At 60.2% G+C, this 112,544-nt stretch carries 109 protein-coding genes, 6 tRNA genes, 3 pseudogenes and 1 riboswitch (2 of these 119 only partly in view); of the genes and pseudogenes, 48 read left to right on the top strand and 70 right to left on the bottom strand.

Going from position 1 to position 112,544, the window contains the following annotated elements; all coding sequences use genetic code 11:
* Window positions 1-325 carry the final stretch of a phosphatase PAP2 family protein gene (locus LDB26_RS09680; protein ID WP_257541908.1) on the top strand. 329 nt of this gene lie to the left of the window's left edge, so only the last 325 of its 654 coding nucleotides appear in the window; its start codon lies beyond the left edge, outside the window; it ends in the stop codon at window positions 323-325.
* A 4-nt stretch (window positions 326-329) separates the two neighbouring features.
* Here LDB26_RS09680 and LDB26_RS09675 read toward each other — a convergent pair whose 3' ends face one another.
* From LDB26_RS09675 to LDB26_RS09630, 10 genes are all read right to left on the bottom strand, one after another.
* Entirely contained in the window at window positions 330-1,280 is a 951-nt protein-coding gene (locus LDB26_RS09675; protein WP_257541906.1) for a hemolysin family protein, read from the bottom strand.
* A gap of 7 nt (window positions 1,281-1,287) precedes the next feature.
* Window positions 1,288-1,800 carry an rRNA maturation RNase YbeY gene (ybeY, locus tag LDB26_RS09670; RefSeq protein ID WP_062065889.1) on the bottom strand — a complete coding sequence of 171 codons (513 nt, stop codon included), beginning with the start codon at window positions 1,798-1,800 and terminating at the stop codon, window positions 1,288-1,290.
* A complete protein-coding gene (locus LDB26_RS09665) occupies window positions 1,793-2,791 on the bottom strand; it encodes a PhoH family protein (RefSeq protein ID WP_062065887.1) in 999 nt (332 codons plus the stop codon). Before LDB26_RS09665 ends, ybeY begins: the two co-directional genes overlap by 8 nt.
* Window positions 2,792-2,893: 102 nt before the next feature.
* Window positions 2,894-4,255, bottom strand: coding sequence for a tRNA (N6-isopentenyl adenosine(37)-C2)-methylthiotransferase MiaB (gene miaB / locus LDB26_RS09660; protein ID WP_257541904.1), 1,362 nt, complete (start codon window positions 4,253-4,255; stop codon window positions 2,894-2,896).
* 9 nt (window positions 4,256-4,264) lie between these two features.
* Entirely contained in the window at window positions 4,265-5,023 is a 759-nt protein-coding gene (locus tag LDB26_RS09655; protein ID WP_257541902.1) for a 1-acyl-sn-glycerol-3-phosphate acyltransferase, read from the bottom strand.
* Between the two features lie 4 nt (window positions 5,024-5,027).
* On the bottom strand, window positions 5,028-5,450 hold the full coding sequence (locus LDB26_RS09650) for a Fur family transcriptional regulator (RefSeq protein ID WP_062065879.1): 423 nt from the start codon (window positions 5,448-5,450) through the stop codon (window positions 5,028-5,030).
* A 164-nt stretch (window positions 5,451-5,614) separates the two neighbouring features.
* Complete coding sequence (locus LDB26_RS09645; RefSeq protein WP_062065878.1) at window positions 5,615-6,037, bottom strand: MucR family transcriptional regulator; 423 nt, start codon at window positions 6,035-6,037, stop codon at window positions 5,615-5,617.
* A gap of 111 nt (window positions 6,038-6,148) precedes the next feature.
* On the bottom strand, window positions 6,149-6,628 hold the full coding sequence (locus LDB26_RS09640; protein ID WP_062065875.1) for a GNAT family N-acetyltransferase: 480 nt from the start codon (window positions 6,626-6,628) through the stop codon (window positions 6,149-6,151).
* On the bottom strand, window positions 6,625-7,251 hold the full coding sequence (gene tsaB, locus LDB26_RS09635) for a tRNA (adenosine(37)-N6)-threonylcarbamoyltransferase complex dimerization subunit type 1 TsaB (RefSeq protein ID WP_062068837.1): 627 nt from the start codon (window positions 7,249-7,251) through the stop codon (window positions 6,625-6,627). Before tsaB ends, LDB26_RS09640 begins: the two co-directional genes overlap by 4 nt.
* A 101-nt stretch (window positions 7,252-7,352) precedes the next feature.
* Complete coding sequence (locus tag LDB26_RS09630) at window positions 7,353-7,928, bottom strand: NifU family protein (RefSeq protein WP_062065872.1); 576 nt, start codon at window positions 7,926-7,928, stop codon at window positions 7,353-7,355.
* A gap of 100 nt (window positions 7,929-8,028) precedes the next feature.
* Between LDB26_RS09630 and LDB26_RS09625 the strand changes: the two genes are divergently transcribed.
* From LDB26_RS09625 to LDB26_RS09615, 3 genes are all read left to right on the top strand, one after another.
* Entirely contained in the window at window positions 8,029-8,499 is a 471-nt protein-coding gene (locus LDB26_RS09625; protein ID WP_257541899.1) for a pyridoxamine 5'-phosphate oxidase family protein, read from the top strand.
* A gap of 273 nt (window positions 8,500-8,772) precedes the next feature.
* A complete protein-coding gene (locus LDB26_RS09620) occupies window positions 8,773-10,152 on the top strand; it encodes a DEAD/DEAH box helicase (RefSeq protein WP_257542048.1) in 1,380 nt (459 codons plus the stop codon).
* Between the two features lie 217 nt (window positions 10,153-10,369).
* A complete protein-coding gene (locus tag LDB26_RS09615) occupies window positions 10,370-13,261 on the top strand; it encodes a pitrilysin family protein (protein ID WP_257541897.1) in 2,892 nt (963 codons plus the stop codon).
* Window positions 13,262-13,387: 126 nt separating this feature from the next.
* On the opposite strand, the gene LDB26_RS09610 is transcribed toward LDB26_RS09615, so the two are convergent.
* Window positions 13,388-13,975: a TetR/AcrR family transcriptional regulator gene (locus LDB26_RS09610; RefSeq protein ID WP_062065864.1), complete on the bottom strand. Its 588-nt coding sequence runs from the start codon at window positions 13,973-13,975 to the stop codon at window positions 13,388-13,390.
* A gap of 119 nt (window positions 13,976-14,094) precedes the next feature.
* On the opposite strand from LDB26_RS09610, the gene LDB26_RS09605 reads away from it, so the two are divergent.
* The 6 genes from LDB26_RS09605 (at window position 14,095) to LDB26_RS09580 (ending at window position 21,976) form a co-directional block, all read left to right on the top strand.
* On the top strand, window positions 14,095-15,243 hold the full coding sequence (locus tag LDB26_RS09605; RefSeq protein ID WP_257541895.1) for an efflux RND transporter periplasmic adaptor subunit: 1,149 nt from the start codon (window positions 14,095-14,097) through the stop codon (window positions 15,241-15,243).
* Between the two features lie 3 nt (window positions 15,244-15,246).
* Window positions 15,247-18,399, top strand: a complete 3,153-nt coding sequence (locus tag LDB26_RS09600; RefSeq protein ID WP_257541893.1) for an efflux RND transporter permease subunit — start codon at window positions 15,247-15,249, stop codon at window positions 18,397-18,399.
* 6 nt (window positions 18,400-18,405) lie between these two features.
* Window positions 18,406-19,830, top strand: coding sequence for an efflux transporter outer membrane subunit (locus LDB26_RS09595; RefSeq protein ID WP_257541891.1), 1,425 nt, complete (start codon window positions 18,406-18,408; stop codon window positions 19,828-19,830).
* Between the two features lie 35 nt (window positions 19,831-19,865).
* Window positions 19,866-20,357, top strand: coding sequence for a methylated-DNA--[protein]-cysteine S-methyltransferase (locus LDB26_RS09590; RefSeq protein ID WP_257541889.1), 492 nt, complete (start codon window positions 19,866-19,868; stop codon window positions 20,355-20,357).
* A 378-nt stretch (window positions 20,358-20,735) separates the two neighbouring features.
* Window positions 20,736-21,068, top strand: a complete 333-nt coding sequence (locus LDB26_RS09585) for a hypothetical protein (protein ID WP_156415287.1) — start codon at window positions 20,736-20,738, stop codon at window positions 21,066-21,068.
* A 92-nt stretch (window positions 21,069-21,160) separates the two neighbouring features.
* Window positions 21,161-21,976: a universal stress protein gene (locus LDB26_RS09580; RefSeq protein ID WP_257541887.1), complete on the top strand. Its 816-nt coding sequence runs from the start codon at window positions 21,161-21,163 to the stop codon at window positions 21,974-21,976.
* 5 nt (window positions 21,977-21,981) lie between these two features.
* Here the strand turns inward: LDB26_RS09580 and LDB26_RS09575 are convergent.
* The 5 genes from LDB26_RS09575 to aroA form a co-directional block, all read right to left on the bottom strand.
* A tRNA-Leu gene (locus LDB26_RS09575) sits at window positions 21,982-22,067 on the bottom strand.
* A 46-nt stretch (window positions 22,068-22,113) separates the two neighbouring features.
* On the bottom strand, window positions 22,114-22,401 hold the full coding sequence (locus tag LDB26_RS09570; protein ID WP_257541885.1) for an integration host factor subunit beta: 288 nt from the start codon (window positions 22,399-22,401) through the stop codon (window positions 22,114-22,116).
* A gap of 166 nt (window positions 22,402-22,567) precedes the next feature.
* Window positions 22,568-24,280: a 30S ribosomal protein S1 gene (gene rpsA / locus LDB26_RS09565; RefSeq protein WP_062065839.1), complete on the bottom strand. Its 1,713-nt coding sequence runs from the start codon at window positions 24,278-24,280 to the stop codon at window positions 22,568-22,570.
* Window positions 24,281-24,448: 168 nt separating this feature from the next.
* Window positions 24,449-25,087, bottom strand: a complete 639-nt coding sequence (locus tag LDB26_RS09560; protein WP_062065836.1) for a d(CMP) kinase — start codon at window positions 25,085-25,087, stop codon at window positions 24,449-24,451.
* Window positions 25,084-26,424, bottom strand: coding sequence for a 3-phosphoshikimate 1-carboxyvinyltransferase (gene aroA, locus LDB26_RS09555; RefSeq protein WP_257541883.1), 1,341 nt, complete (start codon window positions 26,422-26,424; stop codon window positions 25,084-25,086). Before aroA ends, LDB26_RS09560 begins: the two co-directional genes overlap by 4 nt.
* A gap of 148 nt (window positions 26,425-26,572) precedes the next feature.
* Between aroA and LDB26_RS09550 the strand changes: the two genes are divergently transcribed.
* The 4 genes from LDB26_RS09550 to LDB26_RS09535 all read left to right on the top strand — a co-directional run bounded on the left by LDB26_RS09550 (window position 26,573) and on the right by LDB26_RS09535 (window position 28,101).
* Window positions 26,573-26,908, top strand: a complete 336-nt coding sequence (locus tag LDB26_RS09550; protein WP_062065831.1) for a TIGR02300 family protein — start codon at window positions 26,573-26,575, stop codon at window positions 26,906-26,908.
* A 183-nt stretch (window positions 26,909-27,091) separates the two neighbouring features.
* Window positions 27,092-27,167, top strand: a tRNA-Ala gene (locus tag LDB26_RS09545).
* Between the two features lie 57 nt (window positions 27,168-27,224).
* Window positions 27,225-27,300, top strand: a tRNA-Ala gene (locus tag LDB26_RS09540).
* A 99-nt stretch (window positions 27,301-27,399) separates the two neighbouring features.
* Complete coding sequence (locus LDB26_RS09535) at window positions 27,400-28,101, top strand: alpha/beta fold hydrolase (protein WP_257541881.1); 702 nt, start codon at window positions 27,400-27,402, stop codon at window positions 28,099-28,101.
* Window positions 28,102-28,225: 124 nt separating this feature from the next.
* On the opposite strand, the gene LDB26_RS09530 is transcribed toward LDB26_RS09535, so the two are convergent.
* The gene (locus LDB26_RS09530; RefSeq protein WP_257541879.1) at window positions 28,226-30,502 is read right to left on the bottom strand and encodes an ATP-dependent helicase; all 2,277 of its coding nucleotides are present in this window, start codon (window positions 30,500-30,502) and stop codon (window positions 28,226-28,228) included.
* Between the two features lie 104 nt (window positions 30,503-30,606).
* Between LDB26_RS09530 and LDB26_RS09525 the strand changes: the two genes are divergently transcribed.
* Together LDB26_RS09525 and LDB26_RS09520 are read left to right on the top strand one after the other, a co-directional pair.
* The gene (locus LDB26_RS09525) at window positions 30,607-31,002 is read left to right on the top strand and encodes a GFA family protein (protein ID WP_257541877.1); all 396 of its coding nucleotides are present in this window, start codon (window positions 30,607-30,609) and stop codon (window positions 31,000-31,002) included.
* 128 nt (window positions 31,003-31,130) lie between these two features.
* Window positions 31,131-31,541 (top strand): hypothetical protein, encoded by a 411-nt coding sequence (locus tag LDB26_RS09520; protein WP_062065822.1) that lies wholly within the window; start codon window positions 31,131-31,133, stop codon window positions 31,539-31,541.
* A gap of 117 nt (window positions 31,542-31,658) precedes the next feature.
* Here LDB26_RS09520 and rsmD read toward each other — a convergent pair whose 3' ends face one another.
* Both rsmD and LDB26_RS21535 read right to left on the bottom strand, forming a co-directional pair.
* A complete protein-coding gene (gene rsmD / locus LDB26_RS09515) occupies window positions 31,659-32,198 on the bottom strand; it encodes a 16S rRNA (guanine(966)-N(2))-methyltransferase RsmD (RefSeq protein WP_062065819.1) in 540 nt (179 codons plus the stop codon).
* A 165-nt stretch (window positions 32,199-32,363) separates the two neighbouring features.
* Complete coding sequence (locus tag LDB26_RS21535; protein WP_062065817.1) at window positions 32,364-33,296, bottom strand: pseudouridine synthase; 933 nt, start codon at window positions 33,294-33,296, stop codon at window positions 32,364-32,366.
* Between the two features lie 171 nt (window positions 33,297-33,467).
* On the opposite strand from LDB26_RS21535, the gene LDB26_RS09500 reads away from it, so the two are divergent.
* Both LDB26_RS09500 and LDB26_RS09495 read left to right on the top strand, forming a co-directional pair.
* Window positions 33,468-33,926 (top strand): response regulator, encoded by a 459-nt coding sequence (locus LDB26_RS09500; protein WP_257542044.1) that lies wholly within the window; start codon window positions 33,468-33,470, stop codon window positions 33,924-33,926.
* A 69-nt stretch (window positions 33,927-33,995) separates the two neighbouring features.
* The gene (locus LDB26_RS09495; protein ID WP_062065814.1) at window positions 33,996-35,321 is read left to right on the top strand and encodes an MFS transporter; all 1,326 of its coding nucleotides are present in this window, start codon (window positions 33,996-33,998) and stop codon (window positions 35,319-35,321) included.
* On the opposite strand, the gene LDB26_RS09490 is transcribed toward LDB26_RS09495, so the two are convergent.
* The 7 genes from LDB26_RS09490 to LDB26_RS09460 all read right to left on the bottom strand — a co-directional run bounded on the left by LDB26_RS09490 (window position 35,306) and on the right by LDB26_RS09460 (window position 41,597).
* Window positions 35,306-35,746, bottom strand: coding sequence for a DUF6628 family protein (locus tag LDB26_RS09490; RefSeq protein ID WP_062065811.1), 441 nt, complete (start codon window positions 35,744-35,746; stop codon window positions 35,306-35,308). The two genes, LDB26_RS09495 and LDB26_RS09490, sit on opposite strands and share 16 nt — an antisense overlap.
* Window positions 35,747-35,811: 65 nt before the next feature.
* On the bottom strand, window positions 35,812-37,134 hold the full coding sequence (locus LDB26_RS09485) for a folylpolyglutamate synthase/dihydrofolate synthase family protein (protein ID WP_257541875.1): 1,323 nt from the start codon (window positions 37,132-37,134) through the stop codon (window positions 35,812-35,814).
* 30 nt (window positions 37,135-37,164) lie between these two features.
* On the bottom strand, window positions 37,165-38,016 hold the full coding sequence (accD, locus tag LDB26_RS09480) for an acetyl-CoA carboxylase, carboxyltransferase subunit beta (RefSeq protein WP_257541872.1): 852 nt from the start codon (window positions 38,014-38,016) through the stop codon (window positions 37,165-37,167).
* Entirely contained in the window at window positions 38,013-38,834 is an 822-nt protein-coding gene (trpA, locus tag LDB26_RS09475; protein WP_062065801.1) for a tryptophan synthase subunit alpha, read from the bottom strand. Before trpA ends, accD begins: the two co-directional genes overlap by 4 nt.
* Complete coding sequence (gene trpB / locus LDB26_RS09470; RefSeq protein ID WP_257541870.1) at window positions 38,831-40,060, bottom strand: tryptophan synthase subunit beta; 1,230 nt, start codon at window positions 40,058-40,060, stop codon at window positions 38,831-38,833. Before trpB ends, trpA begins: the two co-directional genes overlap by 4 nt.
* Window positions 40,057-40,701 carry a phosphoribosylanthranilate isomerase gene (locus LDB26_RS09465; protein ID WP_062065795.1) on the bottom strand — a complete coding sequence of 215 codons (645 nt, stop codon included), beginning with the start codon at window positions 40,699-40,701 and terminating at the stop codon, window positions 40,057-40,059. The genes trpB and LDB26_RS09465 overlap by 4 nt, the downstream gene beginning before the upstream one ends.
* 32 nt (window positions 40,702-40,733) lie before the next feature.
* Entirely contained in the window at window positions 40,734-41,597 is an 864-nt protein-coding gene (locus LDB26_RS09460) for a lysophospholipid acyltransferase family protein (RefSeq protein WP_062065792.1), read from the bottom strand.
* A 51-nt stretch (window positions 41,598-41,648) separates the two neighbouring features.
* On the opposite strand from LDB26_RS09460, the gene LDB26_RS09455 reads away from it, so the two are divergent.
* Window positions 41,649-42,776 carry a glycosyltransferase gene (locus LDB26_RS09455; protein ID WP_257541868.1) on the top strand — a complete coding sequence of 376 codons (1,128 nt, stop codon included), beginning with the start codon at window positions 41,649-41,651 and terminating at the stop codon, window positions 42,774-42,776.
* On the opposite strand, the gene LDB26_RS09450 is transcribed toward LDB26_RS09455, so the two are convergent.
* Together LDB26_RS09450 and gyrA are read right to left on the bottom strand one after the other, a co-directional pair.
* Complete coding sequence (locus LDB26_RS09450) at window positions 42,773-43,120, bottom strand: DUF952 domain-containing protein (RefSeq protein WP_062065786.1); 348 nt, start codon at window positions 43,118-43,120, stop codon at window positions 42,773-42,775. The two genes, LDB26_RS09455 and LDB26_RS09450, sit on opposite strands and share 4 nt — an antisense overlap.
* Entirely contained in the window at window positions 43,117-45,819 is a 2,703-nt protein-coding gene (gene gyrA, locus LDB26_RS09445) for a DNA gyrase subunit A (RefSeq protein WP_257541866.1), read from the bottom strand. Before gyrA ends, LDB26_RS09450 begins: the two co-directional genes overlap by 4 nt.
* A 267-nt stretch (window positions 45,820-46,086) precedes the next feature.
* Between gyrA and LDB26_RS09440 the strand changes: the two genes are divergently transcribed.
* Window positions 46,087-47,355, top strand: coding sequence for a hypothetical protein (locus tag LDB26_RS09440; protein WP_062065779.1), 1,269 nt, complete (start codon window positions 46,087-46,089; stop codon window positions 47,353-47,355).
* A 131-nt stretch (window positions 47,356-47,486) separates the two neighbouring features.
* Window positions 47,487-48,701, top strand: a complete 1,215-nt coding sequence (locus LDB26_RS09435) for a hypothetical protein (RefSeq protein WP_257541864.1) — start codon at window positions 47,487-47,489, stop codon at window positions 48,699-48,701.
* Between the two features lie 9 nt (window positions 48,702-48,710).
* Here the strand turns inward: LDB26_RS09435 and LDB26_RS09430 are convergent, their stop codons facing one another.
* Entirely contained in the window at window positions 48,711-49,184 is a 474-nt protein-coding gene (locus LDB26_RS09430; RefSeq protein ID WP_062065773.1) for an Lrp/AsnC family transcriptional regulator, read from the bottom strand.
* 211 nt (window positions 49,185-49,395) lie between these two features.
* Here LDB26_RS09430 and LDB26_RS09425 point away from each other — a divergent pair, with 211 nt between their 5' ends.
* The 6 genes from LDB26_RS09425 to LDB26_RS21645 all read left to right on the top strand — a co-directional run bounded on the left by LDB26_RS09425 (window position 49,396) and on the right by LDB26_RS21645 (window position 54,539).
* Window positions 49,396-51,078 (top strand): HAMP domain-containing sensor histidine kinase, encoded by a 1,683-nt coding sequence (locus tag LDB26_RS09425; protein WP_156415360.1) that lies wholly within the window; start codon window positions 49,396-49,398, stop codon window positions 51,076-51,078.
* Between the two features lie 45 nt (window positions 51,079-51,123).
* Window positions 51,124-52,161, top strand: coding sequence for a polysaccharide deacetylase family protein (locus LDB26_RS09420; RefSeq protein ID WP_257541862.1), 1,038 nt, complete (start codon window positions 51,124-51,126; stop codon window positions 52,159-52,161).
* A gap of 25 nt (window positions 52,162-52,186) precedes the next feature.
* Window positions 52,187-52,262: transfer RNA gene (locus tag LDB26_RS09415), tRNA-Ile, on the top strand.
* A 162-nt stretch (window positions 52,263-52,424) separates the two neighbouring features.
* Window positions 52,425-52,634 carry an Arm DNA-binding domain-containing protein gene (locus tag LDB26_RS09410; RefSeq protein WP_257541860.1) on the top strand — a complete coding sequence of 70 codons (210 nt, stop codon included), beginning with the start codon at window positions 52,425-52,427 and terminating at the stop codon, window positions 52,632-52,634.
* A 78-nt stretch (window positions 52,635-52,712) separates the two neighbouring features.
* A complete protein-coding gene (locus tag LDB26_RS09405) occupies window positions 52,713-54,062 on the top strand; it encodes an IS1380-like element ISSp1 family transposase (RefSeq protein WP_013039775.1) in 1,350 nt (449 codons plus the stop codon).
* 192 nt (window positions 54,063-54,254) lie between these two features.
* Window positions 54,255-54,539, top strand: a complete 285-nt coding sequence (locus LDB26_RS21645) for a hypothetical protein (protein ID WP_373886185.1) — start codon at window positions 54,255-54,257, stop codon at window positions 54,537-54,539.
* A gap of 356 nt (window positions 54,540-54,895) precedes the next feature.
* Here the strand turns inward: LDB26_RS21645 and LDB26_RS09400 are convergent, their stop codons facing one another.
* Both LDB26_RS09400 and LDB26_RS09395 read right to left on the bottom strand, forming a co-directional pair.
* Window positions 54,896-55,384, bottom strand: coding sequence for an NUDIX domain-containing protein (locus LDB26_RS09400; protein WP_257541858.1), 489 nt, complete (start codon window positions 55,382-55,384; stop codon window positions 54,896-54,898).
* Window positions 55,377-56,051: a 2OG-Fe(II) oxygenase family protein gene (locus tag LDB26_RS09395; protein WP_257541856.1), complete on the bottom strand. Its 675-nt coding sequence runs from the start codon at window positions 56,049-56,051 to the stop codon at window positions 55,377-55,379. The genes LDB26_RS09400 and LDB26_RS09395 overlap by 8 nt, the downstream gene beginning before the upstream one ends.
* 48 nt (window positions 56,052-56,099) lie before the next feature.
* Here LDB26_RS09395 and LDB26_RS09390 point away from each other — a divergent pair, with 48 nt between their 5' ends.
* Together LDB26_RS09390 and LDB26_RS09385 are read left to right on the top strand one after the other, a co-directional pair.
* The gene (locus tag LDB26_RS09390; RefSeq protein WP_257541855.1) at window positions 56,100-56,609 is read left to right on the top strand and encodes a hypothetical protein; all 510 of its coding nucleotides are present in this window, start codon (window positions 56,100-56,102) and stop codon (window positions 56,607-56,609) included.
* Window positions 56,606-57,322 carry a thymidylate kinase gene (locus tag LDB26_RS09385; RefSeq protein WP_257541854.1) on the top strand — a complete coding sequence of 239 codons (717 nt, stop codon included), beginning with the start codon at window positions 56,606-56,608 and terminating at the stop codon, window positions 57,320-57,322. The genes LDB26_RS09390 and LDB26_RS09385 overlap by 4 nt, the downstream gene beginning before the upstream one ends.
* Here the strand turns inward: LDB26_RS09385 and LDB26_RS09380 are convergent.
* The 3 genes from LDB26_RS09380 to LDB26_RS09370 all read right to left on the bottom strand — a co-directional run bounded on the left by LDB26_RS09380 (window position 57,262) and on the right by LDB26_RS09370 (window position 59,233).
* Complete coding sequence (locus LDB26_RS09380; protein ID WP_257541853.1) at window positions 57,262-57,837, bottom strand: ATP-binding protein; 576 nt, start codon at window positions 57,835-57,837, stop codon at window positions 57,262-57,264. The two genes, LDB26_RS09385 and LDB26_RS09380, sit on opposite strands and share 61 nt — an antisense overlap.
* A 2-nt stretch (window positions 57,838-57,839) precedes the next feature.
* Entirely contained in the window at window positions 57,840-58,700 is an 861-nt protein-coding gene (locus LDB26_RS09375) for a phosphoribosyltransferase (protein ID WP_257541852.1), read from the bottom strand.
* A 236-nt stretch (window positions 58,701-58,936) separates the two neighbouring features.
* Entirely contained in the window at window positions 58,937-59,233 is a 297-nt protein-coding gene (locus tag LDB26_RS09370) for a hypothetical protein (protein ID WP_257541851.1), read from the bottom strand.
* A gap of 451 nt (window positions 59,234-59,684) precedes the next feature.
* Between LDB26_RS09370 and LDB26_RS09365 the strand changes: the two genes are divergently transcribed.
* The 3 genes and pseudogenes from LDB26_RS09365 to LDB26_RS09355 all read left to right on the top strand — a co-directional run.
* The gene (locus tag LDB26_RS09365; RefSeq protein WP_257541850.1) at window positions 59,685-59,987 is read left to right on the top strand and encodes a hypothetical protein; all 303 of its coding nucleotides are present in this window, start codon (window positions 59,685-59,687) and stop codon (window positions 59,985-59,987) included.
* Window positions 59,984-60,937 (top strand): annotated as a pseudogene (locus tag LDB26_RS09360) (type IV secretion system DNA-binding domain-containing protein); the annotation flags it as partial. The gene LDB26_RS09365 and the pseudogene LDB26_RS09360, both read left to right, overlap by 4 nt.
* Window positions 60,938-60,981: 44 nt before the next feature.
* Window positions 60,982-61,071 (top strand): annotated as a pseudogene (locus LDB26_RS09355) (hypothetical protein); the annotation flags it as partial.
* 390 nt (window positions 61,072-61,461) lie between these two features.
* Here LDB26_RS09355 and LDB26_RS09350 read toward each other — a convergent pair.
* The 3 genes and pseudogenes from LDB26_RS09350 to LDB26_RS09340 all read right to left on the bottom strand — a co-directional run.
* A pseudogene (locus tag LDB26_RS09350) lies at window positions 61,462-62,061 on the bottom strand (CbbBc protein); the annotation flags it as partial.
* Window positions 62,062-62,168: 107 nt separating this feature from the next.
* Complete coding sequence (locus tag LDB26_RS09345; RefSeq protein ID WP_257541849.1) at window positions 62,169-63,071, bottom strand: LysR family transcriptional regulator; 903 nt, start codon at window positions 63,069-63,071, stop codon at window positions 62,169-62,171.
* Window positions 63,072-63,373: 302 nt separating this feature from the next.
* Window positions 63,374-64,405: an aromatic ring-hydroxylating dioxygenase subunit alpha gene (locus LDB26_RS09340; RefSeq protein ID WP_257541848.1), complete on the bottom strand. Its 1,032-nt coding sequence runs from the start codon at window positions 64,403-64,405 to the stop codon at window positions 63,374-63,376.
* 570 nt (window positions 64,406-64,975) lie between these two features.
* On the opposite strand from LDB26_RS09340, the gene LDB26_RS09335 reads away from it, so the two are divergent.
* The 3 genes from LDB26_RS09335 to LDB26_RS09325 all read left to right on the top strand — a co-directional run bounded on the left by LDB26_RS09335 (window position 64,976) and on the right by LDB26_RS09325 (window position 66,475).
* Window positions 64,976-65,260, top strand: coding sequence for an HU family DNA-binding protein (locus LDB26_RS09335; RefSeq protein ID WP_257541847.1), 285 nt, complete (start codon window positions 64,976-64,978; stop codon window positions 65,258-65,260).
* Window positions 65,261-65,366: 106 nt separating this feature from the next.
* On the top strand, window positions 65,367-65,744 hold the full coding sequence (locus LDB26_RS09330; RefSeq protein ID WP_257541846.1) for a hypothetical protein: 378 nt from the start codon (window positions 65,367-65,369) through the stop codon (window positions 65,742-65,744).
* Complete coding sequence (locus LDB26_RS09325; protein WP_257541845.1) at window positions 65,741-66,475, top strand: zeta toxin family protein; 735 nt, start codon at window positions 65,741-65,743, stop codon at window positions 66,473-66,475. Before LDB26_RS09330 ends, LDB26_RS09325 begins: the two co-directional genes overlap by 4 nt.
* Before the next feature lie 401 nt (window positions 66,476-66,876).
* On the opposite strand, the gene LDB26_RS09320 is transcribed toward LDB26_RS09325, so the two are convergent.
* A tRNA-Pro gene (locus tag LDB26_RS09320) sits at window positions 66,877-66,953 on the bottom strand.
* 175 nt (window positions 66,954-67,128) lie between these two features.
* Entirely contained in the window at window positions 67,129-67,332 is a 204-nt protein-coding gene (locus LDB26_RS09315; protein WP_062065766.1) for a hypothetical protein, read from the bottom strand.
* Window positions 67,333-67,707: 375 nt separating this feature from the next.
* On the opposite strand from LDB26_RS09315, the gene ettA reads away from it, so the two are divergent.
* Window positions 67,708-69,387, top strand: a complete 1,680-nt coding sequence (gene ettA / locus LDB26_RS09310) for an energy-dependent translational throttle protein EttA (RefSeq protein ID WP_062065764.1) — start codon at window positions 67,708-67,710, stop codon at window positions 69,385-69,387.
* Between the two features lie 284 nt (window positions 69,388-69,671).
* Here the strand turns inward: ettA and LDB26_RS09305 are convergent, their stop codons facing one another.
* From LDB26_RS09305 to LDB26_RS09295, 3 genes are read right to left on the bottom strand one after another with little or no spacing between them, the layout of a single operon-like run.
* On the bottom strand, window positions 69,672-69,953 hold the full coding sequence (locus LDB26_RS09305) for an acylphosphatase (RefSeq protein WP_257541844.1): 282 nt from the start codon (window positions 69,951-69,953) through the stop codon (window positions 69,672-69,674).
* Window positions 69,950-70,702, bottom strand: coding sequence for an NYN domain-containing protein (locus tag LDB26_RS09300; protein ID WP_257541843.1), 753 nt, complete (start codon window positions 70,700-70,702; stop codon window positions 69,950-69,952). The genes LDB26_RS09305 and LDB26_RS09300 overlap by 4 nt, the downstream gene beginning before the upstream one ends.
* A complete protein-coding gene (locus tag LDB26_RS09295) occupies window positions 70,702-71,355 on the bottom strand; it encodes a carbonic anhydrase (RefSeq protein WP_062068823.1) in 654 nt (217 codons plus the stop codon). Before LDB26_RS09295 ends, LDB26_RS09300 begins: the two co-directional genes overlap by 1 nt.
* A 59-nt stretch (window positions 71,356-71,414) precedes the next feature.
* Here LDB26_RS09295 and lipA point away from each other — a divergent pair, with 59 nt between their 5' ends.
* Both lipA and LDB26_RS09285 read left to right on the top strand, forming a co-directional pair.
* On the top strand, window positions 71,415-72,356 hold the full coding sequence (gene lipA, locus LDB26_RS09290) for a lipoyl synthase (protein ID WP_257542042.1): 942 nt from the start codon (window positions 71,415-71,417) through the stop codon (window positions 72,354-72,356).
* A gap of 3 nt (window positions 72,357-72,359) precedes the next feature.
* Complete coding sequence (locus LDB26_RS09285) at window positions 72,360-72,836, top strand: type II toxin-antitoxin system RatA family toxin (RefSeq protein WP_257541842.1); 477 nt, start codon at window positions 72,360-72,362, stop codon at window positions 72,834-72,836.
* Here the strand turns inward: LDB26_RS09285 and LDB26_RS09280 are convergent.
* Window positions 72,782-73,300 (bottom strand): CinA family protein, encoded by a 519-nt coding sequence (locus tag LDB26_RS09280; protein WP_062065760.1) that lies wholly within the window; start codon window positions 73,298-73,300, stop codon window positions 72,782-72,784. The genes LDB26_RS09285 and LDB26_RS09280 overlap by 55 nt on opposite strands.
* A gap of 5 nt (window positions 73,301-73,305) precedes the next feature.
* The gene (locus tag LDB26_RS09275; protein WP_257541841.1) at window positions 73,306-74,493 is read right to left on the bottom strand and encodes a bifunctional 2-C-methyl-D-erythritol 4-phosphate cytidylyltransferase/2-C-methyl-D-erythritol 2,4-cyclodiphosphate synthase; all 1,188 of its coding nucleotides are present in this window, start codon (window positions 74,491-74,493) and stop codon (window positions 73,306-73,308) included.
* 91 nt (window positions 74,494-74,584) lie between these two features.
* Here LDB26_RS09275 and dusB point away from each other — a divergent pair, with 91 nt between their 5' ends.
* The 7 genes from dusB to hflX all read left to right on the top strand — a co-directional run bounded on the left by dusB (window position 74,585) and on the right by hflX (window position 83,860).
* A complete protein-coding gene (gene dusB / locus LDB26_RS09270; protein WP_257541840.1) occupies window positions 74,585-75,604 on the top strand; it encodes a tRNA dihydrouridine synthase DusB in 1,020 nt (339 codons plus the stop codon).
* Window positions 75,601-76,710 (top strand): nitrogen regulation protein NR(II), encoded by a 1,110-nt coding sequence (locus LDB26_RS09265; protein WP_062065751.1) that lies wholly within the window; start codon window positions 75,601-75,603, stop codon window positions 76,708-76,710. The genes dusB and LDB26_RS09265 overlap by 4 nt, the downstream gene beginning before the upstream one ends.
* Window positions 76,710-78,155 (top strand): nitrogen regulation protein NR(I), encoded by a 1,446-nt coding sequence (gene ntrC / locus LDB26_RS09260; protein ID WP_257542040.1) that lies wholly within the window; start codon window positions 76,710-76,712, stop codon window positions 78,153-78,155. Before LDB26_RS09265 ends, ntrC begins: the two co-directional genes overlap by 1 nt.
* 97 nt (window positions 78,156-78,252) lie before the next feature.
* Window positions 78,253-80,508 (top strand): ATP-binding protein, encoded by a 2,256-nt coding sequence (locus LDB26_RS09255; protein ID WP_062065748.1) that lies wholly within the window; start codon window positions 78,253-78,255, stop codon window positions 80,506-80,508.
* Window positions 80,498-81,871, top strand: coding sequence for a sigma-54 dependent transcriptional regulator (locus LDB26_RS09250; RefSeq protein ID WP_062065746.1), 1,374 nt, complete (start codon window positions 80,498-80,500; stop codon window positions 81,869-81,871). The genes LDB26_RS09255 and LDB26_RS09250 overlap by 11 nt, the downstream gene beginning before the upstream one ends.
* A gap of 125 nt (window positions 81,872-81,996) precedes the next feature.
* Window positions 81,997-82,482, top strand: a complete 486-nt coding sequence (gene hfq, locus LDB26_RS09245; RefSeq protein ID WP_257541839.1) for an RNA chaperone Hfq — start codon at window positions 81,997-81,999, stop codon at window positions 82,480-82,482.
* A 52-nt stretch (window positions 82,483-82,534) separates the two neighbouring features.
* Window positions 82,535-83,860 (top strand): GTPase HflX, encoded by a 1,326-nt coding sequence (gene hflX / locus LDB26_RS09240; protein WP_257541838.1) that lies wholly within the window; start codon window positions 82,535-82,537, stop codon window positions 83,858-83,860.
* 24 nt (window positions 83,861-83,884) lie between these two features.
* Here the strand turns inward: hflX and mazG are convergent, their stop codons facing one another.
* From mazG to LDB26_RS09225, 3 genes are all read right to left on the bottom strand, one after another.
* The gene (mazG, locus tag LDB26_RS09235; protein WP_257541837.1) at window positions 83,885-84,664 is read right to left on the bottom strand and encodes a nucleoside triphosphate pyrophosphohydrolase; all 780 of its coding nucleotides are present in this window, start codon (window positions 84,662-84,664) and stop codon (window positions 83,885-83,887) included.
* A gap of 208 nt (window positions 84,665-84,872) precedes the next feature.
* Window positions 84,873-85,661 (bottom strand): enoyl-CoA hydratase/isomerase family protein, encoded by a 789-nt coding sequence (locus tag LDB26_RS09230; RefSeq protein ID WP_257541836.1) that lies wholly within the window; start codon window positions 85,659-85,661, stop codon window positions 84,873-84,875.
* The gene (locus LDB26_RS09225) at window positions 85,658-86,419 is read right to left on the bottom strand and encodes a 3-hydroxyacyl-CoA dehydrogenase (RefSeq protein WP_257541835.1); all 762 of its coding nucleotides are present in this window, start codon (window positions 86,417-86,419) and stop codon (window positions 85,658-85,660) included. Before LDB26_RS09225 ends, LDB26_RS09230 begins: the two co-directional genes overlap by 4 nt.
* 146 nt (window positions 86,420-86,565) lie before the next feature.
* Between LDB26_RS09225 and LDB26_RS09220 the strand changes: the two genes are divergently transcribed.
* Window positions 86,566-87,183 (top strand): TetR/AcrR family transcriptional regulator, encoded by a 618-nt coding sequence (locus LDB26_RS09220; RefSeq protein ID WP_257541834.1) that lies wholly within the window; start codon window positions 86,566-86,568, stop codon window positions 87,181-87,183.
* 47 nt (window positions 87,184-87,230) lie between these two features.
* Here the strand turns inward: LDB26_RS09220 and LDB26_RS09215 are convergent, their stop codons facing one another.
* From LDB26_RS09215 to LDB26_RS09175, 9 genes are all read right to left on the bottom strand, one after another.
* The gene (locus LDB26_RS09215) at window positions 87,231-88,517 is read right to left on the bottom strand and encodes an MFS transporter (protein WP_257541833.1); all 1,287 of its coding nucleotides are present in this window, start codon (window positions 88,515-88,517) and stop codon (window positions 87,231-87,233) included.
* Window positions 88,514-89,143 (bottom strand): TIGR02281 family clan AA aspartic protease, encoded by a 630-nt coding sequence (locus LDB26_RS09210; protein WP_062065721.1) that lies wholly within the window; start codon window positions 89,141-89,143, stop codon window positions 88,514-88,516. The genes LDB26_RS09215 and LDB26_RS09210 overlap by 4 nt, the downstream gene beginning before the upstream one ends.
* On the bottom strand, window positions 89,143-89,928 hold the full coding sequence (locus LDB26_RS09205; RefSeq protein ID WP_257541832.1) for an MBL fold metallo-hydrolase: 786 nt from the start codon (window positions 89,926-89,928) through the stop codon (window positions 89,143-89,145). Before LDB26_RS09205 ends, LDB26_RS09210 begins: the two co-directional genes overlap by 1 nt.
* The gene (locus LDB26_RS09200; RefSeq protein WP_062065716.1) at window positions 89,925-90,713 is read right to left on the bottom strand and encodes a TatD family hydrolase; all 789 of its coding nucleotides are present in this window, start codon (window positions 90,711-90,713) and stop codon (window positions 89,925-89,927) included. Before LDB26_RS09200 ends, LDB26_RS09205 begins: the two co-directional genes overlap by 4 nt.
* Before the next feature lie 4 nt (window positions 90,714-90,717).
* Entirely contained in the window at window positions 90,718-92,283 is a 1,566-nt protein-coding gene (gene metG, locus LDB26_RS09195) for a methionine--tRNA ligase (protein WP_062065715.1), read from the bottom strand.
* 73 nt (window positions 92,284-92,356) lie between these two features.
* Window positions 92,357-93,325, bottom strand: a complete 969-nt coding sequence (locus tag LDB26_RS09190; protein WP_062065714.1) for an AAA family ATPase — start codon at window positions 93,323-93,325, stop codon at window positions 92,357-92,359.
* Window positions 93,322-93,948 carry a dTMP kinase gene (gene tmk, locus LDB26_RS09185; RefSeq protein WP_062065713.1) on the bottom strand — a complete coding sequence of 209 codons (627 nt, stop codon included), beginning with the start codon at window positions 93,946-93,948 and terminating at the stop codon, window positions 93,322-93,324. Before tmk ends, LDB26_RS09190 begins: the two co-directional genes overlap by 4 nt.
* Complete coding sequence (locus tag LDB26_RS09180; protein ID WP_062065712.1) at window positions 93,945-95,108, bottom strand: D-alanyl-D-alanine carboxypeptidase family protein; 1,164 nt, start codon at window positions 95,106-95,108, stop codon at window positions 93,945-93,947. Before LDB26_RS09180 ends, tmk begins: the two co-directional genes overlap by 4 nt.
* Window positions 95,109-95,208: 100 nt before the next feature.
* A complete protein-coding gene (locus tag LDB26_RS09175) occupies window positions 95,209-96,249 on the bottom strand; it encodes a lytic transglycosylase domain-containing protein (RefSeq protein ID WP_062065710.1) in 1,041 nt (346 codons plus the stop codon).
* 132 nt (window positions 96,250-96,381) lie between these two features.
* On the opposite strand from LDB26_RS09175, the gene LDB26_RS09170 reads away from it, so the two are divergent.
* Window positions 96,382-96,471, top strand: a tRNA-Ser gene (locus tag LDB26_RS09170).
* Here the strand turns inward: LDB26_RS09170 and LDB26_RS09165 are convergent.
* The 5 genes from LDB26_RS09165 to LDB26_RS09145 form a co-directional block, all read right to left on the bottom strand.
* The gene (locus LDB26_RS09165) at window positions 96,439-98,091 is read right to left on the bottom strand and encodes a recombinase family protein (RefSeq protein WP_257541831.1); all 1,653 of its coding nucleotides are present in this window, start codon (window positions 98,089-98,091) and stop codon (window positions 96,439-96,441) included. The genes LDB26_RS09170 and LDB26_RS09165 overlap by 33 nt on opposite strands.
* Window positions 98,088-98,474, bottom strand: a complete 387-nt coding sequence (locus LDB26_RS09160) for a MarR family transcriptional regulator (protein WP_257541830.1) — start codon at window positions 98,472-98,474, stop codon at window positions 98,088-98,090. The genes LDB26_RS09165 and LDB26_RS09160 overlap by 4 nt, the downstream gene beginning before the upstream one ends.
* A 21-nt stretch (window positions 98,475-98,495) precedes the next feature.
* On the bottom strand, window positions 98,496-98,807 hold the full coding sequence (locus tag LDB26_RS09155; RefSeq protein ID WP_257541829.1) for a hypothetical protein: 312 nt from the start codon (window positions 98,805-98,807) through the stop codon (window positions 98,496-98,498).
* Window positions 98,808-99,091: 284 nt separating this feature from the next.
* Window positions 99,092-100,255 (bottom strand): aspartyl protease family protein, encoded by a 1,164-nt coding sequence (locus LDB26_RS09150; protein WP_257541826.1) that lies wholly within the window; start codon window positions 100,253-100,255, stop codon window positions 99,092-99,094.
* A 354-nt stretch (window positions 100,256-100,609) separates the two neighbouring features.
* Entirely contained in the window at window positions 100,610-101,092 is a 483-nt protein-coding gene (locus LDB26_RS09145; protein WP_257541824.1) for a hypothetical protein, read from the bottom strand.
* 249 nt (window positions 101,093-101,341) lie between these two features.
* Here LDB26_RS09145 and LDB26_RS09140 point away from each other — a divergent pair, with 249 nt between their 5' ends.
* Window positions 101,342-101,929 (top strand): recombinase family protein, encoded by a 588-nt coding sequence (locus LDB26_RS09140; protein ID WP_257541822.1) that lies wholly within the window; start codon window positions 101,342-101,344, stop codon window positions 101,927-101,929.
* Between the two features lie 85 nt (window positions 101,930-102,014).
* On the opposite strand, the gene LDB26_RS09135 is transcribed toward LDB26_RS09140, so the two are convergent.
* The 9 genes from LDB26_RS09135 to trbJ form a co-directional block, all read right to left on the bottom strand.
* Window positions 102,015-103,292, bottom strand: coding sequence for a hypothetical protein (locus LDB26_RS09135; protein ID WP_257541820.1), 1,278 nt, complete (start codon window positions 103,290-103,292; stop codon window positions 102,015-102,017).
* A gap of 96 nt (window positions 103,293-103,388) precedes the next feature.
* Entirely contained in the window at window positions 103,389-106,757 is a 3,369-nt protein-coding gene (locus tag LDB26_RS09130; protein WP_257541818.1) for a TonB-dependent receptor domain-containing protein, read from the bottom strand.
* A gap of 173 nt (window positions 106,758-106,930) precedes the next feature.
* A riboswitch (cobalamin riboswitch) is annotated at window positions 106,931-107,148 on the bottom strand.
* 117 nt (window positions 107,149-107,265) lie between these two features.
* A complete protein-coding gene (locus LDB26_RS09125; protein ID WP_257541816.1) occupies window positions 107,266-107,487 on the bottom strand; it encodes a DUF2274 domain-containing protein in 222 nt (73 codons plus the stop codon).
* A gap of 2 nt (window positions 107,488-107,489) precedes the next feature.
* On the bottom strand, window positions 107,490-108,587 hold the full coding sequence (locus tag LDB26_RS09120) for a TrbI/VirB10 family protein (protein ID WP_373886197.1): 1,098 nt from the start codon (window positions 108,585-108,587) through the stop codon (window positions 107,490-107,492).
* A 47-nt stretch (window positions 108,588-108,634) separates the two neighbouring features.
* Window positions 108,635-109,648 (bottom strand): P-type conjugative transfer protein TrbG, encoded by a 1,014-nt coding sequence (gene trbG, locus LDB26_RS09115; protein WP_257541812.1) that lies wholly within the window; start codon window positions 109,646-109,648, stop codon window positions 108,635-108,637.
* Window positions 109,645-110,334 carry a conjugal transfer protein TrbF gene (trbF, locus tag LDB26_RS09110; RefSeq protein ID WP_257541810.1) on the bottom strand — a complete coding sequence of 230 codons (690 nt, stop codon included), beginning with the start codon at window positions 110,332-110,334 and terminating at the stop codon, window positions 109,645-109,647. Before trbF ends, trbG begins: the two co-directional genes overlap by 4 nt.
* Window positions 110,331-111,689: a P-type conjugative transfer protein TrbL gene (gene trbL, locus LDB26_RS09105; protein ID WP_257541808.1), complete on the bottom strand. Its 1,359-nt coding sequence runs from the start codon at window positions 111,687-111,689 to the stop codon at window positions 110,331-110,333. Before trbL ends, trbF begins: the two co-directional genes overlap by 4 nt.
* A gap of 3 nt (window positions 111,690-111,692) precedes the next feature.
* Entirely contained in the window at window positions 111,693-111,980 is a 288-nt protein-coding gene (gene trbK-alt / locus LDB26_RS09100) for a putative entry exclusion protein TrbK-alt (protein WP_257541806.1), read from the bottom strand.
* Between the two features lie 20 nt (window positions 111,981-112,000).
* Window positions 112,001-112,544, bottom strand: partial view of a P-type conjugative transfer protein TrbJ gene (trbJ, locus tag LDB26_RS09095; protein WP_257541804.1) — the 3' portion only. It continues 239 nt past the right edge of the window; only the last 544 of its 783 coding nucleotides appear in the window; its start codon lies beyond the right edge, outside the window; the stop codon is at window positions 112,001-112,003.

Below are 112,544 nucleotides of genomic sequence, written 5' to 3'. Positions count from 1 at the left end.
TAACCTGCTGCTCAAACAGATATTTTCCGCGCCACGCCCCGATCTGCTGCCACATCTGGATATTGTGCACAGCTATAGCTTTCCCAGCGGCCATGCGGCGGGGAATATGATGTTCTTCGGCGCGCTTGCGATGCTGGCAGGGCGCTGGCCCGCTTATGCCGCCGCCGGAGCGGTCATTGCGCTGATCGGCGTCAGCCGGGTGTGGCTGGGCGTGCATTGGCCGAGCGATGTGCTGGCCGGATGGATCGAGGGTATCGGCTGGCTAGCCCTGTGCGCCCGCTGGATGCCGCGCGCCTCGCAGCAGCGCGCGGGTCGAGGCCGATAGTGCCCTAAGCTTCTTCCTCTTCCACTTTCTCGACCGGCGGGTGCAGCCGCAGACGCGTCACCCGGCGTCCGTCGCTGGCCAGCACCTCCAGCTTCCAGCCGCTTTGCTGATGCTCCACGATTTCGCCGGGTTCTGGCACATGGCCCGCCAGCACGAAGGCAAGGCCGCCCAGCGTGTCGACATCTTCCTCGACGTCGCCCAGTTTCTCGTCGATTTCCTCGGCCACATCCTCCAACTCGGCGCGAGCGTCCGCTTCCCACAGGCCACCTTCCAGCGGCACCAGCATCGCTTCGGGCTCCTCGTCATGCTCATCCTCGACCTCGCCGACGATTTCTTCGACCAAATCTTCGAAGGTCAGTAGCCCCTCGGTCCCCGAATATTCGTCCAGCACGATGGCAAGATGGGTCCGCTTCGCCCGCATTTCGGCGAGCAGATCCAGCGCCCCCATGCTTTCAGGCACATAGAGTGGCTGCCGGATCAGAGGTTCCAGCGTATCGGGCATCGGTGACTTGCCCGCCATTATGGCGAAGGCGTCGCGGATGTGGATCATGCCGACGATGGTGTCGAGCGTTTCCCGATAGACCGGGATGCGGCTGTGCCCGGCTTCCGCAAACAGCGCCGACAGTTCCGCAAAGCTCGCCTTTTCCTCAATGGCGATGATGTCTGCGCGCGGGACGGCGACGTCATCGACCGTATGTTCGGAGAAATGGAGAAGGTTGCGGACCATCTGGCGTTCGATTGCCGACAGGTCGCCTTTGGAGGGGGAGGGCGCGCCGTGCTCCTCATCCTCGTCATATTCGTCGAGTGCCTCCTCCAACTCGCGCCGGAGGCTGTGCCCCTCATCCTCCCCGAAGAGCAGCGCCTTCAGGCCGCTCCATAAACCGCCCTCATGGCTACTACTGTCCGGTTCCTTGGAGCCGTTGCCATTGCCGTCCTTCGGGCTGCCCTCAGCCATAATCTTCCTAAACCCCTGTTTCGCGATCCCCATAGGGATCAGGCAGGCCAAGGCTGGCGAGCGCACGGATTTCCAGCGCTTCCATCGCCTCGGCTTCGGCATCGACCATATGGTCATATCCCAGCAAATGAAAAGTCCCATGCACGATCAAATGCGCGGCATGATCGGCGATGGAGATGCCCTTGCCCTGCGCTTCATGGGCGCAGACGCCTTCGGCCAGCACGATATCGCCCAGCAGCACCTCGCCATCGTCGGTATTCGCGGTGCCCTCCAACAGGTCGCGTTGCACCATGGGGAAAGACAGCACGTTGGTCGGCTTGTCCTTGTCCCGATAGTTGCGGTTCAGTTGATGCACCTCCTCATCAGAGGTCAGCTTGACCGCGATCTCATATGTAACGGGACTTTGCACAAATTCGGCATAAGGGCTGTGCACGATGGCCGAGGTCACGGCGCGTTCGGCCAGTTCCTCCCAATCGATGCCCGGCCAGCCATCTTCCAGCACTATGGCAATATCAAGCATCGGGCCCCTCATAAGCCTGGACAATGCGCCCGACGACCGGGTGACGTACGACATCGCCGACATTGAAGGGCACGACCGCGATTCCCTCCACGCCCTGCAATCGTGACACGGCGTCGGCCAAGCCGGAAATGCCTGGCTGAGGTAGGTCGACCTGACGCGGGTCGCCGCAGATCACCATGCGGCTGTTCTCGCCGAAGCGGGTGAGGAACATCTTCATCTGCGCGACGGTGGTATTCTGCGCTTCGTCGAGCACGATGAAGGCGTTGGAGAGCGTCCGCCCGCGCATGAAGGCGAGCGGCGCGATCTCGATCTCACCCGATGCGATGCGCCGTTCCACCTGTTCGGCGGGCAGCGTGTCGTAAAGCGCGTCGTAGATCGGGCGCAGATAGGGATCGACCTTCTCCTTCATGTCGCCGGGCAGGAAGCCCAGCCGTTCGCCCGCTTCCACGGCGGGGCGGGAGAGGATGAGGCGGTCGACCGAGCCGGAGATAAGCTGGCTCACCGCCTGCGCGACGGCTAGGTAGGTCTTGCCCGTGCCTGCCGGTCCCAGCGCGAAGATGATGTCGTTTCGCGTCAGCGCCTCCATATAAGTGACCTGCGTGGCGGAGCGCGGCACGATGGTCTTCTTACGCGTGCGGATCATCACCTTGGGCGGTTCGGCGACGTCATGGCGGATGATGCCGTCCAGCGTCGGTTCGGCGGACATGGCGATGACGGCCTCCACCGCGCCGCCGTCGATCTCCTGCCCCGCGGCGATGCGGTTGTAGAGGCCGGTCAGCACGTCGCGGGCGCGGGCGGCGGCTTCGGCGTCGCCCTCGATCTGGAGCTTGTTGCCGCGCGCGGCGATATAGACGCCCAGCCGGTTTTCAATGGCCACGAGGTTCTGGTCATATTGCCCGAACAGTGCGCCCAGAAGGTGCGGGCGCTCAAAGGTGACTTCGAGCCGCGCGCGTTCGCCCGCTTCGGCCCGTTGATGCGGTTTCTTACTCATGTCAGCAGCCTCCCTCGCTCGTCTTCCATCTCTGTGTCAGGGCGCATCGCCATGGTCGGGGGAGATGGTTTCCCGCCGGTGCGGGATTGACGAGGCTTTGGTTCAAGCGGCTTTCCTCCTGCTGGGTTCACCGGCCAGACTGTTGGGACCGGCGCTGACGATATCGACTTCCACCATGTCGCCGATGGCAAGGTCCGGCGCGGTGACATGGACCGACTGAAGCCACGGCGTCTTACCGATGAGCTGGCCGGGATAACGGCCTTTGCGCTCCAGTAATATGTCCGTGCCGCGGCCTATGGTGGCGGTGTTGAACGCCACTTGATGCTGGTTGATGAGCGCCTGAAGCCGCGCCAGCCGCTCGTCCATCACCTCGGCCGGAATCTGGCCGTCCATGTCGGCGGCGGGCGTGCCGGGGCGGGAGCTGTATTTGAAGGAATAGCATTGTGCATAGCGCACTTGCTCGACGATCTTCAGAGTATCTTCGAACTCCGCGTCCGTCTCGCCGGGGAAGCCGACGATGAAGTCGCCCGACAGCGCGATGTCGGGCCGCGCTTCCCGCACCCGCTCGATGATCCGCAAATAACTGTCCGCGCTGTGGCTGCGGTTCATGGCTTTCAGGATGCGGTCATTGCCCGACTGCACCGGCAGATGGAGAAAGGGCATCAGCTTTTCCACCTCGCCATGGGCGGCGATCAGGCCGTCGCTCATGTCGTTGGGATGGCTGGTGGTGTAGCGGATGCGTTTAAGGTCGTTGATCTTCGCCAGTTCGCGGACAAGGCCGTCCATCCCCTGCATCCGGCCTTTGCTGTCCTCGCCCGTCCAGGCATTGACGTTCTGGCCCAGCAGCGTGATTTCGCGCGCGCCGCCGTCGACCAGCGCCTGTGCCTCTTCGAGGATTGCGTCCCATGACCGGCTGATCTCCGCGCCGCGCGTATAGGGCACCACGCAGTATGTGCAGAATTTGTCGCACCCTTCCATAATGGTAAGGAAAGCGGTGGGCCGCGCCTGCTTGGTCCGAGCGGGCAGGGCGCCGAATTTGGATGCGAGCGGCATGTCGGTGTCCACCGCTTCCTCGCCGCGACCCGCCTTGTCGATCAGGTCCGGCAGGCGGTGATAGGCTTGCGGGCCGACGACGATGTCGACGCTCTTCGCGCGGCGGCTGATCTCGCTGCCCTCGGCCTGCGCGACGCAGCCCGCGACCGCGATCATCGGCCGCGTGCCGTCCTCCCGGCGCAGGCGGCCGATATCGGAATAGACCTTGTCCACCGCCTTTTCGCGAATGTGGCAGGTGTTGAGGATAACGAGGTCCGCCTCCGTGCCCTCGGCTGAGGGGGTCATGCCGCGCTCGCCCAGCATCTCGGCCATGCGCTCGCCATCATAGACGTTCATCTGGCAGCCGAAGGATTTGACGTGGAAGGTGGCCGGGGCTTTGTCTGGCTTTGGGGGCGTGTCGTTACGATTCATGCGATCCAGCTATACAGTGCCATGGCCATCAGCGGAAGGCGGCAGGTGCATCGCGATGCTCGCGACAATATGTTCGCGCGCCATGGCGGCGATGACCTTGCGGTCGCCGCATCCGGTGGGATCGAAAGGTTCAAGGAAACGCAGCGTTACGTCCAGGCTTCCCGGGCGTTCCAGCAACCGTTTCACGTTGCTTCCCGCCGATTCATTGCCATGCCACGCAATGTCGGGGGCGGCGCGGCCATAGTCGATATGCACAGGCTGGATCATCACATCGCGGGGTGGCGGCAGCAGGACTGCCAGCAGAGTGGGCTTGAAGGGCAGAAGGGAGCGGCCGTCACCTGTCGTCCCCTCGGGGAAAATCGCCACGGGTTGATGCCCGATCATCGCCGCCCGCAACGCTTCGATCTGTCCCGCCAGCCCACCACGCTTTTCGCGCGAGACGAACAGCGTATTATTCTGGGCGGCCAGCCAGCCGATCACAGGCCAACGGGCAACGCCGTCATGCGAGACGAAGGCGGCGCCGGTCGCGCCGCCTAGCGCCAATATGTCGACCCAGCTTACATGATTGGCGATCAGGAACAGGTCGCTGGAAACCGGCTTTCCCGCCACCTGCACCCGCGCGCCCACGGATCGGGCGGCTAGGGCAAGGAAGCGGCGAGGCCAGGGCGACGGCCGCCGGAAAAGCCGCCACAACAAATGGGGCGCAAGGCAAAGAAAGAGGCTGGCCGTCAACGCGCCCAGGCGCAAGAAACGGCGTATCCGGCCCAAGCGATCAGCTCTTGCGGTCGATCACCACGCCGTAGAGTTCCATGCGGTGATCGACCAGGCGGAAACCCAGCTTTTCGGCAATCTGCTTTTGAAGCTGTTCCAGTTCAGGATCGACGAATTCGATCACATTGCCGGTTTCCACGTCGATCAGATGGTCGTGGTGGGATTCGGGCGCCGCTTCATAGCGGGCGCGACCGTCGCCGAAATCATGCCGGTCGAGGATGCCGGCCTCCTCGAACAGACGAACGGTGCGGTAAACCGTGGCGATGGAGATGCCGGGGTCGACTGCGGCGGAACGCCGATGCAATTCCTCGACATCGGGATGGTCCTCCGCTTCGCTCAGGACCTGAGCGATTACCCGGCGTTGTTCAGTGATGCGAAGGCCCTTTTCATGGCAAAGGGCTTCTACGTCGATCTTGCGGTTCATCTTTGTTCGCCGGCTGAATGGGATAGGATAGATTCAAGCCTAACGCCTTTTGCCGTTAGGTAAAAGGGGGAGCGGCCATGCCTCTCCCCCGAAGCGGTTCCATATGGGATGGAAACGCTCATTTCTTTCGACATCGCTTTTCAATTGCGGCGTCAGGTCGTCCGTTATTTACCGCGGGGGCGGCGGCGTTTCGTGCCAAGACCAATCTTTTTCGCCAATGTGCGGCGCTGTTCGGCATAGTTGGGCGCGACCATCGGATAATCGGCAGGCAGGCCCCATTTGGCGCGATAATCGTCCGGCGTCATCTGATAATGAGTCATCAGGTGGCGCTTGAGCATCTTGAGCTTTTTCCCGTCCTCCAGGCAGATGATATAATCCGGCTTGATGGAAGAGCGCACCGAAACCGCAGGCTCGGGCTTTACTTCCGGAGCGGGGACGGGGGTCGACAAATTGGTCAGGGCCGCGTGGACATTCTGAATAAGCACCGCGACGTCCGAAACGGCAACGCTGTTATTGGAAACATGCGCGGCGACAATATCCGACGTCAAAGTAATCAGCAGTTCTTTCTGGGCGGATTCGTTTTCCATTTTCTTTTTCCTGAAAAGGCTTGAACTAGATGCGACCCGCCCTGCCGGAAGCTGATGGATGAGCGGCGACCGTCCGCTATACTTTCCTGCCTAATCTGGCAAGGGGGCAGGTCAAATCATCATGTCCAGCCGTAGACTCAACGCGTCATGAAGTTGGCCATCATTGCCGCGATAATAACCAGGGCGGCGATGTACATATTCGAATCCGAACTTTTCGTAAAGTTTGATTGCGCTGTTGCTGGCGCGCACTTCCAGATTCATGGAAGCGATCCCCCTACGGCGCGCCGTGGACAGGCTGCTGGCGAGCAGGGCATCGCCAATGCCCCGGCCTCTCCACACGGGATCGACGGCCAACAGCAACAACTCGCATTCGTCGAGCACGGACCGGACCAGCGCGAACCCCAGCGGTATGGCGTCCAGCCGGGCGATGGTAAGCCAGGTTCCCGGCATGAGCATGACGCCGGAGATCTGCGGCAGCGTCCAGGCTTCGCCATAGACCGGGTCGAAAGCGCGGACCATGATCTCCATGGCGTCAGCCAGCGCGTTGCGCTCGCCTTCATCATAGGTGTCGAAGACGATGTCGGGCATCATGACGCCGTCCCCTGCGCCATCGGGCGCGCGTCCGCCTCGCGACCATATACCGGCGTGGGCGGCAAAGGTGGAAGCTGCGCGATCAGAGGATAATCGGCAGCATCGGGATATAGGGTGACGGCGGTTCCGATGCCCTTCGCCGTGACCAGCGCATCCGCGCCTGGCCCGTAAAAGATGGAATCGCCGGTCTGTTCCGCCAGCGCGGTAATCGGAGTGGAAGCAGGCTGCGTAAGGGGTGTCAGTCCATCCGCGGCGAAGCATTGCCAGAATAGTTCGCCGTGACCGCCGGTGAGGGTGACCGTCAGCAGTCCTCCCTCATGCGTTTGCGCGGCCTTTGCCGCGGTCAGCGCCAGCGCGCTATAGCCATGAATCGGAATCCGCCAGGCAAGCGACAGCGCCTTGGCCGCCGCAATCCCGATGCGGACGCCGGTGAAGCTGCCCGGTCCCACATCCACCGCGATCGCATCGGCGCGCCCGCCATCGGGCAGGGCGGCGATAACGGGGAGCAACGCTTCGGCATGGCCGCGCCCGACAATCTCATGGAAGCGTCCCACGGCAACCCCGTCATCCAGCAGCGCGACGGACAGCGCCTGTGTCGCGGTGTCAATGACAAGCAGTCGCAAACAAAACTCCCTGGAGCCGCCGCCGGCCGTCGGCATCACCTGCGGTTAATCGATCCGTATCGATTTGCCAAATGCCGTGATAATAGCGTCGGCGCAATGCCTCAGATGGCGCGGACTTCAGTCACTTCGGGCACATAATGCTTCAAAAGCTGCTCGATGCCGTTCTTCAGCGTCGCGGTGGAGGAGGGGCAGCCCGAACAGGCGCCATGCATCCGCAGATAGACCGTGCCCTTGTCAAAGCCGCGATAGACGATGTCACCGCCGTCATTGGCAACCGCCGGGCGGACGCGCGTGTCGATCAACTCGCGGATCTGCGCGACGATCTCGGCATCTTCGGGATCGTCGGAAAAATCATCCTCTTCGGCAGGAACGGCGATGCCTGCCGCGCTGCCGGGTGCGAACAGCGGCATGTTCGCTGAAAAATGATCGAGCAGGATGGACAGTATTTCAGGCTTAACGTCGTTCCATTCCGCGCCCGGCGCGATGGTGACGGAAATGAAGTCGCTTCCGAAAAAGACGCCGGTCACGTCGCCCAGCCCGAACAGGGCGTCGGCTAGCGGAGATGCCTCGGCTTCCTCCGGGCTGGCGAAGTCGCGCGTGCCGGTGCCCATGACGGCGCGGCCAGGCAGAAATTTCACGGTTGCCGGATTGGGCGTGTTTTCAGTCTCGATCAACATGCGTGCTATGTGGCGTCGGAAGGGCCGAAGATCAAGCGCCGGTGGAACTTCCCCCCATCGCGGACATTGACGACAAGACCCCATGGAGAGGAGAAGGCGCATGAGCACCGAGGCCGAAATTCGGGAACGTTTCTGGAAAGAGTTGTCCCGCAGTCCTTTTCTGATGGTGACTCTGCAAGGAACGCAGGATCACGCCATGCCGATGACGGCGCAACTGGACGCCAACGCCCATCGCTGTTTCTGGTTCTATTCCAGCAAGGGAAACCGGCTGGCGTCGGGCGGACGGGCCATGGCCCAGTTCGCGGCGAAGGACCATGATCTTTTCGCCTGCATTGATGGAATCCTGACGCCGGAAAGCGATCCTGCCATCATCGACCGTTATTGGTCGAACGATGTCGCCGCATGGTATTCGGGCGGACGGGACGATCCCGATCTGCTGATGTTGCGTTTCGATCTGGGCACGGCGGAAATCTGGCGGGCGGACAGCGGCGCCGGCGGTCTTTTCCGCAAGTTGTTCGGCGGCGATGCGCGCAGAGGGATGCAAGAAAAACACGCAGAGGTTTCGCTCTGAATCGTCCAATCCATTGAGTGACCACCGCCCCGATTGCGGTGGCTGCTTGCTTTTTCCTTATATTTACATCATATGCGCTCGACCGAGGAGCCGATGGCTCCCGCCTCTGGCGGCGTGAACGTCCCCGCGCATGAATGAATGCGGCGCAGGGACAGCGCCAGAGCAGTCCTTATATTTTCGTTTTGAGGCTTCCCTTTTCACGCGGGTCGTTTCGCCACCCGCCCCGTGCCCGCATATTGCGAAGGCGCGGGCTTTGTAATGGAAGTCATCTTGATGCAATTCACCGAACTTGGCCTTGCCGAACCGATTCTAAAGGCGCTGGCCGCCAAAAATTACGCGACCCCCACGCCGATCCAGCAAAAGGCGATCCCGGTCCTGCTGGAAGGCCGCGACCTGTGCGGCATTGCCCAAACCGGCACCGGCAAGACGGCGGCCTTTGCGCTGCCCAGCCTGGACCATTTCGCCCGCAATCCGAAGCAGACGCCGCTCAATGGCTGCAGGATGCTGGTGCTTTCGCCCACCCGCGAACTTGCCGCGCAGATCGCGCAGAGTTTCCGCGACTATGGCCGTTTTCTGAAACTTTCGGTCGAAGTCGTCTTCGGCGGCGTGCCCATCAATCGCCAGATCAAGGCGCTGAGCCGTGGCGTGGACATCGTCGTTGCGACGCCGGGCCGCCTGCTCGACCTGCTCGACCAGCGGGCCTTCACCATCAAGGATACGGAAATCTTCGTCCTCGACGAAGCCGACCAGATGATGGACATGGGTTTCATCCACCCGCTGCGGCGTATCGCCAAGCTGCTGCCGAAGGAACGGCAGAACCTGTTCTTCTCCGCGACCATGCCCAAGGAGATCGAGGCGCTCGCCGCGCAGTTCCTGAACGATCCGGTGAAGGTCAGCGTCGCGCCACAATCCACGACGGCCGAACGCGTCCTCCAGCGGGCAAGCTTCGTCAATCAGGCGGAAAAACAGGCATTATTGACCCTGACGGTCAAGAACGAGCCGATCGACCGCGCCCTCATCTTCACCCGCACCAAGCATGGCGCGGATCGCGTCGTGCGTTTCCTGGAAGGGGCGGGCATCCAGGCGGTCGCCATCCACGGCAATAAGAGCCAGGCCCAGCGCACGACCGCGCTTCAGGCTTTCCGCCACGGTCATGTGAAACTGCTTGTCGCGACCGACATCGCCGCGCGTGGCATCGATGTGTCGGGCGTGAGCCATGTCATCAATTTCGAGCTGCCCAACGTGCCGGAGCAATATGTCCACCGCATCGGCCGGACGGCCCGCGCGGGCGCGGAAGGCATCGCGATCAGCTTCGTGGCGGATGATGAGCGGCCATATCTCAAGGCCATCGAGCGAACCGCCAAAGTCAAGCTGGAGATCGTGCCGTTGCCTGAAAATTTCATGGAAGCGGTTCGCAACCTCCCCAAGCCCGCGCCCCCGCGCAAGGGCAAGCCGCAGACTTCCGAACAGCAGGCGAAGCGCGCCGATGGCCAGCGCCGCTATCAGGATCAGCAGAAGCAACAGCGCGGCACGCCCGACCGCGCCCATCGTCCCGATGGCGATGCGGCGCCCGCGAAGAAAAAGCCTTTCCGTCGCCGCCGCAGCGGCGTGGGCGCGCATAAGGGCGCGGTGCAGCGGACGGTGCAGCGTTAAGGGCTGCCCCCTGTCCGGGTGCTCCTGCGGAAGTGGGAGCACAATTAATAGCCGCTCTGCGGTCTGTTCGTTCCTGTTCGCCGTTATACAGGATCAGCACCCCGCAAGGAAAAGGCGCATCCTGAAAGGGATACGCGAGGCCAGGCGCCGCGCTTCCCGTTCGTCGCGGCGCTTTGTCAGTGGTCATTCAGGAAAATGTCGTTAGGCTCCCGGGCCTATGACTTTTTCCTTTCGGCGTTCAGCCGCTTCGCTATCCGTCCTCGCCCTTCTGCTCGCCGGCGCGCCCGCGCCATTGGCGGCTCGAACGGAAACGCCCTCCGCGCCCGCCACGGCAGGTTCCACAACGACCGAAACCCGCCCCTGGCTCTATGAAAACAGCGATGTGCCGATCGACACGGCATGGCGCTTCGGCACGCTTTCCAACGGTCTGCGCTACGCCATCCGCCGCAATGGCGTCCCGCCGGGGCAGGTCTCCGTTCGCCTGCGGATGGACGCCGGGTCGCTGATGGAACATGCCGACGAGCTTGGTTACGCGCATTTCATGGAGCATCTGACCTTCCGGGGATCGCGCCATGTGCCGGACGGCGAATCCAAGCGCATCTGGCAGCGTCTTGGCGTCACCTTCGGCAGCGACAGCAATGCTCAGACGACGCCTACCGGCACCACCTATGCGCTCGACCTGCCACAGGCCACGCAGGCGAGTCTTAGCGAAAGCCTCAAGATCCTCGCAGGCATGATGATCGATCCCAATATAGTGGACAGCGCCGTCAATGCGGAACGCGCAGTCGTCCTTGCCGAACGCCGCGAAAGCGACGGCCCGCAGATGCGGATTTCCGATGCCAGCCGAAAGCATTTCTTTGCCGGCCAGCCGCTTGCCGAACATAGCCCCATCGGAACAGTGGCGACGCTCAATGCCGTGACCGCCGCGAAGATGGAAGCTTTCCACCAGCGTTGGTATCGCCCGGAAAACGCCGTGATAGCCATTGCAGGAGACATTGATCCCGCGCTTGCCGAACAGCTTATCAAGGATAATTTTGGCACCTGGGCCATGGCGGGGAAGGGCGCTCCGATCCCTGATTTCGGCGCGCCTGATCCCAAGGCGCCAGCCACCGCCATCGCCGTGGAGCCGGGCATTCCGATGGGCGTCACCATGGCATGGTTGCGGCCATGGAAGCCGCGCGCTGACACGATCCTCTACAACCAGGACAAGCTGACCGACATGCTGGCGCTTCAGATCGTCAGCCGCCGCCTTGAAGCAGCAGCGCGGAGCGGTGGCAGCTTTCTTCAGGCTGGCGCGGATCAACAGGATGTCAGCCGTTCCGCCGATGGCACCTTCGTCACCATCCTGCCTTCCGGCGAAAATTGGCAGAAGGCATTGCAGGATGTCCGTGCCATCATAGAAGATGCGAAGGCAACGCCGCCCAGCCAGCAGGAAATCGACCGCGAATATGCCCAGATGGACACAGCGTTAGCGATTCAGGTCGAGAACGCCGATACCGAAGCGGGTGCGAAACAGGCGAGCGATCTGGTGAGTGCAGTCGACATCCGCGAAACAACGGTCAGTCCGCAGGCTGCGCTGGACATATTCCGTTCCGGCAAGCCTGCCATGACGCCGGAGAAGATTCTCGATTCCACCCGCAGGCTGTTTTCAGCAGGCGTGTTTCGTGCTCTGCTGGTGACGGGGAAGGCGCAGCCGGGGTTGGATGCGGAACTGGCCTCCGCAGTGGCGGCGCCGGTTCAGGCGGCGGCCAATGCGCGGTTGGCCGACAAGCTCGTGACGATGGACGACCTGCCGCCACTGGGGCCTCCGGGCACAGTCGTGTCACGCACACCCATCGGCCTTAAGGGAATGGAGAGCATCACTTACTCCAATGGGGTCAAGCTGACGCTGTTCGCCAATGACGCGGAAACCGAAAAAGTGCGGATCAACGTCCGCTTCGGTCATGGCCAGCAGGCCTTCTCTCCGACGAAGCCGGTGCCGAGCTGGGCCGCCGACTATGCTCTGGTGGCGAGCGGGATCGGCAAGCTGGGTCAGCGTGAACTGGACGACCTGACCAATGGTCGCCGGATGGGGATGCAGTTCTCCATCGACGATGATGCTTTTGAATTTCAGGCGGTGACCCGACCCGCCGACTATAAAGACCAACTGCGCCTGTTCGCGACGAAATTGGGGGCGCCCGGTTGGGATCCAGCCCCCATAGCGCGCGTCAAGACCGGCGCGATGGTCGCCTATGATGCGATGTCGCGATCCCCTGACTCAGTGCTGGGCCGCGATCTCAACTGGCTGCTGCATGACAAGGATGTGCGTTTCCGCACGCCATCACGCGAGGAGATCGAAAAGCTCTCTCCCCAAAACTTCCGTGCGACGTGGGAGCCGATCCTGGCCTCCGGTCCGATTGAAGTGCAATTGTTCGGGCAGGTGAATGCCGAGGACGCGATCAAGGCGATTGGCGCGACATTCGGCGCTCTGCCCGCCCGCCCCGATAAGCCCGTTCCCGCCGCGAACCGTGTCATGCGCTTTCCCGCCCATGTAGAAAAGCCGATCATTCTGCGTCACGAAGGGGATAAGGAACAAGCCGCCGCTGTCATGGCGTGGCCGACCTCTGGCGGCTTTGCCCTTACCAAAGAGGCGCGACAGCTTGAGATATTGACCCAGATCTTCAATGACCGGCTGTTCGACAAACTGCGTTCCACGGAGGGTTCGGCCTATTCGCCCACCGTTCAGAACAACTGGCCATTTTCCTATGAAAGCGGCGGTTACATCCTGGTGTCGAGCCAGGTGCGGCCCGATCGGGTCAATTATTTCTACGATGTCGTGAAGGAAACAGCCACCGATCTTGCCAAGACGGCGGTGACGCAGGACGAATTGCAGCGTGCGGTGGCCCCTATGCAGCAGTTATTGATGCGGGCGGGGACGGGGAATGCCTTTTGGATGAACCAGATGGAAGGCGCGACCCATGATCCCCGCTATGTCGAGGCGATGCGGACCATGGCGCAGGATATGCTGACCGTCACGCCGGGCGACATTCAAAAGCTGGCCGCAAAATATCTTGTGCCCGCGAAGAGCTGGTCCGCGGTGGTATTGCCGGAAGGTGTCGCTGCCCAATAGTTAGCCAAAGTGAGTCGCGAGGCGAAAAAGACATCCCTATCGGCAAGGGCCGGCCGATAGGGAGGGAACAACAGGGGCGCATTGTTGCGACGCAGCAAAAAGGGGTGTCGACAATGGCGAAAAAAGCTAGCGAGTAGCCTTCAGCGCCGCGACGATCATCTGTGCCGCGCGACGGGCCGTGCATTCGTTGGATAAATTCGGCAAAGACAGGCTTCGATGCCCCATGCCGAAGATGGAGGCGAGGATGACCTCTTCCGCTCCGTCAAGCGCTTCTCCTGACAGGTGCGGGTTGGCTATACATGCAAAATCGCGTAGAAAACGACGAAACTGTTGGCACATGGCGCTCACGGTTTCCCCTACAGGCCGGTTTCGTAGCGCTTCGGCCAGAATATCGAATGACAGGGCCTCATCCTTGTCGCGAAGACTCAGCAGAAAGAGGTGCTCAAATGTCTGTTCGATATCGATCTCACCTGCTTTGAGGCGGAGGCGGAGAATATCAATTTTCTCGATACGGTCATTCATATCCATGCCGATCAGGGCTTCTATGATATCTTCCTTGCCCTTGAACAGCCGATAGATTTGTCCGACCGAAACTTTTGCGGCGGTAGCAAGTTCGGCCATGGAGGTTTGATGAAAGCCATGCGTGGAAAACAGATCACGCGCGGTATTCAGAATATGCTCCCGGCCGCTCCGTTCCTGCTGCACTGCAACCATTTTTCTTCTTGACCCCGCTTTTACCCTTGAATTGATAATGCCAGTTTCTTACCTGTCGGGCAAGCGGAATGAATGTTCATTCCAGATATGACAAACTCCATCGAAACGGATAGGCAACGATGCAAAAGGGGACACTCATCGGACTGGTGGCTTGTGCGTCGGCTCTGGCCCTTACCGGTTGTGGTAAGGAAGCGCCGCCGGCTCCGCCGCCGCCAGCCGTCGGCGTGGTGACGTTGAAAGCCGAAACCGCTCCGTTGACGACTGAGCTGCCGGGACGAATTGCGGCCATGGAAACGGCCGAGGTGCGACCACAGATCAGCGGCGTGATCCGCCGTCGCCTTTTTACCGAAGGTGGCTATGTAAAGGCGGGGCAAGTCCTCTATGAGATCGACGACGCGCCATATCGCGCCGCGCTCGCGCAGGCGCAGGGCAATCTCGCCCGGGCGCAAGCCTCGATCACCGCTACGGGCCTGCAGGCCCAGCGCTACCGGGAACTTGTCGGGATCAACGCCGTCAGCCGTCAGGAGGCCGATAACGCCATGGCGGCGGCGCAACAGGCGCGCGCTGACGTCGCCGCACAGCGTGCAGCCGTTCAGGCGGCACAAGTGAGCCAGAATTTCACTCGTATCACGGCGCCGATCTCCGGCCGGATCGGTCGCTCCCTGTTCACGCCGGGTGCGCTTGTGCAGACAGGTCAGGCGGACCCGCTCGCCACCATCCAGCGGACCGACATGGTGTATGTCGACGTGACGCAGTCCGCCGCCGACATCATCAACCTCAAGCAGGCGATGCAGCGCGGCGGAGTCAATGAAGCCGATGGCGCGCGCGTGCAACTTCTGCTCCCCAATGGCAGCGTTTATCCGATTGAGGGGAGGCTGCAGTTTTCAGAGGTGACCGTCGACCCAAGTTCCGGCGCCGTCACATTGCGGGCGACCTTCGCCAATCCCGACGGCCTGTTGCTGCCGGGCATGTATGTTCGCGCCAAACTTGTCGAAGGGCAACGGCGTGACGCGATCCTGGCGCCGCAACAGGGTATAACGCGCGATGCGCGCGGTCGTGCCACCGCATTGATCGTGAACGCCAAGAACAAGGTGGAAGCGCGTGACGTGCAGGTCGATCGTGCCGTGGGGGACAAGTGGATCGTGACCAGTGGTCTGAAGGCCGGCGACCGCCTGATCGTGGAAGGGTTGCTCAATCTTCGCCCCGGCGCGGACGTTCGCCCGGGCGCGCCCCAACAGATCACGCGGCCTGCGAACGGAGCGCGATAAATAATGGCACGCTATTTTATCGACAGGCCCATTTTTGCATGGGTCATTGCCATCGTCATCATGCTGGCCGGACTGCTTTCCATCCAGCGGCTGGCCGTGGCGCAGTTTCCTGAAATTGCGCCGCCGACAGTTGCGATCAACACCACTTATCCCGGCGCCAACGCGGAAACGCTGGAAAGCACGACAACGCAACTTATCGAGCAGCAGCTCAAGGGCATCGACAATCTGCGCTATTTCTCGTCGACGAGCGATTCGGCGGGTAATCTTGCCATTACATTGACCTTTGAACAGGGGACCAACGCCGATATCGCGCAGGTTCAAGTTCAGAATAAACTCGCGCAGGCCACGCCCTTGCTGCCCCAGGAAGTGCAGCAGCAGGGATTGCGGGTTACGAAGTCCAGTTCGACCTTCCTGATGATCATGGCCCTCTATGCCGATGATGGCATCCATGATCAGATGGATGCGGCGGATTTGGTCGCGTCGACCCTTCAGGACCCATTGAGCCGCGTGGAGGGGGTAGGCGACACGCAGTTGCTGGGCGCCCAATATGCCATGCGGATCTGGCTCGATCCCTATAAGATGGCGAATCTGGGGATTACCACAGGCGATGTGAAAAATGCCATCAGGGCCCAGAACGCGCAGATTTCCGCAGGACAGATCGGGGGCACCCCTTCGCCGGACGGTCAGGCCCTCAATGCCACGGTGACGGCGCAGTCGCGGCTTCGCACACCCGAAGAGTTCCGGCAAATCAGGCTGCGCAGCAACGGTGACGGGTCGGTGGTCAATCTCTCCGACGTTGCACGAATAGAACTGGGCGCGGAGAATTACAGTTTCAGAGCCAAGTTCAACGGTTATCCATCTGCGGGATTTGGTATCAAGCTTGCGCCCGGCGCGAATGCGCTCGACACGGTGGAAGCCGTTAAGGCGAAGGTCGCGGAGCTTTCGAAGAACTTCCCCGCCTGGGTGAAATATGACTTCCCGGTGGACAATTCGACATTCGTCAGGCTGTCGGTCGAACAGGTCATCCACACCCTTGTCGAAGCGGTTCTGCTGGTCTTCGTCGTCATGTTTGTATTTCTGCAGAACTGGCGTGCGACCCTTATTCCAACCATTGCCGTGCCGATCGTTTTGCTGGGATCGCTGGCCATATTATATGCCGCCGGCTTCACCATCAATACGCTGACGCTGTTCGGCATGGTCCTCGCAATCGGCCTGTTGGTCGATGATGCCATCGTCGTGGTCGAGAATGTCGAGCGCATCATCCAGGAAGAGGGGTTGAGCCCCAAGGAAGCCGCCAAGAAATCGATGGACGAAATCAGCGGCGCGCTGATCGGCATCGGCCTGGTATTGTCGGCCGTGTTCCTTCCGATGGCGTTTTTCGGCGGATCGACCGGGGTTATCTTCCGGCAATTCTCCATCACCATCGTGTCATCGATGGTCCTCTCCGTTCTTGTCGCGTTGATTTTGACGCCGGCCTTGTGCGCCACGATCCTGCGCCCCCAACGCGAAGGCCATGGCGCGCAAAAGGGATTTTTCGGCTGGTTCAACAGAACCTTCGACCGCAGTGTCGTCCACTATGGAGCGGGCGTCGAGAAATGCGAGCGGAACTGGGGCAAGACCATGCTGATCTACGCTGTGATCATCATCGGCATGGGTTTCCTGTTCCTGCGTCTGCCTTCGGGCTTCCTTCCGGGGGAGGACCAGGGGCGCATCATCAACCAGGTTTCGCTGCCGGCCGGTGCCACGCTTGAGGAAACGGAACGCACCATGGGGAAGTTGCGCGATTTTTATCTGAAGGATGAAAAGCAGAATGCGTGGGCGGTCTTCAGCATTTCGGGCTTCGGTTTTGGAGGACAGGGCCAAAATGTGGGCATTGCATTCGTAAAGCTGCGCGACTGGTCTGAACGCAAGGGTAAGGAGCATAGCGCGGATGCCATCGCGCAGCGCGCAAATGCCGCCTTTAGGAAGATTTCAGCGGGCAAGGTCATTGCCCTGGTGCCGCCTGCCGTGCAGGAACTTGGCAACGCGTCGGGCTTTGATTTCCAGTTGAAGGATGTGGGTGGCATAGGTCATGAAAAGCTGCTGGAAGCGCGCAACCAATTGCTCAGCATGGCCGCGGCCGACAAGCGGCTGGTTCAGGTAAGGCCCAATGGGCTGGAAGATACGGCGCAGTTGAAGCTGAATGTCGATCAGGCGGCGGCCGGCGCGCTCGGCATGGCGCAGGCCGATGTCAATGACACGATCAGCACGGCGCTGGGCAGTTCCTATGTCAATGACTTCATCGACCGCAATCGCGTGAAGCGGGTCTATCTTCAGGCCGATGCGCCGTTTCGCACGACGCCCGATTCCATCGGCGCCCTGCATGTTCGTGGGGCGAGTGGAACCATGGCTCCGCTGTCAGCCTTCAGTACAACGGAGTGGATTTATGGTCCGGCCCGTCTGGAACGTTTCAACGGCGTTCCTTCCATGGAGATCATGGGCGCGCCGGCACCCGGCGTCAGCAGCGGCGAGGCGATGAAGGCCATGGAGGAATACGCCGCGAAGTTGCCGGCAGGGGTCGGCTACGAATGGGGCGGCATTTCCTATGAGGAGAAAACCTCGGGTGGTCAGGCGCCTGCGCTTTACGCCCTGTCGATGTTGATCGTGTTCCTCTGCCTTGCCGCACTGTATGAAAGCTGGTCGGTGCCGTTGGCGGTGATGATGGTCGTTCCGCTCGGCGTGATCGGGGCGGTTCTCATGGCGGGGCTGTCAGGACTGGATAATGGCATTTACCTTCAGGTCGGCCTCATCACGACAATCGGCGTATCGGCGAAGAACGCCATCCTGATTGTGGAGTTTGCAGAAGAGAAGATGCAGCAGGGGCTTCCTCCCGCTCGCGCGGCACTGGAGGCGGGCAAGCTGCGCCTGCGGCCCATTTTGATGACCAGCTTCGCCTTCATTTTCGGTGTTATGCCGCTGGCCTTGTCCACAGGCGCGGGCGCGGGTGGTCAGAACGCAATCGGCCTGTCTGTTGTTGGAGGTATGCTGTCCGCTACGGTACTGGCGATCTTCTTTGTGCCAGTGTTCTTCACCGTCGTGAAGCGGCTGTTCCGCCAGCATAATGCTCTGTCGGAAAATTCTCAGAACGAAGCCGCGACGCGGCCTCAGGAAAGCTGATAGAAGATGAACGGTCTCAAGCGAAAAGCGTTCTTGGCGATGGGCTTGGCGGTGACACTGTCGGCTTGCGACATGGCGCCTAAATATGTGCGTCCCGAACTGCCGGTCCCCGTCGCCAGCCCAGAGGGCGCGGCCTATGCTGATGCGGGCGCGCAAGAAGCAATTGTTCCGGCCGACACGGCCTGGAAGGATTTCTTCGTCGATGAGCGCCTGACCCGTGTCATCGGCACAACACTGGCGAACAACCGCGATCTTCGCGTCGCGCTCGCCAATGTGGAGCAGGCCCGCGCGCAGTTCAAAGTGCGGCGCGCCGATATCCTGCCGACCGTGGGTCTTAATGGCAGCGCGACCTATCAGGAACAGCCCATAGTGCAGTTTCCCGGTATGGAAGGAAACCGGAACAACACGGATGTTTATTCTGCTTCCGTTGGTATTTCCGCCTGGGAGATCGATCTGTTCGGACGAGTGAGGAACCTCACTAAAGCCGCGCAGGAGCAATATTTCGCATCCATCGAAAACCGTAACGCCGCGCAGACGGCGCTGATCGCGGAAGTGGCGTCGACATGGATGACCATGGCGACCGATCAGGAACGATTGCGGATCGCCCGCGATCTGGAATCGGCATTCGGCAAGACGCTTGAGCTGACGAAATCTCGTTTTGCAAAGGGTATCGCGTCGGAACTGGAAGTGCGACAGGCGCAGACCAGTTATGATCAGGCGCGATCCGACATAGCGCAGGCGACAACGCTGGTGGCGCAGGATCAAAACGCCCTTAATCTTCTGGCTGGCACGACGATCGGTGCGGAGGATTTGCCGGAGGCGATGCCACAAGGCGACGTGGTGCTGGGCAACCTGCCCGACAATTTGCCATCTTCACTTTTGCTGAAACGGCCCGATATCGCGGCGGCGGAACATCAGTTGCGCGGCGCCAATGCGAATATCGGCGCGGCGAGAGCGGCCTTTTTCCCCAATATCTCTCTTACCGCGGCGTTCGGGACGATGAGCCTGGGGCTATCCAACCTGTTCAAGTCCGGCAGCGACTATTGGTCGGTGGCGCCGTCGGCAAGCGTGCCCATTTTCGATTTTGGCCGGAATCAGGGTAATTTGCGATATGCGCGGGCCACCTATGATGCGATGCTCGCCACATATGAAAAGAGCGTGCAGACAGGCTTCCGTGAAGTAGCCGATGCTTTAGCCCGGCGTGGCACCATGACGGATCAACTGGCTGCCCAGACATCGCTCAGAGATTCTGCTCGTGTTGCCTACACATTGTCGGAGGCGCGATTCCGGGCAGGAATCGACAGCTTTTTGACAACGCTGGATTCCCAGCGCGCGCTCTATGCCGCGGAACAAAGCCTGTTGGCCACCCGATTGGCGCGGACGGCCAATATGATTGAGCTTTACCGGGCCATGGGCGGAGGTTTGAAGTAGAAGCTCCCATGAACATGCATTTTTGATCGCAAACCATGTTGGTACATAAGGTCATTGCGTCTCCGGTTGGACAGCTCAAGCTGGTGGCGAGCGACCGGGGCCTGAAAGCGGTTCTGTGGGAAGAGGGCAATCCGGCGCGCGTACCTCTGGATGCATCGCGCGAATCCGGCAGCCATCCCTTTCTGGCGCAGGCGGAAATTCAGCTTGGCCAGTATTTCGCGGGCGAGCGACACGATTTTCAACTGCCGCTCGATTTTGCGGGGACGGTCTTTCAACAGATTGTGTGGCGCGCTTTGCTCGATATTCGCTACGGCGAGACATGCAGCTATGAGAATCTCGCCCACAGGATTGGCAAGCCGACCGCTCATCGGGCGGTGGGCGCGGCAAATGGTCGCAATCCGATTTCCATCATCGTGCCCTGTCACCGCGTGCTGGGCAAGAACGGCGCCTTGACCGGTTTTGCCGGCGGGCTTGGCGCAAAGACTTATTTGCTGAATCTGGAGCGTCGTTGCAGCGACGCAGAATAGGTTTGCCGAATTTTACGCGGGTGGCCGTGTGTCATAAATGCGCTCAATTTAACTACAAATAAAAGATCGCCTTTTCGGTATATTATGGCTTTCCTTGCGTGGTTTGTAACCATCCGGGGAATGCATGAATTGCGTATAATATGGTGAGCCTAGACCTAATCGGAGGTTTGAATTTTGATGCCAATTTCTGGTGGAGCACCAACCATCAGATGAGACTGGGTCATGAATCAACCGAGATTCGCGAAGCCGCTTAACGAAGCAAGCAAGGGAGCGGGATTGGGCAACCGAACGGATTTCCGCTGGGACAGGGAGCCGCTGGACAGCAACCCGCCACGGGCTTTGCGTGGGGAATTTGCCCGCGCGGCCTATTTCGGAGCCTTGGCCGTTTCGGCGCGCCTTGCCGCACAATCGCTTCCCGACCCTCAACTCAGCATTCTGACCGATATCTATGTTCACGCTTCGCACCGTGTACCTTATACCGTGGCCGACGCCTCCGACATTTCTGGGTTGAAGGGGGAGCGCCTCTTCGCGCTGATAAGGCAGATGTGTTCCAAAGGTGTTTTGCGCCTTTATCGCAGGCGGATGGCAGAAGCGGAGATGGAAATGCACCTTCGCATTGACCTCATGCCCGCGAAACATGCCGAATTAAGCGGATATTTCGCACGAGCATGTCAGGAAGGCATGGCGATACCTCACGCTGTCTCGCGCTGATATGCTATACAGGGGAACAGTCCGCTGATGAATGGCGGCATGCCTCATTCATGAGAACGGAGAAAATGAGGATTTGAGCCAGGAGAGGAGCGATGAAATCGGTTCTGCTGCATATCCACGACGATCAGGGAGCGGAAAGCCGTCTTCAGGCGGCTTGTGATCTCGCCCGCGGCTGTAAGGCGCATATTCAATGCGTACAGGTTCGATCGGCGCCGGATCTTGTGGCGGCTGATATGTATGGCGGCGGCGCTTTTGCTCCCGTCATTACCGAAGAATTGCGGGAGATCGATGACAGGCTACGCGTGCAGGTGGAAGATCGGTTAAGGCGGGAAGGGGTGAGTTGGGACTGGAGGCAGGTCGATGGTGAAACCGTCGGCGCGCTGTTGCGGGCGGCAAAGCTGTCCGACATCATCGTTGCGACCTTGCCGGAAGGGCCGCGCAAGGATTTCAAGGATCCCCTGCCGATCGTTTCCGATCTCGCGCTGGGTGGCCGCACGCCAGTTCTGGCTATGCCGCAATCGGCGAAATGCTTTAAGATGCCGGGACGCGCCCTTGTGGCATGGGATGGATCGCATGAGGCCGCGTCAGCCATCAAAGCCGCGATTCCCCTATTGCAGCGGACACAGGATGTTCATGTGGTGACGGTGGAAGAAACCGATAAACGGGAATTTCCATCGACGGAGGTGCCGGAATATCTTTCCCGTCATGCCATCCCCGCGCAGATGCACAGTTGGTCGCGTGATGGAGAAGCGGTGGAGACGGCTCTGCTGGGCGCCATCAGCGCATTGGCGGCGGACTGGGTAGTCATGGGGGCCTTTGGTCACAGCCGCCTGCGTGAACTGGTTTTCGGCGGGGTTACGCGCCGCATGCTTCGGGATGCGCGGATACCCTTACTACTCGCTCATTGAATTATTGGTGCGGACGGCGGGACTCGAACCCGCACTTCCAGGGGAAAGCGGATTTTAAGTCCGCTGCGTCTACCGGTTTCGCCACGTCCGCGCGCTGCTTCCCTGCGGCTTCGATGGCAGGACGTCAAGCAATGCGTTCAGACATGCGCCTTGTTAAGACGTTCCCGCATTTCCTTGCCCGGTTTGAAATAGGGCACCCGCTTGGCAGAAACGGGAACCTGTTCACCCGTGCGGGGATTCCGGCCCGTTCGTGCTTCTCGCGCTCGTGTCGTGAACGCGCCGAAGCCGCGCAATTCCACCCTTCCGCCGGTCGACAGGCGATCGACAATCTCCTTGAAAAAGAGATCGACAATCCTCTCCACCTCCTGAAGGCCGAGCTCCGGATTTTCGTCTGTCAACTTCTGGATCAGTTCAGAGCGGATCATTTGGCCCTCCCGCATCCTTTTGGTTTCACCGTTTATTTTATAGAGAATCGGCAAATTGTTGACAATTGATTCATTTTATTCGTTGCGGTCCGAAAACGATACAAAAAATGCTCACCGGACATTCGGCCCGGCGAGCATTTTTTTCAATATATCAAAAGTATAAGGTTCAGCCTTCGCTTTTCGCCTTGAGCGCTTCGCCAAGGATATCGCCCAGCGATGCGCCGCTGTCCGACGAGCCATATTGTGCGACGGCCTGCTTTTCTTCGGCGATCTGAAGCGCCTTGACGGAGAAGGTCGGCTTCTTGGCCCGGTCGAAGCCGGTTACCATCGCGTCGAACTTCTGACCGATCTGGAAGCGTTCCGAACGCTGCTCGTCGCGATCGCGACCCAGGTCGCTGCGCTTGATGAAGCCAGTGGCGCCATCTTCGCCAGCCTGGACTTCCAGGCCGCCATCGCGCACTTCAAGCACAGTCACGGTAACGGTCTGGTTCTTCGACAGGCCTGCTGCAGCTGCCGAAGTGCCGCCAGCGGCCGGACCACCACGCTCAAGCTGCTTCATGCCCAGGCTGATGCGTTCCTTTTCGACATCGATGTCGAGGACCACGGCCTGAACCATCTCACCCTTGCGGTGCAGCGCCAGCGCGTCTTCGCCCGAAATGCCCCACGCGATGTCGGACATGTGGACCATGCCGTCCACATCGCCGTCGAGGCCGATGAACAGGCCGAACTCGGTTGCGTTCTTGACTTCGCCTTCGACGGTCGAGCCAACCGGGTGTTTGTCGGCGAAGCTGTCCCATGGGTTCGACTGAGCCTGCTTGAGGCCGAGCGAGATGCGGCGCTTTTCCGGATCGACTTCGAGGACGATGACTTCCACTTCCTGGCTGGTCGAAACGATCTTGCCGGGGTGGACGTTCTTCTTGGTCCAGGACATTTCGGAGACGTGGACCAGACCTTCGATGCCCGGTTCCAGCTCCACGAACGCACCATATTCGGTGATGTTGGTGACGCGACCCGACAGCTTCGCACCGACCGGGTACTTGGCAGCGGCGCCTTCCCACGGATCGCTTTCGAGCTGCTTCATGCCCAGGCTGATGCGCTGCGTATCGCGGTTGATGCGGATGATCTGGACGCGGACGGTGTCGCCGATGTTGATCATTTCGCTCGGATGATTGATCCGCTTGTAGCTGAGGTCGGTGACGTGCAGCAGGCCGTCAATACCGCCCAGATCGACGAACGCACCGTAATCGGTGATGTTCTTGACCACGCCCTCGATGATCTGGCCTTCCGCCAGCGTCTGAATGAGACCGCTGCGCTGTTCAGCGCGGGTTTCTTCCAGGATGGCGCGGCGCGACACGACGATGTTGCCGCGGCGGCGATCCATCTTCAGGATCTGGAAGGGCTGCGGAATGTCCATCAGCGGGGTAACGTCGCGAACCGGACGAATGTCGACCTGTGAGCCGGGGAGGAACGCCACGGCGCCGTCGAGATCGACGGTGAAGCCACCCTTGACGCGGCCGAAGATGACGCCTTCGACGCGGGCGCTTTCGGTGAATTCTGCTTCGAGCTTGTCCCAGGCGGCTTCGCGGCGGGCGCGGTCACGCGACAGCATCGCTTCGCCATGGGCGTTTTCGACGCGGTCAACATAGACTTCGACTTCGTCGCCAACCTTCAGGTCAGCCTTCTGGCCCGGCGCGGCAAATTCGCGCAGCGGCACGCGGCCTTCGCTCTTGAGGCCGACGTCGATGACAGCGAGGTCGTTTTCGATGCCGGTAACGGTGCCCTTGACGACGCGGCCTTCAAAGCCGCCATCCTCACCACCGAGAGAATCATTGAGAAGCGCGGCGAAATCGTCGCGCGAGGGGAATGCCACAGAGGCCATTAAGTCGGTCCTTCACTCATCATTGCTGGCCAATCGGTTGTATCCGATGGTCTTTGGCCAAACCGCCCATGCCGCCGAACGCGGCACAGGCATCCCCAAGGCAAGGCGTGGGACGCGCCGGCAAGAAAAGCGAAAAGGGCGCGCGGAAAAACCGCACGCCTTGACGGGTCAGACCTTTCGGCGACCTTCAAGCTGGGCATCCACAAGCGCGATCGCCTGTTGGATGGCGGCTTCTATAGTCAAATCGCTGGTATCTAGCAAGTCCGCTCCCTCCGCCATGCGGAGCGGCGCATGATCGCGGCTCATGTCTCGCGTGTCGCGTGCCTGGATATCGGCTATCAGGCTGTCCATGTCGGGATGACCGCCCCGTGCCTGTGCGTCATTGTAGCGGCGCTGGGCGCGCACATGGACGCTGGCGGTCACAAAGATCTTGGCGTCGGCGCCAGGTGCGATGACGGTACCGATGTCCCGTCCGTCGAGGATGGCGCCCCCCGGTTGCAAGGCGAAATCGCGTTGACGCTTGATCAGTGCCTGCCGGACGCTTGGGTGAACGGAAACGCGGGAGGCGAGGGAGCCAACGGCTTCGCTCCGCAGCGCAGGATCGTCGAGCAGGGCGTCGTCGAAGTCGCAGGCCGCCAGCGCGTCAGCTTCTTCGTCGGGATCGCCGCTTGCCTTCAATACGGAAAGTCCGACCGCCCGATAAAGAAGCCCGGTATCGAGGCAGGGCAGGCCATAATGACAGGCCAGCGCTCTGGCGATCGTGCCTTTGCCCGAAGCGGCAGGGCCATCGACAGCGATAATGGTCATGCAGGCGCTCCCAATGCGCGCAGCAGGGCGGTGAAGCCGGGAAAGCTCGTCGCCACCGGCCGCATATCGTCGATAGTGACACCGTTGGCCGAAATGAGGCCGGCTATGGCGAAGCTCATGGCGATGCGGTGGTCCAGCCGGGTAGCGATTGGCCCACCGCCTGTCAGTGGTTTGCCCCCGCTTCCTTCGATGACGATGCCATCCTCCAGTTCCTTCACCACGACGCCGATGGCGCGCAGGCCCTCGGCCATGGTGGCGATGCGATCCGATTCCTTGACGCGCAATTCTTCGAGACCCCGAAAAACGCTGCGTCCCTCTGCCAGCGCCGCGGCAATGAACGCCACCGGATATTCGTCGATCATGGAGGGGGCGAGGGCCGAATCTGGCTCGATACCCTTGAGGCTGGAGGCGCTGACGATCAGATCGCCGACAGGCTCCCCGCCGACTTCGCGAGGATTTTCGATCAGGATGTCGCCGCCCATGGCGCGGAGTAGTTCAATCAATCCCGCACGGGTCGCATTGAGCCCCACATTCGTGATTGTGACGCGGGAGCCGGGAACCAGCAGCGCCGCCACCATCGGGAAGGCGGCAGAGGATGGATCGCCGGGAACCATGATTGACTGGGGCTGAAGCTCCACCTCTCCGCGAAGGGTGATGATGCGCGTTCCGTCGCTTTCGATTTCGACGTCCAGTTCCGCGCCGAAACCCTTGAGCATCCGCTCGCTGTGATCGCGAGTCGGGATAGGCTCGACGATGCGCGTGACGCCAGGTGCATTGAGGCCCGCTAACAAAATGGCCGACTTCACCTGTGCTGATGCAACGGGAAGGCGGTAGTCGAGCGGAATGGCGGGGCACAGGCCACGCATGGTCAGGGGCAAGCGTTCACCGGGGCTCGCCGCGAAGCTGGCGCCCATGCGGGAAAGCGGATCGGTGACTCGCGCCATGGGGCGCTTGCTGAGCGAGGCGTCCCCGGTGAAAGTCACGGTGATGGCATGGCTGGCGATCAGCCCCATGAGCAAACGGGTGGACGTGCCGCTATTGCCCATGTCGAGAGCCGTCGGCGGCTGGAGCAATCCGCCTACGCCAACGCCATGGACGTGCCATATGCCGTCATCATCGCGTTGGATGGCGGCACCCATTGCGCGCATGGCGGCGGCCGTCGCAAGTACGTCTTCCCCCTCCAGCAGCCCCTCTATCCGGCTTTCACCGACAGCAAGGGCCGACAGCATGAGGGCGCGATGGGAAATGCTCTTGTCCCCCGGCACGGTGATGACGCCCGCCAGCGGCGGCGCGGCGGTGAAGGTCATGGGGGTGGGCTGATCGGAGGAAGCGGTCACATGCGATCCGTTACAAGGAATGGGAAAAAAATGCGCCCGGCTTTTGACAGCGCGGTTTCGCTATGGCAAGGCGCGCGACGCTTCGCGGACGACGATGTCGTGCCGCGTGATTTCTGTTTGAGCACTTTCGAGAAGGACAAGGCCGGACATGGTCAAGGCTGAATGGGGTACGAAGCGTACTTGCCCGAAATGCGCCACGCGCTTCTATGACCTGGGCAAAGATGACCCGGTCACCTGCATCAACTGCGGCACCGCCTGGGAACCCGAGCCGGTGCTGAAGTCGAAGCAGCCGCTGCCTTACGAGGAGGCGCCCAAGAAAGTCATCGAAACCGCCGATGGTGAACGGGAGACGGCGGACGACGATCTGGACCTGGATCTGGACGTTGATGACGATGGCGATTCGCCGGATAATGACGTCGATCTGGGCGGCGATGATGACCTGGGCGTTGAAGCCGCCAAGGATAGTGGCGACGACGATAACTAGAGCATTTTCGCGTTGATCTTTGACAGTCAACGACATGGAAAATGCGGTATAAAAAGCTACGGAGCGTTTTCGCTCAAAAGGAAAATGCTCCAACTGATTTTTGCACTTGCCAATGGGATCGCTGCCATTTAGAGGCAGCGCTCCCAAGGCGCCGTGCCCCAAGCGGCGCAGCAAGATGGAGACGGGGCCTTAGCTCAGCTGGGAGAGCGCCTGCATGGCATGCAGGAGGTCAGCGGTTCGATCCCGCTAGGCTCCACCATCTTTCCGACATTTCTGAAAGTCAGCGGATGGGAGATTTTCTCTGTTCGCTGGAGACGGGGCCTTAGCTCAGCTGGGAGAGCGCCTGCATGGCATGCAGGAGGTCAGCGGTTCGATCCCGCTAGGCTCCACCAAATTCCCGTAATATTATGGCAGCCAGGCTGTATGAGCCGTTGGCGCTGAATTCGTTGAAGTGCGGACTTTCGACGGCTTGGGGCGCAGGCTGTGAAACATTGTCGATCGACGACCAGCAAGGGACGGACTATGCGATCGTTGCAATCCCGATTGCAGGCTTTGTGCAGCCCAGCCTATTTATCGACATGATGACGAGTTGCGCTACACAGACCCTCTTCCTTCCCGGCGCTGGCGGGAGCGCTTCGTTCTGGAAGCCGGTTGCTGACCTTGCCGGGCTGGATGGCGTATTCTTCGGCTGGCCCGGTCTTGGTGACGAACCAGCAAATCCCCAAGTAAACGGGTTGGATGACCTCGTGGACATGGTGCTGGATCATGTCAGAGAGCCAGTCAACATCGTCGCACAATCGATGGGCGGCCTGATCGCAATCAGGCTCGCGCTCGCGAGGCCAATGATGGTCAAACGCCTTGTTCTTGTTGTCACCTCCGGTGGGGTGCCTGTCGCAGACCTTGGTGGCTCGGATTGGCGGGCGGACTATTTTGCCGCTTATCCCGGCGCTGCGTCGTGGATCGCCCATCCCACAGAAGACTTATCGGACAGGATCCCGTCAATCGACGCCGCTGCGCTGCTAATCTGGGGCGATAACGATCCGATCAGCCCGATTGCAGTGGGAGAACGGCTATCCGCGCTTTTCCCAAACGCACAGTTGTGTGTCATCCCCGGCGCGGACCACGATCTTGCACAAACGCACGCTGAAATAGTCGCAAACATGATTGAACGACATCTGTCGGCGGCCATGTAAACTGCGCCGCATTGGAGCGGCCGCTGTCGACAGCCTTCATCTTGCTGCATCAGGTCGCCGCTGCTCCCGCACAGCGACGCTTGGCAGGCCATGCACGCCTCTCTCGCTCTCTCGTAGCCACTCGTCAGGCGAGATTGACGAAACTGTCCATCACCCGCTTGCGCCCGGCTGTTTCGAAGTCGATCTCCAGCTTGTTGCCTTCAATCTCGGCCACTGTGCCGTAACCGAATTTCTGATGAAAGACGCGCAGCCCCACAGCCATGTCATCACGCCCCTTGTTCCCCAGTGAAATGGCGGAAGCGCGGGCCTCCACAATTCGAACGGGCTCGCGGCTGAATTGTCCACCCTGTTGGGCGCGTTGCCAGCCGGGGCCTCGTCCGGTGCCGCGCCCGACATCGGCGAAAGGATCGGCGCGCTCCGACCAGTTGGCACGCCAGAGGGAAGCGCCGCCTGCCATGCTGCTTTCTTCTTCCACATGTTCGGGGGGAAGTTCGCTCACGAAGCGGGACGGGATGGAACTGGTCCACTGACCATAGATGCGGCGGTTCGCGGCGTGGAGGACGGTGCATGATTTCCGCGCCCGGGTAAGCGCGACATAGGCCAGGCGGCGCTCCTCCTCCAAGGCGGACAGCCCTCCTTCATCCAGGGCGCGCTGCGAGGGGAAAATCCCTTCTTCCCAGCCGGCGAGGAATACGGTGTCGAATTCCAGCCCCTTGGCGGCGTGAATGGTCATGATGGTGACCTTGCGCTCCTCCGCCTGCGCCTCATTGTCCATGACGAGACTGACATGCTCAAGGAACGCGCCGAGCGTCTCATATTCCTCCATAGCGCGGGCAAGTTCGTTCAGGTTTTCGAGACGGCCCGCGCTTTCCGCCGTGCGTTCGGCTTGAAGCATGGCGGTGTAGCCGCTTTCGTCAAGAATCTGCCGGGCAAGCTCTGCATGCGGCAGTTGCGCCGCCCGGTCGCGCCAGCGTGCAAGATCGCCGATGAACGCGCCCAATGATCGCCGCGCCTGTGGGGTCAGTTCATCCGTATCGAGGATACGGGCAGCCGCCAGCGCAAGGGGAATAGCCTCGGCCCGCGCAAGCCGATGAAGTTTTTCGACCGCCTTGTCGCCTAGCCCGCGCTTGGGGACGTTGACGATCCGTTCGAAGGCGAGGTCGTCCGCAGGCTGGTTGACCAGCCGCAGATAAGCGAGCGCATCGCGGATTTCGGCGCGTTCATAAAAGCGGAATCCCCCCACGATGCGATAGGGCAGGCCGATCTGGATGAAACGGTCCTCGAACTCTCGCGTCTGGTGCTGGGCGCGGACGAGGATGGCGACCTCGTCCAGCGATCGGCCGCTACGCTCGATCGATTCGATCTCGTCCCCGACGCGGCGCGCTTCTTCCGGGCCGTCCCAGACGCCGATGACATGGACCTTCTCGCCCACATCGATATCGGTCCAGAGCGTCTTGCCAAGGCGATTGCCATTTTCCGCGATCACACCGGAAGCTGCGCCCAATATATGAGGCGTCGACCGGTAATTCTGTTCGAGGCGGACAATCTTCGCGCCGGGAAAATCCTTTTCGAAGCGTAGGATGTTGGCAACTTCCGCGCCGCGCCATGAATAGATCGACTGGTCATCATCGCCCACGCAGCAGATGTTCTTGCGCTGCTGGGCAAGCAGGCGGAGCCAGAGATACTGGCTGCTGTTAGTGTCCTGATATTCGTCCACCATGATATAGCGGAACCGCTGTTGATAGCTTTCGAGCACATCGCGGTGGCGCTTGAGGATCGTCAGAACATGCAGCAGCAGGTCGCCGAAATCGCAGGCGTTAACGTCGCGCAGCCGGGCCTGATAGGCGGCATAGAGCTTCTGGCCGCGCCCGTTGGCATAGGCTTCGCTTTCGCCCGCACCGATTTCCTCGGGTGTGAGGCCCTTGTTCTTCCATTGGTCGATCAGGCCGCCAAGCTGGCGCGCGGGCCAGCGTTTTTCGTCGATGCCCTCCGCCTGGATGAGTTGTTTCATCAGGCGCAACTGATCGTCGGTGTCGAGGATGGTGAAATTGGATTGCAGGCCGACCAGTTCGGCATGGCGCCGCAGCATCTTCGCGGCAATGGCGTGGAAGGTTCCAAGCCATGGCATGCCTTCCACAGCCGGGCCGATCATGCGGCCGACACGCTCGCGCATTTCCCGCGCGGCCTTGTTGGTGAAAGTGACGGCGAGGATTTCCGAGGGATAAGCGCGCCGTGTAGCGATAAGATGGGCAAGGCGAGCCGTTAGCGCCGCAGTCTTGCCGGTGCCTGCCCCCGCGAGAACGAGGACTGGCCCTTCGGTCGTCAGCACGGCCTCCCGCTGGGGCGTATTGAGGCCCTGAAGATAGGGTGGATCATTGGGGGAGGGAGCGACGGTCGTCATGTGTGAAGCAACTAGGATGGGCGGGGTAACAGAACAAGGGCTGCAGTCTTACAGTGATGTGGAAAGTATGAGAACAAAAGGGGAATGATGCAAGGAGAAAGGCTATGGCTACGGGACGATGCCAATGTGGGGCAATCCGGTATGAAGCGCGGGGTGAACCGGTCTATAGCGCATTGTGCCATTGCGCCGACTGTCGCCGGAGCGCGGGCGCGCCGATGGTAGGGTGGGCGTTGTTCGCCCAAGAGGATCTGACCATAAGCGGAGCGCCGGTGCTCTACCCGTCATCTGAAAATGCAACGCGGCATTTTTGCGGGAAATGCGGAACGGGACTTTTTTACACCAACCCCGTCACTTTTCCCGGCATGGTCGATATTCAAACCGCGACATTCGACGATCAATCGCTTTTTCCGCCCGTCATTCATGTGCAATATGTGGAGGCTGCGCCGTGGATGGAAAATGTACACAACCTTCCTAAATTCGATCGATATCCCGAAGCCTGAATCGGGGCGTCGCTTGACGGCGCAATAGCAACGGCTTGTCGCCACGGCTGGAACGCACACGTCACGATTCCGGTTCTTCATCAGCCCAAGCGGCAGAACGGGGTGAGAAATAAGGAAGGAAAATCCCGATGAGATCGATCATTTTGGCGGGTGCCGCCATGATGTGTTTCACGACCGCCATCCCTGGCGCTTTTGCACAGGAGATGCCGACAACGGACGCGCCGCCAGCCGGGAGTGAGATACCCTCGCCGACGGCCCCTTCCGCAGGACAGGCGCCGGCTCAGGCCGATCCCAATGCGGCGCAGCCGGAGGGAGCGGTGCCTCCGACCAGCGATATGCAACCGGCTCCTTCAGACGTGCCGAATGATCCCACCGCGCCGGTTGGCTCTTCGTCAAATCCCGTGACCATGGGCGGTAATATGACGCCTCCACCAACCGAGGCCAAGGACTATCCCGTGTGCAGCAAGGCGGTACAGGACAGCTGCATCAATCCGGGTGAGGCACGAAAAGCTAGAAAGGCGAACCGCAAGCCCGGTTGACCGAAGGAATCCGCGCCGGGAAGGAAAGGATACTGTCACTCCGTGCTCCCGGCGCGATTTTGGGCATGGATTTCATCCCATATCGGGATGCAGTTTTTCTGCGATCTGACAGGCCGCTCAGATGTCGGCGCGCAATAGCGTCAGGCGGGCCTTGCCGACGTCGCGGGTAACATCGACCGTAAAGCCACCGACCTCCACATCCTCACGTCGGTCCGTTTCGATACTGATCCAGGTAGCAGGACCGGTCCATCCGAGGCGGCTGAGTTTGTCGAGCGCCACTGCGCCTGCGCCGGTATTATAGGGCGGGTCCATGAAAATCAGGTCCAGCGGCCGGGGCGCCGGACCAAGAGAGAGAACGCTGCTCTGCCGGATGTCAGGACGGATGCCCAGGCGGTCGCCATTGGCGCGGATCACATCGAGGGCGGCCCGTTCCTGCTCAACGAAGAGGCAGCTTGCCGCGCCGCGCGAAAGGGATTCGAATCCCAGCGCGCCGGAGCCCGCGAAGAAATCACCGACCGCAAGACCCTCGAAGGAACCGAGGCGGCTAAGCAGCATCGAGAAGAGTGTTTCGCGAGTGCGATCCGCAGTGGGGCGGGTCGCATCACCCTTTGGAGCAGTGAGGGGACGGCCACGCCATTGGCCTGCGATGATTCTCATGATCGAATTTCCGTCTGGTGACGCTGTTTGAAGGTTCGGGTGGTCCGGGATGGGTTATGTAATTCGTCGGGGCTTAGGCGGGAAGGCCATTATGGGTGGGAGCTGGTCTTTTCCCTATCCCATTCGCAGAAGCTGCCGAAGGCGCAGTGGATAGCTCCGACCAGCTCACCCCTTCGTTCCTTTCAGACTCTTGCGAAAGAGGATGAGGTCATGCTGCCGCACTTCCTCAACCGCGCCGGAGGCCAACTCGCCCAAATGGAAAGGACCATAGCTGGTACGGATCAGACGGCTCACCTGAAGTCCCAGATGTTCCAGCACGCGGCGGACTTCCCGATTTTTGCCTTCCGTCAGGGTCATTTCGATCCATTGGTTGCGTCCGGTGCGCCGCTCCAGATTGGCCTCGATCCGGCCATAGCGGATGCCGTCGATCTCAATGCCATCGAACAGGTCTTCGAGCTGGTTCTGGCTGACTTCACCGAAGGCGCGCGCGCGATAAGTCCGAGGCACGCCGGTGGAGGGCAACTCCATCTGACGCTTGAATTCGCCATCGGTGGTGAGAAGCAGCAGGCCCTCGGTGGTCATGTCGAGCCGTCCGATCGGCATGACGCGGGGCAGGTCGGCGGGCAGTTTGTCATAAATGATTGGCCGGCCCTTGGGGTCGTGCTCGGTCGTCAGGAAACCTGATGGCTTATGGAACAGGAACAGGCGGGCGGGGGCGGGCTGGTTCACCGGGATGCTATCGACCGTCACGCCATGCAAAGAAGCGAGCAGGGTGGCGGGCGTCAGGACAACCTCACCATTCAGGGCGATGCGGCCTTCGACAATCATCCGCTCGATTTCGCGGCGGGATGCGACACCGGCGCGGGCGAGAAGCTTCGCGATCCGCTGTGGTTCCGTCTTGCCGCCGGCATTGGCGGCAGCGCGCGCCGGATGCGGATTGGCTGGATGCGATGCGGGCTTCCCGGCTTTGCCGGGAGCGGGACGGGGTGGGCGCGAGCCACTGCGTGCACGGCTGTCAACGGGTTTTCCAACACCGGGCTTTCCAGGGGCGCCAGGGCGAGCAGGGCGGCGCGGTCCTGATTTTTTTGGCGGTTCCACGGCTCATTCCTTTTCGCGGCAACTGGCTCTCCCCATATGGGGAGAACATCGGCATGTGTGACGAACGGTGCCGAGCAGGCGCTTGCGCGAGGGTTGGAGCCTTTCGCGCCGGAAACCAAGCGCATGGGCGCGGCATTATTGGCACATGGCGGAAACAGGGCGGGTCGGCAAATGTTTTTCGGGCTGATCAAAGGGGAAAAGACAGCGCCAGGCCGGGGACGTGCGATCCGCACGATACTAGTGGTCGAGGATGAGCCGCTGGTAGCTTTTGACAATGAACATAGCTTGTCCCTTGCCGGTTATCGTATAGCCGCCACCGTCGACGATTATGACCACGCAGTCCGCGCCATGGACGAGGAAAATGTTGACCTGGTCATTACGGACGTCGCGTTGCAGGGTGAACGAAGCGGCATCGACGTTGCTCATCACGCGCAGCAAAGAGGGCTGCCGGTCCTGTTCGTGACGGGGCGATGCCCGCCTCCGGCGCGTCATCTGGCAATTGGCTGCCTGGCAAAACCCTATGATCCGCGCGACCTGATCGCATCGATCGCCGTGTTGGACAGGGTGTTACGCGGAGGTAGCGTCACGCGTTTTCCAGCGGGGTTGAGCCTCTTTGCCGAGGCGATCTGACCGCAAGCCGCTTGTTTCCCATATTTTTGCTCATATGGTGCCCCGGACACGCGCAACATCGGGGGATTAATGACGGACATCGCGCAAGGCGCCGGAAGCTGGCTGGATGCCGTAAAGCCCTATGCAGAGAAGGCGCCGCTGGCTGCTCTTTTCCTTGGCATTTCATCCGGTTTTCCCTTTGCGATGATAGGCGCCAATCTGGCGTCCCGTCTGGCGCAGGAGGGGATCGACAAGAAAAGCGTGACGGCGTTCAGCCTCGTGTTGCTGGCCTACAATCTCAAATGGCTGTGGGCCTGGGTGATCGAGGGCGTGAAGCTGCCCATGCTGCACCGGCTGGGACAGCGCGTGTCGTGGATGCTGCTGGCGGGTGTGCTGGTGATCGCGGCGGTCGTCAACCTGGCGCTGGTCGATCCGGGCGCGGACCTGATGGCGACCGTGCGGGCGGCGATCCTGCTGGGGATCGCGGGCGCGACCTTCGACATCATCATCGACGGTTATCGGATCGAGATATTGAAACCCGAACAGCTCGGCATCGGCGCGGGCATGTCGCAATATGGATGGCGCATCGGCGCGGCGGCGGCGGGCGCGTTGGGGCTGGTGGTGGCGCAGCATTGGGACTGGACTATCGCCTATATCGTTTGTGCGCTCTTTGCCTTGCCGGCGATGCTGACGGCGCTGATCGTGGGAGAGCCGGAGCGGCATAAGGTCATAGCGGCGCGCAAGAGCGGGGGCGAACTGATCCAGGCGATTATCGGACCCTTCGTGGATTTCTTCCGGCGCAAGGGCGCATTGCTGGTCCTGCTGTTCATCCTGGTGCACAAGATCGGCGATACGCTGGCGAACCTCACTTTCCGGCTGTTGTTCAACGACCTCGGCTATAGCAATGACGAGATTGCGATCTACGATGTGGGAGTCGGTTTCTGGGCGTTGCTGGCGGGGATTTTCGTAGGCGGCGTGCTCTATGCCCGGTTGGGGCTGAAGCGATCGGTGCTCATCAGTCTCATGCTGATGGCCGTTTCCAATTTCAGCTTCGCAGCGTTGGCTGCGGCGGGCAAGAGCAATATCGGCATGGCGGGCGCCATCGGTTTCGAAAATTTCGCGAGCGGCATTGGGGGCGTGGCGGTCGTCGCTTATTTCTCCGCGCTGTGCGACCTGCGTTTTACCGCGGCGCAATATGCGATGATCTCCGCTGCGGCGAGCATCGTCGGCCGGTTCCTGACCGGGACGACCGCTGGCGCGATGATCGAGCGGTTCGGCTATGTCGACTTCTACCTGCTGACGACGGCGCTGGCGCTGCCGGGCATCCTGCTATTTTGGTTGATGATGCGCGCTGGCCTCGTCGATGCGAGCGTTGGCAGCGCGGCGACGGATGAAGGCGATCAGCCTGCGGCGTAGAGGTCGAGCGGGCGGCCGAGATCGGCATGAGCCTGCGCTACGGCCTGAAGGCAGGTGAGCGCTCCAAGGGCGTCGTCGCTGCCGAGTAGGGAGGCAACCTGCTCATAGGCTTCTTGAGGCGCGCGCAGGGCATTGCTGATCGCGTCCATCGTCAGAGCCTCGTCTGCCGTCATGCGGGCGCAGCAGCAAGGCGCGACCAGAATCTTCCGGCTCGATGCGCGAGCGAGTTCAAGCATCATCGCACGCATCAGGATCAGTGGTCGGCGATAACTGCGTCCGAATGCTCCCAACATGGCATTGGCGGCATGAGCATCATTGACCCCCGCGCTCGCCATTCGCCGCACGACGAAGAGGAACAGGCGGTTGCCATATCCTCCCGGCAGGGGGCGGGCCAAATCGAGGGACGGGGACTCTCCATATGCCATATTGTGCGCCTTTCTCACTTGATAAGGCGCATGTTACGCTATTGCGAATGAATCGCAACTATAAATCAGTCGGGAAATTGCCCATTGGCCCTTAAAATTTCTCCAGCGAGATAAAGGGAGCCTGCAATGAGCAGCTTGGGCGCGGTTTCCCGCTGGGCGGCGACCGCAGCGATCGCTTCCGCCGGCGTGTCATGCGCCGCACAGTCGATGCCCCAACGGGCCGCCACGGCAGAGAATCGCTCGGCGGAATGATGCTCATGTCCATTTACTGGCAGGACATGGATATGTGCGACCTGTCCTGCAAATGGCGCAAGATAAGCCTCCGGATCCTTGCTCGCGAGCATGCCGATGATGAGGTGAAGCTGCTGCCCCTCCAGGCGATCGGGCGTGAAATAGGCGCTAATGGCTTCTCCCGCGCCTGCATTATGGCCGCCGTCCAGCCAGACCGTCGCGTCATTGGGCAGCGGGGTGAGTAACGGTCCCCGATCGAGCCGCTGGAGTCGCGCAGGCCAGTTCGCCCAGAGCGGAGCCGCCTTTAACGCGGCTTCGCTGACCGCGACCGCTCGTTGATTCCGCAGCATGGCAAAAGCGAGAGCGGCGTTTTCCACCTGATGCGCGCCAGGAAGGCGAGGGAGAGGCGCTTCGATTCGTCCCTTGTCGTCGCGATAATGGAGCCGATCGCGATAGACCGCGGCATCCCAGTCAGTGCCCATGGCGAACCAGGTCGTGCGGGCGGCCATCGCGGCATCGATCATTACGGGAAAGAGCATTTCGGCGTAGCGTTGCGTGACAAGCGGCGCGGAGGATTTGGCGATGGCCGCTTTTTCCGCTGCAATCTCCTTCAGGCTGTTGCCCAGAAACGCCTGATGATCAAGGCCAAGCTGGGCAATGCCACAGGAAACGGGATTGGAAATCACATTGGTTGCGTCGAGCCGTCCGCCTAGCCCCACTTCGATGATAGCTGCGTCGGCTGGATGTTCGGCAAAAGCGAGGAAAGCAGCAGCCGTGGTGACTTCGAAGAAGCTGGCGTCGACCCCTTCAGCGACATCCAGCACGCGCTCCAGATAATGGGCGAGCGTGGGATCGTCGATCAACTGGCCCGAAATGCGAATCCGCTCGTTGAAACGGACAAGATGTGGGGAAGTGAAGACGTGAACGCTCTTGCCGTCGGCCTCCAGCGCGGCGCGGAGGAAGGCGCAGGTCGAACCCTTGCCATTCGTGCCGGCCACATGAAAGACAGGTGGCAATGCCTCGTGCGGGTTGCCGAGGCGAGCGAGCAGCTGGGTTATCCGGTCGAGGCCCAATATGTCGGCGCCAGGCGACAAGGTCGCCAGCCGGTTCAATTGGGCCTGAACTCCCGGATCATCGGAAACGGCGTAGTCGGCCATGGCGCGTTTCCCCCGTCGCGCGGTTGAAGCTCAGGCCGCAGCGCGCGGCGTCAGATAGGTGATGACCCGCGTCAGTGTATCGCGCAGATCGCGACGGTGCACGACCATGTCGAGCATCCCATGGTCGAGCAGATATTCCGCGCGCTGAAATCCTTCGGGCAGCTTTTCGCGGATGGTGCTTTCGATGACGCGCTGGCCCGCGAAGCCTATCAGCGCATTCGGCTCGGCGATCTGAATATCCCCCAGCATCGCGTAGCTGGCAGTGACGCCACCGGTCGTCGGATCGGTCAGCACGACGATATAGGGCAAGCCCGCTGCGTGCAGTTTCCGGATGGCGACGGTGGAGCGCGGCATTTGCATGAGGGACAAGATGCCCTCCTGCATTCGCGCACCGCCGGCTGCCGTAAAGATCACATAAGGGCATTTATGGCCGATGGCTTCGTTGATGCCCTGAATGAAGGCAGCCCCGACACCCATGCCCATGGAACCGCCCATGAAGGCGAAGTTCTGAACGCCCATGACAACGGGAATGTCTTCGATCGCGCCCCGTGCATTGATGAGCGCTTCCTGATCACCCGTTGAATGGCGCGCGGCCTTGATGCGATCGGGATAGCGCTTGGAATCGCGGAACTTGAGAGGGTCTTCCTGCACCGGCGGGGTGGGCAAAAGGATGAAGCCCGCGTCCAAAATCTGCTCGAACCGCTCGGACGGGCCGATGCGGCCATGATGATCGCAGCGCGGACAGACGGAGAGGTTCTCCTCCCACTCCTTGATGAACACCATGTCGGCGCAGGAAGGGCATTTGTGCCACAGCGTCTCCGCCGTGGTTTCCTTCTTTGCGATGAAGGGAATGGCGTTGCGAACGCGGTTGATCCAGCTCATGCGGCGGTCTCCCGGGACCTGGTGGTAAGTGCGTCGCGCAGCGTGGCGACGAATTCCTGAACGAATGGCGCGGCGGCGTCGCCATGGGATCCTATGATATCGACAATGGCGGATCCAACAACTACGCCGTCCGCAACGCGGCCGATGGCGGTGGCCTGCTCCGGCGTCCGCACTCCAAAACCCACGGAAACGGGCAGATCGGTTGCGGCTTTGAGGCGAGCGAGGGCCTGCTCGACGGCGGCTTGGGCGGCCTGCTGCTTGCCGGTTACGCCAGCGACGGACACATAATAGAGGAAGCCGCTGGCACCATCGAGGACGGCGGGCAGGCGTTTGGCATCGGTGGTCGGAGTTGCGAGGCGGATGAGGTGGACGCCTGCCGCCCGCAGGGCCGGGCCGATTTCGGCATCCTCCTCTGGGGGCACGTCGACGCAGATCACGCCATCCACGCCCGCAATTTTGCACTGGGCTGCGAACCAGTCCGGACCACGCACCAACATCGGGTTGGCATACCCCATGAGGACGACCGGCACGTCGGCATGGCGCGCGCGGAAAGCGGCGGCGATGGCGAAGATATCCTTGGTCTTCGTACCCGAACCAAGACTACGCAAGTTGGCAAGTTCAATTGCGGGGCCATCGGCCATCGGATCGGTAAAGGGCATTCCCAATTCGATGACATCCGCGCCGCCTGCGACCAATGCGTCGAGTATAGCGGCGGCATCGATCACGGTCGGATCGCCTGCCGTCACGAAAGTCACGAGCGCCGCGCGTCCTTCCGCCTTGCAGGCGGCGAAGCGGGTGGCCATGCGGTCAGTCGTCATATTTCGACTCCCAATGCCTGTGCGACGGTGAAGATGTCCTTGTCTCCCCGACCGGAGAGGTTGACGACAAGCAGCTTGTCCGCGTCCAGCGTCGGTGCGACCTGTTCGGCGGCAGCGACGGCGTGCGCGGATTCCAACGCGGGAATGATGCCTTCGAGTGCGGAAAGGCGCTGGAAAGAGGCGAGGGCTTCGTCATCGGTGACGGGCATATATTTGGCCCGGCCGATTTCATGGAGCCAGCTATGCTCCGGCCCGATGCCTGGATAGTCAAGGCCCGCCGAAATGCTGTGCGCTTCGGTGATTTGCCCATCCTCGTCCTGAAGCAGATAAGTGCGGTTGCCATGCAGGATACCGGAGGAGCCGCCTGTCAGGCTGGCGGCATGCTTGCCGTCCAACCCTTCGCCTGCCGCTTCGACGCCAATCATGGCGACATCCGCGTCATCGAGGAAGGGATGGAACAGGCCGATGGCGTTGGAACCGCCGCCCACCGGCGCGATCAGCATGTCGGGCAGGCGACCTTCGGCTTCCATGATCTGCTCGCGGGTTTCCCGGCCGATGATCGACTGGAAGTCGCGGACCAGTTCCGGATAAGGATGCGGTCCCGCCGCCGTGCCGATGATGTAGAAGGTGTCGTGGACGTTCGCGACCCAGTGGCGCAGCGCTTCGTTCATCGCGTCCTTGAGCGTCTGCGCGCCGGACGTCACCGGGATCACCTCCGCGCCCAGCAGCTTCATGCGGAACACATTGGGCTGCTGCCGCGCCACGTCCTTCGCGCCCATGAAGATGGTGCATTGGAGGCCGAAGCGCGCCGCCACGGTCGCGGTCGCCACACCATGCTGGCCCGCGCCGGTTTCCGCGATCACGCGGGGCTTGCCCATGCGGCGGGCGAGCAGCACCTGGCCAATGCAGTTGTTGATCTTGTGCGCGCCTGTGTGATTGAGTTCCTCGCGCTTCAGGTAGATTTTCGCGCCCTTGCCCTGCGGCGCTTCAGCGCGCAGCGCTTCGGTCAGGCGCTCGGCATAATAAAGTGGACTGGGCCGTCCTACATAATATTTGAGGAGGTCGGCAAATTCCTTCTCGAACGCCGGGTCTTGCCGCGCTGCCTTGTAGACCTTTTCCAGCTCAAGAATCAGCGGCATCAACGTTTCAGCGACATAGCGGCCTCCAAAGGAACCGAAATGGCCGCTGGCGTCAGGCTGGGAACGAAGGGAGTTCTGAATAGTCATGATGGCTCAGCCGCTTTGCAGAAGGCGATGATCTTGTCCACATCCTTGATGCCTGGCGCGCTTTCGACGCCGGAAGAAATGTCGACAAGAGGGGCATTTGTGATGGCGATAGCTTGCGCCACATTGTCGACGGAAAGTCCGCCTGACAGGCCCCATGGCGTTGCGATGGAGGCTCCGCGGAGCAGCGTCCAGTCAAAGCGCAGTCCCATGCCACCGGGGAGAGCGGCGCTATCGGGCGTTTTGGCGTCGAACAGGAGCAGGTCAACAGCGCCCGCATAGGCTGTGGCAGCGGCGATGTCGGCCTGCGCTTTGACCGAAATGGCTTTCCAGACGGGCAGGCCAAAGCGCGCGCGGATGTTGGCGGCGCGTTCTGGCGTTTCCTTGCCATGGAGTTGCAGTGCCGTGAGCGCGCCTGTCGCGGCAAGGGAAGCGATAATGTCATCAGTCGGATCGACGATGACGGCTACCTTGCCGACATGTGGCGGCACGGCGGCTGTCAGGGTGCGAATCTGGTCCGCTTCCACATGGCGGGGGCTTTTGGGAAAGTGGACGAGGCCCAGATGGGTGGCTCCTGCTCGCACCGCCGCACCCACCGTTTCAGGTGTCGAAAGGCCGCAAATCTTGATCGCGAGTCGGGACATGGGAGGGGCTTTAGACCTGATAGGCACGCAAGTCACATGGCTGCCGCGATAGGCCGGGTCAGGTCCATGTCGTGCAAGGCGAGCCATTGATCAGCATGATCAATGCAGGCCTGTCCGAGGAAATTATCTATGCGGTCGAGAAGATCTGCGTCGTCGAGTTCGGCTGGATCGAGGGGAGGATGCCAGCGCAGGTGGAAATGCGCGCCCTTTTCCCTTGCGAGATAGAAGGGCAGGAAGCGCGCGTTGCTACGTCGTGCAAGGCGCAGGGCGATGGAGAGATTGCCGCTCACCCCAATGTCGCGGCCAAAACGCGGAAATGCCACCTGCATGTCACGGCGCTCGTCGATCAGGATATAGAGCATGGCGCGGTCGCTGTCCGACAGGTGCCGCACGATGGCGCGGGCCGCCCCGCCGCCGGTGATCGCCTCCCCCATATAGCTTCGGCGGGCGCGCTGGAGCATTTTCGCCTGCACCGGATCGGCGGGCGGGTCGTAGACACCCAGCGGGGCGCGGTCGCAGGATGCTTTGAGATGCGCGGCCAGCAGATCCCAATTGCCGACATGGACTGTCAGGAAGATCATCGGGCGCGGGGAGTCCAGCGTTTCCCGATAGGCGGCTTCATCCTGGATGGCGACCCGGCGGGGGTTGACCAGCCGGTCGACATTGGTGAGTTCGGCCATGGTGCGGCCAAGGTTGAACCAGCGGCGGGTAAGGATATCCTCCCTTTCCGCGTCATTGAGGTCGGGGCGCAGCAGGGCGAGGTTCGTTCGGGCGCGCTGGTCGCGCAGCTTCATGCTTCTGCGCGCGACATTGGCCGACAGCCATCCGCCGATCCATGAGGCCATCGCGGCGGGTAGCAAACGCAGTAGCGTGAAGAGAAAGGGGTTTGAGAGCATCGCCCTTTCGTCATACAGCAGCGGTTGAGGCGGTAAAGGGCCGGAAACGCTATGAGTTGGGCCTTGGGGCTGTGGTTGGTGTTGCAGGGGGCGACGGTGCTGGGCGTCGCGCACTATCTGCGGCATGTGCCTGCGGATCGGCAGGAGGAAGCGCCTGATGGTGTGGCAGTGCTGCTCTGCGTCAAGGATGATTGGGATGGCGGGCCGGACCTGATGAAACGGCTGGCGGCGCAGAACGTGCCCTTTCGGCTGATCGTGGCGACTTCGGGAGCATGTCCAGCGGCGGAGAAGCTGGATTTTCGTGACGTGCAGATCGTGCGCGCTGGTGTCGCGCACGATGAAGGGCAGAAGGTGCACAAGCTCCGCGCCGCGCTCAGGGCGTTGAAACCGGACGACCGCTATCTGGTTTTCATTGATGCGGATATTGAGCCGCCCGCGCGGCTGATCGGACGGCTGCTCTTTCCCTTGGTGCGGGACAAGGCGGATATCGTGACCGGCTATCGCCTGCTTTTGCCGGACGCTAGACCGCTGCTGACGCTCGTCGGCGCGGTGGAGATGCAATTGGCGACTTTGCCCCGTGCGGCCAGTTCCACCATGCCCTGGGGTGGGGCGATGGCGATGACCCGGCCCATGGCGGAGCAACTGGAACTGGACCGTGTGTTGGCAGGAAGATTATCCGACGACATGACTATCGGACTGGCGGGCTGGCATGAAAAATTGCGCCTTCGTCCGGTGCGCGATCTACTGGTGGCGAGCCCCTTGGAAGGAAGCGGGCGGACGGCGCTAAGCTTCGCGATACGCCAATATCGACATGTCATCACCAGCAGCCCGGGCATGTGGCGAATCGCCGCATTGGTCGTGTCCGTTCAGTCTTTGGGGTGGCTGTGGGCGTTGGGCTGGGGCGGCTGGAGCGCAATGGGCGTCGGTTATGGCGCGGCCTGGTGCCGTGTGATGATCCGCATGCGGATCATCGCCAGCGTGATCGAGCCGGATCAGGCGCGAAAAGCGCGGCGATCGCTGATCTGGGATGCCGTTGCGCCCTTTATCGTGACATGGACGCATCTGACGATTCAGGTCGTTGGCGCGCTGTCTCGCCGGATTCGCTGGGGCGGCTATGATTATTGGGTGAAGCAGGGCAAGGTCGTGCGAATAGAGAAAATCCACACGAGATCGGTTTAAAAGCCCGCCGGGAATAGATGCCTGCCCTGATCGTCAAGGCGCAGCGTGACCTTGCCCGCGACCGCCTTCATCGGGAGTGGCGCATAGAGATGCGGAAATAGTTTGCCGCCGCGCGAGGGCTCCCATTTCAGAGCATCGCTAAAAGGGGCGAGGTCGACCATGACCATCACCAGATTGTCCTGCCCCGCGAAATGTCTGGCCGCGGTTTCAGCTGCCTGCTCGCGAGTGGAGAGGTGGATATAGCCATCCTCAAGGTCGACCGGCGCGCCGTGGAAAACGCCGTCGGCCTTGAGTTGATCGAATTGCGGACGTGTCAATATCTTGTAAGCGAAAAGCTCCGTCACGCTTCGGTGGCTTCCTGCGCTTCGTCGCCGCTGACGACGACGTCCTCATCGCTTTCCTCAATACGGGCCGCGCTGACGACATGCTCGTCATCCGCCACGTTGAAGAGGCGCACCCCCGCCGAATTGCGGCCGATGACGCGCAAACTGTCGAGGCCCATACGGATCAGCTTCGCCTGGTCCGTGACGAGCATGAGTTGATCCTGCCGCGTCGCCGGGAAGCTGGCAACGACCGGACCATTGCGCCCGATATTGTCGATATTGGTGATGCCCTGACCACCCCGGCCCGTGCGGCGATATTCATAGGCCGATGACAGCTTGCCATAGCCATTGGCGCATACCGTCAGGATGAACTGCTCGCGCGTCTGCAATGCCTCATAGCGCTCGGCGCTCATTTGCGGCGCGCCTTCCTTCTCGGCCTTCCACGGCGCAAAGCGGAGATAATCGTCGCGCTCCTCCTGATCGGTAATCCCGGCGCGGTGGAGAATGGAGAGCGACATGACCTCGTCTCCTTTACCGAGGCGGATGCCACGGACGCCGGTCGAATTCCGACTCTGGAATTCCCGCACATCGTCGCCGGGAAAACGGATCGCCTTGCCCTGGCGAGTCGCCAACAGCACGTCATCGCTTTCCTCCAGCAGAGCGACGCCGATCAGGCGGTCGTCCATATCCTCGCCCTCGAACTTCATGGCGATCTTGCCGTTCGACGGGATATTGGTGAAGGCATCCATGCTGTTGCGTCGGACCGATCCCTTGGCCGTTGCGAACATGACGTGGAGATTGGCCCATTCCGCTTCATCTTCCGGCAAGGGAAGGACGGTGGAAATGGTTTCGCCTGGCGAAAGTGGAAGTAGGTTCACCATCGGGCGGCCACGGGTCGCGGGACCGCCTTCGGGAAGGCGCCAGACTTTCAGGCGATAGACCTTGCCGATGGTGGAGAAGAACAGGACCGGCGTGTGCGTGGAAGTCACGAACAATTCGGTGATGGCGTCCTCATCCTTCGTCGCCATTCCGGATCGGCCTTTGCCTCCGCGCGCTTGCGCTCGGAAGCTCTCGAGCGGGGTGCGCTTGATATAGCCCTGCATGGTCACGGTGACGACCATATCCTCACGTTCGATAAGGTCTTCGTCCTCGATCCCGTCTGCGGCTGCGGTGATTTCAGAGATGCGCGGCGTAGCGAAATCGCGTTCGATCACCTCAAATTCTTCACGCATGACGGCATAGAGTTTCACGCGGTCGCCGAGGATTGCCAGATATTCGGTGATCGCGGCGGCCAGTTCCGCCAGTTCGCTGCCGATCTCATCGCGGCCCAGTGCCGTCAGCCGATGCAAGCGCAGGTCGAGGATGGCGCGCACCTGTATGTCGGACAGGCGATATGTATCGCCTGTCGCTTCGGTTTCGATGGCTTCGACAAGGCGTAGATAGGGCGCGATTTGCTCCACCGGCCATTCGCGTGAAAGGAGAGATTCGCGTGCTTCGGCCGGACTGGCCGAACCGCGAATGATACGGACCACCTCGTCGAGATTCGTTACCGCGATGACCAGGCCCAACAAGATATGCGCGCGGTCGCGGGCCTTGTTGAGTTCGTACTTGGTGCGGCGGGTGATGACCTCTTCCCGGAAGCGGACGAAGGCTTCGATGATGTCGCGCAGGTTCAGGACTTCTGGGCGACCGCCGCGAATGGCGAGCATATTGGCCGGGAAGCTCGACTGGGCGGGTGTGTTGCGCCAAAGCTGGTTGAGCACGACTTCGGGCGTGGCGTCGCGCTTCAGGTCCATGACGATCCGCACGCCTTCGCGGTTCGATTCGTCGCGGATGTCGCTAATCCCCTCGATCCGCTTGTCCTTGGCGGCTTCGGCGATCTTTTCGACGAGGCCGTTCTTGCCGACCTGATAGGGAATGGCGGTGAGAACAATGGAGCGGCGATCTCCACGCCCTTCTTCGATCTCATGACGCGAGCGCATCATGATGGAACCGCGCCCGGTATGATAAGCGCTGCGCGCGCCCGACTGGCCCAGGATCAGCGGAGCTGTCGGGAAATCGGGACCCGGGACGATCTGGATCAGTTCGTCCACCGTGATGCCAGGATTGTCGATATAGGCGAGGCAGGCACGGATCACTTCGCCCAGATTATGTGGCGGGATGTTGGTCGCCATGCCGACCGCGATGCCGCCCGCGCCGTTGACCAGCAGGTTGGGAAAGCGCGCGGGAAGGACCTGCGGCTCGCTTTCCGACGCGTCATAGTTCGGCTGAAAATCGACAGTGTCCTTGTCGAGATCATCCAGCAGCGCGGTCGTCACCTTGGCGAGGCGCGCTTCGGTGTAACGCATGGCGGCCGGCGGGTCGGGGTCCATCGAACCGAAGTTCCCCTGACCGTCGATCAGGGGAACGCGCATCGACCAGTCCTGCGTCATGCGCGCCAATGCGTCATAGATCGCGCTGTCGCCGTGCGGGTGATATTTACCGATCACGTCACCGACGATGCGGGCCGACTTTCGATAAGGCTTGTTATGGTAAAAGCCGCTTTCATGCGCCGAGAAAAGGATACGGCGATGCACGGGTTTCAGGCCGTCGCGCACATCCGGCAGCGCGCGTGCCACAATGACCGACATGGCATAGTCGAGATAGCTCGACTTCATCTCCTCGACGATACTGATGGGGCTGATATCGGAGGGGTCGGCGAGGGCGGTCTCGTCGGTCAAGGCGACTCTCTTTTTTGCGGATGGTTATGGTCGTATCCGCACTAGCCGAGCGAAACAAATCTGTCACCCCTCGGGCAGCTTCATACACGTTCCGCCCGGCGTGTGATTTTTCGCGGTTACGGAAATATGGAACGAAGCCCGGCGCATGACAGTTGCAAAATCCGTGGTTATAGGCTTGTTCAAAGGCCGTTCACGCGTCGACCCCTAATTCGGCGCATAACATGGAAGGTCGCCTGGCCCCCTTCAGGCGAAAAGGAGATGAGGATCATGCGTTTTGTAACCCCGGTGGCGCTTGCGCTCGCACTGGCGTTGACTGGCGGCGCCGTTTCGGCCCCTGCCTTGGCCAAGGACAAGAAGGCGAGCGCTCCTAAGCTCAATGTATCGCCTGACGTGATCAAGGCGCTTCAGACCGCGCAGGAAGCCGCAGGCAAGCAGGATTTCGCAGCGGCGAAGGCTGCGCTGGCCGATGCGGACGGCAAGGCCAAGTCAAACGACGACAAATATCAGATCGGCGCGATCAAGCTGAATACGTCTATCGCTGCCAAGGACGCCGCGCTGCAGAGCGAAGCCCTGACGCAGATGCTCGACAGTGGTCTCACGCCGACGGATCAGGCCGGCCAGTTCAACGCCATAGCGGCCGAACAGGCGTTGGCCGCGAAGAACTATGACCTGGCGATCCAGCGTGGGCAGGCGGCTGTTCAGGCAGGCTACAAGCCCGAGGCGGTCAACGTGACGCTGGCGCAAGCCTATTTCGGCAAGGCAGGCACCGCCAGTCCGTCGGTCGAGCCAGCCCGAGGGCTTAACCAGCAGGGGCTGGCGGCACTCAAGGCTGCAATTGATGCCAGCAAGGCAAGCGGACAACCCGCACCGGCTCAATGGTATCAGATCGGCGTAAGCCGCGCCGCGGCCGCAAAACTGCCGGAAGTCACGGATTGGGCCCGACAGGCTTATGAAGCTGCACCTAATGGCGAGAATCTCCGCACGCTGGTCCGTCTGTTCCAGCAAGCCAACCCCAACATCACCAACCGCGAAAATCTCGATGTGCTGCGCCTGATGGCTGCCTCTGGCGGCCTGGTTGTCGCGGGCGACTTCACCGAATATGCGGAAATGGCTTCGAAGACCGGCATTTATGGCGAAGTGAAGTCGTCGATCGATGCTGGCCGCGCCAAGGGTGTGCTGAACGCATCGCAGGGCGGCGATCTTTATCAATCGGCCGTTGCAAAGATTGCGGGGGATAAAAGCTCGCTAGGTGCGGCCGAAGCGGATGCACGCAAAGCTGCCAATGGCAAAATTGCGGCAGCGACCGCCGACGCCTATCTGGGCTATGGTGATTATGCCAAGGCCGCGGCCATGTTCGAACTCGCCAAGCAAAAGGGCGGCGTGGACGCGGACGAAGTGAATACAAGGCTTGGCATTGCCAAGACGCTGGCAGGCGATACGGCTTCCGCCAAGGCGGCATTCCAATCGGTGCAGGGCGGCGCTCGCAAATCCATCGCTGGGCTGTGGCTGTCGTATCTGACCAGCAAAGGCGCTTGAAATATCGACGGCGAGGGTTGATGGTTCAACCCTCGCCGATTGCGATGCTGACTGTTTTTGGGGGGGCCGGATCGGCCATGCGTAGAAATATGAAATTGGGATATATGTTGGCTGCCGCAATGAGCGTGGTCATGCTTGCATCACCTTCCGCAGCCAAAAAGAAGGACAATGGTCCGGTCATTCAGATGTCGGACGACTTCCGCACGAATGTGCAAGCGGCTCAAGCTGCGCTGCGGGCGGGGGATGTGTCCACGGCCAGCGCGCGCATCTCAGCATTGAATCCTGCCACGGATTTCGAAGCCTATGCTGCAGCAGGCCTGCGGTTTGAGCTGGCTGTCCAGCGGCAGAATATTCAGGCCGAGCGGCTTGCGTTGACAGATATGTTCAAGACCGGCTCCGTTCCCAAGACGGACGCTCCCCGGTTGCGTTATGTGGCTGGCTACCTGTCTTATGTCGTCGGCAATTATGATGACGCCTTCGCGCAACTCGATTATGCGCGAACCCTTGGCTATGACAATATCGACGCCAGCCTTTTGCGGGCGGACATCTATCTACGCAAGAACAAGCCGAAAGAAGCATGGCCCTTTGTGCAGGAAGCGATGGCGCGCAAGCGGGCGGCAGGAGAAAAGATCCCCGCAGCATGGTTTGATCGCGCTATCTCGCTGACCTATCAGGCAGGAAACTGGGCGGACCTAGGCGCGCTCTATCGGGAAAGGCTGAGCCTCTATCGCACCACGCGGGACTGGCGCTCGGCATTGAGCAATTACCTGCCCGCTGCAGCGCTTGATCCTCAGATTCAGCTGGATTTATATCGTTTGCAAGCGGCCAGCGGTGCCATGGCAAGCGAGCGTGATTATCAATCCTATGCCCAACTGGCCGAAAAGGCCGGTTATCCCGCCGAAACCAAAGCGATCATCGAGGCGGGGCGTTCGACGGGTAAGCTGACATCGTCCCAGAACGTCACCTCGCAGTTGCTGAAGGCTGCGACGCCCAAGGCGACGAAAGAAATGGCTGCGCTGCCTGCCGTTACGAAGAAAGCGGCATCGGCAAGCAGTGGTGAGCCGGCTCTTATCGCGGCAGATACTTATTTCTCGCTGGCCCAATATCCCAAAGCTGCCGAATTATATCGCCTGGCCCTGACGAAGGGTGGAATTAATGACGATCAGGCCAATGCACGGCTGGGCATTTCGCTGGCCCGGTCAGGTGATCTTGCCGGTGCGAAAACAGTCCTTGCGAATGTGAAGGGCAACTGGAGCAATGTGGCGGGTTTCTGGTCGATCTGGATCGAAGAGCAAAGCCAGAAGACGGCGCAGCGTGCGCCGTCTGTTTCTCAGACCAGTAGCTGAATTTCTTCCTTAGACGCGCAGGGGAACGCCCGGCCGATTCTTGGCGGTCCGAATGGTGAGCGAGGTTTTCACGCTCACCACATTCGGCGCAGGAGTCAGCTTTGATGTAAGGAACTGCTGAAAACTCTGAAGATCCTTCGCCACGACCTTCAAAATAAAGTCTATTTCACCATTCAGCATATGACATTCACGCACTTCGGGCAGGGTCGCGATATGGTCCTCAAAAGCTTTCAGATCGGCCTCTGCCTGGCTGCGAAGGCTCACCATGGCGAATACCGTAATCATATAGCCCAGCATCGCCGGGTCGACCACAGCATGATAAGATGTAATGGCCCCGGCTTCCTCCAGCGCGCGAACACGACGCAGGCACGGGGGCGCCGTTAATCCCACTTTCCGGGCGAGTTCCACATTGGTCATCCTGCCATCATTCTGCAACTCCCCCAGAATTTGCAGATCGATGTCGTCGATATTCGGGCTCGCCATTATCCTGATTATTTCCTTACATGGTTGTTGCGTGCTATCATAATAATGTTTCAGGACAATGCAATTGTCCCACAATGCTACGATGATGCGATAAGGCCCTGAGCCCCCTTTCGTTTGGCGCTGCGAGAGCCTATCCATAAGCGAAATATTGGGCCGCGCATTTCGGCGGCGGTCGCACAACAAAGGGTTCGGGGTGCGTTTCAACGATCTCATGCAAACGGTGCTGTCCGCTGAAAGCAGAACCGGCCCGGGGGCGGTAACCCTCTGGCGCCAGTGCGTGGACCTGCTCGCTCAGCATGATAGAAGCGAACGCCCCATGCCTGCGGATGACCGGGAAGCCCTGCTGGGGCGTTTGACGAATCTGCGCTTCCAATTGACCGAGGCCCAAAGGATTGCGACGGTCGTGGAATTGGGATCCCGGCTGTCCTCTCCGACATTGGTGGAGTTTTTCTCCAATGACCGGCCTTCTATTGCCGCCGCAGCCATGGCTCGCGCCCGGCTGGCCGATGATGGCTGGGCTTCCTTGCTGCCTCGCCTGACCCCTACGGCGCGCGGTGTTCTTCGTGGACGGCGTGACATTGGCCCCGAAACCCGACGCGCGCTGGAATCCTTTGGCGCGGCCGATCTGGTGCTGACGACTGAGCGTGATGATGCCTTTCCGGCTCAGGCCATGTTGCTGACACCGGAAATGGCGATCCGCGCAGCCGAGGTGGACGCGCCCGACACGGACGTAATTCGCCCCGACGGGAAAAGTCAGATTCGCAATCTGGTGGATCGAATCCAGCGTTTCACGAGGACGAAACGGCAATCCGTCCCTTCGGAGACTTCGGATCCCGAAACAGCGACACGGTCGTTCGCCTTTGAAACCGATGCCAACGGTACGATCATCTGGGTCGATCAAAGGCCGCGTACTGCGCTTATCGGCCTTGCCCTGAATGAGGCAGCGTTGGACGGCGGGAGTGGCCCCGATGGGCATGTAGCGGGCGCTTTTGCGCGGCGTAGCGGTTTTCGTCATGGCCGATACCAGATTGTCGGAGGAACTCTGGCCGGTGAATGGCGACTGTCGGCAACGCCCTTCTTCGATCCCAGATCGGGCCGATTCCAAGGGTATCGGGGTCAGGCACGCCGTCCCTATATTCATGAGGTCGCGATCCCATCTGACACGGCATTGGCTTCGGTCGCCGGATTTCCGGCAGATTCCCTGCGTCAACTGGTTCATGAGTTGAGGACGCCGCTCAACGCGATCCTGGGATTTGCAGAAATCATCGAACAAGAACTTTTCGGCGCCGCAGGACCGAATTATCGCGATATGGCTGGCAAGATTGCCGTCGACGCGCGGCATTTGCTCACTGCATTCGATGAATTGGATCTGGCTGCAAGGACGCACCGAAATGACGGGGTGAACACGCCGCATGTCATTGATCCCGCGCTTTTAATCTCGCAGGTGGTGGGGCGCTTTTGCGATCAATCCCATGGGACGGATTCTCGCGTCGACATTCAACTGTCCCCTGATCTTCCCTCGGTACGGATTGATCCGGCTCAGGGGGAAAGGATGGTGCAGCATCTGCTGCGGACGTTGATTTCCGTCACCCCACCCGGAGAGAATGTGACAGGCGCCTGTTGGTTTAAGCCGGACGGCGCGGCGGGGCAGGTGATGCTCGCCTTTGATCGACCATCCTCGCTTAAAGGGATGGAAGAGAAGGAGTTGCTGGACCCCGGCTATACGGCGGAGGGGGATTGGGCGGATGGTCCGTTGCTTGGCCTTGGCTTTTCGCTCCGGTTGATTCGCAGCCTTGCGACAGGTTGTGGCGCCACGCTGGAAATCGAAGAGGAGCGGCTGCTCCTGTCCGTGCCCGCGCTGGCCCGGCCGGAAGATCAACTGGGGCAGGCCTAGGTTCAGGAAACTCTATCGCAACCATTATACGATAGATAAGCTGGCATGACCATGGCTTCCAATGACGGCAATCTGCTGCTTCCGCCCCGGCCGGAAGATTTGATTTCGCTCGATCCGGATTTCGGCACACGCTTCATGCTGTTCGTCGATACAGAAGAGGAATTCGACTGGACGGCGCCCTTCACTCGAACCGGCCACAGTGTTTCGGCATTGAGCGGCATGGCACGCGGACAGACCTATTTCGCGGCGGCCGGCATCAGACCGATCTATGTTACGGATTATCCAGTGATCGACAGTGATCACGCGGCCGCGATGATGGGCCAATGGGTGAGCGACCGAATGGCAGATATTGGCGCTCATCTGCACCCCTGGGTTAATCCGCCGCATGTGGAAGAAGTGACGGCGGCGAACAGCTATGCCGGGTACTTGCCAAAGGCAGTGGAGCAGGCGAAGCTGGAAGCCTTATGCCAAAGGATTGCGGAGCGCTTCGGGCAAAGGCCAGTCGCTTATCGGGCAGGGCGTTACGGCGTGGGCCCCAACAGCGCTCGACTGCTGGAAGATGCAGGGTTTATCGTCGACAGTTCCGTGCGGAGCCGCTTCGATTACAGCGCTCAATATGGTCCTGATTTTCGTGGCTTCCCGCTGCAACCCTATTGGGCTGGGCCTGACCGGACATTGATCGAGCTGCCGCTGTCGACAGCTTTTGTTGGATTGCTGAAACGGGGAGGGGAGGGCCTCTATAGAGCATCGCAGACCGTCGGCCTGTTTGCCGGAGCATTGGCGCGCGGAGGATTGTTGAGCCGGGTTCCGTTGACACCGGAAGGCGTACCTGTCGCTGCAGCGATTATGGCGATCGACGCCTTGATCGACGAAGCTGTGCCGGTTTTGAATTTCAGCTTTCACTCGCCGACACTGGAGCCAGGTCACACGCCTTATGTCCGGAATGCGGAGGATATGAACGGCTTCTACAGATGGTGGGACATTATCCTCAATCATCTGGCGCGACGTGGCGTTAACCCGGCAAATCTGGACGAGTTCGTGCAGAGCATTTTGCCAAATGGACGGGCTTGCAAAGCGGCCTGATGCCCCTTATCGCCCGCATCAGGTGGGGCCTGTAGCTCAATGGTTAGAGCTGGCCGCTCATAACGGCTAGGTTGCGGGTTCGAGTCCTGCCGGGCCCACCAAAACTACCATCCAGCGCTATTCCATGTTATTAATAATCCCTTGTAAAACAAAGGATTATACGGCCATGAGCGTTCAGAATAGTTCGTAGCAGTTTGAAACTGTTCACGAATCGAGGGGTAGATTTGGGGGTATCGGAGCTCCGATTTTGGGGTATTTTTCCGATGGCACTCACACATAATCAAATTGCAAACGCCAAGCCCGCATCGCGGGATTATAAACTGTTTGATTCGAAAGGCTTGTTTCTGATCGTCTCCCCGGCGGGAGGAAAGTCATGGCGCTTTAAATATCGCTTCGGCGAGCGCGAGCGCCTTTTGACCCTAGCCCGCCTTATTCACCAAAAGTGTCCTGAAGGGTTGGCGGGAGTGGCGTAAGCCTCTGATCTGAATTAGGAACTGGGTGTCTAAGCCGAACCTGCCGCAGGGCAGAAAATGCCACGGGCCACACCCGCCATGAACGATGATATCGCAAGCTCATTTGGATTCCCAGCAGTCGGCCGCAAGAAAATCACAGCTGCGTTCGACGGTGGCCGGCTTACCTCGGATGGCGGTGTTCTACTGCTTGCACAGGCCGAGCGCGCGATGGGGATTTGCCAGCGCCTGGCGGCTTGTATTGCCGATCCGCGCGATCCAGCGCGGGTGATCCATCGCCTGGATGACATTCTGCGTGCCCGTGTGTTCGCGATTGCGTGCGGCTATGAGGATGCCGATGATCTCGATGCTCTGCGCGACGATCCAGGCTTCCGCCTGGCGCTCGGCAAGCTGCCGGAATCGGGCGCGGGGCTGGCCAGCCAACCGACGATGAGCCGGTGGGAAAATGCACCGACTACGCGCGAACTGGCCAGCATGATGGCCGCGATGATCGACATCTACTGCGCCAGCTATCCCGCCCCTCCGACAGCGGTCACGCTGGATATCGACGACACGTGCGACGTCGTGCATGGCTATCAACAGCTCTCGTTCTGGAACGGGCATCATGGGGAGCGCTGCTTCCTACCGATCCATATCTACGACACCGCGACCGGCAGGCCGGTGGCCATGCTGCTGCGCACAGGCAAGACGCCTTCTGGAAAGGAGGCGGCGGGGCACATCCGACGCCTGGTGCGTCACCTGCGCCGTAATTGGCCCGATACCCACATCACTATCCGCGGCGACGGGCACTATGGTCGACCCGAGGTCATGGCCTACTGCGATGCGGCCCGCGTCGATTACGTGTTCGGCCTGCCCACCAATTCAGCGCTGCGCGCCGATCCCGCCATTGTTGCGGTCGCCGATGCCTGCGCGGTCAAGCGCGCCCAGCGTCAGTGTCCCGTCCTGCGCAACTATGCCGAGACCCGCTATGGGGCAAAGACCTGGAAGTGCCAGCGTCGCGTCGTTGCACGGATCGAGGCCAGCACGCTGGGCATGGACATCCGCTATGTCGTCACCTCGTTGGCAACAGGATCGGCCGAGCACATCTACGACACGCTCTACTGCGCGCGTGGTCAGGCCGAGAACCTGATCAAGCGCCACAAGTCCCAGCTCGCCAGCGACCGAACCTCGTGCCGCTCGGCCAATGCCAATCAGATGCGCCTGATACTGCACACTGCCGCATACTGGCTGCTATGGCGCATCCAGCAGGCGATGCCCAGGACCGCTGCTCTGGCAAGCGCGGAGTTTACCACCTTGCGCCTGCGGCTGCTCAAGGTCGCTGCGCGCGTCGTAGAAAGTGCTAGCCGCATCCGCATTGCCTTCGCTTCCGCCTGTCCGGATGCCGACCTGTTCCGCGCCCTCGTTCTCCGGCTGAAGCCTGCGCCGACGTAGCCCATGCGGCAGCGCCGCAGAACTCCGAGCCCAGCCCTTCAACCCGAAAAGCCCATCAATCCGAATGCGGTGAAACAAACGCCAGCGATGCCGGTCGTCCGCGCAATACAGCCAGCCGCAGCAAATGCCCAGAGCGGGCCCGAAACCGAGCGTCGTGAATAAGAGAGGCTAGGTAAGTTTCCCGAGCTCGGTTTGGTCGCCGCGCGGGAGGCTCGCACAAAGGCCGCCGAACTTCTCGCACAGGGCAAAAACCCTGCCATCGAGAAAAAGAAGGTGAAGCTGCAACGCAGGGCAGCGGCGGAGGCGAGGCGCGCAGCAAGAGGAATGCCGGCTGGCCAAGCGCGAGGCCCGCGGCAACCACAAGGGCGCCCATCGTGGCGCGGATGCGCGACCGGGTGCCGGACGAGATCTGCGTCGCACGGATCGAGCGCTTTCTGGAGAGAAGCGCGAATGCCGATATCGCCCTGCTACCTGTAGCGCGCGGGGAGGGGGGTGTGAGGATCGAACAGGCGGTCGCACAGATGGAGCCTCTCACCCGGTCCATTCTCATCCTGGTAGTCGGGCGGAAGATGAGCGTGGCACAGGTGGCCAAGCGTTTCGGCATGAACGAGGAGCGTGTCTGCCGGCATTTCAGGTTAGCTGTAGAGGTAGTAGCCGGGCAGGGGCGCTTGGGCCACGCAACTCGTAGCATTTCTGACCGCGAATCTATGGGAGACGCGCGTTCTGATTAGGCAGAAATGAACGATTTCGCGCCCAGGCGAGACAAAAGCATGTTTAAAGTCTATTGCGTGTGTGTCCAAGCATACCGGCTTTGGCAAGATGACATAACTGGGTTACGGTCGCTCGATCGCCCGCGACCGCAGTTCACCTTCGCGTTCGAAGATATTTGCTGCCATCTCCTTAATCGGAAAGGAAGTGTCGAGGCGCTCCAAAGCCGCGCGATTGAACCAGCCTGCTTCGAGAATTTCACCCGGAAGCGCAATGTGGGCCTGTTGGGCGACACCTACAAACACAAAGTCGATATAGCTGTGGTTGCAATCTGGAATACGTTCCTGAATGATGGCAAGAGGTTGCGGCAGCCGCAGATTTCCATCATGGGTCCAGTTCGGAAGGTGAGATAAATCCACCAAAGCAACTGGAATACCAACTTCCTCGATTACCTCGCGGACGGCGGCATGGTGCGGTGGCTCGCCTAGTTCGATCTTGCCGCCCGCAAACATCCAAATCCCGAAAGTGGGGTGGCGCACACAAAGCAGTTCTGAATGACTAGGATGAAGAACTATGAGGCTGGCGGTGTTCAAGAGACGATCCGACTTAGCCATGATCCTCTCCTATTAAGCGGACTGCCTCGAGGCGTTGCTTCAGCAATTCTCCCGCTTGTACATTTGTATCGATGGCGACAGACGGACTAGCGTTGACGAAGAGGGAAGCCGAAATTCGCTCCGCCCCCCCACCAAACACCCGATGCTCAATCGCTTGGGCGGCCCCGAGCTCGTGAAGAATGTCGCCGGGCATCACGACGATCTCATCATCGGCGATCGACACGGGGAGCCAGGCATGTTCAACTCGCCGCTCCAGTCCGACGGTGCTGGCCGCCGGCAGAACAGTGAATAGGTCGATATCTGTGTGGGGCTGGTTCACTTCTCCGATATATCCCTCAGGGTACCAGGAGAGGCGCAAAATCGGACCAGTGTCACGATCGATCAGCTCGCGAAGGGGGGTATCGAGCGGCTGGAGCAGGACAGGCTCCAAAGCCTGTGCGCAACGATCGAGCGTGCCCAGTAGGAAAAGGCGCAGCGCTCGAAGCGTCTCAGGAATATCTGAGTCCTGGACGCCGAATTCAAGATAGCGCTTCGGATCGGGACTGGAGGCGCCCAACGGCGTCTCCGCAGCGCCTAAAAAAGGGGCGTTCGAAAGCGCTATCTCGCGAAACTCGGCGTACGCCGCCCTTAAGGGAGCCGCCAGGCCAGGGACTGTAAGGTTCAGCATGCGAGACGCTCACGAGGATCCAGAAGGCGGATGACTTGAGACGGCACTATGCTATTAGAGGTCATGAAAGGAACTCGAGATTTGTTGAACGATGCCATTGATCGCATAGCCGGGCCGGGAGCCGGTCCGCAATCGGCCGAGGCCGTGGCGGCGAGTATGACGCCCGCTGAGATTCGTGAGGCCGCGATCATTCACCTCTCCACATTGCTGGAAGCCGAGCCGGAAAGCGTGGACGACCAAGGCATCCTTGTCGGAGGCTTGAGAGTCAAGCTCGAGCCGAGCGAAAATGTGAATGCCGCCATTCGATATGATGACGTGGCTGCGGGCTTCACGGTTGAGGGCGCTTCTCTGGCGCGTCACGATGGCCCTAAATCTCTCGCGGCGCTTCTTCGTATTTATCTCTACGCGCGGGATCGGAGCGATAATCTCCTCTATCTCCCCGCAGCGATGCGTGCGGAAAGAATCGCCGCTTTGGTCGATAGCACGAAGGCGAGTGAACGCTTCATTTGCTATCTCCTGGCCCGCTATCAAATTTTGTCCGCGCGAGCGGCCGCGTGAGCGTGCTTGTTGCAATCGAAGGCGCGGACGGCGCAGGGAAAGCGACGGCAGCTGCAAATGTCAGTGCGGCGCTCATCTCGCGTGGCTTCTCATCGACGGTCATCTCATTTCCCCGTTACAAGGATACCGTTGGCGGCGTGTGCCTCGGCGAGTTCCTTGCGGGACGGATGCCCGTGCCGGTCACTCCAAAAGCGGCGGCTGTTCTCTACGGGCTGGATCGGCTGGAATCAGTCGCAGCCATCAATGAGGCTGCGCGAACTCATGACGTAGTGGTCTTTGACCGCTACATACCCTCGAACATGGTTTACCAGGCTTCCAAGGTGGCGTCCGAGGACGCTTCGGCGTTGATGCGGTGGATTTACGCGCTCGAGACCGACACGTTCCAGGTTCCTGCGCCGGATCTTTCCATTTATCTCGATACGCCGCTCGAAGCCGCCCGCGGACTGATGCAGCTCAAGGACAAGCGGTCCTACACCGATCGCCAGTATGACGAGCATGAGGCTGACACGGCGTTGCAGCGTGCAGTGCGTGTCAACTATTCATCCATTGCCGAGATGGGGCTTGCGGGACCGTGGCAAACCGTCCGGACGATCAAAAACGAGACGCTTCGTCCGCCTTTAGAGATTGCCTCAGAGATCGTGGACCTAGTCATTCACAGGGTTGCAGAGGTGCGCGAGCGGGAGAGCGCGAGGGCGATCGCTTCGCGCGCTTGACGAAGACGTTCGGAAAAATCATGGGCCAACGTCACGATGCCGGCCCGGTGAGCGAGAATTTCTGCCGCATGTCCATCGAGCCGTTTCCTGTAAGCGGGATCTTCCGATCGCAGTCCGTCGGCCGCGATCGATTTGTTGTCGTCTATCCTGGAGAATAGCACCACATCATAGGTAGCGATCCACTTTTTGGGGAAAGCGCCCATTGCCTCCAGCCATCTGCCATGCGCGGCTGGGCGATTGTCGCGATGATGAGCAAGAATGTCAGGCACGCCTCGATCGCAAAGCATCACCAACTCCGGACCTGCTTGGGCTTCTATCTCTCGAGCAACCTGTGTCGTCAGAAGCCATAGGCTTGTCGCATCGGTCTGTGCCTCGTTGAGCGGCAGCCTGCATGTCCGGGCGACGTCCGGAATGCGGACGACTGCTAGTCCGATATCGGTGAGTTCGAGCGCCAATGCTTCGACCAAGCTGGATTTGCCGGTCGAGAAAGCGCCGGTGACGATGACTTTGAGCATGGTTAGGTCTTTATGATGGAATGAAGCGTAACCTGCTTGGGGGCGAGGCGTGCTGCTGCATTCTGTCCAGTATCGCTCTTGAGCTGAGGCTCGAAGACTACAATAAAGTCACTTACCAACCATCCGCAATTGCGCAGATCGTCAATCAATTTGACTGCCTTGCCGCCGCCTGTGCTGCTGTCGTCGACTATCAGGCCGCGGCTGCCCGCTGCGGGCACCTCGCGGAAGTCAAAAAAAGCGCGGGAATCCCGTGGGTTGGAGGCGAACTTCGGTTCCGGATTATGAAGGAGCAGGGGCTTGTTAAGCAATGCGGCAAACTGCGCCCCGAGAAGAGGAGAGCCTGTCTTGGGGGTCACGATGAAGTCAATGTCTCCGTGCGCTACCGGTCCCCCAGGGCCGGCCAGGTTTCGCCAGAGCGCAGAGAGGTCTCGGGCATATATCCCGGCTGTGTCGAGTTGAGCCGTCGCCCCCATCAGATCGAAATAATGATCTCCAGCTACAGGATTCTGCGTTCCAACTGTAACGGGGTGGGCAATCTTTGTTGTTGCGAGGCGATTTTTAGCGCGGCTGGAGAGAGTGTTCCCTGTGGCATGCTCGAGGCCCGCAACCCGATTGGCCCTCTTCGATGCTTCGACATCGACACCGAACTCCTTGAGAAGGCGCATGGTTTCCTGCAGTCGATTCCGATTAACCCAATTGGATATCCGGGGCGGCAGAAATCCGACCAATTCAAGGATCTGGAAAAGAGTGGCAAAAGCCAAAACCCACAAGATCAAGTAGTTGACCCCGCTCTGAAGAAATTGGTCAAACGCACTCATGCCCTGTGTCGCCCGCTTAATGGCATCAATCTTGCCCGCGCCCATTTGGTCATGGTCCTTCCCCCTTCATGGTCGTGATTTTGCGACTGTCCGCTCAACGATGATCGCCCTGCACGAACAGCTTTCCGTCAGCGGCGGCATTTGCATCTTACAGCAGAGATATGCGCTGGCGCATCTGCTATTAGCTTGGAAATCTCAACAATTCGGCATTCCGGCTCGCCTGCCTCCTTTTGCGGGAGCGTCCAGTCTTCGGTTTGAGAGAATCGCCTGTCGGATAATTTTTATGAGGCGATGACGCAAGCGGCTATCACGATAACCCTTCGGGTTGGCTTGGAAAGAGGAGGGTTGCTCCCGCGCTCGGCGATGGCGCTCCGCAGAGCGTCCATTGCCCTTTCTCCGCCGATCCGAATTGCGTGGTCCACTATTTCGCGAAAGGCGCGCTCGCTCAAATGCTCCACCGCGAGATCTTCCACCAGCAATGCATATTTGCCGCGCAAAGCGCGGCGGGCGCCAAGCACCTCCTGGGCGAGTTTCCTCTCCCGCGCTTCCAGATCCGCAAGTCGTTCTCTGTCTGTCATTTTTGGCACAACCATAGCTCCTTCGATGCGATGGTCTGCCCGCCATCTCCATCTTGGCCGAGGGCGCAACCAAAGTGCAAGAGCCATGAGCATAAGCCCCCTTCGGGGGAGCCCCGCGCCTACCGGCACGATGCTGGCGCAGCGGCTGAACCGCTGCGAAGGAAGGACGCACGGCTCAAGGCCGTTTGTAATGCACCGTACGCACGGGTGCTGCGGGCGCGAATCACAAGCTTTTCTGCGACTTTCGGGGAAATTTTCCGGTCAAAGGCAATGGCACTGATTGACGCCGCACGGCACTGTTCGGCAGTCATTTATCTGTAAGTGCTTGATCTGCCTTGGCACTGTTTGGCTGCCACCTCGTCCCAGCATAATCAATTGAGATCAGCCTGTTGGTGCCGTATAAGGCCGCTGCTTCATCATTGTGATCAGGCGTCGGACAGGAGTTCGGCGCTTGCCCAGAATTACCATCAGGTTCAAGGACGCGCTCTATGAGCGCCTCGTCGGCGGCGCCCGAGCCTCCGACACAACCGTTCCCGACTATGTGCGCGACATCCTCAACCGATTCGAGGGTATGGACGCGGGCGGCTATCATGGCCGCTTCGATGAGGTGCAGGCGACCCTCATACAGGTCTTCGCCATCCTTGCCGCATCGGTCGGAACGAGGCGACCCGATATTCTTCAGAAAGGGATGGAGGATGCCCGCGCCCTGCTCCTCGAGCGGGGCCTCCTCGAAGCCGAGGAGAGTGGCCGATGAGCATCTTCCGCAACGATACGCTGGGGTCGTGGACCCGGGGCGGACAGGCCATTGTCCACAATGTCCGGATGACCACCCAGGTCTTCTTTCAGACGACGCTTGCGGGACTGGTCATCTGGATCGGCGGGATGGTCTGGTATGTAGTGGAGAAGTCCAGCGACTATGAGCGCTTCGTTGCTTTCAAGATTGCCGAGGCGACCTTGAAAAGCGATGTGCCGGGGGGCGCGCCGCTCCTTTTTCGAACCCCTTCGGGCCGACAATATTGGACCAGTTCGGATGCCCTTCTGGGTTCGCCTGTCGCATTAAAGACGATGCAGGCGATGGAGCATCACCTTGTCTATGGGGCGGCTCTGTCAGGTGCCTTCGCACTTCTGATGCTCGTCTGGGCCTGGTTCTATTTCACCCGGACGGGACGGGGCCTTGGCTCCAACCAGTTCCTGCGCGGCGCCCGGTTCGGAACCGCGCGGCAACTCCGGCGCCTCCTTTGGCGAACGAAGAAGGGCAGCTTCTCGATAGGCGGTGTCCCTGTCCCCGACGCATTCGAGCCGGAGCATATCCTGATCTGCGGAGCGCCGGGAACGGGAAAGACGAACATCATCCTCAAGATGTTGGCCGGCATGCGCAAAGCAGGAAAGCGGGCCATCGTCTATGACACGGCCGGCACCTTCGTCGAAAAATTCTATCGCCCAGGGCACGACATCCTGCTCAATCCACTCGATGAACGGGCCGACCGATGGTCGCCCTGGGTCGATGTCCCGAGGGACTATCATTATGATCAGATCGCGGAGTCTACGATCCCGGACAAAGGTGGCGATCCTTTCTGGGCGAAGGCTGCGCGCGGCACTCTGGTGACCGTCTTTCGCAAGCTCGCGCGAAGCGACCGGATGCTCGTCTCCATCCTTCTCGACACGATCCTGCGCAGTCCCTTAAAAACGCTGGCGGCATTCGCGGGCTTTTCGAGATATCGGGCGTGCCACGCCCCCTTATCAGTGAGATGTCCCAGCGGGCCCAACAGATCGATGATCATGCCCGTGCACACGGGCTCGTCGGTCAGGCCGAGCGCCGAAAATCCTTCTACGCCACCCGCGGCCCAAAAGTGAAAGTGGGCCTGGAGGACCTTCACATCCAATGGCGCGCGAGGCTTCTTCCTCATGAGAAGCCAATCTCAGCGTTACAAGAAAAGGTGGAGGAACTGGGGGAGCGACAAGTCGAAATCGTGCCGGGCGATGCTGCCCGCGCAGCCTTGTTCGGGATAAGACAGCCCGAGGGGCGGGAGGCGGTCAACGCGCTTGGCCGTCATTATTCTGCGGCACTGGCTTCCCATGTCGGCGAAGTTCGCTTTTCCGACATCAGACCCCTTGTAGCGCACCATGAGGAACGTCGGAAACTTCTCGCGACACATCATCAGACTGGCGATGATATATTGAACAAGAGCCGCACCAGCCGGCGATCAGCGAAACTCGAACAATCCCTTTGTCGCCTCGTGGCACATGTTCGAACAATCGGGGAAGTTGTTTGTACCAAATGCGCGGGCCAGCAACTGATACAGGAAAGCGGCCTCGTTGGAGGCGCGCCCAGAGCAGTAGAATTCAGCCTGATTGGGATCGGGCAGGGCGCGCAATCCCGCGCCCGCGCGGGCGTAGGCTTCGTCCCAGTCGATGGGCACGAAATGGTCGGTCGTGGCGTCGTAGCGGAGCGGGTGTGTCAGACGTCCTGCATTTTCCAGTTCATAATCGGACCAGCTGAACAATTCCGTGGCGCTGTGCCGGGCGAAGAAATCGAGGTCGACCCTCTTGGCGGTCGCCTCCCACGTGACGGCCTTGGCGCCGTTTTCGCAAAATTCAAAGGAAGATGTCTTTTTGGGGTCGGGCCACGCGCACCCGGGGCAGTCGAACCCATCCGGTTGGTTCATCTGAAACAGTGCACGAGTGCCTGTGGAGGCGCCCATCTGTTCGCGCACAGCCTGGGCTACTGCCTTGAGCGCTCCCCAACCTCCCGCAGGGCCGTCATAGGGCTCGATTCCGGGAACCTGGCGGCGCTCCAAATTGGATGAACTGTTCTTTTTGTCGGTCATTGCAACTCCCCGCCATGCACACGGGCTGAAGCTGGCGTTCGTCGCTCTTGGCGAAAGTGACGGCTCTCATCAAACAGAGAAAAGCCATGGTTGATAACCTTTGCTTATTAGTCGTAACGTCTGGAAAGCTCAGGCGTCGAGATACGTTTTGCCAGTGCCAGGGCGGCTTCACTCAGCGGTGAGAAGGGTTTCCGATCCGAAACGACAAGGCCGATTTGGCATGGTGCGAGGCCAGGAGCGAGCGAACTCGTTTTCGCCCAGGACGGCAACATCATACCGTAGCTGTCTGGAAGAATCGTCGCATACGCGCCCGATGCTATGGTGGCGATAAGAGCTTCGAAGGAGTCCGCCAAGACGCCCGGATCTGCTGTAAGGCCGTGTTTGGCTAGTTGTCCGTCGAGGATGCGGCGATTGTGCATGCCCTGATGCAAAAGGCATAGGGGCTGATCAAGCGCATCGGCCAGATCGATCACGTCGCCAAAGCGGCGCGGATAGCTTTGGGCGACGAGAAAACGGTGCGTCTCGGTATAGAGGTCGACACTCACGACATCGGCGGGCGGCTCATGATCGATGTAGGTCACTCCGGCATCGAGTTCATAGGCGGCCAGGCCCTGGCTGATTGCACTGGATGTCATTGATCGGATCGAAAGGCGCAGACTGGGGTGGAGCGTACGTAAGGCCCTTGTCAGATCACCCATGACTGGCACGGCGGCGGGTACCGTGCCGATCCGGAGTGTTCCGGTGAGGGGGCCATCCACGAGGCTTATGGCGGTGGTCAGCCCTTTGTGCGCCGCCACCATCTGCTGGGCCCATGGCAGCATGGCTTTCCCCTGCGCAGTGAGGCCCTGGTATCGCCTGTCCCGATCCACCAGTCTGGCGCCGAGCAGTTCCTCAAGCGCGACAAGACCTGCAGACAATGCGGGCTGCGAAACATTGCAGCGCTGGGCGGCGCGCGCGAAATGGCCCTCCTGCGACAAGGCGATGAGATATTCCAGGAATCGGATTTGCAATGGTCTTGCCCTGATAGACTCTCTTTATCATGGCTGATCCGGGTGGATAATGCACCTATTGTTCGCCACAGCGTCGGTGGGGAACGTTTTGGATGCGCGCCGATCGCAGGCACAGCGTGTTGGCGACGTCGTTCCTTTCTACGAAATGGGGCAATCCGCACTTACTCGCCGGTCTAGTTGCGAGCGATGGGCGGAGATAGGAAGACCGCACCGCCAGTCGACAATCGCGCAGCGGATTGAATGGTGCATTCCGCAATCGGATCGATTGTCTTACTCATCCCATTTCGGAGAAATCACATGCGTTACACTGCGGTCTGGGCGGCCAGGCGGGAAGGAGCATCGCTCTGTTCAGCCTCGATCATGGCGCTGAGCTTGCGACGGACACGCACCGCGCCGGCGTCATTGGGCAGGAGAATCGGGTTCAGGTCCCACAGTTCAGCGTCTCCCATGCGGGACTGGACAGCCTCGACCATCGGCTTATCTTCCTCGTCAAAAGCAAGACGCAGAATTGCGATCATTTCCTCGTCGGGCATTGGTGAATCGACGGGCAGAGCTGCGCTCCAGAAATAGTGTGTCGTTGTTCGCGTTTCTGGGGTCAAGATATGTGCAGACGGCTGGAACATGAACGTCGTTTCGTCGACGACGGAAGTCGTATGGCTGTCGAGGATATGCACCGCAGGAGCTATCCAGCGTATCGTATCGCGATGGTTTACTGTTGCGTCGCTGACCATTTCTCCCAGGAAATTAGGCATGTTTGCGACATAATGGTCAGAAACGATGGAGCCGTCCTTTTCTTCCCAACAGCGGAATTTGGGAAGATAGTCTCGCCCGCCAAATGCCGGGTGAAGAAAGGTCGTGTGGCTGAGGTCCATCAGATTGTCGCTGAGGAGGCGATAGTCTGATTTTGCGGTTGTGAGTCCACTGACATAACGAAATTGAGGATCCGCATGATGCGAGATTACTGGCAATTTCGCCATGTCGGCGGGAGCGTCGCCTGTCCATACCCATATGGTGCCGTCTGTTTCGACAATGGGAAATGTGCGAACCTTCGCTGCCGAGGGAACTGCTTTGGAAAATGGATTGTGGACGCACTGGCCGCTCTCGTCGAACAGCAAGCCATGATAGCCACACCTTATCCTTCCCCCCTCCAACTCACCACGAGACAAGGGAGCAAACCGGTGCGGACAGCGATCAAAGAACGCGCGAGGCTTTTGATCAACCGGATCGCGATATACCAATATTGGCATATCGAGAATTTTCCTTGTGAACAGATGCTCGCCAGAGATTTCGTTGCTCCAGGCAATCATGTACCAAGAGTTGAGAAGATATGTCATATCAGGACTTTGCCTTATGTGAATATGGCGACAGGTCAGGATTTTTATTTATTTTCAATCGTATCGCCGAAATATCTATTACGATCTTGATTTTTATACTTAAATTCAACATTTGACCTGTCAATATTACACCCGCCAATGCCACGCTTCCAAAGGAGCCATCTTGGAGGGGTGGCGGCTCAAGGTCGAATTAAAGCTTCCAGTTATTCGACACGGGTTTCACCGCGAGGCTATTGGTTCCGAGAGTCACGCTCCATACCAACAATATGGGATAGCTCTCTCTTCCAGGCTGTTAGTCCCGTCTATCCCCACTTCACGGCTCCTGGTGCACGATAAAAAATGCCTGTCGCCATCGACCTGCAAATCTTACTTTTGAAATCTGGATATGCGGTTCGCCTGTCTATCGCTCGGATCCTGTGGCTGATGGTGGATCACCCGATCTGAGGATCGGTCCGCGACCCCTGCTCGGTCGGCTGGAAAGGGAGGGCTGCCGCCGATTGTGTAGCTCTAAACTATCGAATCGATGTAGGCTTAACAAAAGGTGCCGATCTATGGCGGGGGAAATAAAATATGTTACGATCTGAGCTGGTTACCCGCATCGCGGAAGATTATCCGCATATGACGATCACTGAGGTTGAGAATATCATCGAAGCCTTCTTTGGGGCGATTGCTGGTCAGCTCAATTGCGGTGGCCGCGTCGAGCTGCGCGGATTCGGCGCATTTTCAGTTCGGGCCTACGAGGGCCGAAATGGTCGCAATCCCAGAAGCGGCGAGAATGTCAGTGTGCCGCCCAAGCGGCGAATTTATTTCAAGCCGGGAAAAGCCATGCTCGAACGATTGAACGGCATCGGCTAGATTGAACTGAAAGCCTGCCGGCAACAAAGATTGGCAGCCGGGTTCAGTAGCCGCTGCCGGGCAATTCACCCTCTCACCTTCTCGTCGATGGCGGCTGGCACTCGGCGTGAGGAAAGGCTATATCGGCTTTATGGCAAAGCAAGGTAAAGTGGCTTCGACGAGATCGCGCGACAGCAAGACCGGTATTTTCATCGGTTCGACAGCTTCGACGCGGGTGCGAACGGTTACCACAAAGCTGGGTAATGTGACGGTCAGTGCGCAGAAGCCTTCAGCCGCTTTGGTCAAGGATAACGTCAAGCGCAGCTCGCAAGCCCTTGAGCGTGCGGCCGCCCGAATCGTTCGGGGCGGCGTAGCCATTCCTCAGCGAAAAGGTGTCCCGCTCTACTCGCTTGACGAGAATAATCCCAAGATCGTGATTCGGAAACTCAACGGTCAGATAAGCCGCGGCCAGCTGGTCGACGGCAAGTTTCAAGAGTTTGCGTGACCGCGCTCAAGGGGGCGGTTGACCAGATACTTTCCGCTCAGGTCAAAACCGACAGACCGCTGGCGATAATCCTGGCCGGTCACAACGGGTCGGGTAAATCGACGATGTGGCGGAAGATTTTGGCGCAGAAGCTCCAGCTACCGCTGCTGAATGCGGATCGCATGATGCTGTCTATCCTGCCGGAAGCCCAGAGCGACGGTGCGCTCGTAGACTGGGCTCGCGAATTGCGCGACACCAGCCTTGGCTGGATGCAGGTGGCCCAAAATGGCGTGAAGGCTTTCGCGGCGCACGCCATGGCGGCGAAAGTGCCTTTTGCGACTGAGACCGTTTTCAGCCACTGGGATGAGCGTCCTGATGGGACGGTGGCCTCGAAGCTCGACACGATAACCGATCTTCAGGCGGCGGGTTATTTCGTGATCCTGTTCTTCGTCGGCCTCTCGAACGCTGACCTGTCCATCCTGCGCGTCAGCCAGCGCGTTCTTGAACATGGTCACGACGTTGATACGGGCAAGTTGATCTCCCGGTTCCCCAGAACCCAAAAGGCCATATCGCATGCGCTTGGAGTCGCGGACGCTTCAATACTGACGGACAATAGCCGCGACGAGAAGCGCGCGTTCACCGTTTGTCGAGTGCAGCTTGGCGGTGAAGCGCTTTACGATGTGCGCGATAACGAGGAAAAGGCTCCGCTCGCTATCACGGAATGGCTGGATATCGTGAGTCCGCCCGCCTGAAGCGTTGGCGGGACATTATCTGGTGTTGAAATTTGCCTGCGAACATAGTTAGAACAGATATGTGGGACACCTACCGAACCCGCACCCTAGCCGTGCCGACACGGCGAGAGTGAAAGGGAAGGGGTGTTTTCAATGTAAAATTTTGAATTAAAAGGAGAAAGTGGCCCGCGAATTGCCACGTGCCTAAAGGTGGGGTAGATTTTGGGGTAGAAATAACGAGCAAACTGAGATTTCCATTAAAATCAGGTGTTTAGCACCAGTTTTTAGGAGCTGCCGGGCCCACCAACCTCCTTTTATCGCACAGTGAAAGCTTCAAACCTCGACGGGAAGGAAGATCCATCTTCGCTCCACGCATCGTGGTCGCCGTTTGATGTTCGGGCCCTTAACTTCTTTTCTGGAAATGGTCGGGGAGACAGGATTCGAACCTGCGACCCTCTGCTCCCAAAGCAGATGCGCTACCAGACTGCGCTACTCCCCGATGTGGAGCGCCTTAGCTTCCAAGTCCATATCCCGTCAATCGCACTTTATCGCTGAGATGTGACAGCATTGGGGCCGTGAAGCTCGTTGGCTAGAGAATAAACTCGTTGGCTAGAGAATAAAAAAGGGCGGACCGCATTCGCGGGCCGCCCTTCCTGTTTTCGCCAAAGCGAAAATTACATCGCGTTCGCAGCGTTGTTTGCGGCGTTCGCAGCGTTGTCGGCAGCATTCGCAGCGTTGTCGGCAGCGTTCACCGCGTTCTCAACAACGTTTTCGACAACGGCGTTCGAAGCGTTCGCGGTCTCGTTGGCCGGCTTTTCACCGCAAGCGGCGAGGGCCATCAGGCCGGCCGAAGCGAAAACAACAGCGATCTTCTTCATTGTGTACGGCTCCCATAGCAATATGCCGCGTCAGGCACGTTACAGAGTGGCCCTACGCGAGCGACCCGCATTAACGTGTGCGCTGCACAAATCAATGCTTTTCTGCGTCGGTGAAACGGCTGAATCACGCGACGGAGCGTTGTCTACTATAAAAGTTCACATAATTCTCATCTTTTATAAGTTTTGCGGAAGGGGAATTGCCTATGCCGAACACTCGGAAATTCAGAGAGCCCAAAGGCTGTGCGCTTGGGTGGATCGAACCGGCAATCCGCACTTTCTTCATGCTGCAAGAGGAGCGCATTTGCCAATAGCCGCCGTGTTCGCTAACCGCGTGCAGAAATATCCCAGCGCAGCACATTGAAAGAGATTGACCTGATGGCCGTCCAGTACAGCTTCGTCATGAAGGGCCTTACCAAAACCTTCCCCGGCGCGAACAAGCCGGTGTTCAATAACATCCACCTGCAGTTTCTCCCCGGCACGAAGATCGCGATTATCGGTGTGAACGGCGCGGGCAAATCCACCTTGATGAAGGTGATGGCCGGTATGGATACTGATTTTCAGGGGGAGGCTTGGGCCGCTGAAGGCATCAATGTGGGTTATCTGGCTCAGGAACCCCAGCTCGACAACAGCAAGAACGTCATTGAAAACGTCAAGGACGGCGTCCGCGGCGTGGCCGACATGATCGATCGCTTCAATGAAATCAGCATGATTATGGGCGATCCTCCGGAGGATGCCGATTTCGACGCACTTATGACCGAGATGGGTGAGCTTCAGGAAAAGATCGACGCGGTCGATGGCTGGACGCTGGATAATCAGCTTGAAATCGCCATGGAGGCACTTCGTTGCCCGCCCGGCGACTGGGCGGTCGAGAATCTCTCCGGCGGTGAGAAGCGTCGCATTGCGCTTTGTCGCCTGCTGCTGGAAAAGCCAGACATTCTGCTGCTCGACGAACCCACCAACCATCTCGATGCTGAAAGCGTGCAATGGCTGGAGCAGCACCTCATAAACTATACCGGCAACGTTATCCTGGTTACCCATGACCGTTATTTTCTCGATAATGTGGTCGGTTGGGTGCTGGAACTGGATCGTGGTCGTGGAATTCCTTTCGAAGGCAATTATTCCAACTGGCTGGAAGCCAAGGCCAAACGGATGGAGCAGGAAGACCGCGAGGAAGCCGGCCGGCAAAAGGCCATCAAGGAAGAACTGGAATGGATTCGACAATCGCCCAAGGCGCGACAGACCAAATCAAAGGCTCGTATCCGCGCTTTCGACGAACTGGTGGAAAAACAGAATGAGCGGGCCCCCGGCAAGGCTCAGATCGTCATTCAGACGCCCGAACGCCTAGGCGGCAAGGTGATCGAGGCCAAAGGGCTGACCAAATCCTATGGCGATAAATTGTTGTTTGAAAATTTGGACTTCATTCTGCCGCCGGGCGGCATCGTTGGCGTCATCGGACCGAACGGCGCAGGCAAGTCCACGCTGTTTCGCCTGATCACAGGGCAGGAACAGCCCGATTCTGGTTCCCTCGACGTTGGGCCAACCGTGAAGCTCGGCTATGTCGACCAGAGTCGCGATGCTTTGAATCCGAATCATAATGTCTGGGAAGAAATATCCGGCGGTCATGACCTGATGACCATCGGCAAACATGAAATCCAGACGCGGGCCTATGTCGGGGCGTTCAACTTCAAAGGATCGGACCAGCAGAAGAAGGTCGGGCAGCTCTCCGGCGGTGAGCGAAATCGTGTCCACATGGCCAAGATGTTGAAGGAGGGGGGGAACGTCCTGCTGCTTGACGAACCGACCAATGACCTTGACGTCGAAACCCTGCGTGCACTGGAAGATGCTCTGGAGAATTTCGCGGGATGCGCCGTGGTCATCAGTCACGATCGCTTTTTCCTTGATCGTCTCGCGACGCATATCCTGGCCTTTGAAGGCGACAGCCATGTCGAATGGTTCGAAGGCAATTTCGAGATGTATGAGGAAGATAAGCGCCGTCGCCTTGGCGATGCGGCTGACCGTCCGACGCGTCTGGCCTACAAGAAGCTGACGCGTTGAGGGAAGGCGGCGCCCGAATTGCTTAGGCTGCAAGCGCCATCACCCCACGAAAGAAAATGCTTCAGGGGTTCCTTTCTGGCGTAAATTTTGGGGGCCAGCTTGATCGGGGCTGGCCCTTTGCGGTTGGGAGGTTCGTAAAACCGTCTCGAAAGGCGGTTAATAATAGTGGTCCGACAGGTGCCTGTGCCGGACGACATTGAAGCTGCTCGGTCATCGCCTGCTCCCCGACCGACACAGGACAAAGCCGCCAATACCCCTTTTTTATCGGGCGTTTATGGCAGTTGCTATGTCGTGGGCCGCTTCTGAAAATTGGGAAGGCCCTCTTCTCTGACGTCCTGCACCACGATGCGATCGACTTTTGCCGCAGCAGGGCCCTGATGCGCTAGTTGGAGCATTTGCTCTACTGCCTCGGGCGAGCCTTCCACAAAGGCTTCAACTGTGCCATTCATCAGATTGCGGACCCAACCGGCAATCCCAAGGTCGTGGGCTGCGGTTACCATCCAATTGCGATAAAATACGCCCTGCACCCGACCATGAATGATGAGATGGCGAGCGATAACCGTCATCGGACCCGCTTGATCCATGTCTGGCCGTCGCGCGTTTCAACCCTGAAATTGCTCACGGACTTCACCAGATCCGTCAGGCGCTTGAAACCATAGTTGCGAACATCGAAGCTGGACCGGTTTCCCGCGAGCTGCCCCACTTCGCTCAATCGGGCGAATCCCTGCTCATCCCGTTTGACCGCGCCATAGGCGTCGATAAGCAATTTCAACACATCTTCGGAAACCGCGGAATGCTCCTCCAGCCCTTTGTCAGCAATGGGGGTATCTGCTTCCGAGAACGGAACCGAAGACATGGCGACATCACGGCTGCTGCCCAGAGCCTCGACATCTATGAAGCGTGTGCAGGCACTTCGAAACGCTTGCGTCGTCTTTTCTGAGCCAAAGCCGTAGACGGGGATGCCCTCCTGCCGGATACGCGTGACGAGCGGTGTGAAATCGCTATCGCTGGACATCAGGCCGAAACCAGTGACCCGACCGCTTGCCATCAGGTCCATGGCATCGATCGTCATCTTCATGTCGGTCGCATTCTTGCCCTTGGTCAGATCGAATTGCTGCTGTGTTTCGATTGCCTGGGCTACAGCCTGGGATGCCCACCCTTTCAACGCTGGCTTGCTCCAATTACCATAGGCTCGGCGGATATTGACCGTCCCAAGCTCAGCCAGGACAGTCAGCACCGGGTCGAAATAAGCGGCGGAAACATTGTCAGCGTCGATCAACAACGCCACATTGCCAGCGCGCACTTCCGATGACATCAGCCCATGTCCAGCGGGGCGGGGCGGAATTCGCCCGTGCTTTCGTCAAGAAGGTGCAATTGTCCATCGGCAATCGCGAAAAACGATCCGATCAACTTCAGTTCGCCAGACCGCTCCTTGGCGCGAACACACGGAAACGTGCGAAGATTCGCAAGGCTGACCTTCACGCCTTCCTGCTCCATTGCGCGGTGGGCATCACGACCGCGATCCTCGCCGAAACGCGCGACGACATTGTCTCGCGCTTCGTCCAGCATGTCGATCCAGTTGGCGATGAAGCCGCCTTCACCGGGCGGCGCATCCTTCAGTTCCTGGCTGAGCGCAGCCTTGCAGCCTCCGCATTTGCCATGGCCCATCACGACGATTTCACCGACTTTCAACACCTGCACCGCAAATTCCAACGCGGCGGAAACGCCGTGATGACCAGGGCTCGTCTCAAAAGGGGGGACAAGAGCGGCCACGTTACGGACCACGAAGATCTGGCCTGGGCTAGTATCGAAAATCTGGGCGGGATCGACTCGGCTGTCTGAGCAGGCGATGACCATCACCCCGGGGCTTTGCCCCTCGGCCAGTTCGTCCCATCGTTCCCGCTGCTGTGTCCAACCGGTGTTGCGAAAGCGGCGATAGCCATCGAGCATGTCGGCAAAGTCAGTCATGATCTGGTCTGTGCCAAACAAGTTGAGGGCTGGCAAGTCCGCGCGTGCATCGCTATCTGATGCGGATGAACGACATGGCTCCTAATCCCTCGTCTGCTCTTTCCGGGCGGGTCCGCAAGCCTGACTGGATTCGTGTGAAGGCGCCGACCAGTCCCGGTTATCACGAAACCCGCAAGCTGATGCGCGACAAAGGGCTGGCGACGGTTTGCGAGGAGGCGGCGTGTCCCAACATTGGGGAATGCTGGACCAAGAAGCACGCGACTGTCATGATCCTGGGCGACGTATGCACGCGAGCCTGCGCTTTCTGCAACGTGAAGACCGGGATGCCCCGTAAGGTCGATCCCCATGAGCCGCAAAATCTGGCTGACGCCTGCGCGGAAATGGGATTGGAGCATATCGTCATCACATCGGTCGATCGCGATGACCTGCCCGATGGCGGAGCCTCCCAATTCGTGAAGGTGATAGAGGCGCTGCGCCGCACGACTCCAGATACGACGATCGAGATCTTGACGCCCGATTTCCGCAACAAGCATGAGCGAGCGGTCGAGGTGATCGTTACGGCGCGGCCCGATGTCTATAATCACAATTTGGAAACCGTGCCCCGGCTCTATCCGACCATCCGGCCCGGCGCGCGCTATTATGCTTCGCTGCGGTTGCTGGAATCGGTAAAGAAGCTCGATCCGTCCATCTTCACCAAATCCGGGATCATGTTGGGCCTTGGTGAGGAGCGGCTGGAGGTCCATCAGGTGATGGACGACATGCGTTCGGCCGACATCGATTTCCTGACGATGGGGCAATATCTTCAGCCTACGCCCAAACATGCAAAGGTCATGGAATTCGTGACGCCGGCGGCCTTCAACGCCTATGCAGCAATCGCGAGAGCGAAAGGCTTCCTTCAGGTTGCGTCCAGCCCGCTCACCCGTTCAAGCTACCATGCTGGCAAGGATTTTGCGGAAATGAAAGTCACGCGGGAGGCGCAACTGGCAAAGGCGAGCAAGTAAGCGATGCCGAAACATAATGAAACGCGGTCGCTTCCCTATACGCGCGAGCAGATGTTCGATCTGGTGGCGAACGTGGCGGTTTACCCCGAATTCCTTCCCTGGGTGAGCGCCATACGCGTCCGGTCCGACAGTGATACGGAAATGGTCGCGGACATGATTGTCGGGTTCAAGGGGATCAAGGAAAGCTTCACGTCCCGCGTGGAGAAGCACCGGCCTGACGCCGTGCGAGTCGACTATCTTGATGGCCCGCTCAAGCATCTCCACAACCAGTGGAATTTCCGCGACGACGGGAAGGGCCGGGTGCTGGTGGATTTCGAAGTCGAATTTGAGTTCAAGAACAGGCTGTTCGAAATGCTTGCCGGGCAGATGTTCGACAAGGCACTACGCAAAATGATCGGCGCTTTCGAAGCGCGAGCGGTTACGCTTTATGGATCGGACGAGTCGGGGAGCAGAAGCTCAAGCGCACAGAGCGCCGCCTGAAGGCGAACGCCGCCGCGGCCATTATCCTCGAAATGGTGCATATCGGCCACGACCTTGTCCGGACTGCCGCTCCGTTCGGCTCGGGCGAAAACCACCGTGCCCACAGGCTTTTGTTCCGACCCGCCGCCAGGCCCGGCCACGCCTGTAATGGCGACCGCGACATGGGCATGGCTTTTGTTCAGCGCGCCCTGCGCCATTGCCCATGCCGTCGCGATGGAAACCGCCCCAAAGGTGTCGAGCACATCATGCGATACCTTGAGAAGTTCGGCCTTCATTTCATTGGAATAGGTGATAAATCCTGCTTCAAAGACGTCCGATGAACCCGCAATTTCAGTCAATGCCGCCGATACTAATCCTCCCGTGCAGCTTTCCGCCACAGCGACGGTTCGACCCGCGCGCCGGTTCGCCAATATGACTCTCTCGGCCAATTCGACCAAGGGGGCGGGGAGGATATGATCAGGCATGGCGTTCAGAATAGCGCGGGAAGGGAAAGCGTTGCAACAGCCTGCGCGGCAATACCCTCGCCGCGTCCGGTAGGCCCCAGTCTTTCGGTGGTGGTGGCCTTTACGCTAATGCGTTCAAAAGCGACGCTGGCAATTTCTGCGATCCGTCGACGCATGGCGTCTCTGTGAGGGCCGATTTTCGGCGCCTCGCAAATGATCGTAAGGTCGATATGTTCGATCATGCCGCCGCGTGCAGCAACACGGTCGCGCGCATAGGCAAGAAATCGGTCGGAAGAAGCGTCTTTCCATTGAGAATCGGATGGCGGGAAATGGCTGCCTATATCGCCTTCCGCCAGCGCCCCGAGGATCGCATCCACGATAGCATGCAGCGCGACGTCAGCGTCGCTATGTCCGGCCAGCCCGGATTCATGGGGGATATTCACGCCGCCGAGCCACAACTCTTCGCCCCTTGAGAGACGATGCACGTCATAGCCCATGCCGACGCATGTTCTCCGCTCGCTTGCGAGCAATGCATCGGCTTTCTGGAAATCTTCCGGATAGGTCAATTTGAATAGCCTTTCATCGCCCTGGACCAGCATGACGTCATGACCGCAAGCCCTGAGCATCTGTGCATCGTCGGTTGGCTCCAGCATGTTGTCCCATACCCGATGGGCCGATAATATGGCGTTGAAATGAAAAGCCTGGGGCGTCTGCACATGGCGAAGGGAGGACCGGTCAACGCTTTGCCCGGCAACGCCTGCATCATCTATTACAAGTGTATCAGTAACGGGCAGCACGGGTATGGCGCCCGCCGCCATTTTCAACGCTTTGATCAATCGTCCAGCGACGATGGAAGGGAGGAAAGGCCGCGCGGCGTCGTGGATCAATATCTCCTTTGCGCCGCCAATGGCCGCGATATGCTCCAGTCCCGCATGGACGGACCCTCTGCGGCTGCTGGCTCCATGTATGAATGCGGCAACCGCACGCGTGTTCAGGAGGTCGCGCGCTCCCTGTTCTTGGTCCGGGCCGACAACAACGAATATCGCATTGATTCCCTCGCACATCGCCAAGGCATCGAACGCATGCTGCAGAACGGCTTTGCCTCCTATGGCGCGCAATTGCTTGGGGACGCCGCCGCCTGCACGACTGCCTTGCCCTGCGGCGACGAGTAGCGCCACCCTATTTAGCATGTCCCTTGTCATTGATGCGCGCATAGTCGAGCAGGGGAAGGACGCCTAGCCCCATTGCTTGCCGCGGATGGCATTTTGGGGTAGGGGCTTTGCCTGTTTTTTAGGCAATATCATCATGTGCAGACTTTCTCCTATCGCCATCGGTCCGGTAACGATCGATATGCCTGTCGTTCTCGCCCCAATGACGGGCGTGACTGACATGCCGTTCCGCACGCTTGTCCGTCGCTATGGATCAGGGCTGAATGTGACGGAAATGATCGCATCGGCGGCGATGATTCGCGAAACGCGCCAATCCTTGCAAAAGGCGGCATGGCACCCGGTGGAAGAGCCGGTATCCATGCAGCTTGCGGGATGCTCGCCGGTCGAAATGGCGGAGGCAGCCAAGCTGAATGAAGATCGCGGCGCGGCCATCATCGATATCAACATGGGATGTCCGGTGAAGAAAGTCGTGAATGGCGATGCAGGGAGCGCGCTTATGCGGGATCTGCCACTGGCGGCGGCGCTGATCGAAGCCACGGTGAAGGCAGTCGACGTACCCGTGACGGTCAAGATGCGGATGGGATGGGATCATGCCAGCCTCAATGCCCCGGAGCTGGCCCGCATCGCGGAGGATCTGGGCGCGCGCATGATCACCGTCCATGGACGCACTCGATGCCAAATGTATAAGGGCTCGGCGGATTGGGCCTTTGTACGCAAGGTGAAGGAAGCCGTTTCCCTGCCTGTCATAGTGAATGGCGACATCTGTTCGATAGAGGATGCGGAAACGGCCCTTGAACAAAGTGGCGCTGACGGAGTCATGATCGGCCGCGGGGCTTATGGTCGTCCTTGGCTGATCGGGCAGGTGATGCACTTCTTTGCTACCGGACAGCGGCGGCCCGATCCATCAATCTGCGAACAATATCAAATTATTACAGAGCATTATATTGCAATGCTCAAGCATTACGACAGGATGACGGGGGTCAATATGGCCCGCAAGCATATCGGGTGGTATACCAAGGGCCTTCCTGGTTCGGCAGAGTTCCGCAACGCGGTGAACCAGGAACCGGACGGTGATAAGGTGTTGGATATGCTCGCTCGCTTTTATGAGCCACTGATGGCTGCCGAACAAGCTGGCGAGGCGCGCAAGGCTGCATGACCATGGCCGCTGCGTCTATCCCGCCGCAATGGACGCAGCAGGACGGTCCGGCCCTTTCCGAACTGATGACAGCGCTTCCTGTCGCTACCTTGGTGGTGCGTCCGGATAACAGTATCGCCGACGCCAATGTGCGCGCCGAAACCTTGTTCAACATGGCGCGGGCGGCGATTGTGGGCAGCGATATTGCAAGGACGGTCCGTATGGCGGGAACGGGCGCGCCTTTTGATATATGGCATAGCAACAAGCCCATCGCGGCCTATGATGTGAAGGTCCATGCCGGGCGAACCGCCGAAATGGAGGTCGACCTGATGATCGCTCCCATTGTCGATCACGAAGGTTGGCGGATCGTCTCTCTTCACAGCCAGAGCCAGGCCCGAAAAATCGGTCGTCATGCAACGTCCGGCGGAGCGCGTTCTGCCATGGGCGCAGCCGCCATCCTTGCACATGAGATCAAGAACCCCCTTTCGGGCATCAGGGGGGCAGCGCAATTGATAGAGTCCGGCAATGATGGCCGGGATTCTGCGCTGACTCAATTGATCTGCAATGAGGTCGATCGCATCGCGGCACTGATTGACCGGATGCAGGATTTTACGTCAGATCGCCTCTTGGAATGTCGGCCAGGGAACATCTACCCACTCATTGACCGCGCGACGCAGATATCCCGTGCGGGATTTGCAAGAAACATCGATATTATAAAGCGTTATGACCCGTCATTGCCTTTTGCCAATATGAACGACGACGCGCTGGTTCAGGTTATGCTGAATCTTCTGAAGAACGCCGCGGAAGCGCTGGAGCAGGTAGATCAGCCCTGGATCAGGGTGGAAACGGCGTTCCGGCATGGAGTTTCGGTCGTCGTAGAGGGGGGGAAGGGGAGCGCGGCGCTTCCCATCGAAATTCTGGTGGTGGATAATGGTCCTGGCGTCCCCGATCATATTCTGGATCATCTTTTCAATCCTTTCGTCACGGGAAAGCGAGACGGGCAGGGGCTTGGCCTTGCTCTGGTCGACAAGTTGGTGCGCGACATGAACGGCATCGTCCAATATGCGCGAAATCGGGAGGCTGGCGAATCCACCTTCCGTATCCTGCTGCCCATGGGAGTGGCATGATGCGGAAAACGGGATCGGTATTGGTGGTCGATGACGATCCGGCAATCTGTGTCGTGGTCGGGGAGGCCCTCCGCAGGCAGGGGCACAAGGTGAAGACCGTCTCGTCCATTCGCCAGCGGACAGAATTGCTGGAAAGCTTTGCCCCCGATGTGCTGATAACGGACGTCATGTTACCGGACGGTGATGGGCTGGAGGATGTCGCCGGCATCCTTGGCCGTTGGCCCGAACTGCATGTCATCATCCTGTCTGCACAAAATACGTTGAACACGGCAATCCGGGCGACCGAAAAAGGCGCGTTCGAATATTTGCCCAAGCCTTTCGATCTAAACGAATTGACTCGCGCGGTTTCCGATGCACTGCGGATGAAGGAGGATGGAAGCGCGGACGCTGGAGAATCCCATCTTCCGCATGACGGATTGCCGCTTGTGGGTCGGTCGCCGGCCATGCAGGAGGTTTACCGCACCATAGCGCGCGTGCTTTCCAATGATCTCACTATTCTTGTCCTGGGCGAATCTGGAACGGGCAAGGAATTGGTTGCCGAAGCCATACATAGCCTGGGTCAGCGGCGGACAAAGCCGTTTGTGGCCATCAACATGGCCGCCATTCCGCGCGAACTGATAGAAGCGGAACTGTTTGGTTATGAAAAAGGGGCCTTTACAGGAGCCCATAGCCGGACAGCTGGCAAATTCGAGCAGGCACAGGGCGGCACATTGTTTCTCGACGAAATCGGCGACATGCCGATGGAAGCGCAGACGCGATTGCTGCGAGTGTTGCAGTCGGGCGAGGTCACGACGGTTGGCGGGTCGAAGCCTGTGCGTGTCGATGTCCGGATCATCGCCGCGACCAATAAGGATTTGCCGGAATTGATTGAGGAGAACCGTTTTCGACAGGATCTCTATTACAGGCTGAATGTCGTGCCCATCTCGTTGCCGCCTTTGCGCGAACGCAGGGAGGATGTCATGCTATTGGCCCGGCATTTTCTGGACCAGGCCGCGCTGGAGGGGCTTCCCCGCAAATCGCTGTCCGATGAAGCTGCACAGTTGCTGATGCTCTATCATTGGCCCGGCAATGTCCGTGAATTGCAGAATCTCATGCAACGGCTGGCGGTACTGAGCCGGGAAAATGTGATCGCCGCGGATATATTGAGGAATGCACTGCCGCTGGATGCTGTGCCCACCGATTTTACAGCGCCGACCGAGCAACTCGCGCAGTCGGTGAGAGAATGGGCAAAGCGTCAGCTCAGCATCGGGCTGTCCGAACCCAACCGCAATCTTCACGATGATCTGCTGTCAGTGGTGGAACCCATTCTTTTTCAGGAAACGCTGGCGCGGGTGGATGGAAATCAACTCCGTGCAGCGGGTCTTCTGGGTATAAATCGCAACACGTTGCGCAAGAAGCTGACGGATTATGGTCTGGACCCGTTGCAACTGCGCTTGAACGACTGATCGCATAGGATGAACTGAGGATAGCGTTCGACAAGCGGCGGCTCGGCAGACGAATCCTGTGTTTGATCGGGCACATTATTGTTGTAACAAAGCCACTATGGACAGCGCGAGAAATATGCCCGCCGGGGCTTCGACGGTGAAGAAATATCTTCGCCGGTTTGCGCGTAATGGTCGCCTTATCTCCCTTGTGGAAATTACTACGCTTTTGCTTTTCCTTGCCGTGGCGGGGCTGACATATCATCTTCTTTCCGGACAGGGGCAATCCTATACGCTGCTCACACCACCCATCGTTGCGCTCCTGCTGGTCGCCAATCTGGTACCTGCGATCGCACTGTTGGTGCTGTTGGGGCGAAGGGTTGCAAAGCGGCGCGCGGCACAATCGGCCATAGGCAGCGACGGACAACTGCATGTCCGATTGGTTGCCATGTTCTCCATCGTTGCCAGCGTCCCCATGTTGCTGGTCGTGATCTTCGCTTCGCTTCTGTTCCAATATGGCGTGCAATTCTGGTTTTCGGACAGTGCCCGCGGCATGCTTCAGAACGCCACGGATCTGGCGCGCGGATATTATGAACAGAACCTGCGTGAAGTCGGCGATGAAACGGTCACCATGGCTGGAGACTTGCGCGATTACCTCAACCAGTCCGAAGTTTCGAGCCCGCGCTTTGCCGAAGGATATATCTACCAGGTTGTTACGCGGAAGCTGAACCGCTCCGCCATCATTGAGGTAGGCAAAGACGGCGTCGCCCGCACCGCCGCCACGGTCGATCCCGATAGCCGTCCCGCAGCCGAGATGTTGTCCTCTACAGTCGTGAAAAAGCTCGCGGCGGGCGAGAATGTCGTTGTGGAGGCCAAGCCCAATCAGATCGAAGCCGTAACGCTACTTTATCCGGGACGACGTATTTATCTCTATGCCACGCGGGATTCCGGTTCATCCGCCTTCAGCAACGTTGAGCGGGCGCAAAAGGTTCTGGCGGATTATGACCTTTTTGCCGCGCAATCGCGGGCGCTCCAGCTTCGTTTCAATATGGCGTTATTTGTTGGGTCGCTGCTTCTGGTAGGTATCGCGGTATATATTGCACTGGCCGTTGCCGACTGGATGGTTCGGCCAGTCAATGAGCTTGTCCATGCGGCGCGGCGCATCACGGCGGGCGACCTTTCCGCCCGGGTTACAAGTCCGTCCAGCCGGGATGAAATCGGCACGCTCGCATCAGCCTTCAATCGAATGACGCAGAGGCTGGAGGCGCAGACGGGAGCACTGGTGGCGGCGAACAGCCAGCTTGACGAACGCCGCGCCTTTATCGAAGCCATTCTTTCCGGTGTGAGCGCTGGCGTTCTTTCGGTGGACCGACAGGGCATAATTCAACTGCTCAACAGTTCCGCGGCCGCGATCCTGGCGCAGGATGGCGACGACCCGGTTGGGCGTCCCCTGGCCGAACTGGCACCGGAACTGGCGGAGATGATTGCGTCCAATGATGATGCCGGGATCGTGCAGGTGCGCGCCAATACGGACATCCGCACATTGGCGGTGAAAGTTTCCGCCGATGCTTCCAGCCACATTCTCACATTTGACGACATCACGCAGCAGCTTTCTGATCAGCGGCGAGCAGCATGGTCGGACGTCGCGCGTCGTATCGCGCATGAAATCAAGAATCCTCTGACGCCGATCCAGCTTGCGGCCGAGCGTTTGCAGCGTCGCTATGCGGAGGAGATCAGCAGCGATAAGGCAACATTTTCCCGTCTCACCGGAACGATTGTCAGGCAGGTTGGAGATCTTCGCCGTATCGTTGATGAGTTTTCCTCCTTCGCGCGCATGCCCAAACCGGTTTTTCGTCGGGAGGCTGTAGGTGATATAGCCCGCCACGCCCTCTTCCTGCATGAGGTGGCGCATCCCGATATCCGGTTCCAGTTCATGTCGGATGTCGAAGATGCAGAACTCGTATGCGACCGTCGCCAGCTAGGGCAAGCTTTGACGAACATTGTGAAAAATGCTGTTGAAGCAATTGAACCAAAAGCCGCATCCGATGAAGGAAAAGTGCGCGGACATGTGTGCATGTCATTGACGCGGGAGAGCGAGAATCTTGTCGTGGAAGTCCGTGACGATGGTATCGGCCTCCCGCCGGAGCGTGACCGGATATTGGAACCCTATATGACCACTCGTTCGAAAGGGACGGGTTTGGGCCTCGCCATCGTCAAGAAGATTGTCGAGGAGCATATGGGCGAAATCCGCTTCGACGACGCCGAAGGCGGGGGCGCGCGGGTTACCCTGCACTTCCCGATCGCGGCGCTGGAAAAACTGGAAGAAGAGCAGGTGATAACCCTGCCTAAAGGAAAAGTGACGGCCAATGGCGCTTGATATTCTGATAGTGGACGATGAAGAGGATATTCGCGATCTGGTCGCGGGCGTCCTGGAAGATGAAGGGTTTACGACCCGGACGGCCGCGCATAGCGATGCCGCCATCGAGGCGCTGGATTCCCGGCGTCCCTCGCTCGTCCTGCTTGATGTCTGGCTTCAGGGGTCGCGTATGGATGGCCTTGATCTTCTGGACGAAATCAAGCGGCGCGATGCCACTATTCCGGTTCTCATGATTTCCGGCCATGGCAATATCGACACGGCCGTTGCCGCGATCCGCAAGGGTGCAACGGATTTCATCGAAAAACCGTTCGAGGCTGACCGGCTTTTGCATCTGGTCTCTCGTGCGACGGAGACGGAACGGCTGCGACGGGAAAATCAGGTCTTGCGCGCCCGTTTCGGTCAGGACGACGAGCTGACCGGAACCTCGGCAGCTATCAATGCCGTCCGCGCCACGATCAAGAAAGTCGCGGGTACGGGCAGCCGGGTTCTTATTTCCGGTCCCGCAGGCGTGGGCAAGGAAGTCGCTGCCCGTATGTTGCATAGCTGGAGCGGGCGTGCCGATGCGCCGTTCATCATTGTGGCTGCGGCCCGTATGGACCCCGACAGAGTCGAGGAAGAATTGTTCGGCGTGGAAGATGCCAGCGGCCTGGTCCGGCCTGGTTATCTTGAGCAGGCACATGGCGGTACCCTGTATCTCGACGAAATTGCCGACATGCCGCTCACGACGCAGGGCAAGATCCTGCGCGTCCTGACAGACCAGAGCTTTACCCGCGTCAGTGGACAAAGGCAGGTCAAGGTGGATGTCCGGGTCATATCCTCCACGGCGCGCGACCTCGCGATTGAAATCGAAGAGCGGCGTTTTCGCGAGGATCTGTTCTATCGCCTGAATGTCGTGCCGCTGACGATTCCGCCCTTGGCCGAGCGGCGCGACGACATTCCGCCCCTGGTCGAACATTATTTGGCCCGGTTCGCGGCTGATCGCCGTGTGCCTTCTCCCGAGATCGCCAGTGACGCCATGGCAGCCCTGCAGGCGAACGAATGGCCGGGGAATGTCCGTCAGTTGCGTAATGTGATTGAACGCACGATGATTCTGGCGCCGGGTGACCGGATTGGCCGCATCGAATTGGATATGCTGCCCGCAGAGTTGACCAGCAATGCCGGGGATGAAGGAATCGGTCAGTCCGCCATCATGGGCGCTCCGCTGCGGGAAGCGCGTGAGAGCTTTGAACGCGAGTATCTGCGTATCCAGATCAGGCGCTTTTCTGGAAACATCTCCCGCACCGCCACATTCATTGGAATGGAACGGTCAGCCCTCCATCGCAAGCTCAAGCTGTTGGGTATCACCGAAGGCAAGGATAGCTGATGGGATGCTGGGTGGACGACCCTTCGCAATTGCAGTAACGTCTCTTTGCTTCCGATTGGCGGAGGCAGGCAAGACATCCTGCCCAGGGATGCGCGTGCGGGCAACGTCCCGCCAATAAAGGACCGGTGAAGACCATGGCCGATAAAGTGAACAATCTGCAGGATATTTTCCTGAACAACCTGCGTAAGAGCAAGACTCCGGTGACCATGTTCCTGGTCAAGGGCGTCAAGCTGCAGGGCATCATCACTTGGTTCGATAATTTCTCCGTGCTGTTGCGCCGCGACGGCCAATCGCAGCTTGTCTACAAGCATGCGATCTCGACCATCATGCCCGCGCAGCCCATGGATCTGGCGGATATCCGCAAGGCTGGTGATGGAAACGGCAAACAGCGCTTGTTGCAGGAGATATTCCTCAACGCGGTTCGGACATCCGGCAGTCCGGTTACGATGTTTCTCGTGAATGGCGTCATGTTACAAGGTGAGATCGCGGCGTTCGATCTGTTTTGCATGTTGCTGGAACGCGACGGCATGGTCCAGCTTGTCTACAAGCATGCCATCTCCACGGTGCAGCCGCTCCATGCGATAGATTTGTCCGGTGAAGGTGAAGATTGATCCTTTGGTCATTACTGTCCGTCTGACTCAGTTGCGCGGCGTTTAGGTTCGCATGGCGACCTTCAATCGCGATTCATCCGATGAAGTCACCCGCGGTGCCCGCGCGATTGTCGTGCGCGCGGAAACGCAGGGCGCAGAACGGCGGGACAGCGATGCGCGGCTTGAAGAAGCCAAAGGCCTTGCGCTGGCGATCGGTATCGACGTTTGCGCGGCCCAGGCCTTCCGCGTTCGCGACCGCAAGCCGGCGACGCTGTTCGGTAGCGGGCAGGTGGATGGCATCTCCGCGCTTGCCCAGGCAAAGCAGGCTGAACTGATCATCGTCGATAATGCCCTCAGCCCTGTCCAGCAGAGCAATCTGGAAAAGGCGACATCGGTTAAAGTAATTGATCGCACCGGCTTGATCCTCGAAATTTTCGGAGAACGTGCAGCGACCAATGAAGGGCGGTTGCAGGTCGAACTTGCTCATCTCGACTATCAGGCGGGCAGGCTGGTCCGGAGTTGGACTCACCTTGAGCGGCAGAGGGGCGGGTTCGGCTTCCTTGGCGGTCCAGGGGAGACGCAGATCGAAGCGGACAGGCGCATGATCCGTGATCGCATGGCGAAAATCCGCCGTGAGCTGGATCAGGTGACGCGTACGCGTGGCTTACATCGAGCGCGGCGGCAGCGAGCGCCCTGGCCGGTGATCGCGCTGGTGGGCTATACCAATGCGGGAAAGTCGACTCTGTTTAACCGGCTCACCGGCGCGGACGTCATGGCGCAGGATTTGCTGTTTGCGACGCTGGACCCCACAATGCGGCAGATTGCCCTACCCGGATTGGACAAGGCGATCTTGTCCGACACAGTTGGCTTTGTGTCCGATCTTCCGACCCAGTTGATCGCGGCCTTTCGTGCGACGCTGGAGGAAGTGCTGTCCGCCGATCTTATCATCCATGTGCGCGACATCGCGCATCCCGATACCGAAGCGCAGCGCGAAGACGTGATGGATGTGCTGCGCGAGTTGGGCGTGACCGGCGAAAGCGCAGAGGAGGCGAGTGATGGTCCGCCTCTTATTATCGAGGCATGGAACAAACTCGATCTCCTCGATCAAGAAACGGCCGCTGCTACGCGCGAGATTGCGGAGCGGCGGAATGATGTTGTTATCCTGTCCGCCCTGACCGGTGAAGGCATCGATACGCTTCAGCGGACGATCGGTAACCTGATGACGGCAGGCGCAGCCGTTCATGTCCTGCGGGTGTCTTCCGCCGACGGCGCTGCGCTTGCTTGGCTGCACGAGCATGGCGAGGTTCTTTCGATCCGCCCGGAAGCAGATGAGATGATTATTGAGGTTCGACTGTCAGATTCCGCGCTGGCTCGTTTCCTCAAAAGGAATCGCACCTGAAGATCGCCAATCGGTCAGGCCTCTTCAAGATTTCCCCTTGGCGCGCTGCCATAGGGCTTCTTTTTCATCGAGGGTCAGGTCGACGAAAGCATCACCGGCCATATCCTCCATCTTCCGGAAACGATGCTCGAACTTGGCATTTGCAGCGCGCAGGGCGACTTCAGGATCGATTTTCATGTGACGGGCCAGATTGACGACAGCAAAGAGCAAGTCGCCAATTTCTTCCTGCTGGTCCTGTGGCGCAATGGCGGCTTCGACCTCGACCAGTTCTTCCGCGATCTTGGCAACGACGCCAGTTGTGTCGGGCCAGTCGAAGCCGGTGCGGGCGGCGCGCTTCTGAAGCTTTTCTGCGCGCAGGAGCGCCGGTATGGCAAGGGCTACGCCCGCCAACGCGCTCGGATCGGGATCCTTTTCAGCGCGTTCGGCGGCCTTGATGCTTTCCCATTGGGCGTGACCGCCCGCACGATTGACAGCGTCACCAAACACATGGGGATGGCGGCGGATCATCTTCGCGGTGATGCCGTCAATGACGTCCTGCAACCGGAAATGGCCAGCCTGTTCCGCCATGCGGCTGTGGAAAACGACTTGTAGCAAAAGGTCGCCCAGTTCATCGCGTAGGCTGGCCATGTCGTGGCGCTCGATCGCGTCGGCGACTTCATAGGCTTCCTCGATCGTATAGGGGGCGATGCTGGCGAAGTCCTGTTGAAAATCCCAAGGACAGCCGGTGTCTGGATCGCGCAGGCGCGCCATAACGTCGGCGAGGGGCATGATATCGGCGGGACTGGCTTTGGGATCGGCTGGCATCGAAACATGAATCCAAGAAGAAAAACGAGAATGTATAGAGGTTTTGGCGGAGACGGCCATGGATTTGGGAGGGCTTTGCCCGGTTAGGCGGGTTTTATGTATGGTGGCGGATATTGAGGGGGGCGACAGGTCGCAGGCGTGTTCGATACCAATTGGATTTATTTAACATAATATATATTATCGGACTAATATTTAGCACTACCCCCGGTCAAACTTTCCTGAAATCAGGCGTCTGCTTTTGGAGGAGCGCGCGCAGTCCTTCCTCGCTTTCACCGCTGGCGCCGGCGGCGGCCATGGAGCGGAGTTCGCGGTCGAGTTGCGTTTCAAAGCCGGTTTCGAAACTGTCGTAGAGCAACGCGCGGCTGGCAGATAGCGCCGCCACCGGCCCGGCGGCGATCGCCCTGGCCACGGTCAGCCCTTCTTCCGCCAACGCCTCGTCATCGGCGATACGGGTGACGAGACCGATGGCCTGCGCCTCATCGGCCTTGATCCGCCGATTGGTGAGAATGATGTCCTGTGCTTTACGCAACCCCACCAAACGCGGGAGCAGCCAGCTCAGCCCTCCATCGGGCGTCAGGCCGATGGCGCCATAAGCGGCGGTGAAATGGGCCGATCGCGCACCGATCACGACGTCCCCTAATATGGCGAGGCTGAAGCCGGCCCCCGCTGCTGGACCATTGACCAGAGTTACCAAGGGTTTGGAGCCCCGTGCCAGACGCTGCACAGCGGCATGGACCGCGGCGATAAGTTCGCTCAATACCTCCGGGCGATTTTGGCCCGCGCCCGCGAGCAACTGGACATCGCCACCCGCGCAGAAAAGCCGTCCATTGCCGGTCATCATGATGCAGCGGATCGCCGGATCGTTTTCGCAACGGATCGCGGCGGCCAGCAGCGCCCGCGCCAACGGCAAGGTAATGGCATTGCCCGCTTCGGGCCGGTCGAGCGTGATCCGGGCGATCCCCTCCTCGACCGTCAGCGTCAGGCCATCCCCGGTCATCGCGGCGCCATGCGGATGGCGCCATCGAGGCGGATGACCTCGCCATTCAGCATCGGGTTACGCAGGATGGATTCCACCAGCTGTGCATATTCGGCAGGCTTGCCCAGGCGGCTTGGGTGCGGCACCATCACGCCCAGTGAATCCTGGGCATTCTGCGGCAGGGATTCAAGCATCGGCGTCAGGAAGATACCCGGCGCAATGGTCATCACCCGTATCTTGTGTTGCGCCAGATCGCGGGCGATCGGCAAGGTCATGCCCACGACACCGCCCTTGGAGGCGCTATAGGCCGCCTGCCCGATCTGGCCATCATAGGCCGCCACCGATGCCGTGTTGACGATGACGCCGCGCTCGCCGTCGATTTCCGCGGCCGTTACGGCCCGCGCCGCGAATTTGGAGATGACGTTGAAGGTGCCGATCAGGTTGATCTCAATCGTCTTGCGATAGATGTCGAGCGGATGCGGCACATTTTCCTTGCCTACAGTCTTGATTGCAGGGGCGATGCCCGCGCAGTTGACGAGGATGCGGGCGACGCCATGCGCCGCTTCGGCCACATTCAACCCTGCCGCGACACTGGCGTCATCCGCCACATTGACGCTGACAAAGCTGCCGCCAATCTCCGCCGCGACGACCCTGCCCGCTTCTTCATTGAGGTCGAAGATCGCGACTTTCGCGCCATTGGCCGCCAGCATCGCAGCGGTTGCCTTGCCCAGACCCGATGCCCCGCCTGTGACGATGGCCGCCAAATCCTTCATGTCCACAATTTTTCTCCCGATGCGCTAGGCGATAAAGATCGACGGCCCCGGCACCGCCAGCTTGAACGCTAAAGTGAAATATGCACTCATGAGTGTATTGTGGGTTTCGAAGTTTCCTGTCAATGTCCGATCCACAGCATAAAGGACTTATCATGTCATCGGTTTCCCCTTTCCGCAGCCCGGCACAGAAAGCGGAGGAGCGCACGGCGAAAAGGGACGCGGTGCTGCGCGCAGCGGTCAGGATGTTCAATGAACGCGGTTTCCATGCCACATCGCTGGATGATGTTGCCGCCAGCCTGGGCATATCGAAGCGCACGATTTATCACTATCTGGCGAACAAGGATCAGGTGCTGCTGGAATGCGTCACCCTCGGGCTTGAGCAGTTGATCGAAGCGGCGACGGCAGCTCGGCAGGAAGCGGGTGATGGCCGCTATCGGCTGATCCGCTTCCTTCATCGCTATGCCAGGATCACCATGGACGATTTCGGCCGCTGCATCATTCGCACCGGCGAGGAAATCCTTTCGCCTGAAAGCCGCCCCCGTTTTCGGGCGCTCAAGCGGGAGATCGACATGGCCTTGCGCGGGTTGATCGAAGAAGCGGTGGCCGATGGCTCGATTGCGCCGGTTGATAGCCGGATGGCCGCCTTCGCGCTGGCGGGCGCCCTCAATTGGCCCGCGCGCTGGCATGATCCAAAAGGATCGCTTTCCGCTGAAACGATAGCCGTCATGCTGGTCGATATATTGACCAAGGGTCTCGATCCGCGCGCCTGATCGCGCGGCGGTTTTCTGTTATGCGCCAATAAAAGCTATGTAGGCGCTCAGTCTTCCAGGATGCGGCTGTGTTTCGCCGTATCCTTCATCCGGATATAGACCGCCAGCGAGATCGCGATCATCACGGTCACATAGATGTAGAAGGCGCTTTCCATGTCATTGTGCTTGAACCAGAGGGCGACAAATTCCGCCGTCCCACCAAACAGCGTGTTGGCGAGCGCATAGGGCAAGGCCACTCCCAGCGCGCGGATATGCGCCGGGAATAGTTCCGCTTTCACGACGGCATTGATCGACGTGTAGCCGCTGACGATGATAAGCCCCGCCATGACAAGCATGGCCGCTGCCCATGGATTTGTCGTCCGGGCCAGAGTGGCAAAGATCGGATAGGTGCAAAGGACGCCAAGCACCCCAAAGCCGACCATCAGCGGTTTTCTCCCGATCCTGTCGGACCATGCTCCGGCAAGGGGCTGGATCAGCATGAAGACGAACAAGGTGATTCCGTTGATCTGCGAAGCGGTTTCGCGGGTCATGCCGCTGGTATTGACCAGAAACTTCTGCATGTAGATGGAATAGGCGTAGAAGGCGATCGTTCCTCCGGCGGTCAGCAGCATCACCGTCAACGTTTCACGCGGATGCCGTAGCAACAACTCCATCAAACCGGATTTGGGCGCGCCTTCGGATCGGGCAACGATATAGCTTTGCGTCTCCGTGAGGCCGCGCCTCAACCAGAATACGACGATAGCCAACCCTCCCCCGATGGCGAAGGGGATGCGCCAGCCCCATTCATCCAGTTGGGCTTCCGTCAATATCTGCTGCAATATCAGCAACACGCATATCGCAACGAGCTGCCCCGCGATCAGGGTCACATATTGAAAGCTGGAGAAGAACCCCCTTCGGCTTCTGCCTGCCATCTCGGACAGATAAGTGGCGCTGGCCCCATATTCACCGCCGATGGATATGCCCTGCATGAGGCGGGCGAGGATGAGCAAGAGAGGGGCTATCATCCCGATTTTCTCATAACCGGGCGTCACCGCGATCAACAATGATCCCGCGCACATCAGGGCGACAGAAAGCGTAAGGCCGCTTTTGCGGCCATGGCGATCCGCATAGATGCCCATCAACCACGCGCCGATCGGGCGCATCAGGAAACCGACGGCGAAGATGCCCGCCGCGCTCAGCAACTGGGCCGTGCGGTCTTCGCTTGGGAAAAAATGGGGGGCGAAATAGAGGGTGAAAGCCGAATAGGCATACCAGTCATACCATTCGACCAGATTGCCCGCCGAGCCGCCGATGATCGCCTTCAATCTCTGCCGCTCAGTCAGCGTAGCGGTCATGGGGTCAGAACCATCTCGCCATTTTCGACGCCCCAGCTTTTCAACCGGGAAAGCATGTTCATGCCGATGACGTTCACATCGCCAAAGGCTGGCGATACGACGATATCGAGGTCGCTTGCCCGGATGGGGCCGATCGCCAGCGTTGCGATCTGCGACTTTTGCGCTTTCACGCGGCCATTGGCCGTCATCATGGTGACGGCGGATTGCGCCGGATCGATGTTGAGCGCTGCGGCTTGAGCGGCCTGCTGCGACAAAGCCGTGACGCTTGCGCCGCTATCGATCAAAAATCGTGTTGGAACGCCGTTAACGGTGCCCTCAACCCAATAATGTCCATCGGACGAAACAGGTATGCGGATGCGATCGCCCTCTGCGCGGGCCTGGGGCATGGGCGCGCGCCCTTCATCCTCCAGGATCGTTGATGGCCCTTCGGTTTTCTGCAGGAAAATCCCCGATCTATGGGCCAGACCAAACAGCATGAGCAAAATGGCGAAAATGGCGACCCATAAGAGCGCCATCCGCATCATGGCTCCCAAAGGCATGCGGCGGGTCAGCAAAGCGGAACCGACAAGGACAATCGCGAGCAAATACCAGATGCTCGACATGGCCTGATCCGTTCCCACGCCCATCAGGACGCCCTCTCCTTTAACTCGACGATCATACCATCATAGCCGGGCTCCACGCCCTCCGGCAGCGTCCGACACAACGTCGCATAATCCATGCTATTGTCCATATGCGTCAAAATGGCCCGCCTTGGCCGCGCCGTGGCGATGCCCTCCAGCGTCATGGCCAGATTGGCGTGGGTCGGATGGGGCTTTGCCCTCAAGGCATCCACGACCCATATGTCCAGCCGATCATACAGCGCCAGCATCTCCGCCGTCAGTTCGTGGAAATCCGTGGCGTAACCTATGCTATGCCCGTCGTGGGTGAAGCGAAAGCCCGTGGACATGATATCCCCATGCGGCTGGTCCACGCAGCGGATGTCGATGTCGCCGATGGTCAGATGATTGGAGAGCGCATGACCTTTGATCGTGGGCGGATATCCGTTGTGCCCGTCAAAGGCATAGCCAAAGCGTCGGCGCAACTGAGCCAGCGTTTCAGCACGCGCATAGCCCGGCACCGGACTGCCGCGGTGATGATAGATCTGCCGCAGATCATCCAGTCCGTGGCAATGGTCCGCATGATCGTGCGTCCACAGCACGGCATCCACATCCGCTATGCCCACGGCCAGCAATTGCGCGCGCATGTCGGGGGAGGTATCGATCAGGATACGTGTTGTCGGGCTTTCGACCAGGATGGAAACGCGCGTCCGGTAATTTCGCGGCTCATCGGGATCGCATGCTCCCCAATCATTCCCGATCCGGGGAACACCGGACGAAGTGCCGCAACCCAATATGGTCAGGGTGAAGCTCATGAGGAAGAGCTTTTGCCGATCTTGCTGAAAAGGGTCAGGAAATTCGCCGAAGTCGTGTTGGCCAGCTCCTCCATATCTTCATTCCTCAACCGCGCAAGGAAGCGAGCCGTATCGGCGACATAGGCCGGTTCGCAGGATTTGCCCCGGTGCGGCACGGGCGCCAGGAAAGGCGAATCCGTTTCCACCAGCAGCCGGCCTTGCGGCAAGCGTGCTGCCGTTTCCTGAAGGTCTCTGGCATTTTTGAAGGTCACGATACCTGAAATGCTGATGTAGAAGCCCAGTTCCAACGCCGCGTCGGCAAAGGCTCCGCTGGCCGTGAAGCAATGGATGACGCCGCTATAGGCCCCCTGCCCCATCTCTTCACGCATGATCGCCAGCGTGTCCTCCTCCGCATCGCGGGTATGAACGATAAGCGGCAGGCCCGTCTCGCGGGACGCGGCGATGTGGGCGCGAAAGCTCTTTTGCTGCCGTTCGCGGTCGCTATGGTCGTAATAATAATCCAGCCCGGTTTCGCCTATGCCGACCACGCGAGGATGGGCGGCCCGTTCGACCAGCTTGGCTGTGTCGACATGCGGATGCTCATCGGCTTCGTGCGGATGAATGCCCACGGTCGCCCAGACATCGGGTTCGCGAAGCGCTGTGCCCAAAACATCGTCCCATTCGCTCTCACGCGTCGCGATATTGAGCATCAGGTCGACGCCGGCCATTCGGGCACGTTCAAGCACATTGTGCTGATCCTCGATCAACCCCTTGTAATTCAAGTGGCAATGACTGTCGATCAGCATGATATCAAGCGTCCGTTTCAGTCAGTTCCAGCCGCGGGAAGAGCGGCTTGGGAGCGCCGATAGCGAAACCCGAAGCGCGCAGGGCCGCATACCATTCCGTGCCGATGACGGCATAATCCCGTTCCTCCTCGCGCACGCCCATTTGCTCCAGCAAGGCGGATGCGCTGGCCGGGATGACGGGATGGATGATGATGGCAAGGCTAGCGATCGCCTCGTAAAGCGTGGCGAGAACCGCTTCCATGCGGGCCGGATCAGTCTTACGCAACGTCCATGGGGCCTGGGCATCGATATAGGCGTTGCAGGCGAAAACGGCGCGCATCCACGCTTCGATAGCGACCGAGGGGGCAAGATCCGCCATGGCCGTCTGGAAAATATGGGCTCCATCGGCCACGACTTTCAGCAGTTCCCGATCCTCATCCCCTGCGGCGGGTTCGGGTAAACGGCCATCAAGATTCTTCGCGATAAAACTCAACGTGCGCTGAGCCAGATTGCCGAAACTGTTGGCCAGATCGCTATTGGAGCGGGCGACAATGGCTTCCGCGCTATAGCTGCCGTCATTGCCGAAGGTGACTTCGGAAAGCAGGAAATAGCGCAGTTGATCGACGCCGAAACGCTCCGCTAGTTCCATCGGGTCCGCCACATTGCCCAGCGATTTCGACATTTTCTCCCCCCGGTTCAGGAGGAAGCCGTGGCCGAATACCTGCCTGGGCAAAGGCAATTTTGCGCTCATCAGGAAAGCTGGCCAGTAAACAGTATGAAAACGCACGATATCCTTACCAATTATGTGCGTGATATCGCCGCCTTCCGCCCAATAGCGGGCCATGCGCCCAGCATCGTCCGGGTAACCGCAACCGGTAAGATAATTGGTGAGCGCGTCGACCCAGACATACATGACATGGCCATCGCTGCCCGGCACTTTCACCCCCCAATCGAAGCTGGTGCGTGAAATGCTGAGATCGGACAGGCCGCCTTCCACGAAGCGCATGATTTCATTGCGGCGGCTGTCGGGCTGAATGAAATCGGGCTGACTGTTATACAGGTCGAGCAGCTTTTGCTGATAGACGGAAAGCCGGAAAAACCAGCTTTCCTCCACTGTCCATTCGACAGCCGTGCCCTGCGGCGAGAGCTTCTGTCCTCCCTCTCCTTCGCTCAATTCCTTTTCGTCGTAAAAGGCTTCGTCGCGGACGGAATACCATCCCTCATAGCGGCCCAGATAGAGGTCGCCATTGGCTTCCATGGCCTGCCAGATGGCTTGGCTTGCATGATGATGATCGGGTTCGCTGGTGCGGATGAAACGATCATAGCTGATATTCAACCTGTCGTTCATATCTTTGAAATATCCGGACATTTCATCCGCAAGCTCTGTCGGCTCAATGCCGCGATTGCGCGCTGTCTGGGCCATTTTAAGGCCATGCTCATCCGTGCCGGTCTGGAAAAATACGTCCCGGCCCATCATCCGTTGGAAACGGGCGATCGCGTCGGTAGCGATCACCTCATAAGCATGGCCGATATGAGGGCGGCCGTTGGGATAGCTGATAGCGGTCGTGATGGTGTAAGGCTGCTGCGACATGCGCCTTCCCTAGCGAGTGTTGCAGGCTGCGGAAAGCCCGCTCGGCGTCGCTATGCGGCTTTTCCGCTCTGCGTCAGTTCTCGGAAGCCAGAGCCGCCACATGGCCGGCAATCTCGAAAACCACCGCTCCGGGCTCCAGGGAAAGTATGACCGCACCGCCGGCAAGGTGCCGCACCGCTTCCCAATGGTCCAGCGCTTTGCCCAGCGCCGCGCCCCTACGAGAACGCGCCGCCTGCGCGATGAACGCGGGGGCGCGTTCCAGAAAAGCCTCATAGCGGGGTCGCGCGGGCTTGCCGGACAGCATTTTCGCGAGTGCCAGACGCTGTTGGTTATCGCCATCGCCCTTCGTCATGATCGCATGCAACAACCCCTCCATCTCACCGAGATTGAGGCCGGCATAGCGCAGCGCCTTGCCGGGCGAGCCTTCACCAATCGACAGAAGGGATTCGATCTCAGCTTCCTGTGGCTTGGCCTCCGTCGCGGAAAGCGCCATCCGCATCATGTCGTCCGGCAAAGGAGCGAAACGCAATGTGCGGCAACGGGACCGGATCGTCGGCAACAGGCGACCGGGCGCATGGGAAACCAGCAGAAACACCATGTCCGTAGGTGGTTCCTCAAGATTTTTGAGCAGGGCGTTGGCCGCACTTCGCTCCAGATCGTCAGCGCTGTCGATGACGACAATACGCCGCGCGGACAGGGACGGAGCCGATTGGATCAGGCGCTGAAGGCTCCGAACCTGATCCACGCTGATATTGCGCGCAAAGACGCCATCCTTTTCCAGCAGGGTCAACTCAGCATAGTCGGGATGGGCATTCGCCTCTAACAGCGCCCGGATGGGATGCCCCTCCGGAACGCCGAAGCCCTGCTCGACAACGGGTGGACCGGCGGCATCGGCGAGCAGCCGCATGGCGATGCCCCGCGCGAAACTCGCTTTGCCGATGCCCTTTGGCCCCGCCAAAATCCACGCATGATGCATTCGGCCGCTGCCCGCCGCCGCCAGCAGCAGGCGCGCCTGGATATCGTGGCCCAGGGGAAATTTCATGGCAGGAGGTCATCCAGGCCTTGCAACAGGCGCATCGTTACGGTTTGCGCCGCGCCGGATGCGTCCACGATACGGACCCGGTCTGATTCCGCCGATGCAAAGCCGCGAAATGATCGCGCGACCCGCTGATGGAATGTGCTGTCGCGTGCGCCGATACGATCGGTATCGCCGCCGTCCCGCATATGGGCGCGCCTTTCCGCTTCCGCTTCAGGCAGCGTCAGAGCGAAGGTGCGATCGGGCAGCAATCCCGCGCTGCCGATGCGATGCAGCGTCAATATGTCGTCATCCGTCAACTCACCCATGCCCTGATAGGCGCGGCTGCTGTCGACAAAGCGGTCGGACAATATCCAGGAGCCGCGTTGTAAGGCCGGACGAATGGTTTTCTCCACATGATCCGCGCGGGCGGCCGCAAAAAGCAATGCTTCCGCGCGCTGTGACCAGCGATCGGCGGCTCCCGTCAACAGCAGCGTGCGGATGGCCTCCGCACCCGCGCTGCCGCCCGGTTCCCGCGTTTCCACAACGTCGATTCCCCGTGCACGCAGAGCCGCCGACAGAGCGCGCAACTGGGTTGACTTGCCGACGCCCTCACCGCCTTCCAGCGAAATGAAACGCCCGGTCTTCACCCGAACAGCGATTTCAGGCCGTTCCAGAGCCGTCCGAAAACCCCTGCCTCGCTCACATCTTCACCGGCGACGAGCGGCATGATCTGCGGCGGCGTATCCGGGGTCGAAACAATGAGTTCGGCGATCTTATCCCCCTTCTTGATCGGCGCCTTGATCGGGCCGTTATAGGCGACCTTCACGCTGATATTCGAGGATGCTGTGCGGGGCAGCGTCACAGCCAGATTTTGCGGCGCCACCAAGGAAACGCTTGTGGCGCTGCCCAATTGCACTTCGCCAGTTTCGACGGTTTGACCCTTTTTGAAGAGCGGCTGAGCTTTCCACGCCTTGAACCCCCAATCCATGAAACGGACGGATTCGGCGATGCGGCCGTTGAAAGTGGGCAGTCCGGCAACGACCATGACGAGGCGCCGCCCATCCTGCTCGGCCGAGCCTGTAAAGCCGAATCCAGCCTCTTCCGTATGTCCGGTCTTGAGGCCATCCGCGCCGGCGATCTTGCCCAAGATCGGGTTCCGGTTCGCTTGCTCAATATCCGCGCCCCCCATGGTCTTGCCCCATGTGAAGGATTTGGTCGCATAGAATCTCTTGTAGAGATCGGGCGTCTCTTCGATGGTGGCCTGCGCCAGCTTTGCCAGATCCTCGGCGGTCACGTAGGTGACGCCTTCATCAGGCCAGCCATTGCTGGTGCCGAAATGGCTGTTCTTCAAACCCAGGCGTTCGCCTTCCTGATTCATCAAGGCAACGAAAGCCTGCTCCGTACCCGCAATCCCTTCGGCCAGCACGACACATGCGTCATTGCCCGAAAGCGTTACGATGCCATGCAGCAGGTTTTCGACGGACACCTGTTCGCCGACGGACAGGAACATGGTGGAGCCGGCCTGCGGGCCATGCCATTTCTGCCATGTTTCGGGACGCACCGTGAATTTGGTATCGAGCTTCAATTCGCCTTTCTGGATCAGGCGGAAGGCGACATGAGCCGTCATCATCTTGGCCATGGAGGCGGGCGGTATCCGCGTCTCTCCGCCCTTGTCATACAGGACGGCGCCCGAAGACAAATCCTTCAAATAAGCGATGGGCGCTTCGCTGGTATAGGGCGGTGCGGCCGCAGTCAGCGGCGAAGCGAGCAAGCCGACAAAAAGGATCGCTGCAACGGATTTGTTCATGAAGCTGCCTTCGCTTGGATGGATTCGATGGATCGGGTTGGAAACAGGCGGATATCATTAGCCATGATTGAAGCGTTCTCAAAGCCCCGCACGGGCGAGATTATTGCTTGACGGCATCTGCCAGCAAACCGACGGACAACGCATAGAAATTCGAACAATTATAGTCCAGAATAGCCCGATAATTGCTCGTAAGGAGATAGGCCGTCTTTCCCGGCCCATCCGGCTCCAGCAACGTGGCCATCACATTGTCGGCCGCCCACCCCGCCCTTGAGGGAACAAGCCCCAACCGCCGCCATTCCGCCATGCTGAGCCAGCGACTATGCCGATTGAAAACACGCGGACAGCGCGCCGGAGCGGTGCGCGCGGCTACCGAAGCGCGATTGAAATTCGCGGGAACCGAAACGGCTATCCCCCAGGGTTGCCCTTTACGCCAGCCGGCATGCACAAAATAGTTGGCGATCGAGGCAAGTGCGTCGGCTTCGCTGCTCCAGATATCCGCCTTTCCATCGCCATCCCCATCCTTTGCGAGCCGGAGATAAACCGATGGGAGAAATTGGGGATAGCCGGTGGCGCCAGCCCAGCTTCCGACCAGCCGGCCGCGTGGCACGCCATTGTCCAGCATTTTCAGCGTCGCAAGCAGTTCCGGTTCAAACAATGTGCGCCGTCGCCCTTCCCATGCAAGCGTTGCAAGCGAGCGGATCAGATCGAAATCGCCAGTATAGGAACCATAGTTGGTTTCATGCCCATAAATGGCGACCATGATTTCTTCGGGCACGCCGGTTTCCGCCTCGATCCTTGCAAGACGGCTGCGGTTGGATAGATAAGCGGTGCGCCCCCTGCTGATCCGCGCGGCATCGACATGCTTTACGCGATAAGGTTCAAAGGCCGGAATCGGAGAATAGGCGCCGCCGCCAGGCTGGCTCTGGTCCAGTTGAATGACGCGCGGATTGGGCGTGAGCGTCGGGAATACGCCTGACAGCGTCGCATCGCGAATGCCCATGGCGCGCGCCTTGGGACGCAGGCTTTCAAGATAGGCGCGGAATGCCGCATCATCCTGCGTCTGCGCGGAAGCTGCCGGTGTGACGCAACCAACGGCCATGACAGCCAAACCGATGAATAGCGAAAGGATGGACGAGCGCATCAGAATCTCCCTCATCCTTTTCTGGCACAGCGCGGGCGTGAGGTGAATCCCCTTCTTGCCCAATAGCGATGAAGCGCATCCTCATATTTTGCGCTTGGCAATCTCGACGCGTCCGCTAGGAAGCCAAGCAACGGACAGGTGGCCGAGTGGTTTAAGGCAGCGGTCTTGAAAACCGCCGTGGGTTTACGCTCACCGTGGGTTCGAATCCCACCCTGTCCGCCATTTCAGACCGCCTCTGGGCACGCCAATCGCCGCCGATTGCCGCCCTTGACCGGCAACAAGCGTCTTTAGCAGCTCCGTTTTCGATCCCATGATGCGGATCGCATCGTCCGCGACCTCGACGCGCTGCGCCAGGGCGCGCAGGTGATCCCGCCGATAGCCGCCCTCGTGGCCGCGAATGCGCTCCCGCGCGCGGCGTGCAAACCCTTCGATCATCGCGGGGCTAAGGGCGCTGTGACCGGGGCTTTCGAGCAGGGCTTGCGCCCGGTCGGCGTCGGCCCGCGCCTGATCGCGCAGAACCTTGAGGCCGGCTATCCGCTCCTTGAGCGCCGGGTCGTCCAGATCGGCGACACCGGCCTCGATGGCGTCATAGAGCCTCTTGAGGCGCGATTCCGATTCGGTCGCCTGCCGCTGCAAAGAGGCGATGTGTTCGCGGCGGCGCTCGGCCTGATCCTCGCGACGGCCGAGAATGCTGCCAAGCAACTTTTCCAGACGGGCGGGATCGAGCAAGCGGTCCTCGATATGGTTGACTACGATATCGTCGAGCTTGTCCATGGGGATCGCACGGCCCTTGCAGCCGGTCTCGCCCTGCCGCGCCTTGATCGAGCAGGCATAGTAGCGATAGCGGCCGCTCTTGCCGGTGCGGATGGTCATCGCGCCTCCGCAATTGCCGCAATAGCAGATGCCGGTCAGCAAGGTTGGCCCGATCACCACGCGGGCGGGCAGTTCCGTCTTGGGGTTGCGAGCCTGCAAGAGAGATTGAACGGCGTCGAAGGTCTCCCGCTCGATGATGGCGGGCACCGGGACGATGACGATTTCGCCGGGAGCGCGCGGGTCATTGTGTTTGCTGCGCTTTCCCCACTCATGTTCACCGATGTAGGTGCGGCGGGTCAGGACGCGGTGGACCTGGCCGATGCCCCATCGTCCGCCGTCGCGGGTGAAGATGCCCTTGGCGTTCAGATGCTTGACGATGGCCTTGACGCCCATCTGGCCGCTGTCGCCCTGACCTTCCAGAGCGAGCCGATAGATCAGACGGATCGTGTCGGCGTGCAGCGGGTCGATTTCCAACTTCTTCTTGGTCTTGGCCCCGCGCTGTTCAGCGGCGGCGATCCGGTAGCCGATCGGCGGCAACGCACCATTCCAGAAGCCCTGCCGTGCATTCTCCTTCAGGGCGCGCGTGACGTGCTTGCCGTTCTCCTTCGACTGGTATTCATCGAACAGCGACATGATCCGCCGCATCATGTCGTGGATCGGGTCGTCCCCCAGCTCCTGCGTGATGGAGATAAGCCGCACGTCGTTCTTGGCGAGCTTGCGATAGTAATATTCCATGTCAAAGGCATCGCGGAAGAAGCGCGAGAAGCTGTGGACCAACACCACGTCAAACGGTGCGGGTTTCGACGTGCCCGCCTCGATCATCCGCTGGAACTCCGGGCGGCGATCGTTGGTGGCCGTGTTGCCCGGCTCCACGAAGATTTCGACAAGCTGATAGCCGCGCGCCGCGCACCAGGCTTCGCCCTGCTTGCGCTGGTCGGGGATCGACACGTCATGTTCGGCCTGCCTGGCGGTCGAGACACGCAGATAAAGGGCAGCCCGCAAGGCGACGTTGGGGGATTGTGCGTTCATTTGCGGCTTCCTTTCCTGGGACGTTCGATCAGGGGCAAGATAAGCTCCACGCGGTCATGAACGACTTTGGGAACCAGCTTGAGGCCCTTGCCCTTCTCCATGCGGACAAGTCCGAAGCTCTCCATCTTCTTGAGCGTGCGCGAGACATTGGGTGTCGCGCGGCCGGTGATCTGCGCCAACTCCTCCAGCGAGCCGGGTTCCTGCTCATGGATGACGCGCAGCAAGTCGCGATTGCCCGCCGACAGCAGGCGGGCGAAGGATTCGGTGGACGCGAACCAGACGGTCGGTTCGCCGAGCACTGGTTTTTCCTCGCCATGCGCGATCCGCATGGTGCGGGCTTTCATTTCCTCCGGGTCGGCGATCCCGACTTTCAGTGTCGTCATGGCATATCCCCATGCTACAAATCAGGGTCTATCCTTATCATCACGAGATAATATATTCAAGCCTTCTGGCATATCGAGAGAACCGAACATCTCGTCGAAGACATCGGCGAACCAGCGCTCGAACACCTGGATTTCGGCCTCGGTAATCGGCACCTCGTCAGGCCAGTCGTCTATGACGGGCAGCTTTTCCACGAATATGTGATACGGACTGCTGCGCGACGGGCTGATGCGCGGCGCGGGATCATCATTATAGTCGTAGAGATCGTTAGGGAGCGTTCCAGGGGCCGGCTGTCTTGGGCGGCCTCGCTGGGCGCGGCGGCGTTCTGCGCACATGGCATCCTCCGTGCTTCACTGGTGGATTCAGGGGCGCAAAAGCCCCGGAATTAGGTGAAGCATGGAGGGAGATCGGCGGCCTGTAGCGTGCCGCATTCGTGCCTATGCACAGGCGGCACCCCGGCATATGACTGAAAAACACCTGCTTTCCGTGCAGCGACAGGATGTGTGGCTCTGGCCGGTTTCGGAATTTCAGCTTTTCGTCGCACCGCAATGCGGTGAACCTGCATAGCATCATCACTGAGCAGCACCATGGGAGAGGCTCGGTCGATCAGCACCGGCGATCACAAAAACGGGGTCAAAGCGAAGCGAACGGATCGCGTCTGATCGCCGTTCGCGACGGATAGCTCCACGCTTTTACCCGGAGCACCCGTTATGCTCGCAATCGCCGACCGGAAATCCAGGCCGGTAATCCGATCCCCGACCAGAATACCGGCCGCCGAGGCAGGACTGCCGGTCCCCACGACCGCAACACGGATTTCGTTCCCTTTGTTCTCCAGCCATAGACCCGACATTCCATAACGCTCCGGCAAAGTCGCGGCATCGGAATGGCGCTGCAACCAAAGGGAACGTGTCCTGACTTCCGTCGAGAGGTTGAAGCCGCGAAGCATAGACAGACCGACGATGCCGTCATGACCCCGCGCGCCATCAGAGGGGCCACGCAGCAGGACCAGCGGTCGGTCGAAACGCTGACCGGCAAATTGGGCGTTATCGGCCCGCACGATTCTGCCGATCCCGCCACTGCCACCAATCCCGCTTGTCGCCTGGGGGGTGAAGGGCCGCGCATCATCCCACAACCCCAGGCGGCGCGCATTGTCGTAGCTGATCGAGATGGCACCTGGCGCGCCTGTATCGAGCAGACAATCGAGGAACATGCCGTTGACTTGTATATCGCCGTACAAGCGGGGCGAAGCAGCGTTGCGGCCCAGTGTACCGTCGCTGCGAATTGCGCGTTCCAGCTTCACAAAGCCAACACGTTCGGGACGGCCATCCGGATAGGCTCGCCATTCGCCTGCTTCGATATCGAGATCGCTATCGACGGTCGTCAGAATGCCAGCGGCCAATGAGCCGCGCACACGAGGACCGAAACCTCCGTCGATGGCCGAAAGAGACACGACGGGTTGGCGTGCGCCGCCGCCGAATATGACGTCCCTTGCGGTGTAACTGCCGAGCACGGCTTGGCCGCCGACACCGCGCGTCCTGACCGAACCTGTTGATTGGAGCTTCAACTCGCGAGCGAGCTTCGCATCGATCAGGCTACCCGCCCCGCCTGTGTCCAGCAGAAACAAATATGGCCCGTTGCCCGAGATCGTCACCGGCATCACCACGCGACCATCCAGAAGAGCGATCTTGCTGACGATCACACGCCCTTCCTGAGCGAGAACGGGCCTTGCAAACCCTGCGATCAGGGTGAGCGCAAATCCGCTCAAAACATCACGCCTTTGCATGGTGGTCCGGTCTCCTTCCGTGCGAAATATAGGGCGTACGCCAATCATCGTTTCCTCCCATACGAGAAGATTTCGATCCGAGACCCAAGTCAACCATGTTAAGCAAAAGACACGCTCTATCGGCAGCGGTCTTCGCGCGTTTGACTTATGATATGTTTCTGCTGTCCCATTTGGGTCTCGCACGCACGTTCGCCGCTACGCTTCCATAAGGCAAGCGCCTGATCGCGATCTTCGCCCCGACCGGCTGCCTAATTCTGGTCGACGACCGACCGGTCGGTTTTGCCTGTCGTCGCAAATCACACGGGTGGCGGCATGGCGGCTACCGCCTGATTTTCGACAAGCGAACTGGCTGGACTATTTCCGATAGCCGACAACTATACGGACGCCGGGTGCCTCGGGCGTGCCTGTCGTTGCCAACTCCACAATATGCCCCTCGGGAAACCAGTACGCAGGAATAGATTTGCCATCTTTTCCCTTACGGGCGGTCTTAAGGGCACTGTCCAGAGCGCCAACGATTTGCCGTACAGCAGGAACATTTGGAACCTTCGCCATAATGGCACATATCGGCGTAGGCGTCCCTCCTTGCTGAATGAGTAGCAAATTTCCTTTGGAAAATAAGGGCATTGGGGATGGTACTGGCTTCCCATCCTCCGACGCCGACATTGCAGCCCAACCATCAGCCCGTAGCTTCTCTGCATCGACTCCCGTGCTGCTCGTCACTGCGAGGCAGGATTCGACACCGGAAATGATTTCTGGTGTTTCTGCCGAGGAAAGGGGTGCTGCGGTTGCAGAACCTGAAAATACACTGGCAATCAAACACCCATATAAAATTTTCACGATTGCCCTTCCTCTCTGCACTAATTGCCAATCAATATCACTTCACCGGCTATCAGCAATGTCTTCAGCAGAGGAGCTGGCGTCATTTACGATGCGTCGGCAAACACATGATTGCCGTCAGGTCGCGGCGCAGCTCCTGACGATCTCGGCCGCCCACGCTATTGCGCGGCACCTCTAACCCCCATAATGTCGAAAAACACTGTCGGTTTGTGAAAGTGTCCGACAACCTGATTTTGGGGGTTTTCCGTCATGCTTGTCGGCTACATGCGCGTATCGTCAACCGATGATCGGCAATCGGTCGATCTGCAACGCGACGCGCTCACCGCTGCGGGCGTCGATCGGCGGCACCTCTACTCCGACAAGGCTTCCGGCGCGCGCGACGATCGCGCGGGCCTGAAAGCCTGCCTGGACTACATGAACGCCGGCGACACGCTGGTTGTCTGGAAGCTCGATCGCCTCGGCCGCTCGCTGCCGCATCTGCTGGCGATCGTGACGGACCTCAAGGAACGGGGCATCGCCTTCCGGTCGCTGACGGAGCAAATGGACACGACAACGCCCCATGGCGAGCTGCTGTTCTCGCTGTTCGGCGCGCTCGCCCAATATGAGCGGGCGCTGACCCGCGAACGCATCATGGCGGGCCTGGCCGCCGCAAAGCGGCGCGGGCGACAAGACGGTCGCCCCCCGACGATCGACGCGGAGAAGATCGAGCAGATTACCGCCGCGCTCGCGGCCGGTGCCAGCAAGTCGTCGGTCTGCCGCACGTTCAGCGTGCCGCGATCGACGCTAACAGACACATTGGAGCGGATCGGGTGGTCAGCGCCGAGTGGCGGCGTCTGACCGCAGCGGCGCGATTCATGTGATTGTCGTCGGCCGGTCGTCGATATGATGGCCTGCCCCGATGCCAACGGGGCAGGCCGCGAAATTATTGCGCCGCGATCTGCTTTTCGACCTCTTCCCATTCCTCCGGCAACAGTTCGGGCCGTCCTTGGGCAAGGGCACGGGCAGCCACCGCGCGCGGGGTCGCGGAGATTTGCGTGGGCGACTGGTATCCACGGATTCGGGTAACGAGTCCTGTGGGGCTGACGTAGCTCATGTCGTTGAGATTGGTGTAGGTATCGCCAGGCTCCATCAGCCTGCCAGCGCCGGTCGTGGTGATCGTAAGGGCCTGAACCAGCGCCAACGTCGAAGCGTTGAGGACGCGGATCTCATTGCCACGCGCATACCAGAGCCGGTCGTTGTCGGGCGTGTATTGCGCTGCCCAATAATAGCCCAACGATCCGCTGAAGCTGTCGATCGTCGTGAAAGTCGAGAAGTTGGGCGTGCTACGCAGGTTGCCCATGAGGTTCCAGCTCGCATCATAGCGGCCCGCCAGGATGAAGGCCGTGGAACCCTTGAAGCTGATGTCCCTGAACTCATAGGGGAAGGATGCACTGGCTGACAAAACGGTTGTGACCGCCGCGCCGCTCAAGGGTGACGCGCCATAGGTAATTTTCTGAAGCTTCGAATTTGCGTTGTAGCTCGTATTGCTTTGCACCCCGCCGATGGCGGCGACGAACAGTTCCGATCCACTGACGGCCATCTGGAAGGAGTTTTTCTCGAACCCGTTGTTATAGTCGTTCGCGCCCACGGTGATTGAGCTGCCGGCTGCGATTGTGAAGCGGACGAGGACACTGTTGGCGTATGTCGTGAAATTGGTGTTGGCGATAATAAACAGGCCGTAGAGCGTGCCGCCGATGTTCAGTATCGCCTGACCATGCGCGCTCATCCCAGCGGGAACGAGAGGTGCCGTCACCGGATTGGTATTGAAGTCGAAAACCACGCCGGTAGCGGCATATGGCGAACTGCCGTTGATCTCGACTAGCTTGCCATCGTCAAATTCCAGCGCATAGAGTCGGCTACCGAGCGGTTCCAGGCCATAGGGGTTGATGACGTTACTCCAGGTCGGCGTCGCGATGGGGGCACCGCCGGCGGCGGCATTGTAAATGCCGGTTGGTTGCGCGACACCTGCCACACGCTGGGTAACAGCAATGCGCTGGCCACCCAGGTTGAAACCTTCCACCAGAGGATCGCCGTTCAGAGCCTTGGTTAGCGGTGGGAAGTTTGCCGCAACCGTGGTGCCATTGTCGGTAATCCGGCCGGCCATTCCATTACCTCCGGAGAAATAGTGGTAGAGGCTATAGGCCGTTCTTGTCGTCGCCATTTCGATTCTCCTACGAAGTTACACGAGTATTCCCCCTTGCTGTTGCGCCACCGCCGCGATTGTCGGGGTCGGCGACGCATCCAGTTCGTCGAGCGGCTAGAAGCGGTAGCCCAGAGTCAGCCGCAATGAGTCGATTCGGTAGCGCGATTCCGAGCGCCGGATATCGGTAGGTGAGTTAGCGCCTTGCCCTATCGGACCTATTTGGAAGCCGGTGTAGATCGGCGGTGTGCCGCTCGCACCGGCAGCGACCGTATAATCGCCATCCTTGATGTTGGTTCGCAGATATTCGAGGCCGATCGTCAGCGGCCCCGCGATGCGTTGCTCGATACCGCCGCCATATTGATGGCCCCAGCGATGCTTGCCGGCATTGCTTTCCTCGAAGGCGTTGACGGTATTGGTCGTCGCGAAGCTATGATCGATATTGGCGCGGATGACGCCAGCGGTCACATAGCCAAGCGTATTGCGCCAAGAATAGCCGGTGCGCGCTCTTAAGGAGACGCCGGATTTCAGGCGACGGGTGAAGCTGTAGCTGGTCGGCGGCAGTGCTTCCCGCGTGCTGATGTTCGTCAGCAGGGCATAGCCGGAGACGCTATCGACAAGATCGAAATCGGCCCATTCGCCCACCAGACCGAACAGCCAGCTTCCCACCTGATGATCGTAGCCGACGCGGAACCCGTAATCGGTGCCCTTGCGCTTGTCGGACCGCACCCCATCATCCGGCGTGTTGCCCAAGGCAGCACCCGCGCCAGTAAACCCGGGAGCGAAGGCGTTGCGGTCGATGAAGTTGCCATCGCCATCGAACCTAGCTACCCCTTCGATCTGGCCGCCGAACACGCCATTCTGCCGCTTGTCGAAGATGAGAATTTCATCGGCGTTGCGGCGTCCCCAGCCACGGCCGACATGACCGCCCGCATAGAAGCCGGTCCAATTCGTGCCGCCATTACCGTGCAAGGCAGGAGAGGCAACGGACCGCCAATCCTTCGCCCCGAAACTCTTTGCGATCGTCACGTAGAACGTGCGGCCTTGGCGGGGATAGTAGGGATTGAACGCAAGTGGGTAGTTTTGACGCACAAGGTTTGCTTCGTCGTCGAAGCAAGAATAGTCGCCTGTCTCGTCCGCCTCCAAAGCGCTGCACTTCCAGTAATTATATGGGTGAAGCCCATCGTTGCTGCCAACCATGTGCATCTTCTGTTTCGGCCCGGCATTGAAAATATCGGACACGCCGCCCGATATCGTCAGGCCATGCGGCAGTCGGAGATGCGCACCGGCGTCAAAGGTGGTGAGCGGCGCTTCATAGGTATAGCTGTTCTCATCGCTGCCGGGGCTTCTGGACTGGCTGATATAGCGACGTCCACTGTGACGAACCTCGCCAAATGTCGTTAGCGCGCCGCCCAGGAAATGCAGATTGAGGCGCGCGTTCGCGGTGAAGCGGGGGTTCTGGAGCGTTCGCAGATTGCCCAGAACACGTTCCGCGACGGGAATGGCGGGATAGACGAAATAGGTCCCCTTGACATAGTGCCCCTCCTGCACCGTCGCGGCGAGCTGGAGGTCGGCGCGGTCGCCCCATTTGAGGCTTGCCTCGAACTCACCGCCCCTGGTGATGGTCGTGCCGGAATTGACATATTTCCCGCCCACGGGCGTCAGGAACAGCGTGATTTCATCTTTTGTCCGGCGCTGGAAATAGGTGGCGCGGAAGCTGCCCGCGAGATCGCCGGCAATCGTGCCGTTCCAGCCAAGGCCGGCATCCCAGTTGCTGCCATGTTCGCGCAGCAGCGGCATTGTGTTGCCGACGCTGTCGGCACCAGCCTGAATATAGACGCCGTCGCCATAGATTTCATAGAAATTGGGATAGCGGTTGTAAGTGCCGTAGCTGGCGAACAGCAGCCAGTCCGAACCCACCTTTTTCTTGGCGCTGACGCTCCATGTCGGTTTCCAACCGTAATTTCCGGATGACGGACCGAAGGGGTTGTCCTGGCTCCCCAGCACCGGCCCGGTCAGCTTCTCGATCCGGAAGATCGGTGCCACCTGGAGGTCGCCCAGCGTGTGGAATGTGAGCGTATCCTGAACCTGGATGTTGGTGAGCTGACGCTTGTAATGCTGATAATAATCGCCGCGCCGTAAGCCTGTCACCGAATTGATGAGGTTGTCGGCGTCGTAGCGCATCGTCTCCCAATTATGCTGGACGTGCAATTCGAGAAGCTGCGTCACATCCCACTCCGCGCCGAGCGTGTAGCTGGCGTCGGCGGTCAGGCCGTAGCGGGTGGTGTGATACAGCGCCGTGCGGCTGCCGACGCCGAACGGTGCCGCCATGTCGTAATTGTTGAACCGCTTGCGCTGGTCCATGAAGTTGAGGTTCAGCGCCAGTTCGAGGTCGCCGAAGCGGTCATGCCAGTTCAACGCACCGTCATGCTGATATTGCTTCTGCTGACGCCGCTTGTTGAAGGGAACGCCCAAACTGGCGAGCGAGCCTGCGGTCAGGTTCACCTGGGGGAATGTGTATTCCGGGAGATCGATGAGGCTGTAGCCCTGAAGTCCACCATATTGAGTGGGCACAATCTCCGGCATGTACCGGTCCATATGGGTGAAGGAATATTTGGCGGTGATATTGTCGTTGCGCCATTTCACCATCACATTGTCGCGCTGGAAACTGTTATTCTGCCGCTGCCGCGTGGTTGGGAACTGGCAGACAGGATTGATGGCGCGCACCGGCTGATATTCGGAAGAGATGCTGCACGGCGTGTTGGATAGGCCGTCCCCACTCCATTCTCCGTCGCCATATTCGATGCCGTCCAGGATGCGCGCGGCGATGAGGGGATATTTGAATTCACCCTTGCTGCGTTCCATGTCGAGACCGAGCAGAAGACCGCCGCCGAGCAGCGGAAAGCTCAAGTTCCCCGAAAACTGGCGACCGCCATAGGACCGCGCACCGGCTGACACGGTGCCACTCAGGTCGGTCGGCATCTTGGTCACGATGTTGATCGCGCCGCCCAGCGGCGCACCGGAGAAGCGCGCGGGCGTGACGCCGCGATAAACCTCGACGCGCTCGACGTTGGAAATCGGGATCGTGGAGATATCAGCCGCCGTCTCGCTGGAGAGATTGAACGGCACGCCGTCGATGTAAATGTTGACTTGGCTGGGCGCGCTGCCCCGGATGCTCGTAGTCGTATAGCCGCCCGTGCCGCCGACGCGGCGGACGTAGACGCCGGGAATCTGGTCGAGCAGATCGGGCAGCGCCTTGTGCTCGCCGCGCGTGTCGTCGGGATAGACGACCGAGACCACCCCCGGCGAGAGAATGTCGCGCAATTCCTCGCGGCTGTTGGCCGTGACGACGATTTCCTGTTGCGTCTTGGGCTTGCCGGATTCTTCGCCCGAAGGGGCAGGATCACTGTCGGCCGCCTGTGCCTGTATGCCCCACGCCGACAGCCCCACCGTCAGCGCGAACCGCGAAATCGTCGAAAGTCTCACTCCATAGCCCCCCTGGCGCCGAACCCTGTCGGGCGGGGGCGTGCCGTCACGAACGGTCGGGCGCGAGAGCGGGCGGACGCCTCAAGCGCCCGTCACACGACCGATGCGGCCCCCGCCGCACGTTCGTCGCTCAGACGGAATACACCGTGCCCCGGCCATCCCCTGGACCAAAGCAAGAGCGACCAGACGCCGGCAGGTCTCCTGGCTTGCGGGTCAAGGCTTGATGCACGGCCTTCCCAAGCTCTCGCTCAGTGGCTTGAGGCCGAAACCCCGTGTGCATCGCGCTCGCCGCTCACAGTTGCAGGGACAGCCTCGGATTCGGATGGCGGACCATCCTCACCGCGTTCCCGTTTTAATCCCCTCTCGGGGAACCGGCGCGATCATAGGCTCACTATTGCAAACCTAATGATTGCCGTAAGGTTAAGCCGTGTGTGAAGCAAGCGGGGACTGATCCAGATTGCACGGCGCGGCCATACTCTGTCGGGAATCAGGTGAATCCGTCAGCCGATTACCCGGCTGACCGTCGAGCCTTTGCAAATCCCCGATCCGTGGCAATGAACCGTTCCAGCATCGGCACGACAAGCCTGACGGGATCGGCGGGGGTCTGGCCGCTCTCGCGGGCCAGCACCTCGGCGTAGTCGGTCAGGTCGCGATGAAGCTGCGCCGGCAGTTCCAGCGTGAACTTCACCGGCTTGTCGTCTGGAAGCGGGCCGAGTTTCAGCTTTGCCATGTTCAATTCCTGTAGGATTCGAGGACGAGATCCCGCGTCACGATGACCCTGACCGGGAAGCCCGGTCGGATGGTCAGCGTCGGGGCGACCTGCAACTGGCGCTGGACGATCTGTTGCCCGGCCTGGTTGATGGTGTCCTGCGCCCCGTCGCGGATGGCGCGGATCAGCCGGTCCTCGTCGTCGGTCGCCAGTTCGGTGCCGATGCCGAGCAGCGTTGACAGCCCGGCTGCCTTCATCAGATCCCACCAGTGATAGTCAACGCCATCTTCAAGGCCGGCATAGCCGCTGGCGTCCGCTCCGGGCTGTCGCTCCAGCACGATCGAGCGGCCGTTTGGCAGGATCAGGCGGTTCCAGACGAGAAGGACACGACGCTGGCCGAAGGTCACGCCGGCATCGTATTGGCCGATGATGCGCGTCCCCTGCGGAATCAGGAGCAGGCTGCCGGTCGGACTGTCATAGACATTCTCCGTCACCTGCGCGGTGATCTGGCCGGGAAGGTCCGAACGGATGCCGGTAATCATCGCTGCCGGGATCACGGCTCCGGCCTGAAGGATGTAGGGTGATGCGGGGGCCATGATGCGGTCCAGGGCGACAGTCTGCCGATCCACCGGGCCATTGAGGAAGGCGGTATGCCGGTCCTGCGTGCCGGCAGCACCAGGCTGGCCGGTCAGACCAAGGCCGGCGAGACTCGGGCTTGCAGCCCCTGTTCCGGGGGCGGTCTGGAAGAAGACGCGGCTGACGCGCGCGGCCTCTTCCTCGGCGATGCGGCGCTGTTCGGCGGGATCGACGGCGGGCGTCGCCATGACCGGCGGCGTGACAGGCTGCCCCCTGTTCTGCGCGTCGAGGATCGGGCCGCCGAGATCGCCGGGCAAGGCCGGCCCCAGGACGGGGCCGGTATAGTCGCGCGGCAGGCCGGATAGCCCGTCCGCCGTTGCACGATTCTCGGTCGAGTAGAGTTCTTCGCCGCTGCCGCTCATATCGCGGGTCTGGAGGGCATAGATCAGCGCACTGCCGATCCCGAACAGCGCGACGGCTCCTACCCCAGCCAGCGTCTTACGGGACAGACGGGTGACGCGGGGCGGTTCGGCTCGCAGCCGCATCGGCGCGGTGGTGTCCGGTGCGGCTTCTACAGTAGTCGTGTCTTCGGTCATGACGGGGATTCTCCGGTCGCCTTTGCGGGCTGTGCGGCCTGCCGTTGCTCGATGCGGACGATCCTGACGGTCTGCTGACGATCGCCACTGCCAAGGCGTAATTCGGCGGCGCCGAACAGGCGGTCCACGATCAGGATGTTCTGGTGAATGCGGCTGTTGACGATCTGGGTTTCGCCATCGGAGCCGATGACGAAGATCGGCGGCATCTCGCCCTGCACGATGCCGCGCGGGAAGACGACATAGATGCGGCGGCCGTCGTCAAAGACGGAGATGGGCTTCCACGGCGGATTGTCGCCGGTCAGGCCGTAGCGATAGTTGCGCGCCGCCTCAGTCGGGATGATCGGCGCGGCGGGAACGGTCTGACCCTGCCCTGCCGGCTGCGCAGGATAGGCCCAGGCGACGGACGGCATATAGAGCGCCTCGCGGGCACGCAGCTCAATCATATAGGTACGCCGGCTTGTCGTCACGACGAGGTTTGTGGCGATGTCCGGCCGGGTCGGCTTCACGAGAATATGGACGCGCCGGGTCGCACCGCTACCGCTCTCGGTATCGCCGATGATCCAGCGGGCTGTGTCGCCTGCCGCGATCGGACCCGCGCCGGTCAGGCTCTCGCCCGGCTCCAGCGCGATCGTGGTGATCTGTCCCGGTGCGGCATAGACCTGATAGAGCGCGCCTTCCGACCAGGGATAGATCTGGATGGCGTTATAATAGCCCTCGCGGCGCGGCTCGACACGGGCGGCGGCATTGGCGTTCTCGACCCGGCCTGCCGATGTCCCGGCAGCGGTCCCGCCGCGCGCGACCGTCCATGCGGGCGGCGTATGCAACGGACGAGACTGATCGTCAGTTGCGGGGGCCTCCACGACGGGTAGCGAGGGCACGTCGGCGTCGTAGCTGAACTGCGTCCGGTTGGTGGCGCAGCCGGCGAGCATGGTGGCGGACAGCATCAAAGCCGCGAAGGCGGGTTTGCGGAGAGCGGTAAAGCCGGCTTGGCGGAAGGTCGCGGAGATCATTGGCTCATCTCCCGCGACCATGAGATTGCGTTGACGTAGATGCCGAGCGGATTGGCACGCAGACGCTCGGCGTCGCGCGGGGTCTGGATCACGATGGTCAGGATCGCGGTCCAGCGTTCGGTCGTGGAAAGCTGGCCGTTCTCATAGTGACGCTCGGTCCAGGCCACGCGGAAGCTGTCGTTCGATGCCCGGATGACGCTGGACACCTCGACGGCGACCTGTTGCCGGCCGACCTTGGTGAACGGGTCGTTGCTGCGGGCATAATCGTTCAAGGCCGCCGCGCCGCGATCCGTGGTCCATTCATAGGCCCGGAGCCAGTTCTGTCGGACGATGATGGCGTCAGCCGGAATCGCGCGGACCTGTTCGATGAAGCGGCCGAGGTGGAACGCGATCTGCGGATCGGTCGGCCGATAGTCGGCAACTGCCGGAGCGACCGTTTGCGACTGGCCGATATTATCGACCTGCACCACCCACGGCACGACCGTGCCGCGCGCCGATTGCCAGACAAGGGCGGCGGCGAAGCCGGCCGACAGGATCAGCGAGCCGAAGGCCATATAGCGCCAGCTCTTCGCCTGCACGCGGGCCGAACCGATGCGTTCGTCCCAGACCTGTGCGGCCTTTTGATAGGGTGTCTCCGGTTCCGGCGATTTGCCGTAATGGGTCGATGGTCTTTTGAAGATGCTCATGAGCGGTCACTTTCAGAAAGATTGACGGAAGAGCCGCCTCCGTGGCCGTCGCCGGAGCGCACCGCGTGGGCGGCCATGGTGGCGCCGTGGTTCACGGCCTGGGATCGCCGCATCCGCTGCGCCCAGGCCGGGGGACTTCCAGCGGGGGAAGATGATGCTGCGGGGGCTGCGCCTGTGCCTCCGGCCGTGCCTGCGGTGGATGTGCCGCCGGTCACGCCAAAGGCCGCGCGTGCACCATCGGAGAAGCTGGATTTGACGCTTTCGGAGGCTTTGGAAGCGGCGCGCTTCAGGGGCGAGACGGCAGCGGAGCCTGCGGCGCGGGCGACACCGCCAAGGCCGGAGGCGACGCCTGCCGCGCCCGACTGACCGAGCGAAGCCATGCTGTAGGTCGCTGCGGCGCTGCCTGCGGCCGTCGCGCCGCCCCGAACGGCCGCAGCGCCGCCGGACAAGGCGGCAGCGCCCCCCTTCACGGCGAGACCTGCCGCGCCGCCCGCGGCAAGCGCTGCGCCGCCCACGGCAAGGCCGGTGCCAACGGCCGCGCCAGCGCCAAGCTGCGGGCCGCCTGAGACAATGCCGGACGCGATGCCGGGTCCGAAAATGCCGAGGCCCAGCAGCGAAAGCGCGGCCAGCACGATCGCCATCGCGTCGTCGATGCTCGGGGTGGCTCCGCCGAAACCGGCGGTGAACTGCGAAAACAGTGTCGAGCCGATGCCGATGATGACCGCCAGCACCAGCACCTTGATGCCCGAAGAGATGACATTGCCGAGCACGCGCTCGGCCATGAAGGCGGTTTTGCCGAACAGGCCGAACGGGATCAGGACGAACCCCGCCAAGGTGGTCAGCTTGAACTCGATCAGGGTGACGAAGAGCTGGATTGCCAGGATGAAGAAGGCAAGGATGACCAGCGCCCAGGCGAACAGCAGGCAGGCGATCTGGATGAAATTCTCGAAAAACGACCAGTAGCCCATCAGGTCGGAGATGGAGTCGAGCAGCGGACGGCCCGCGTCGAGGCCGGTCTGCGCCACCTTTCCGGGCCGCATCAGATCGGCCGTGGAGAAGCTGGTGCCGGACGCTTTCAGGCCGAGACCGGCAAAGCTCTCGAAGACGATGCGCGCCAGGTTGTTCCAGTTGGAAATGATGTAGGCGAAGACGCCGACGAACAGAGTTTTCTTGACCAGCCGCGCGATGATGTCGTCATCCGCGCCCCAGCTCCAGAACAGGGCGGCGAGCGTCACGTCGATGACGATCAGCGTGGTGGCGATAAAGCCGACCTCGCCGCCGAGAAGGCCGAACCCGCTGTCGATATACGACGTGAATACGCCTAGAAACGAGTCGATGACGCCGGTGCCGCCCATGGTTCACCGCCCCTCGTTCTGATGCGAGGTGGCTGGCGCCGGCGTCCGGCCGAGAAACCGATCGCGGCTTTCGGCCCAGGTGGCGAGGCAGCCGGGATCGCTCGCGGCCGCCTCGCCAAGACGTTGGCAAGCGCGCAGGCTCTGGCGCAACGGATCGGCGGGGCGCTGTAGCTCCGGCGCGGGCCTGCCGCGCGCTGGCTCGTCCTGCCGGGTCATCTCGATCACCGTGGCGGTGATGGCGATGGCGACGAATATGATCGCGCCCAGCCGGGCCAGCATCTTGCCGTCCATGTCACGCCCCTCCTGCTCGGTCAGTTGTTGCCGTTGCCGAACATCCGGGCATTGCCGGGCTGGTAGCCCGATCCCGGCGTCAGAAAGCGCTCGCGCTGGACGCGACCCTGCTCGGCGGCGGTGGCGCGTTCGGCTTCGCTCAGCGCCTGCGCGCGGCCATTGGCCGACATCAGCGCGATCAGGTCGGAAAGCTGCTGCGACTGGAGGGCGAGAAGCTGGTTGCCCGCCTGCGTGGCTTGCAGCGCGCCGGTCGCGTTCTGGCTCTGGCCGACAAGCGCCGACATCTGCGTGCGATTGGTGTCGATGTTGCCGACGACGCCGGCCTGGACGCGCATGGCGTCCTGCAATCCGCCGACCGTGTTCTGCCAGCGGGACCGCGCGTCGGCGACAAGCTGGCCGTCGGTCGCGGACATGGAGACGTTCCCATATTGGGTCTGGAAAATCTGATCGACCTTCTGCACGTCGAAGGCGATGTTCTGTGCCTGGGCGAGAAGCTGCTGCGTGCGTTGGACGTTCTGCTGCAACGCCTGAAGCGAGGAATAAGGCAGGCTGGCCAGGTTCTTC

It is taken from the genome of Sphingobium sp. CFD-1 (assembly GCF_024611115.1).
GTDB classification, from domain to species: domain Bacteria; phylum Pseudomonadota; class Alphaproteobacteria; order Sphingomonadales; family Sphingomonadaceae; genus Sphingobium; species Sphingobium baderi_A.
This window is presented reverse-complemented; position numbering and strand designations above follow the sequence as displayed.

Coding starts and splice junctions, on each gene's coding strand:
- LDB26_RS09675 (WP_257541906.1), bottom strand. CDS start 1,280: ATGGCTGAGGGCAGCCCGAAGGACGGCAATGGCAACGGCTCCAAGGAA.
- ybeY (WP_062065889.1), bottom strand. CDS start 1,800: ATGCTTGATATTGCCATAGTGCTGGAAGATGGCTGGCCGGGCATCGAT.
- LDB26_RS09665 (WP_062065887.1), bottom strand. CDS start 2,791: ATGAGTAAGAAACCGCATCAACGGGCCGAAGCGGGCGAACGCGCGCGG.
- miaB (WP_257541904.1), bottom strand. CDS start 4,255: ATGAATCGTAACGACACGCCCCCAAAGCCAGACAAAGCCCCGGCCACC.
- LDB26_RS09650 (WP_062065879.1), bottom strand. CDS start 5,450: ATGAACCGCAAGATCGACGTAGAAGCCCTTTGCCATGAAAAGGGCCTT.
- LDB26_RS09645 (WP_062065878.1), bottom strand. CDS start 6,037: ATGGAAAACGAATCCGCCCAGAAAGAACTGCTGATTACTTTGACGTCG.
- LDB26_RS09640 (WP_062065875.1), bottom strand. CDS start 6,628: ATGATGCCCGACATCGTCTTCGACACCTATGATGAAGGCGAGCGCAAC.
- LDB26_RS09630 (WP_062065872.1), bottom strand. CDS start 7,928: ATGTTGATCGAGACTGAAAACACGCCCAATCCGGCAACCGTGAAATTT.
- LDB26_RS09625 (WP_257541899.1), top strand. CDS start 8,029: ATGAGCACCGAGGCCGAAATTCGGGAACGTTTCTGGAAAGAGTTGTCC.
- LDB26_RS09620 (WP_257542048.1), top strand. CDS start 8,773: ATGCAATTCACCGAACTTGGCCTTGCCGAACCGATTCTAAAGGCGCTG.
- LDB26_RS09615 (WP_257541897.1), top strand. CDS start 10,370: ATGACTTTTTCCTTTCGGCGTTCAGCCGCTTCGCTATCCGTCCTCGCC.
- LDB26_RS09610 (WP_062065864.1), bottom strand. CDS start 13,975: ATGGTTGCAGTGCAGCAGGAACGGAGCGGCCGGGAGCATATTCTGAAT.
- LDB26_RS09605 (WP_257541895.1), top strand. CDS start 14,095: ATGCAAAAGGGGACACTCATCGGACTGGTGGCTTGTGCGTCGGCTCTG.
- LDB26_RS09600 (WP_257541893.1), top strand. CDS start 15,247: ATGGCACGCTATTTTATCGACAGGCCCATTTTTGCATGGGTCATTGCC.
- LDB26_RS09595 (WP_257541891.1), top strand. CDS start 18,406: ATGAACGGTCTCAAGCGAAAAGCGTTCTTGGCGATGGGCTTGGCGGTG.
- LDB26_RS09590 (WP_257541889.1), top strand. CDS start 19,866: ATGTTGGTACATAAGGTCATTGCGTCTCCGGTTGGACAGCTCAAGCTG.
- LDB26_RS09580 (WP_257541887.1), top strand. CDS start 21,161: ATGAAATCGGTTCTGCTGCATATCCACGACGATCAGGGAGCGGAAAGC.
- LDB26_RS09570 (WP_257541885.1), bottom strand. CDS start 22,401: ATGATCCGCTCTGAACTGATCCAGAAGTTGACAGACGAAAATCCGGAG.
- rpsA (WP_062065839.1), bottom strand. CDS start 24,280: ATGGCCTCTGTGGCATTCCCCTCGCGCGACGATTTCGCCGCGCTTCTC.
- LDB26_RS09560 (WP_062065836.1), bottom strand. CDS start 25,087: ATGACCATTATCGCTGTCGATGGCCCTGCCGCTTCGGGCAAAGGCACG.
- LDB26_RS09550 (WP_062065831.1), top strand. CDS start 26,573: ATGGTCAAGGCTGAATGGGGTACGAAGCGTACTTGCCCGAAATGCGCC.
- LDB26_RS09530 (WP_257541879.1), bottom strand. CDS start 30,502: ATGACGACCGTCGCTCCCTCCCCCAATGATCCACCCTATCTTCAGGGC.
- LDB26_RS09525 (WP_257541877.1), top strand. CDS start 30,607: ATGGCTACGGGACGATGCCAATGTGGGGCAATCCGGTATGAAGCGCGG.
- LDB26_RS09520 (WP_062065822.1), top strand. CDS start 31,131: ATGAGATCGATCATTTTGGCGGGTGCCGCCATGATGTGTTTCACGACC.
- rsmD (WP_062065819.1), bottom strand. CDS start 32,198: ATGAGAATCATCGCAGGCCAATGGCGTGGCCGTCCCCTCACTGCTCCA.
- LDB26_RS09500 (WP_257542044.1), top strand. CDS start 33,468: ATGTTTTTCGGGCTGATCAAAGGGGAAAAGACAGCGCCAGGCCGGGGA.
- LDB26_RS09495 (WP_062065814.1), top strand. CDS start 33,996: ATGACGGACATCGCGCAAGGCGCCGGAAGCTGGCTGGATGCCGTAAAG.
- LDB26_RS09490 (WP_062065811.1), bottom strand. CDS start 35,746: ATGGCATATGGAGAGTCCCCGTCCCTCGATTTGGCCCGCCCCCTGCCG.
- LDB26_RS09485 (WP_257541875.1), bottom strand. CDS start 37,134: ATGGCCGACTACGCCGTTTCCGATGATCCGGGAGTTCAGGCCCAATTG.
- accD (WP_257541872.1), bottom strand. CDS start 38,016: ATGAGCTGGATCAACCGCGTTCGCAACGCCATTCCCTTCATCGCAAAG.
- trpA (WP_062065801.1), bottom strand. CDS start 38,834: ATGACGACTGACCGCATGGCCACCCGCTTCGCCGCCTGCAAGGCGGAA.
- trpB (WP_257541870.1), bottom strand. CDS start 40,060: ATGACTATTCAGAACTCCCTTCGTTCCCAGCCTGACGCCAGCGGCCAT.
- LDB26_RS09465 (WP_062065795.1), bottom strand. CDS start 40,701: ATGTCCCGACTCGCGATCAAGATTTGCGGCCTTTCGACACCTGAAACG.
- LDB26_RS09460 (WP_062065792.1), bottom strand. CDS start 41,597: ATGCTCTCAAACCCCTTTCTCTTCACGCTACTGCGTTTGCTACCCGCC.
- LDB26_RS09455 (WP_257541868.1), top strand. CDS start 41,649: ATGAGTTGGGCCTTGGGGCTGTGGTTGGTGTTGCAGGGGGCGACGGTG.
- LDB26_RS09440 (WP_062065779.1), top strand. CDS start 46,087: ATGCGTTTTGTAACCCCGGTGGCGCTTGCGCTCGCACTGGCGTTGACT.
- LDB26_RS09435 (WP_257541864.1), top strand. CDS start 47,487: ATGCTTGCATCACCTTCCGCAGCCAAAAAGAAGGACAATGGTCCGGTC.
- LDB26_RS09430 (WP_062065773.1), bottom strand. CDS start 49,184: ATGGCGAGCCCGAATATCGACGACATCGATCTGCAAATTCTGGGGGAG.
- LDB26_RS09425 (WP_156415360.1), top strand. CDS start 49,396: ATGCAAACGGTGCTGTCCGCTGAAAGCAGAACCGGCCCGGGGGCGGTA.
- LDB26_RS09420 (WP_257541862.1), top strand. CDS start 51,124: ATGACCATGGCTTCCAATGACGGCAATCTGCTGCTTCCGCCCCGGCCG.
- LDB26_RS09410 (WP_257541860.1), top strand. CDS start 52,425: ATGGCACTCACACATAATCAAATTGCAAACGCCAAGCCCGCATCGCGG.
- LDB26_RS09405 (WP_013039775.1), top strand. CDS start 52,713: ATGAACGATGATATCGCAAGCTCATTTGGATTCCCAGCAGTCGGCCGC.
- LDB26_RS09400 (WP_257541858.1), bottom strand. CDS start 55,384: ATGGCTAAGTCGGATCGTCTCTTGAACACCGCCAGCCTCATAGTTCTT.
- LDB26_RS09395 (WP_257541856.1), bottom strand. CDS start 56,051: ATGCTGAACCTTACAGTCCCTGGCCTGGCGGCTCCCTTAAGGGCGGCG.
- LDB26_RS09390 (WP_257541855.1), top strand. CDS start 56,100: ATGCTATTAGAGGTCATGAAAGGAACTCGAGATTTGTTGAACGATGCC.
- LDB26_RS09380 (WP_257541853.1), bottom strand. CDS start 57,837: ATGCTCAAAGTCATCGTCACCGGCGCTTTCTCGACCGGCAAATCCAGC.
- LDB26_RS09375 (WP_257541852.1), bottom strand. CDS start 58,700: ATGGGCGCGGGCAAGATTGATGCCATTAAGCGGGCGACACAGGGCATG.
- LDB26_RS09370 (WP_257541851.1), bottom strand. CDS start 59,233: ATGACAGACAGAGAACGACTTGCGGATCTGGAAGCGCGGGAGAGGAAA.
- LDB26_RS09340 (WP_257541848.1), bottom strand. CDS start 64,405: ATGACATATCTTCTCAACTCTTGGTACATGATTGCCTGGAGCAACGAA.
- LDB26_RS09335 (WP_257541847.1), top strand. CDS start 64,976: ATGTTACGATCTGAGCTGGTTACCCGCATCGCGGAAGATTATCCGCAT.
- LDB26_RS09315 (WP_062065766.1), bottom strand. CDS start 67,332: ATGAAGAAGATCGCTGTTGTTTTCGCTTCGGCCGGCCTGATGGCCCTC.
- ettA (WP_062065764.1), top strand. CDS start 67,708: ATGGCCGTCCAGTACAGCTTCGTCATGAAGGGCCTTACCAAAACCTTC.
- LDB26_RS09305 (WP_257541844.1), bottom strand. CDS start 69,953: ATGACGGTTATCGCTCGCCATCTCATCATTCATGGTCGGGTGCAGGGC.
- LDB26_RS09300 (WP_257541843.1), bottom strand. CDS start 70,702: ATGTCATCGGAAGTGCGCGCTGGCAATGTGGCGTTGTTGATCGACGCT.
- LDB26_RS09295 (WP_062068823.1), bottom strand. CDS start 71,355: ATGACTGACTTTGCCGACATGCTCGATGGCTATCGCCGCTTTCGCAAC.
- lipA (WP_257542042.1), top strand. CDS start 71,415: ATGCGGATGAACGACATGGCTCCTAATCCCTCGTCTGCTCTTTCCGGG.
- LDB26_RS09285 (WP_257541842.1), top strand. CDS start 72,360: ATGCCGAAACATAATGAAACGCGGTCGCTTCCCTATACGCGCGAGCAG.
- LDB26_RS09280 (WP_062065760.1), bottom strand. CDS start 73,300: ATGCCTGATCATATCCTCCCCGCCCCCTTGGTCGAATTGGCCGAGAGA.
- LDB26_RS09275 (WP_257541841.1), bottom strand. CDS start 74,493: ATGCGCGCATCAATGACAAGGGACATGCTAAATAGGGTGGCGCTACTC.
- dusB (WP_257541840.1), top strand. CDS start 74,585: ATGTGCAGACTTTCTCCTATCGCCATCGGTCCGGTAACGATCGATATG.
- LDB26_RS09265 (WP_062065751.1), top strand. CDS start 75,601: ATGACCATGGCCGCTGCGTCTATCCCGCCGCAATGGACGCAGCAGGAC.
- ntrC (WP_257542040.1), top strand. CDS start 76,710: ATGCGGAAAACGGGATCGGTATTGGTGGTCGATGACGATCCGGCAATC.
- LDB26_RS09255 (WP_062065748.1), top strand. CDS start 78,253: ATGGACAGCGCGAGAAATATGCCCGCCGGGGCTTCGACGGTGAAGAAA.
- LDB26_RS09250 (WP_062065746.1), top strand. CDS start 80,498: ATGGCGCTTGATATTCTGATAGTGGACGATGAAGAGGATATTCGCGAT.
- hflX (WP_257541838.1), top strand. CDS start 82,535: ATGGCGACCTTCAATCGCGATTCATCCGATGAAGTCACCCGCGGTGCC.
- mazG (WP_257541837.1), bottom strand. CDS start 84,664: ATGCCAGCCGATCCCAAAGCCAGTCCCGCCGATATCATGCCCCTCGCC.
- LDB26_RS09230 (WP_257541836.1), bottom strand. CDS start 85,661: ATGACCGGGGATGGCCTGACGCTGACGGTCGAGGAGGGGATCGCCCGG.
- LDB26_RS09220 (WP_257541834.1), top strand. CDS start 86,566: ATGTCATCGGTTTCCCCTTTCCGCAGCCCGGCACAGAAAGCGGAGGAG.
- LDB26_RS09215 (WP_257541833.1), bottom strand. CDS start 88,517: ATGACCGCTACGCTGACTGAGCGGCAGAGATTGAAGGCGATCATCGGC.
- LDB26_RS09210 (WP_062065721.1), bottom strand. CDS start 89,143: ATGGGCGTGGGAACGGATCAGGCCATGTCGAGCATCTGGTATTTGCTC.
- LDB26_RS09205 (WP_257541832.1), bottom strand. CDS start 89,928: ATGAGCTTCACCCTGACCATATTGGGTTGCGGCACTTCGTCCGGTGTT.
- LDB26_RS09200 (WP_062065716.1), bottom strand. CDS start 90,713: ATGCTGATCGACAGTCATTGCCACTTGAATTACAAGGGGTTGATCGAG.
- metG (WP_062065715.1), bottom strand. CDS start 92,283: ATGTCGCAGCAGCCTTACACCATCACGACCGCTATCAGCTATCCCAAC.
- LDB26_RS09190 (WP_062065714.1), bottom strand. CDS start 93,325: ATGAAATTTCCCCTGGGCCACGATATCCAGGCGCGCCTGCTGCTGGCG.
- LDB26_RS09180 (WP_062065712.1), bottom strand. CDS start 95,108: ATGAACAAATCCGTTGCAGCGATCCTTTTTGTCGGCTTGCTCGCTTCG.
- LDB26_RS09175 (WP_062065710.1), bottom strand. CDS start 96,249: ATGCGCTCGTCCATCCTTTCGCTATTCATCGGTTTGGCTGTCATGGCC.
- LDB26_RS09165 (WP_257541831.1), bottom strand. CDS start 98,091: ATGAACGCACAATCCCCCAACGTCGCCTTGCGGGCTGCCCTTTATCTG.
- LDB26_RS09160 (WP_257541830.1), bottom strand. CDS start 98,474: ATGACGACACTGAAAGTCGGGATCGCCGACCCGGAGGAAATGAAAGCC.
- LDB26_RS09155 (WP_257541829.1), bottom strand. CDS start 98,807: ATGTGCGCAGAACGCCGCCGCGCCCAGCGAGGCCGCCCAAGACAGCCG.
- LDB26_RS09150 (WP_257541826.1), bottom strand. CDS start 100,255: ATGCAAAGGCGTGATGTTTTGAGCGGATTTGCGCTCACCCTGATCGCA.
- LDB26_RS09140 (WP_257541822.1), top strand. CDS start 101,342: ATGCTTGTCGGCTACATGCGCGTATCGTCAACCGATGATCGGCAATCG.
- LDB26_RS09135 (WP_257541820.1), bottom strand. CDS start 103,292: ATGGCGACGACAAGAACGGCCTATAGCCTCTACCACTATTTCTCCGGA.
- LDB26_RS09125 (WP_257541816.1), bottom strand. CDS start 107,487: ATGGCAAAGCTGAAACTCGGCCCGCTTCCAGACGACAAGCCGGTGAAG.
- LDB26_RS09120 (WP_373886197.1), bottom strand. CDS start 108,587: ATGCGGCTGCGAGCCGAACCGCCCCGCGTCACCCGTCTGTCCCGTAAG.
- trbG (WP_257541812.1), bottom strand. CDS start 109,648: ATGATCTCCGCGACCTTCCGCCAAGCCGGCTTTACCGCTCTCCGCAAA.
- trbF (WP_257541810.1), bottom strand. CDS start 110,334: ATGAGCATCTTCAAAAGACCATCGACCCATTACGGCAAATCGCCGGAA.
- trbL (WP_257541808.1), bottom strand. CDS start 111,689: ATGGGCGGCACCGGCGTCATCGACTCGTTTCTAGGCGTATTCACGTCG.
- trbK-alt (WP_257541806.1), bottom strand. CDS start 111,980: ATGGACGGCAAGATGCTGGCCCGGCTGGGCGCGATCATATTCGTCGCC.